This is a genomic window from Paenibacillus tuaregi (assembly GCF_900086655.1).
GTDB classification, from domain to species: Bacteria; Bacillota; Bacilli; order Paenibacillales; family Paenibacillaceae; genus Fontibacillus; species Fontibacillus tuaregi.
In genome coordinates this window covers 5,294,431-5,409,773 of sequence record NZ_LT575476.1, presented here as the reverse complement: position 1 = coordinate 5,409,773, position 115,343 = coordinate 5,294,431, and the positions used below count along the sequence as shown (strand labels likewise).

Here is a 115,343-nt window from a genome sequence, read left to right as displayed (position 1 = left end):
GGTACGGCAAGCTTGGCTAACAACGCAGCGGCTTCTTGGCGAAGCATGGGGCGCATAGGTTCATAGTTTATTGCTCCATTCGCTCCCAACTTTACTTCAGGACCATACAGCTTTGCGGCAGCAACAAATTGTACGGCATCTCGGGCCCAAGCTGAGGGTTGTTTGCCACTTAACTTTGCTTTCTGTGGTTGGTCCGTTCTATACGTCTGCGCAAATCTCCATGCAAATGAAGCAGCTTCCTGTCTCGTTATTGCTCGATTCGGTTCAAAACGTCCGTCCTGTAATCCTGCGACACCTAAATGCTCTACGGCTGTCTGAATTTCCCGTGCAAGCGGATGACGCGCCGAATCGGTGAATCGGACAGGCTGCTTGCTTAATTGAAATCCGCCAATCTGCACCAGCATTTGAATGAACTCCGCGCGGGTTATAGCTTGTTTAGCTCTGAATGTGTTTGGGCCGCCATCGCTTACATTCTGAAGTTTTCTTAACATATAAATAGAGGAGGCATAGGGATTATTCTTAGGTACGTCACGGTATAACTTAGGGTTTGGCAGTTTCTCAGAAAAACTGTCTGGGGCGTTGTAATAGAAGTAGTTGATCTCCCCGTTGCTATCCTCCTTAAAGCCCGCAGTCATGCCTTGCTCGTCTTGAAACAATAAAGCTTCCAGCTGTTTCAGCTTATGAGTGCCCATCTGATCTTTTACTATAATTGTACCGTCCTTACCTGCCGTAATACTCGAGATCGCCATCGGATTCCGCAGGTTTCGGTATGTGCCCTCAAATCGGGTCAACGATTTCTGTGACGGCTTAAGCTTAGCGGTAGCGGCAGAGCGCTGATCGGGATAAAACTGCTGCATGAAGGCGGCGAACAGTTCGATTCTCGGATCGATTGCCTCGCCGTTCACAATAACCATTGCGCCTACTTTGTGCTCGGGCAGCATCCACATCCAGGAATGAGCTCCGGCAAGATCCCCGCCTTTCCCGATGACCACTTCTCCATTGTGAAGGTGCTTAAGGAAGGATTCGAACCCATAGGACATTACAGGCAGCTTCGGATGAATGCCGTGTTGAAAGGACTCCATGTTCTTGGTCGTTTGTTCCTTCAATATTCGCTTGTCCCCGAGCTTGCCCCCATTTAACATCGCAGTTATGTACTTGGCCATATCGCTTCCGGTTGAGAATAATCCTCCGGTTGGGTCAATATAAGGGGTATTATCGTAGAGAGCAATCTCTTTGCCTTCAGGGCCATAGCCTTTGGCGAGATTGGCTTTGACATCGGCACTCATTGCAAAGTCGGAGCTATTCATGCCGAGCGGTTTAAATATATGCTCATTCATGTAGGTTTCAAACGGGAGCTTGGATACATTTTGTACGATATATCCCTGCTGCACGAAGGCTATATTGTCATAACGATAGGCATCTCCAGGTTTGCGGATGACCGTTGGTATGTTTTCTTTTACATAGCGATCAAGAGACATACGGTTTGCTGCTGCGGAACCATCGGTATAGTTATACCCGGTTGTATGGGTCAACAGATGTTTCACCTTAAGCGGGAAGCCCGTTTTATTAGGGATGGTGATGCCTGGCATATATTTGGATATGTCACGTTCCAGATCGATTTTGCCTTGCTCCACGAGCTGCATGACTGCCGTTGCTGTGAACACTTTGGATATTGATGCCATTCTGAATACAGTCTTATCGGGATCAATAGGCTTCTTGGCAGCCACATCGGCATATCCGTATCCTTTGTTGAGCAACACCTTATCATCTTTGACGACAAGAAAGAGTGCGCCTTTGAGCCGCTCCTTGACATCGGGACGCGAGAAATAGGAATCCGCAAACCTCTCTACCGATTCGGTTGTGATTGGAATGGTCTCTCTCGGAACGGTGGCTGTTTTCTGCACCGATGTGCTGTGATCTTGTGCGGCATATACCGGTATGCCGGGGGTCATTGCCGTCAATCCAATGAGGATTGCAGTGGCAAGGACAGCAGGTTTGAACCCTTTGCGAATGATGGTTATCATCTATTTCTCCTCCTCGAAATGTGTAAGTGCTGGCTGCTTTACAGCCCGCTTCCATATTGGGCAATATCAATATATCAAATAGCAAGCCGCGGCAAATCCGTACCTGCCGCATGATATTTGCGTGATCGCGCAAATGTCCATCCCAATTCAAAAAGGGGTCTGATTATACTGATTTTTCTGGAAATGGACGTAACTCTGCCATTCTGGTATTTATAGAATAGGCTCTCGGGGCCTTTGGGCTTCTAAAGCTCCATTCAACCCATTGCGTCGAAGGCCGGCTTTAGAACAGCTGCCGCCCACTGGCGGAAGCTGGTGGGTGTGGCGTTATCCCTAAATTCCATTTCCCCTTGGGGACATCACACCTGCAGACAAGTTTGTTGGCTAAATTAAAAAAACCGAGGTGTAAAATTATGAATGCGTTAGAACATTTACCAGAACCGGAAAGCTTAAAAAGGCTAATGATCGCCCAAGCAGCTCTGAATACAATTCTTTGTGATACGGAGTGGCTTCGTTATCATAGCTTTGTTCAGGAATGGAATGAAGGAGTTTGCATGGCAAAAATACATAATGGGGCGGGGGATCATCTTATCATGTTGTTTTCCGCTAAAGGCTCCATCATGAAGGGGTTCGATCATGAATCTCAATTAAGTCCGCATGCACAAGACGAATATGAAGTATGGCCAGGCATCTATGATGACGTTCCAAGCGAATTATTATCGCTGCTGGAGCATGAAGACATTGAAAAAGAAGATGTGACTTTTTGTATATGGCGTAAAAATAGGGATTCGAGCTGGCATAAGGGTGAGGTTGAAATGCCAGAAGGAGCCGATGATGGGTCTGCCTTTCTGATAGGTGCGATTTACCAGACACCAGAAGAGTTCGTACAATTTGCGAAGGATTACTATGAATTAGCCCTGCCAGTAGAAGTTGTTGAACAAGTTTACGAAGGTGTTCCTATTACTATGGAGATGATTCAAATGCTAAACCCTGACTGTGCTGCAGAGGAAGTTTATCGGGAGTTGGAGTCAATGAAGTTAATTTAACGTTGTGATTAGCCGTTCCGCAGCTTATTGAAATCTGGGCTTCCGAAGCGGTGCAAAAAACACTAGAGCCCGGGCTGCTGGAATAATCTTTATTCGCCCGGTATAGAATGCCCTTGGACACGGCCACAACTAAAACAACAAGCGACTGCTTATACAGCCGCTTGTTTCTTACTATATGGGCCTTCAATTTGGCTGGAGTTTATGAATTGAATTCATTAGTGACGAATGGGTAAAGCATAATAATTAAATGCTTGATCCAATAAGGCACTAGCTTCTTGACGTTTCAAAAGTTCTTTTGAACGGAAGTTTACGGAGCCATCCGATTTAACCTTAGTATCCGGGTCCATGATCCCTTGGGATACAAGCGCTTTGATCGCTTCAACTGCCCAAGCATCCGTTGTGCCACTCAGTTTAACCTTCTTTCTAGGCTCTACCTGTTTCAGGTTCTGGATCATGACCGCCGCCATTTGTCTAGTGATTGGAGAATTAGGATAAAAATTAGGCAGTCCGGCTACCATCTGCTTCTTATCGGATTCAATCCTGTAAGGCTGTTTATCCCACCCATTAGCCCGAAGCAGCGCTTCTAAGAATTCAGCTTGAGTCATCGTTCCTTTTGGATCAAAGATATGGGAAGACTTCCCGCTCATGACTTTCAATGCGTTGAGGTTGTTAATATAGGGTTTGTACTTACTATTCGCAGGAACATCAGAGAATGGTGAATCCACGTTAAGTTTTTCTGCCATTGAAGCTGCCTCTGGTAGAGTCGTAACATACATATATGCAATTTTGCCAGCTGCGTTTTTATTAAACGTCACTTTATTGCCTGATTCATCTTCGAACAATAAAGGGCGGATCATTTTCAGCGTATGCTTGCCTGAAGGTGTCTCCGAAACTAAGTTCCCGTTCGAATAAGAAACCTTATATCTAAAGCTATTCATACGAATGTTTTCATATAATCCGACATACGCTTTAGCTTGCTGTTCGGGGAGTGCTGAATAGGTTGGCTTTGAGACTTCTTTCTTTTTTGGATAATAGTGATTCATAAACGCTTCATACACATCAATGCTAAACCAGGGGTTGTCGTCATTGTTGGTCATATAAAAGGCTACATTTTTCTCAGGCAGAATCACAACCAGGGATGACTGCCCTGTAACATTTCCTCCTTTTATAATCACATGTTGACCATTCATTTTCTCAGGGAAGTAACCTTCGAACCCTATTGTTGTAATAGGAAGCGTTTTATCAGCAAAATACTGGTAGGTGTGCATTTGCTCTATGCTTTTTTGGGATACAATTTCTTTGCCATCATACTTTCCCTTGTTCAGATGCATCAAGAGATACTTTGCCATGTCATCTGCTGTTGAGATCATACCACCTTCAGGCTTTTCTGTAGGCATAGTTCCATCCATAGGGATCTTCTCACCCTTCGGTCCATAGTGAGCAGACATTCTGCCTAGTAGTTCAGGCGTAATCCGCACACTTGTTGAGGTCATGCCTAACGGATTGAAAATGTGTTTCTCCATATATTTCGAATAAGGCATTCCTGAGACGTTCTCTACCGCATACCCCGCTAGCAAAAATCCAAAATTGTCATAAACGTAGGCTTCTCCGGGAGACCTCACCACCGTTGTCATATGTGTTTTGAGAAAATCCTTTATTGGATATTCTTTATTAACATAGTCCGTTGAATAATACGAAGCGATATCGTCATTTTCAAAACCGGTTGAATAGGTAAGCAGATCATACATGGTCAGCTTTTTCCCCGTTTTATTCGGAATCTTTAATCCTCCTAAGTACTTTTGAATATCGCCTCGCAAATCGATTTTCCCCTTATCGACCATCTGCATAGCGGCCAAGGCCGTGAATTGCTTGGTAACAGAGCCGATCTGGAAAACGGTGTCTTTATCAACGGGAATTTTCTTTTCCTTGTCGGCATAACCGTAACCCTTGCTTAGTAACACTTTCCCATTGCCCACGACCGCAAAATTAGAACCGACCGTGTTATGCTTCTTCATCAGGTCCTTAAAAACACTATCAGCAAATGCTTCTAGCTCCTTGGTATCGCGGGGTCCCTCCAAGCTAGCATTTACAGGTGCATTAGTTGTGGATATTGTCGCGGCAGCTGCCTGGCTGCCAGGTGGGATCATTGCGGTCGTTGCCATAGCGGATAATAACAGAACCGCGAGGGTGCGAGTCTTTTTGTTCATACATGGTCTCTCCTCAAAAATGAATTTGCCTATAACAACTGGCTGAACCGAGTATGGCAAAAGGCTCGTCATACCAACAAGTTTCATTTCGTCACATATCGACAAATTTCATTTTGTCACCCAGAATGCCAGGACAATTTAAATGTCATGTGACAATTAGGCACTAGGATTTATGACTATATAAGGATTAAGATTCTCTAAAACGGCCGAATAACATTTCTTTGCCTAGAGCCATTAGAGACGGAGCGTGATCATCATCGCCTTATTACAGAACATCATTATAGAACACGGATACATCTCTATTTTCTGCTTTTTGGCGCTTGGTATTATTGGTTTGCCTGTGCCTGATGAAATCTTAATGACGACGGTCGGTTATTTTTCTTCACTTGGGCTGCTTTATTTCCCGTTATCTCTTTCAGTTAGCGTCTTCGGGGCCATGACTGGAATGCTGTGCAGTTACGCCCTTGGGCGGAAATTCGGCAAGCCGCTGCTGTGGAAGTATGGGAAATGGATCAGGCTCACGACAATAAGATTGGAGAAAACAGAAAGTTGGTTCGAACGTTATGGCCCTTGGGCAATATGTATAGGTTATTATATTCCAGGGTTCCGGCATCTAACTTGTTATCTGGCGGGGATGAGCGCTATGAGCCTCAGGAAATACTTACTCTACTCGGTCTTAGGGGCCTTGTTATGGTGTGCTTTGTTTATATCCATCGGCTATTTCCTTGGAGCATCGGTCAATTTCTCCGACGTGTATACTTCTGTTCTCCGGTTGTTCCACTGATGAGATTGCTCTGAAGAAGGGTTGTGGAACCTGTGATGAGGGGAATGTTCGTCCTGTGCTTAAGAGGGCTACACATTTGTAACTTGCCGTTACAGATAGCGTGGCGAACCGTATCACGAGTAGTAAAGCTGACCCCCGTGCTATAGACGGGGGTTATTTTGCGTAGAGGAGGATTATACAGCTGCACAAACAGTGCTGCTGAGTCGTGACTATCTCCGTTTTTTCCCAACAGCGCCTAGGAAAAGGATAAACTCTTCATCACCATCTAGACCTAATACTTCGTCGATCAGTTTTTGGTCATAAATGCCGATCGCACAAGCTCCTGCATCGATTGATTCGCTCGCCAGATAGAGGTTCTGAGAGACATGTCCAATATCAATCAGGATTTTTTTGTGTGCGGAGATATCATATTTCCATTCAGAACGGTAGGGAATTGTACTCCATGCGAACATGACGGCAGCCTTTTTCGTAAAATTCGGGACAAATGGCTGGTCTAAGGTAATGGCATCGATTTTTTGGTCGATTTCATCCAATTCGGACATAAATAAGAGCTTGTGCTCCACTGGTAAATACCTGTATATTCCTTGGCATATTCCCTCCACCCGCATAATGAAAAGGTAGGTTTCAAAAGTATGGGTTGCGCCACTGCATGGCACAGTTCGAAGGGTAAGCCCGGTCTTCGTTGTACTTGTTATTCCTTGGGTGGCCCATAATAGGTAGGATAACTCCTCCAGACGCAAACTTTCCTCAGAATAAAATCGGGTACTCCTTCTATCCTTGATACAGTCATAGATATTATGTTTCTTTACAACGTCCTCGTTACATTCCGGGAGGTCAATCATGATGGAGGAAGAGGAATAAGGTTTAACCGTCAGTGGTTTGGGCAGGCCCTTGATCTTGTCTGTTTTCACATGCTTAAATTCAAGAAAGTTTGACTTCAAGAAACTTCTTTGCTGTTCATATCGCCCCATGTTAGAACCTCCCAGGATATCTTTACTCTATAAAAAAAGTATACACGTCCAGGTATAAGCGGTTGTGATATGAATCACGTACTCCGGCTTACATTTTTTGCATGTTATAATCCCTTCAAAAGCCCATCTTCTCTTCTGGAGTGAGATGAAGGTTCGAAAGGGGGCCGACAGTAAAATGACTCAAATTCTTATCGCAGACGATGAGGCGCATATTCGCAAGCTCATCACCTTATATTTGCGGAACGAAGGGTTTGACACGGTCGAGGCGGCAAATGGGATCGAGGCGCTCTCCATCATGGAGAATTCGGCCGTTGATACTGTAATTCTTGATATTATGATGCCGCATATGGACGGATGGGAATTGTGCAGGGAGATCCGCCGCCTATATCCGGAAGTTCCGCTGCTTATGGTAACGGCCAAAGGAGAGTCTGGGCAAAAGGTAAAGGGCTTCCAGCTCGGCACGGATGATTACGTGACCAAGCCTTTCGATCCCGTGGAGCTTGTAATGAGAGTAAGGGCGCTGTTAAAGCGTTATCGGATCGCCTCTTCCCAGATCGTTCAATTAGGCGGGATTGTATTGGACCGACGGGCCTTCAAAGTGATTCGTGAAGGCGAGGAGCTTCTATTGCCGTTAAAAGAGTTTGAACTTTTGTTCAGACTGGCCTGTCACCCTGGGCAAATATTGACCAGAGAACAGCTCATTGTGCAAATTTGGGGGAGGGATTACGAAGGCGACGACCGAACCGTCGATGTCCATATTAAGAGAATTAGGGAGCGTTTCGCCGGGGATGCTGAGCATTTCCGTATTGAGACGGTCCGCAGTCTCGGATACCGGCTAGAGGTGAAGAAATGACAAGGTCTTTATACGTCCGCGTTGTGCTAACGTTTTTGGCGGCTATGGGCATAGGCCTGCTTGTCTCCGTTCTGGCTGGGCTCGCCTTATTCGAGGAGAGAATCGACCGGATCGGGCAGAATGACTTGACAGCCGCGGGAGAGGAGATCATTCATGTCTACGAGCAGACGAAGCCGGCAGATTTGGATCGGTTCATGGAAAGCATGGTGAAGCTGACCTCCTATTCCATTCAACTATACTCTGGCTCTGGGGTCATGAAATCCTTCAAGTACGACTCCGGCATGGACGATCTTGCGATTTCGCAGGAATCCATTCGGAAAGTAAGGGAAGGCGGGGTATATCGATCTTCCTCCCAGGATGAGATGACGTTCATCGGGCTGCCGTTCCAGATCGGCGGTGAGCGTCAGGCTTTATTTTTGCTGCCCTCATCCAAAAACGAATCGACCCTAACTCACTTGCTGCTAACCATCCTGTTATTAGTTCTGGTTACGGGAAGCATCTGTATTCTTATAGCTGCAATTTATGTTGTAAGACCGATCAAGACGCTTACGGCCGCGACGAAACGACTTGCGAAGGGCGATTTCGACGTGGAATTGGGAGTGAAGCGCAGGGACGAGCTTGGAAATTTAGCTCGGAGCTTTAACGAAATGGCGCTTGATCTTAAGCAGTTGGAGCAGATGCGCCAGGACTTTGTCTCGAACGTGTCGCACGAAATTCAGTCTCCGTTAACGTCCATATCCGGTTTTGCGAAAGCGCTGAAGGATATGAATGCCATTGCCGAAGACGAGCGCATTCAGTATCTGGATATCATCGTGGCGGAAAGCGGCCGATTATCCAGGCTCAGCGATAATTTACTCAAGCTCGCGTCCCTCGATTCCAATCACCATCCTTTGGAGTACACCACGTTTCATCTTGACGAACAAATCAGGCAGGTTGTCGTGAACTGTGAACCTCTATGGTCAGCGAAAAACCTGGATATTACTCTGGATCTGCCTCAGTCTGCCGTAATAACAGCCGATATGGATCAGCTCAATCAAGTATGGACGAACCTGCTTAGCAACAGCATCAAGTTTACGCCGGAAGGGGGACTCATCCATGTTCAATTAAGGACCCGCAAGGACGGATATGCCGTGACTTTATCCGATTCCGGGATCGGTATTGCACCTGAACAACTGGGCCGTGTTTTTGAGCGTTTTTACAAGACGGACCGGTCCCGGAGCCGCAGCGGCGGCAGCGGTCTTGGACTCGCGATTGTCAAGAAAATTGTCGCTCTTCACCATGGCGATATTAATGTGGAGAGCCAGGTCGGTCAAGGCACGAAAGTCGTTGTTCATCTGCCCGCCAACCCGCCTAACCAAGCGTAAACCGGTTCACGCTCCATTCATATTTCTCTCATACTCTTCTGAGTATGCCGCAGCGGCGGCTGCTAGGAGAACATGAATGGAGGAAACGGAAATGAGTGTTATCGGTACGATCGATTCGGTTAAATGGCTGACGGTTTGGGAGCTCATGATGTGCATCATCAATTTATTCGTATTGACGGTGTACGCGGTGCTTATCAAGAAGTATTACAGGTGGTTTGACTTTTTACCCAGCGTAGGTGTGCTCGCAGCTATTGCAAGTGTCCTGTCCGGGGACATGACCCTTCTGGCTCTCATCATCGAGTTGCTGACTTTGCTTGTATTTCTATGCACAATTAGGAGACTGTTAAAGCCTAAAGTCTGGACGGCTCCGAAAAGGACAGCATTCAGGATCGTTCGGAGCGTAATCTGTATATGCGGAGTTGCTCCCATGGTGTTTGCGTTAGCCAATGCGGGGGTAATGCGGTACAACCCGGTCAGCGATTTTAGCGGCATGAGCTATTCCAAGGCGTTCGTTGCCATGAATGAAAGATTGTCGCGGGAATATCCGTTTGGGGAATGGAAGAGCATCGACTGGAATGAGCGCCAAAGCAGGTACGAGCCTATCTTCAAACAGGCCGAGAACAACAAAGACTACGACTTGTATTATAAAACGTTAAGAGAATACCTGTTTTCGCTGCGGGACGGCCATATCAAAATCGTTAATGATAATGTGTACGATGGAAATAAAGTATTCAAAAAGGAAGTTGGCGGCGGCTTTGGATTAAGCACCGTCCAATTGGATAACGGCAAAGTTCTCGTAAGTCTGGTTTTGGAGAATAGCCCTGCGGCCAAGAGCGGAATGAAGCCTGGTGCGGAAATCGTCACCTGGGATGGGAAAACAGGAAAGGAAGCGTTCGACCAGGCAATTTGGAGCGAGAACGGCATGGCTACGGATGAGGTGAAGAGGCTCAATCAGGGACGATTTATGGTGCGTGCGCCCATCGGCAAGGAGGTACAGATTGAGTTTCGCAATTGGGGAGAGTCTCAGCTGACCCGAACGAAGCTGACGGCTTATGACGATCAATTCGAGACGTTGAAGAAGACGAAAATCAAACTCACCCAAGCTGATCTGGAGGCTTCCCCCATTGAGGGTAATATCCTGGGCAGCGGTTATGGATATGTGAAAATCAAACATTTTCTGCCCAATTCAAACGGCACCTCACCTGAAGAAAGCCTGGCGGACCTATTGAACATGTTCCAGGACAGGCACGTTAAAGGCTTGATCATTGATCTGCGGAACAACCCCGGCGGGGACGATCAGCTTGCCGCCAATCTGGCCGGGTTCTTCGTCAAGGAGACGAAACACTACGAATATGTCAGTTATTACAACAGATATACGGGGAAGTTTGAACTGAACCGGAATGAAGTCATCAAGGTCAAGCCTGCACAGCCTTATTTCGACGGTAAGGTGGCCATCTTGATCAATAGCAGAACCGGAAGCTCGGGGGAAGGAATGCCTCTTGTTCTAAAAGGCATACCCCATGTCAAGATCGTAGGGTTCACCTCAACGGCCGGCTCATTCGGACTCATGAGCAGCCCAATCGAGATCAAAATGCCGGAAGGCTACGCCATCCAGTTTCCAGATGGAAGGTCGCTCAATCAGGACATGAAGGTGCAGGGGGATGCCGACAATACCGGAGCAGGGGGCGTGGTTCCCGATATCAAAATCCCCCTAAATGAAGAGACGTTCAAAGCAAGCGTGATGGAGGGGCAAGACATTGAGCTGGAGTACGCGATCGAAGCGATGGGGAAATAATTAGACGACGTAACATCAGTAGGGCGCAACTTCTGTCAAAATCCCTTACACACAGAGACCAACAGCTATTTCTTATTGTCGAACTCCTCTTTAATCAATCGTTGAAGGAATCGTATAGAAGATTCAGCAGCGTAATCGTGATGGCGAAGCTGTAGAAATCCGATAGGGATGTCGGCTAAATCTACCTTTACGTCAATTCTTCTGACTTCCGGAATTAACGGAGTGGTCTCCAGTACAACGCCGATCGCGGGTGTCTTAATGACGTAATGGGGGATAGCGGAAATCTGGGTTATCATGTTCAGTTGAAGAGGCGATTCTCTATATTGGGATAGAAATTTAGAGAACTCCAAGTGATACAGGCATGTGCTTCCCCCTGTAATGATTGGATAGGTTAGGATGTCCTCGAAGGGGATATGACTCCTTTGGCACAGCGGGTGATTACAATCCGCGACGAGAATCGTATGCTCATGATAAAGAGGCTCGAAGTAAAAGGCAGATGACTCAGGCGGCTCTCCACAGATGGCAAAGTCGAGTTCGTCTCGCAGAAGGGATTGTGTGAGAAAGTCGGTATTTCCCGTTACGATCTGGTATGCCATACGTGGCTTTTGTTGCTGGAATCTGCGTATGGATTCGGAAATCACATTGTCCATTACAGACTCAATCCCGCCGACTCGTATGCTTCCGATTTCGTCGTTCTGCAATGCCTTTGCAAGCTCGGATACATCGTTCCAATGCTGTATTAGCTTGTTCACTTCCGCTGCGAATATCTGCCCGGCTTTAGTTAGCTGTACGTCCCATCCTCTATTGAACAGCTGCACGCCTAATTCCTTCTCCAATCGTTGGATCTGATTTGTTATGGTCGATTGAGCATAATTTAATTTCTCAGCGGCCCGGGAGAAGGTTCCTTCCTGAACAATCATTTGAAAAGCGGTCAGCTCTCTTAAATCCATTTTATCCTCCTTGAATCGAAGAAATCGATTAAGTTCATGATCTTATTCCATTATATAAATGAACGAATGAGAAGTACAATGAAGACATCTAAAGCAAGGAGTGATGCAGGATGCCTTTCATTCGGGTCAGTTATATGGAACAACAGTACAATTCGCTTCAGTTAAAGCAAATCAGTCACATGATCATGGAAGTCTTAATCCAGCATTTCCATGTGCCCGAGGAAGACTTATTTCAAGTGTTCCATGCTCATAAGCGGGATGAGTTTATGTACAGCAGAAATTACCTGAACGTAGAGCGAAGCGACGGATTACTGTTCATTCAAATTACTTGCAAGTCTGGTAGAACAACTGAACAGAAGATAAGCTTCTACGAGACGCTAGCCACAAGGTTATCGACGACCCTCTCCGTCAGAAAAGAAGATGTGTTCGTAGTGCTCCTTGAGAACGAGTTCGAGGATTGGTCGTTCGGGAACGGAGTTGCCCAGATGTTTCAGAGAACAGCAGAGGAGGTATAAACCATGGCGCATCGGAAGATCAAATCCAGCGCAAGGGAATCGTATGGGAATTTCGCTCCAGCATTCGTCAGCTATTCGGAGAATGTGTTATTCGGCGACGTTTGGAGAAGAGAGCAGTTATCATTGCGGGACCGCAGTATGATTACGGTTGCGGCTCTAGTGGCGGGCGGAATGACCGAACAACTCTCATATCATCTGCGCTTGGCAGAAAAGAACGGACTAAGACCAGAGGAAATGGTGGAAGCCATCACTCATCTTGCTTTCTACACAGGATGGCCACGTGCTGCTTCCGCACTCTCGGTTGCCAAAAGCGTCTTGGATCACAACAATAGCTGAACATTATGGGTACAAAATAGATGCTGATCTCAAAGGAAGACAGAAGAAAGGGGCTGGTTGTGCCAGCCCCTCTTTCATTTCCTCCTCTCCAACTCCGCCTTTAATCTTGCATTCTCTTCCATCAGCTTCTGAACGTCCGGAATATCCTTGCCGGAAATCCAGCCATACAAATCGTCTCTTGCTGCATACCCTGGCAATTGATCACGAAGTACCATTTTAATGTGCCGCATATCTTCAACATAATAAATAGGGACTTGCTCCATGACCGCTTGCTTAAACTCTTGAAACTCCTTATAGTACTCAATTGCTGCGAAGTCATAGGGTTTTTGTCTTAATGCTTCATCGGTGACCACAAAAGCAAATCTAGGTTTGCCCGTTTCACCGGCATACTCATATTCCCAATGCGTATAGCTCTTGGATTCATCCTCAGGGAGCGTTAAACCATAGAATCCACCGAGAATCAGGATATATACATCGGACTCGTCAATCCATCTCTTCCTGATTTTCATTGGACTTTCCTTGAAAAATTGCTCGACTCCAGCAGGGATATGACCGGCTTGAAGGATGGCTTCAACAGCGGTATGTCTTTCCTCAATAAGATCATAGTAAGTAGACGATATGTAAATTTGCAGTTTTTTTCTCATAGAATCACCCAAATTTTAGTAATGTTATACATAGAAACTACCACTCTCCCACTTTGCTTGTCAAAATTTACTGGGCTTTTCTTACAATATTCGAAACCTAAACCGTTTATATGAGTACTATCTTCAAGAGGGCCATGCATGACACGTAGTCTTTAAATGGCTTGATAGGATTTAGAAGAAAGGGTGATAGAAATGCCGAGTGATCACCAAGATCGTCCTCCCGTTGGTTCTATTAGAGAAGCGGGTCGTTATGTCATCGACCTGACAGGTCCAGGCAGTCACACGCTGGTAATTCAGCCCGGGGTGGGCAGCCTTTCCATCGGCCCATCGTACTTGGGGAAAAAGGCAGACCTTCACGCCGAGCCCGACATGCGTATAGATTGGAGTGTATTCGATGCCTTTGCCACACCGGCAGGCTCGCCCTGGCCGCGTTTTCTGCATTATACCGGAGGTGACACGGGCTTCTTGGATTGGGCGCAGAAACGTCCCGTTGAAGAGATGACGTGGGCCCCAATCCTGACTGAAGACACGGCAGTGGACGCCAGTCAGTCCCTTTTGCATGGCTTGCATATCGAGTTGGGCCCGTCCGGAGGGCATCTGAACTTGAAGCTTCCGAGGAAGCTTTACCGTTTGGGCGTGTCTGGCAATCTATCATGTCTCTCGGCCACTGGCGAGATGCCAGCTTCTCTGATACTAGCGCCGCGCACCGGCAGACGCAAGGGTGATACCCCTTTCTTGATGCCCGGCCTGGGTGAATTGCAGCAGGTGACAAGCCTGTCGCTGCAGAACGCGCCGCTGGGGCAGCCCATCTCACTAGAGTGTCTAGACCGGTTCCCGAACCTAGACTCACTGAGTTTGTGGGGGAGCTTCTGCGACCTCGACTTGTTGGCCCGGCATACCCGGTTAACGAATCTGGAGCTGCGCTTCATGCCTGATCTGGAGGGCCTTCCGGCCTTGAATGTGTGGCCGCTGCTTGACCATTTTATCGCATACAATGTGGAAGAGGCCACAGGCAAGCGTCTAAGGCAGCAAATGAAAGCACGCGCCAAAACCCGCCCATGGACCGGCCATGCCTCAGTTAGCCAATTGCGTAAGCCTGAGTGGTGGTCCGCCGAGTTCGGGCGCCCCTTCTCGTCCTGGCCTAAACGTCTGGCCAAACTGGCTAACGAGGCTTACAACGTGGCACAGGCAGATTTAGCACAGGCTCGCAGCTTTGCTGATGCCGAGGCGGTTATTACTGCGTTCACCGTGCGCTTCAACACGCTCAAAGGCATCGAAACTAGCGAACGGGAAGACCTTGGGGAAGCCGTTTGGCAGCTCAGCCAGTCTGAGCACCTGATTGGCCAGCCTATAACAGATGAAATGGCTCAACGCTGGTTCGATGCAGCGCGTAATTACTGATACTCAGATTTAACAATTTTCAGCAGGGCTAAAAATTAAGTAATAGGAGTGATATAAGTGATCGTTCTGAAAGGTATAGGGAGATTCAAGGAGCTTCCGGAAATCGCAATGCATATTTACCAAGGTAATATTCCGGCTTTGCATGATGCACTTACAGCAGGCTGGGATATTGAGGAGGGCATCGTACTTAGCAAGCATATCACATTAAGTCCGCTTGATCTGGCGTTTGTATCACAGAGAATGGAGGTGGTAAAGCTGCTGGTAGAGCACGGTGCCAACTTGAATGTCCATCATAATCCGGCCTTTTTGCGAGCTGTCCGCTATGGCAAGGAAGACATGGTCAGGTACATTGCAGCGCAAGGAGCCAAGCTGGACATGCTCAATCAAACGGGGTCAGGTGCATATTTACAAGCCTACTATGGCAACAAAAACAATATCCCGCTTATTCAAGAGCTGGGGTTAGATATCAAGCTGCATGGTGGTGAAGTATTACGTCAAGCCGTATCGGACCATGACCTGAAGACAATCAAGTATTTGCTCGATCAGGGGGTGGACATTAACTATAATCAACCGGACATGGTCTATCCTTATCAAGCGACTCCGTTAACTGTGGCCGCACGTATGGGGAGTCTGACCATGGTCAAGTTTCTGGTTGAACACGGCGCTGACGTTACTTTGGCGGAAAAAGACGGCGATCGGCCGTATACGATTGCGGTCAGCAATAAGAATATAGCCATGGCAGAGTATTTGAAATCGCTGGAGCCGGATGATCTTCACAATGTTGAAAATAAGAAGTATGAGCTGAGCAAGTATAAATTAACCGATGAACTGGTCAGCTTTCTTACAGGCGATGAGCTGCGCCTTGAGCTGGCCCCAAATGAGTATGGAATCGAGCATATCGACTTTTTTACACTGACCGATACGATTGAGATGAAAGTCGGCGGGCTCAAGCTGCTGCGTCTTTCAGCCGATATCGACAATTACTCTGATCTGCAGCTGGTTTGGAATCCAAAGAAAAAAGGCATAATCGGCTGTTATGACGTGGAGCACCAGACCTATGCGGATTTATGCAGCCTTGCGGAGTTCCTTGCGCAGCCTGAAAGGTACCTCATTAATTTTCTTGAGGGAGAGTTGTAGAGTGCCTTCGGACCATCAAACGAAAATTTTAATGGACAGAACAGACAGCATACTTTATTATGCGGCATCTGGCCTGCCGCAAGACCAGGGTGCAGGCTGGATCGGCGGAAATGCACCCGGCTTCTTTGATGATCAAGAGAACCTCATCCACGAAGGCGGCCAAAGATATATTTTTTACTTGAGCCTCGTCCATCCCTTTAAACCGGGGAGCATGATTTCGATCTTCATCCCTGAAGATTATGAGGAGTATTTGGAGAACAACATTTATCCTAATTGCTCGATCAAGGTGATGGAGCATCCTATTTCAACCGAAAGCGTCAAAGATACGTTTACTAACCCAGGCCTTATAAAGCACACCATCTCGGATGGGGAAGTAAGCCATGACGAACCATCGCTGGATCAGCCTTTTCTGATCAAAGTAGGTGGAAGCCCGAGACTTATTCAAAATGAAGACTATTATTTTACGAAGCTGAGGGAAGAGTCATTTTCTTTCTTATTTCAAGTAGATGAAGAGGGTTATCCCGAAACGCTGCTTCAACACGATTATAGTTACCCATTTGGTTTTGGGGCACTATATATTTTCGCCCAAATAGGTACGTCCGAGATACAGCATCCAGTAGCAGGCTTTTGGCAATTCTCTTGATTTAGCGTGGGCCAGCCCTTTCTTTATATATCTTATAGGGGCAATGGCCGGGAGGGCAGCATGCAATTTGAACCAATTTATGATAATGGAGAATTACTTCTACCGAAGATTGAATTAAATATGACCTTGAATGAATCGGTTGGCATTATAACGGACTTGAAGCGAAAGCAGATCTTAATGAATCAATTCGTGAATCATTCCCAATATTATTTATTCCGGGCTGGACAAGCCGAATATATGCATTTAACGGTGGAAGAGCTAATTACTTTTCTAATCAGAGTAACGGAGAGGAGTGACCGTCTTGCACCGTTGATGGATTATTTTTCTTTAAAAGAAGAACGGAAGATAAGGATCAAGAATTTAACCTCATCGAAACGGATGTATGTGACATTGCTGCGTGTCTTTTTTGCGCATCAGCCTACAATCGTGCTGGAGGAACCCTATTTTTACTTGGAAGAGGAGGATCGTCGTCATTTTAAGCGGATTTTGGATGACCTTTCAAAGGAAAAGCAAATTTTAATTTTGACTTCAAATTTAGAAGATGCCCTTATTTCTTGTGATGTGGTTTACCGATTGAACGAAAGCGGATTTCATCCATTGGATATTCGGGACTCCGAAGAGGATAAGCAGGAGGTTCAGGAGCAAGATCAGGCCAATATCACCCTGCAGAAGATTTCTACGAAAAGAAATGGCAAATTGATCTTATTTAATCCGCCTGAAGTCGATTACATAGAAAGTGTAGATGGTTCGATTCTTGTTCACGTAGGTGGAGAAAATTATGATTGTGCTTTGACGCTAACCGAGCTTGAGGCAAGGTTATTAAACTTTGGATTCTTTAGGTGTCATCGCTCCTATATCGTTAATTTGCAAAAAGTAAGAGAGATTATTACATGGACGAAGAATAGCTACAGCTTGCGATTAAATACAGCTAAAGATGCGGTAGTACCGTTATCTCGTTCAAAACTGCATGAATTAAAAGTGCTTCTTAACATTTAAAATGCTTGCATAGCAAACATAACTTCGTAAACATATGACATTTCCGGGGAAATGCCGAACCAATCCAGCAACCAAGAGTACCATTCAGGGGATAATAGCTACATTTCGGCGGCTTTTGATAGCTGGGAGCATACAATCTTTATATGCTTGAGGCATCAACTCTAAGGAAGTGGTGTTTATGGATGTTATTCAAGTAGAACATGTTCGAAAGAGATTCAGAGATAAGGATGCATTAGATGATGTGAGCTTTTCAATTCCGAAAGGTGAAATTTTTGGTTTCTTAGGTCCAAGTGGTTCAGGAAAAACGACACTAATAAAGATTCTAACTGCGCAATTAAGTCCGACAAGTGGGCAGGCAAGTGTATTTAACCAGCCGGCAGAGATGATGCATCAGTCCTCACAGAAGATGCGTTTTGGCATTTTGACGGATAACAGTGGTCTATATGAGAGATTAACGATTGAGGAGAATCTGGAGCTGTATCGTAAGTTATATGATCTTCCTAAATCATCGGTCGATAGGGTGCTGCAGTTTGTTAACTTAAGCGGAGAGCGCAAAAAGAAAGTCAACCTCTTATCCAAAGGGATGCGCCAGCGTGTCCTATTGGCCTGCGCAGTTATCCATGAGCCGGAATTATTGTTCTTAGATGAACCTACTTCGGCTTTAGATCCAGTAAACTCAGCACATATTTATAAAGGCCTACGCTACTTGAATGAGAACGGGACAACGATTTTTTTAACTACGCATAATATGACTGAGGCAGAATTGATGTGTAACCGTGTAGCGATCTTGTATCAAGGACAAGTCCAAACCATTGGCTCACCGAAGGAACTTAAGAAACAGCACCGGGATAACGTAGTTTGCGTGGACTTGATCAATGGGGAAACCTACGAGCTTCCCATCGGTGAGGGAACGGCTGATCAAATAGCGGATTGGATGAAGCAGGGGATCATTGATCGATTAGAAACGAAAGAGCCCAGTCTAGGTGACATCTTTATTAAAATGACAGGAAGTGAGTTACTATGAGTATCTCATTAAAACGTGCCTGGGCAATTTTCGTGAAGGATTATAAAGAGTTTTCACGTAATTATGCGGTCTCCTTTAGTGTGATTGTTCCAATTCTCTTCGCATTTCTTTTTCGAAGTGCAGGCCCGTCTCTGCCTGGAGCTATCGGTTTTCTCCTAAATACTTCGTTTGTGTTACTAACGTGTTTAGTACAAGCCTGCTTGATTGCGGAAGAAAAGGAGCGTAACACTTTACGGTCATTAATGATGACTCCGGCCACGACCATGGATGTTTTAATCGGTAAAAGTACTTTAGTCTTTGTAGTGTCAGCTGCTGCTCTGACCATTGCAATATATATATTGGGTTATAAGCCAACTAGTATGTGGGCGTTTGTGGCAGCAATCATTCTTTCGATTATTCTATATACAGCCGCTGGCACGATATGTGGTTTATTCTCCAAGACGTTGCTTGAAGCCTCATTATCTATCATGCCTGTGGCGCTCGTGTTCACTGGGGCTCCATGGGGAGTGTTATTAGCGGATAATTTTCCGCTCTTTAAAGTGTTGGAGTATGCACCAAGTGTCCAACTTGTACATTTGCTAACTCTACACAATGCAGGCTTTACGACGGGAGATTTATTAAAACCCCTGCTTATTATGTTGGCATGGGCGGCCTTATTAACTATTGCGTCTGTCATGTTGTATCAACGACGGTTAAAGGATGAGTAGGGAATCGAAACCGAGTAACTCTGCAGTCGGCACTTCGGTACGATTGACGAATATAACTTCCATGAGAAGCTAAAAGGCACCGAACCCGGGTGCCTTTTAATTTTGCTCTGTAGATGTTCCATGCCTTGGCGGGCTGTAGGGTGACTATACATACTTGGATATCTAGTTCAAGAATTTCGGAAACAACAGGGGTCGTAGTTAAAAAATCATGAGGAGAAAGCGCATACAATTTTCGCAGAATCTATTGAATTAAGTCGAAGCATGTGCTATTTTGAAGTAAAGTGGTATTAAAAAGTGTATAATTTGATTAATTGTTATAAAATCGTTGGGCTGCCGCACCCAGCATTGTATTATTTAATTAAAATGATACCGCTTACTTTTGGTTTAATACCTTTTTATTTCCTTTTGTTGATAGATTCTTAAAAAGGAGATTAGGTCATATGGCGAGTGAACTTGGGAACGTTGCACAAAGTGTCGAAGAGAAAAGTTCTAGCGGCCTCCAGCGTAAATTAGGTTTAAGTGCTGCCATTGCCATTAGTGTTGGTACTACCATTGGATCAGGCATTTTTTCTTCATTGGGAGAAGTTGCAGCAGCAAGTGGAACAGCTTTATTTGCTGTTCTGGCCTTCTTGATTGGTGGTTTAGTGAATATTCCGGCGAATCTGTGTTATGCGGAATTAGCGACGGCCTATCCGGAGAATGGCGGTTAATATATTTATTTCAGGGAAGCGGGCTCGCGTCCACTGGCCTTTTTATGCGGATGGATTAGTTTCTGGGCTACGGACACACCATCTATTTCCATTATGGCCATTGCAACTACAAGCTATATAGGTTATTTTGTAGGCTTCTCAGGATTAACGATGAAGTTTATTGCGGTTGCACTTATCCTTATCTTTATGTTCGTGCATCTGAGAAGTGTTGAAGGGGGAGGGAAATTCCAGACCTTTATCACAGCATTCAAAATCATCATGTTTGCCATATTAATTGGCGTTGGCTTCTACTATTTCAGCCCTGACTTAATCAGTTCCCCAGTAAAGGCGGGAGCACCGGTTGGCATTATGGCTTTAGTGGCGGGGATTTCAGCAACGACCTGGTCATTTGATGGCATGGCTTCCGTGTGTTATATGACAGGTGAAATTAAGAACCCCAAGAAAACAATGCCTAGAGCGCTGATTATCAGCGGCATTCTAATCACTCTTTTGTACGTCCTATTAAGTGTGGTTATTACAGGCTTATTGCCGATGGATACGTTGGCAACAAGTGGTGCGCCAGTGTCTGAGGCAATGAAGCAATTGCCTGGAATTGGGTCCGCTGCCGGTTCCCTAACCGCTATTATGGCGATTATTGTTATCATTGGCTCTCTGTCCAGCTGTATCATGTTCCAGCCTCGTATGGAATATGCAATGGCTAAAGACGGTTTATTCTTTAAATCCTTTGAAAAAGTCCATCCTAAATGGGGGACTCCCCATGTCTCCATCATCATCCAGTGTGCCTTTGCGATTATTCTCGTATTCGCATCCTCACTCAGCAGCTTACTAGGGTATTTCACCATCGTAGCGTTATTGAAGAACTTCCTTACATTTGGCACAGTGTTTGTGCTTCGCGGGAAGAAATCGGGATACAATCCCATGTGGAGAATGCCGATGGGTTACTTGATGGCGGCAATCGCAATGGTTGTCACGGGAACATTGATTGTCTCCACCTTTTTGTGGGCGCCAATTCCGGGGATCATTTCCGCCATTGTCGCAGTGGCAACAGGTCTTCCAGCATACTTTTATTGGGAAAGAAAAAATAACAAAAAAGAGATCGCTTAGTGTTGATGGCCGATTAATAGACATGGGATTGTTTATCTCATGTCTATTTTTTCGTTATGAAGAAGAGTCTCACTAACAATAAATAAAAGGTGTGATTTTAGATACCAATTATCGCGAAGCGCACCATCAAGCCAATAAAACGTTTACACACTTGATAATTCGTATAAATAATAGGTATTTTTGAAGAATAAAATTGACGGTAAATTAAGCTGGTGCTATAATGCGATTATCAACAAAATAAATTGGTATTAAATAAGTTATATGATATCTAGTTTGTATGAGATTTGATGCGGCACATCTGAATAAATCTCATAGCTAAAGAGAGTAATAACAGTCCTCAGGAAAGGTTGACGATTAGAAATGCTAAAATTTAACGAAGAGAAACAAGTGGAAAGTGTAAACGGAGCCCTTCAATTACGGGGAAGCATTGAGAAGATAGTAGATGAGATTTATGCGGCAGGTTTTGATAATATTTTCTATTTGGGAATTGGAGGAACCTACGCATCAAGCATGCAAGCGGTGACTTACATTACCGGAAAGAGCGCACTGCCAGTATACGTTGAGAATGCAGCGGAATACTTAACTACCGGAAACCGCAAGTTAACGAGTAAATCGGTAGTGATTATATCATCGGTTACCGGAAGTACGGAGGAAATGGTCAGAGCCGTTTCACAGGTGAAAGAAATAGGGGCTCGCATTCTGGGATTCATTGATGTAAAAGATACACCGCTCGCACAAAGCGTCGATTACTTGATTTCATATCCGGCCAACGAACAAATCAAATTTTTTATGGTTGCCGACCGCTTCATGTTTAACAACGGTGATTTCCCGCAGTATGAACAATTCTATAAAGAACTTGATGAACATTTGGCAATAGCGTTAGTCGAAGCGGAAAAGGCGGCTGATTCCTTTGGAATGAAGTTTGCGCAGGATCATAAGGATGATTCCATGCATTATTTCATCGGAGCAGGCAATCAATGGGGAGCGGTTTACTCCTATGCGATGTGTTATTGGGAAGAACAGCACTGGCTTCGTTCGAAGTCGATCCATTCCTCAGAGTTTTTCCACGGAACATTGGAAGTTATTGACCGGGATACAGCAGTCACATTATTTATTGGAGAAGATGAACAGCGTCCGCTATCGGAAAGAGTAGCCGAGTTCTTACCAAGAGTTTGTTCCAGATATACCATTATTGATACCAAGGACTATGAATTAAAAGGAATAAGCCCGGAATTTAGAGGCCGGATCTCTCACTTGGTTCTACGTGCGATCACTTCACGGATTGATGCTTATGTTGAGAAACTCAACTGCCATCCAATGGAAATCAGACGCTATTACCGCCAATTGAAATACTAAGATGCAGAATAAACACACATGAAATCAAAATGACTTCCTGCCAAGCTTTGATTTCATGTGTTCTGTTTTTTAAATCGTATGTAAGCGTTTTATCGGGGAGCTGCGATTAAGGTGGTCGCTGCTGGAACTGGAGAACGAGGAGGTCCAATATGAAATTTGCTGCTATCGGTGACAATTGTATTGATGTGTATGAGCGCCTTAATAAAAAATATCCAACCGGAAACGTAGTGGATACAGGAGTGAATATGCAATTGCTGGGCATCCCGACATCCATTATTTCTACAACCGGAAATGATACAAATGGGGAGTGGATGATTCATACCTTACAAGAGGAAGGAATCGATATTAGTCACTTAAAGGTGGGAGATGGGCCAACAGCTGTGACTTTTATGGATATGGATGGCCTTGACCGTGTACACGGCGACTATGTTGAAGGTGTCCTTGAGACGATGGTTTTCGATGAGGAAGATATCCGGTTTGCGGCTGAACACGATTTAGTCCATACCGCGTTATGGGGGAAGGCCGAGGATACGCTTCCTAAATTGAAGGCCAAGGGGGCAGTCATTAGCTTTGATTATGCCGATCGGTTGGATCATCCCCTTGTCGAGCAGACACTTCCCTATGTAGACTATGGATTTTTCTCTTACAAGAACAAGAGGGATGCTTACATTGAGAATTTCTTGAAGGACAAGACAGACCGAGGCATGAAATTGGCTGTTGCCACCTTCGGGGAACAAGGCAGTCTGGCATTTGATGGCCAAAGTTTTTATGAAGGAACCGTGTATCCTGCGAGAGTCGTCAATACAGTGGGAGCTGGAGACAGTTTTATTGCGGGTTTCTTATTTGCTGTTTTAAAGGGTAAATCCATCCCGGAGGCCTTGGACAAAGGAGCGGAAATTGCCGCAGAAGTGGTGTCCGTTTTTGAGCCTTGGGTGAAGCGGAATTCAATTCATAATGAAATGGGGATTAGATCATGAAGATTGGGTTATTTACTTCAGGTTACCAACGCAATCCGCTCGAACATGCTTTTATAGATGCCAAGAGATTTGGTTACGATTATATTGAATTATGGGGAGGCCGCCCGCATGCATTTGCGCCTGACTTGAAGAATGGCGATATTGAAATGGTAAAGAAACTGATTGATCAATATGAGATTCCGGTCAGGGTCTATACTCCCGAGCATAATGCATATCCTTATAATTTTATGATTGGCACAGAACAAATGAGACAAGACGCTATTGATTATTTGAAGTTATCGATGGAGATGGGCAAGGAAATGGGGGCTGAGTATACGTTGATGTCTCCCGCCCATGCCGGCTATTTAACTTCCGAAGCTGAAATTTGGCAAAGATTGATTCAATCCATGAGGGAATTAACAGATTATGCAGAGAAAATCGATCATAAAATTATTCTCGAGGCCCTCACGCCGATGGAATCCAACGTTTGTACAACGGCTAATGATTTGGCTAGGGTTTTTGGACAAGTAGAGTCCAATCATTTAGTGGGCATGTGTGATATTGTGCCGCCATTCGTCCAGCATGAAAGCATGATGGCTTATTTCGATAAATTGCAGGATAAGATGCAGCACCTTCACATCATTGATAGTGATGGAACGAGTGATACTCATATGATTCCTGGTGAAGGCGTGCTGCCAATGAAGGAATTATTAATGGAGCTCAAAGAGAGAGGCTACGATGGTACAGCAACTATTGAATTAGTAACCGCCTATATCAATGAGCCAAGATTATTTGCCCGCCGGGCCATTAATAATTTAAGATCACTAATGGACTAACTGCATTTAAATAGGAAGAAAGAGTGATTACCATGTTTATCGATATGCACGTTCATCCGGACTTTTATGGTTTGATCAATGGGGATGAGCAGCGATTGGAATTCAGACATAGAGTGCTGAATATTCACAAGAATGGGACCCCGCCATTACAGCATATTTTTAATCAAATGAAGTGTGCCGGCTTGGATAAGCTATGTCTGCTGCCCCAAGACTATACAACTGTGGAAGGGGCGGCAACGGTCACCAACGAGGAGATTAGAGCCATTGTCGACCAGGCTCCAGATCGATTTTTTGGTTTTGCCAGTGTTGACCCGTTCGACCCGAGCGCTGCCGAGAGACTGGAGAAGGCTTTCACCGAGCTGGGACTCCTTGGGCTGAAATTAAACCCAAGCAAGCAGCGATATTATCCTGCTGATCCTAGGCTAAAAGATATTTATGATATTTGTGAGAAGTACGATAAGCCGATTATCTTTCATAGTGGTTTGTCATGGGAACCAGGAACCTTATCGAAATATTCAAGGCCGGTTGAGTTTGAAGAACTGGCTGACAGCAGGCCGAAATTAAGGATTTGTCTCGCGCATTTTGGCTGGCCATGGGTGCAGGAGACAGCTATGTTAATGTTGAAATATCCAAATGTGTATGCAGATACAGCAATTTTATATTTTGATAATGCCAAAGAATTCTATACTCAAGTTTTTACGAAAGATATTCCTTCGACATGGATCGACCGGAGCTTAAGGCATCAAGTCATGTTTGGCAGCGACAATCCGCGTTTTGAGCAAATTAGAATGGCTGAGGCGTTAAATCATTTAGGGTTCCGGGAATCGACCGTGGAATTGATTCGTGGAAAGAATGCCTTGGAATTTCTGGGATGCTCTTTGTGAAAGGAGGAATATGAGCCATGCATGTAGACAGTATCACGATCCTCACAGATAAATACAATCAGTATTTTGTAATCACAGACGAGATTGAGCGGATTGTTGCCGAAAGCGGGATTAAGAGTGGTGTGGTCACAGTCCAAACGAAGCATACGACAACAGGGATTACCGTCAATGAAGCATTAGAATGTCTTGAGAGTGATATAGACGAATTTTTAAAAAGAATGGTTCCGGAAGATCACCCCTATGCCCATGCCCGTATGTTAAAAGACTATGGTTCTACAGCCGGCAATCCAACAGGACATATCAAAGCGTTGCTGACAGGCAATCATTGCCACTTTCCGATTGTGGATGGAAGGATGGTTCGGGGTGGGGCGCAGGAGGTATATTTCTGTGAATTTGATGGCCCGTCGGAGCGAACGATATTGATTTATATACAAGAGGGATAAGGGCCCGGGTAGGATGAACTGTTTTATTCGCCTCCACTCTTTATGATATATTTTAAGTAGTTATGCAGGTCAAAAGTGTGGAGGAACGCACCGGTTATGGACAACAGTTATTTAAAACCACGCGAAGAAGTGGTGGAGAAAATAGAGTATTTTATCGATCAAAATGAATTGCGCCCCAATGATAAGCTTCCATCCGAAAGGCAGCTTTGTGAGGTTCTGGGGACAAGCAGAACGACCTTGCGCAGCGCGATCAAGAGGCTCATTATCGAAGGGGTTCTCTACAGCAAACGCGGGGCCGGGACATTTGTCTCGCCCGGAAAACTAGTGCAGAACCTGCAAAATATACAGTCCTTGTCGAAAAGCGCAATGGAAGCCAATAAAACATTAACAGCAAAAGTGTTATATGCGGACATCATGGAATGTAATAAAGAGTTATCCAAAAGGATGAAGTTAACACTTGGCAGCAAGATTTTCTGTCTACAGCGATTAAGATTAATAGATGGGGTCCCGGTTACGATTGAACTGTCTTATATCGACTATTCATTGTGCAAAGGCATTGAGCAATATGATTTTTCCCAGGACTCCCTTTATAAAGTTTTAGAAGAAGTCTATAACGTGGATATTGACCACGGTACAGAATCACTAAGTGTTACATTTGTGAGTGAGCAGGAAAGTGATCTCCTGGAGGTTGAGAACGGGACCCCTGTTTTCTATGTTACCGGTCATGTATATACTAAAAGCGAAAAGCCGATTGAATATTATAAATCCATCAAAAGAGCAGACCTAATCCGTTTCTCTTCCGTACTTAAACATAAACATTAAGCGGCCAGCAGTAACTGTACCGATTTGTATAAGCAATTAAGGGAAGTATAAGCAATGCAGGGGCGCGTGATCATGAAATTTATTCGAAAGTGAGTGAGAAACGTCTTTGTCTAATATAGATTATCAATCTCCGATGTACTTGCAGCTGAGAGAAATTATCCGAACGAAAATTGAAGACGGTGAATTTCCTCCGGGTACGGCGATCCCCACCGAGCATGAACTGGCGAAAACCTATGGCATTAACCGATTGACCGTTCGAAATGGCATTTCCTCTCTTGTTAATGAAGGCTTGCTGAAAAGAATACAAGGGAAAGGCGTATTTGTCCTAGGAGAGAAAAGAGAGCACGATTTGGAAACCCTGGAAGGTTTCTCGCAAATGGTCAGAAAGAAAAATGCGAATCCTTCCTTCCAAATTCTGACGAAGTCCTTGCGAAATGCAGAACATAAATACAGCAAGATTTTTAACATTCAGCCAGGGGAGCAGATCTTTTACATTAAACGGGTTGACTATATTGATAATGAACCCTACTCGCTGGAGGAAATCTATATACCACACCATGTTGTTCCTCAATTGGGGGATATTGATCTAACCATTTTCTCTGTATATGAGATTTATGATTTTTATAACATTGAGATTTCATATTCGCAGCAGACGCTTGACCTCACTCAATTGGATCAATCAGATGCCCGCTTCTTGGACATTGATTCCTCTGCTCCGTTATTGTTATTTACTAACACTAGCTATAATGAGGCAGACACTGTAATTGAATATTCAAGAAGTTACACACGCCCGGATAAAGCTAATTATAAGGTGCATTTCAAACGATAAAAATGAAGATGGATAGTATGGTAATTTATTTACTGTATTATCCATTTTTGATTTTCCATTAATAAATGTGCATTTTGCACACAACTAGTGGTATACTGATTTATGTGCAATATGCACATAATATGGAATGAAAGAAGGGTGCAATAACAATGAAGGCAGCAATCGTAAAGGAAAAAGGGGCCATACCTGTAATCGGTCATATGGATTTCCCAGTTGCGACAGATGGGCTAGTTGTCATTAATGTTTCGGCGGCAGGCCTAAGCCGGGTCAGCAAGTTCCGTTCCATGGGTATGCACTACTCATCTGAATTCAACTTTCCAATTGTAGCCGGTATGGATGGTGTTGGAACGATGGAAGATGGTTCGCGTGTTTACTTTGCGCTGTCTGCTGCACCTTATGGCAGCTTGGCTGAGCAAACCCTAGTTAACAGAAAGCTGACTGTCCGTTTACCAGATGGCCTTGATGATGTCACTGCTGCCGCTATCGCCAACCCCGGTATGTCCTCATGGGCTGCATTGGTGTACCGGGCTGGCTTTAAATCCGGTCAAACAGTATTGATCAATGGCGCTACGGGTGTATCCGGTAGTTTAGCCGTTCGGATTGCTAAGGGCCTAGGGGCCAAGAAGGTCATTGTAACGGGACGCAATGAATCGAAGCTGCAGGCACTTGAAGCCGATGAAGCCATTGCATTTGATATGACAGCCGACAGCGGACAAAAAAGGTTTGAAGACAACCTATTGCCAGTTATTGCTGAAGGTGTTGATGTGATCTTGGATTACCTCTGGGGCGACAGCGCACTTGCCATCATGTCAGCTCTTGCTAAGACCCATACGAATCGTGTTGCCCGCTTTGTAAGCATTGGAACCTCATCCGGCCAAGAAAATATTCATTTGCCTTCATCTGTATTACGCTCATCCACAATTGAGCTCATAGGCAGCGGGGGAGATAGTGTCTCTAAAGCTGACATGCTAACTGCGGTTAGAGGTGTTTTTGAAATGGCTGCCGAGGGGAAGTTAACCATTAATACAGCTGAGTTTGTTCTTGAAGAGATTGAAGAGGCCTGGAATGCCCCGCTGTCGCCCCGTCCAGTTGTAAAGGTGAAATAAAGAATGATGGAAAATGAGATTTTTAGAGCACTTATTGATATATACTCCCTTATCAACCGGCCAGATCGCGATAAGAAAATGGTTGCACATGCTGGCGTAAATTTGGAGGCTGCAGCTTTTCGCGTCTTCGTTGGCATCGGTCATCTAGGACCGACAAGTGTCGGTGATTTGGCTGACATGATGGGGAAGAACTATTCGAGCGTCAGTCGGCAGATTGATAAGTTAGAGACCGCGGGGTTGGTTCATACTTATCCATCAAGCTCAGACTCCCGCATTCGTGTATCAGAATTGACGAAATACGGGCAGGAAATCAACGCCAAGATTAACCTCACCCGTGAGCGTATTATGCGTGAAGCTATGGCTGATTGGTCTGAGGAGGAACAAAGCGACTTATTGAATCATTTAAGACGATTATTCGAATCTATGAAAAAGTTCGATTAGATTTGTTAGTTGTTTCCTATGTAATTCAGCTCGGTTATTTCAATTGACAGCATTTCCCTCCGTGTGTTAGGGTTGCTTCAAAAAGATCATGTCCAGGCCTTCGGGCGGAATCCGCCTGGGCATGGTCAGAAGCGCCACATGGTGGTCGCTGCCTCGTGCATGCTGCCCGACTGGAAGGCGCGTGGCTCTTTATCTATGGCATAGAGGTGAGAGATATGGGTACGGGCTTGGCCATGTATGACACAAATGAAGTTACCCCGATGGAGGCTTGCATTGCTGGGGAGTCCTTCTTTGAGGCCATCGGTGCAAAGGTTACAGCTGCCTGTTATTATACATACAACAAGGATGAAGACGAACGTTATGTTGATTTGATAGAGACCTCGCTTTCAGAACTCAAGCGTAAAATAATCTCTAAAGAGGTTACGGCGTTTCGATTATATAATGAACAGATTGGCCATTCCCCATGGTTTGCATCCTTTGGGTATATGAACGATGAGTTTGGCAGCTTTCATCATATCGATGCCCAGTGTGCTGTGCCTATGGATGACATATATACAAATTTCATCGGTTTTGTGGAGGATGTATCGAAGAAAATCAGCTGTCCGTATGGAATTGTTTATGCTGCCCCAAAAGTGTCCGATGCCTTTTATTATGCTCAGGGTGAGAATCTGGTCAAATTATTTCCCTACGAGAATCCTAGGATTTTCAAAGAAGAAACTCCTGGGAGATTTAAAGGGAAGGCTCGTTACAGGGGAGACATGCTGAGAATGGTCTATCCCTGCAATTTGATCAACGGGAACCATCTTCATATGAAAATTCAAGGCATGACGCTTGGAGAGTGGATTGTTAAAGAGGGGGGCCGCGGCTCTCTAAGGAAAATCAGCCATGACTTGTGGCTGTGGGAGATTGGAAGGGATGATCTTGAAGGCGTAAGCAGATGGTGCGGAGAAGCCGGAATCCTGCTAGCCTGGAAGCCACCTGTTCCAACAAAGCCACCCAGAATGTTGCCTTAGAGCAACGGTAATTCGCAGCTATATAAAATGAACTTTAGAATTAACCGATCTCAGCGGAGAGGACGTGTGATTCTGAAGAAGCGGAGCGTCCGCCTTTGTCTCCGAAATGCCCCTACTTGGAGATCTAGTTCAAGCATTTCGGAGACAACAGGGGTCGTAAGAACACTCGGCATCGCAGCGCTCCTAAAGGGTAACCTTCATAAGTTCATTTTATATAGTAAAGAGTGAATCCATGCGGCAGCTTCAAATCCAATAGAATAGGATAGGAGAGATGACGGTGCAACTTTCAGATTCCACCCATGCCGAAATTACCGCGCTGTGTAAACAAGGTGATGATTTGGTGAGGGCAGGCGATCTTGACGCGGGCAAGAAGAACTACATCGCGGCCCTCCGATTATTGCCGGCAGATCACCGTGAATGGGAGGCTGCAACGTGGATATATGTGGCGATTGGGGATGTCCATTTTAAAACAAAGAGTTACGATAAGGCATTCAAGTGTTTTTTTAATGCTGTTCAGTGTCCGAAGGGGCTTGGGAATCCCTACATCCATCTTCGGCTAGGGCAAATGTATTATGAACAGGAGAACCTTGAAAAGGCGGCAGATGAGCTGACCCGGGCGTACATGGGTGCCGGGATTGCAATTTTTATGGAAGACGACCCCAAGTATCTTGAGTTTTTGGAGACAAAAATAGAGATTTGAAGCTCCAGAATAAGAAGTCGACTTAGATTAGAGAACGGCCATCCGCAGCTTCTCAATACAAAAAAACAACCATTGCTGACTCTTCGTCGTCGATGGTTGTTTGTGTTAGCGTAGATTCGCTCACTAAAGGATATAGGTCCTACAACATCTACTCTTGTATTTGCAGTACGGTTTTCTGCGGTGACTGTGTAAGAATGAGTACCTGCTTTTACATTTCTATCTTCAGCTTGGAAGGTAATTGTATAATTTTGCTCGGAGCCTTTAGATTCGATCCCTTGCTGGGTGTTGAAAATTTCTGTATTCCCGCGGAAGACTCTAAAGCGGATTTGCCCAATGCCTGTGACTCCTCTGACACCAACGGTTGCCACCAAATCTACCCGGTTCGGTCGAGCATTCGCCGGAATCTGTATCGGGATCGATGCTATGCCAGATTTTTGTTACATCTATCTTTGGATATGCAACTGGAATCAAATATGCCGCATTCGCTGGTGATATGATTTAGTGGAAAGGAGGGAGCACTTCCATGTACGAATGGAACGAAATGGTGCAGCTTATGGTGGATTGGGTGGAAGCTAACATCACGGAGAGCAAGTCTCTATTAACAATGTCGGAGCAGTTAGGGTATTCCCCCTATTATTGTTCCAGGCAGTTCAACCAATTAACTGGAATGACATTACGCGACTATGTCTGGACCCGGAGAATCAGCCGTGCCGCTCTGGAGCTCCGTGACACGGACCAGCGGGTTCTGGATATTGCCGTAAAGTACGGATTTTCATCGCAAGAGGCGTTTACACGAGCATTCAGCAAGGCTTTTCATCTTACTCCTACAGCCTACCGGAAAGAGCCCCGACCTATTAAGCTGGCCATTCGTCAGGAGGTATTCTCGCCTTATCATTATTGGATCAAGGAGCGCGAAAAGATGAGCAATGTACACTTGAAGCCGGTTGAGACCAAGGTCGAGTTCATTCCGGCCCACAAATTCATCGGGATCTGGGACATTTCTGTGCAAAACTATGGGGACTTCTGGAACCATGGCCACAATTGTGATGAAGTTAGTGGTACGTTGGAGAGTATGTCGAACCACGTGCTGCCCGGCCAGCTCGGTCAGACGGCGGGGTGGTTTTATCAGAATGGTCAGAAGGGGTACTTGTATGGAATCCTCGTTCCATCGGAGTACGATGGAACCATTCCAGCGGGAATGGAATGCAGGGATATCCCTGAGTCGGAGTATTTGGTCTTTTTCCATCCGCCATTCGATTATCTGAAGGATAATGGGGCTGTGATGGGCGCCGTGGAAGAAGCTGCAGCGAAATTCGACCCCAAAGAAATGGGGTATGAATGGAATGAGGAGATCGGACAAGATTATCAGAGGCATTTCCCGGAAGGGTATGGTTATGCGGTGTTACGGGCGGTAAAAAAGAAGATTTAGTTGTGAATGAGGTATTTTAGGGACAGGGCCTTCCGAAGGAAGGCCTTTAAACTTGCCTCTGCAGATATTTTGGTGAACCGGAGGACCTTCTGGACCACCCTATAACATAAATCGAATATGCAAGGAATGGCCGTTTCCACAGCCGATCTCCAGCATCTGTTCATACAGTTTGGTTATAGTAGAAATTTCTTTTGCCTTTCCTACCAGCAGCTAATAAGCTGAACCTGTTATGAAATAGCGAAAGGTAGGGGTATGCCATTTGAGAAAAGCCGATTTGATTAAGCTCCTCAATAAAGAGCAGCGGATAGAGGCTGATTATCCGGGAGTACGCAAGGAGTTTGCGGGTCCTATTATCCGATCATTGTCTGTAGATGGCATTGATAATTGTATCATCTATTCCGAGCTAGACGATCGGAACGCGGATGAGGCGATTGAGGATCAGCTTCGCTATTTTGGGCAGCAAGGAATGAAATTCGAGTGGAAAGTTTATGATTTCGATCGTCCGCACGACTTGAAGGAGCGGCTTATCGCCAAAGGCTTTAATCCAGGGGAAGCGGAGGCTCTCTTGATCCTGGAGCTGCAGCCTGACCATGAACTGCTCCAGCTTCCTATTCCGTCGTCGATCCGCCGGGTTACGGACAGTGGTAAGATTGATGGGATTATAGCTCTGGAAGATTCCGTCTGGGAAGAATCCCATCAGGAATTGGGTGAACGGTTAAAAGACGAGCTCTCCTCCACTCCTGAACAGCTTGCAATATTCGTTGCTGAACATGAGGGGCAGACGGTATCGGCGGCTTGGATGTATTTTCATGAGGGAACCTCGTTTTGCAGCTTATGGGGAGGCGCCACTTTAGAACTTTTCCGAGGTCAGGGACACTATAAGGCCCTCCTCGCCGCACGGGCTCAGCATGCTTGGAGTCACGGCTACCGGATGCTTATGGTAGAGGCAAGTCCGATGTCACGTCCGATCTTGGAACAGAAGGGCTTTGTCTTCCTGGGTTATTCTTACCCGTGCATGTCCCCGTGATTATTAAATCACAAATCTTTAATTCAACAATGACTTTTCTCCTGGGAGGTAATATATATGACGGTGATGATCTATGAATATATAGTCAAAACGCAAGACTCGGGGCCATACGGAATAACGAGGGGAAAAGACGGTGCCATGTGGTTTACGGCACAACGGGGCAATCGAATCGGGCGGATAAATGCTGCAGGCGAGATAACTTCTTACTCTCCACCGACAGAGAATGCCGGAGTGATGACGATTATATCGGGTCGGGGCGGCGACTTGTGGTTCACGGAGTATCAGGCCAATAAAATCGGGAGAATGTCGCTGGATGGCTATTTTACAGAATATGAACTTCCTATCTCAAATTCAGCCCCTTTCGGCATAACGGAAGATAAGGAAGGTGCAATTTGGTTTACAGAAATGAATAGCGGCAGAATCGGAAGGTTAACCGTATCTGGGGAGATGACCGAGTTCGAGCTGCCCAGCTCAAATACATTCCCTTCATTCATTGTTCCCGGCTCAGATGGGGCGTTATGGTTTACACAGAATCAGGGGAATTCGATTGGGAGAATCACCCCCGAAGGGGATATAACGGAATTTCCGATTCCAACACAGAATTCCGGCCCTGTAGGTATTACGAGCGGCCCTGACGGGGCATTATGGTTTGTGCAGATTATGGGCAATAAAATCGGAAGAATGACAACTTCAGGCGAAGTAACCGAATTTAGAATACCGACACCGAATGTCAAGCCTCACGCTATCATTTCCGGGGACAATGAGGATCTTTGGTTCACAGAATGGGGTGGCAACAAGATCGGGCGAATTACGGTTCAAGGAATGATTACAGAGTATCCAATCCCCACGGAACACGCAGAGCCTCACGGTATAGCGATTGCTGCAGACGGCGAAATTTGGTTCGCTGAAGAGTGCAACCAAATTGGGCGCCTCATCATCTCTTCATAACACTATGAGCCGATGCTCCAGGCTGCCTCGCTTGCATATTTTTCTGAGTAAAGAGGATTCTAGAAAAGCAGTTCAGCGAAGGCACCCGATTGGGTGTCTTTCTAAGGAGAAGTCCGTCTTTTTACAAACACGAAATATTTATGCCAAAATAAGATAAAAAGGACGGGGTGTGAGCAATCAGTGAAAACAATAGGACTTATAGGCGGAATGAGTTGGGAGTCATCCATGCTCTATTACCAAATCATCAATGAGAGGGTTAAAGAAAGAAGAGGTGGACACCACTCGGCAAAGAGCCTGCTGTATTCCGTAGACTTCCAGGAAATCAAGGATTTCCAGGATCAAGGGGACTGGACAGAGGCGACGAAGGTTATGATTGAATCGGCACAGAAGCTTGAAGCAGGCGGAGCTGATGTCATAGTTATATGTACCAATACGATGCACAAGATGGCCCCGGAAGTGGCGAACTCCGTATCCATTCCTTTACTTCATATTGCAGATGCAACAGCAGCCAAAATTGTTAGCGACCAAATCAAGAAGGTCGCCTTGCTTGGGACTGCTTTTACTATGGAGCAGGAATTCTACAAGGGCAGGCTTAAGAGTCAGTTTGGACTTGAGGTTGTTGTCCCGGATGAAGCCGACCGGGCAGTCATTCACGAAATCATTTATCAGGAGCTTTGTCTTGGCATTGTTGATGAACATTCAAAGAAAAAATATCTGGATATTATTGACCGTCTTATCCAAAAGGGAGCGGAAGCTGTTATTCTCGGATGTACGGAAATCACCATGCTTATCTCACAAGAAGACTGCAGTATCCCGGTTTATGATACAACACGGCTTCACGCTGAGGCAGCGGTTGATTTTGCGTTAGGAGACAAGGCGTAAGAAAGAAAGCTTTCCGTTTATTTTAAAAATGCTCTCGTAATTTTGGTTAGGATTAATTACGGGAGCACTCTAATCCAAGTGTGCTGAGGAAGCCAAGCAGGATAATGAGAGTTCTTATCCTGCTTTTTGCATGGATATGTTATTTAATGTACTAAACTTTCCAAATCCGGCTGCAATTTGGTCCGAAGAGCATACAGCATGATCGCACCAACAAGGAACGCGACAGCATCCGCAATAACGAGTGACCAGACCACCCCGTGAAAGCCGTTCATACGATTGGCAATATAGAGTACAGGAATCAGAGTAATCCCTTGGATAACTGACATAATAAAAGCGGCCGTCCCTTGCGCTGTGGCTTGGAAGATTCCTGTAAACAGCGTGGTCATTCCTGTAATGAACAAGGATAAGAACGTCACATGCAGAATATAGCTGCCCATTTCAATTAATTTCGGGTCATTCGTAAACAAACCAATTAAGTGGTCGGAAATCAGATAGACGATCACGCCGAACAAGACAGCTAGCGCCACAATCACTTTTATCGTAAATCCAATGGTGCTCTTCATGCGTAATTTATTTGCTGTAAAAGAGAAGGCAATGAGCGGCACGACCCCCTCGCATAACCCCATCAGAATAAACTCAGGAAATTGCAATAAACGTGTTGAAATTCCGTAGGCCGCCACGGCCTGATCCCCATAATCAACAAGATAATGGTTAAAGATAAGCGACATTGCACCCAAGAAGATACTCATAATAAAGACGGGGACTCCAATTTTGATTACATTGCCCAGGATGTCCTTGGTAGCCTTGAACCATTTTGCGGAGACCGTTAAGAATTGGCTCTTGTATCCCATATGGAAGGCGTAGAATGCACTCGCAGCCAGGTTTGAAATGACCGTAGCAGAGGCAACGCCGATTACGCCCCAATGGAACACGAAGATGACTATCGCATCGAGAATAATATTCACGACAACACTGAGAATCATGCCGGTCATCGAGGTCATTGCTGCACCCTCCGAGCGTACGATGTTCTCCAGCGTAAAGAATAATACAACGAATGGCGAGCCTATAATCATGACCATGACATAGTCCTTCGTAAATCCGAAGGAGTCAGGCGTTGCTCCCAGTCCATGAACTATAGGATCGATCAACGGGAGGCCGATCGCTATTACGATAAGACCGAGAACTAAGCTGCTGTAAAAGGCGAATGAAGATACGTGCTTGACATCATCATATTTCTTCTCTCCTAACAACCGGGAAATGAAGGTACCGCCGCCGATACCAATCAGGTTGCCCAGCGCCATAATGACCGCGAATAACGGCAGGGTTAGCGCGAGTGCGGTTAACATGGCTGTATTATGGAGGGTGCCTAGGAAATAGGCATTCAGGATGGAATAAATGACACTCATTGACGTGCCTAACATCATAGGTACGGCAAAGTGAGCTACAGCTTTGGCGATGGGTGCTTTCTCAAAGTAATGGAGGTTTTCTGCATCCATAGGGGTCACCACTTTCTGTTTTAATTTCGGCCCGTCTAACGGTGTTAGTTTGAACCTTACAGTGTTAGATGATATCATGGACTTATAAACTTGTAAAGCACAAACTTACACTATTAGATAAAAGGACGGATAATGATGAAAAAACAGCAGCCTCAGATTTCGGAGGATAAGATTCTGGAGGCGTCGTGGGAGCTTCTTGGAGAGGAGGGGATTGAAAAATTCAGCATGAGGCGGCTGGCTGATCGGCTGGGGATTCAGGCTCCCTCTTTGTACTGGTACTTTAAGAGCAAGCAGGACCTCTATCAGCGTCTTGCCAACCACGTATCGAAGATCATCCTGGAGGAGTTCGATTCTGATGGGGACTGGAAGGAGCAGCTGACAGAGCTGGCCATTACGGTGCGAAATGTCCTTCGCCGGTATCCCTGCTCTACGCAGCTTATGATGATGACGCTGCCCCATGAGCCGGATATCATCCGGTTTACCAACCGTATGCTGCTCTGCGTAGAATCAACACCCCTTGACCATGAACAGAAAATGCAAGTAGTTGTCACCCTTGTGAACTATGTTTACTACTTTGTTCTTGACGATTATCAGCATCAGCGCAATGTCTCCGTTATTCTTAAGGAGCAGATCGAGCTTCCGAGTGAGGAGATGGTCCGCCTTCTGGACTCTATGAGCGATGCGGAAGCGGGTTTGTTCCGGAGGATGTTCAAGAGTGGACTGTTTGAGCTGATGGGGACCGACAGAGCGTTTGAGTTCGGCTTGAAGCTGATTCTGTTAGGGACCGAGCAGGTGATCATGGAGCAGGAGAAGGAGTTGTAGAAAATATAAACAAAGTTGCTACGACTTTGGCGATCTGCCGGGAGGGATAAATGGGCAGAACCCGTTGGTCCACGGTATAGCCGAAGCTGCTTAAGAGATGAACGCTTGCTGAGATGGGAACGGGCGATCGTCCTCGGAGTCTTTCGAACAAAAGTCGGACTCTTAAACCGAATAGGGGACCGTCTTTTCGGACGATCCCCTTTAAGTTAGTCGTTGAATTGCATTTTATGATGCAAGCTCCTTCTTTGTCTTCGTGTGACTGGTCAGAATACCGCTGATTATAAAAGATAACAACGAACCGGCAAAACATATAGCCGCAAATATACCTACGGCGGAAAAGCCGTTAAACGTCGCGTAAATCAGGCCCGCGATCCAAGAACCGAGCGTTGTCGCAGTGTACATGATTGAATTGGCCAAGCTGGAGATCGTGCCGCGGATGGTCGGATTTAACGAATTCAGCATTCCTAATATCAGCGGAAATGCGATTCCCATGTTAACGAATATGAAAAAGTAAACACCTTCGAAAGCCGCAACCGATTGCAAGTGAGGCAAAACAATAAAACATGCGATAGAGACAAGAAAGCCCACAACCAGCGTATTGAAACGGTTTAATGTTTTGATCACATAGGCACCGCCGAAGCTCCCGACTATATTCCCCAGACCAAGAAAAAACATCACGTACCCCGCTTGATCAATTGAAAGGTGAAAGCGATCCGTCACCCATTTTCCAATAAAAGAAAAGGCAGCAAAGAATCCGCATTGAAATAAAAAATGAGCGAGGAAAGCCCTTCTCGCCATTCGGCTATTCAATAGTGGGATGTATCTACTAAAAATCGGAGATTTGGTATTTTGGCCTTGATTCGGTTTCATTTCAGGCAAAGCATAGAAGATGAATACCGCTACCAATAATGCACATGCACCGATTGTAAAAAAAGGATAATACCAATGGGTTGAGGCTAGCAGACTACCAAGAGGGATGCCGAACGCTTGGGATGCAGCCAAGCCTGCCATGACGATTCCTGATACTTTAGCGATTTTTGGCGTTGGAAACAGAGCAGGGATTGAGGCCCAGACTTGAGGCGCCGTAAATGCTGCGCTGACTCCGGCTAAAAAACGGAATAAGAACATCGACCAAAAACCTGTGGCAAAGCCGCATAACATGGTTGAAACCGAGAAGCAGACCATGCCGAAAAGCATTACTTTTTTTCGATCCCATCCATCGGAAAGCGGTCCAGCAATCAGTGCAAAAATGGCATAACCTAAAGCATAAGCCCCCACCATCCAACCGGAATATTCGGTCGGGATATGAAACAAGTTCTGAAGAGTGGGGATGAGCGGAGAAATCAAAAACGTATCCGTACCGATAACAAACATGATGAGGAAAAATAAAGCAGTTAATTTGATCATTCTATTTTCAACCCCATTAACACGATAGTGCATGTAATTCACTCCTCAAAATAGTAATAGTATCAGCAACTGTTACTATTTAAAGTAATATGTGCAGTTAAGAAAGTCAAGTCGATTTCGCAACTACTTATTTTCAATTTGATTTGCTTAACGAAAATCAATACACTACAAATAAGCTCTATAAAGAAAGAAGGACCTTGCAAAATGGCAAACCGAAGCCAACAGTTCTCTGTAGCCGTTCATATATTATGCTTTCTTGAATTTAATAAAGAGGGCCGTACTACGTCCGAATTACTTGCTTTGAGTGTGAACGCTAATTCTGCGGTTATTAGAAGAATCATGAGAAAACTTACTAAAGCGGGTCTCATTATCTCTACGCTTGGAGCAAATGCAGCGATAAGCCTTGCCAGAGAGGCAAAGCAAATTACACTACTGGATGTGTATCGTGCTACCGACGAAGATAGTCAGCAAATTTTTATGGTTCATCAAGATACAAACCCGGCTTGTCCGGTAGGAAGTAAAATGCCGTATCTGCTGGATAAGGTACACACTAAAGTCCAAACAACGATGGAGAACGAGTTATCGGGTATTACGATTGATCAGCTGCTTAAGAGTGGAGTAGTAGAATTGCAGGATTATAAGCAATGAATAGTATGGGCTTCGTTTACTTGGTCGGTACGGATCACTTGAAGCTCAAATGAACAATGCTTCGATAAAAATATAAAAAGATCACCCAGCCTTTACTGACTGAAGATGTCAGTAAAGGTTTTTTACAATAGAGGAGATCAAATCAGTCAATTAAACAAGGAGTGTTTGCAAATGAATACAAGGAAAGTGTACCTTTATGTATTTGATACTATGGCAGACTGGGAGACAGGATATTTAACCGCAGAACTCAACTCGGGAAGGTATTTTAGAAAGGGGTTAGCGCCTTTAGAGGTAGTTACCGTAGGTGTTGATAGAAATCCGGTGACTACAATGGGCGGGTTGAAAATACTACCCGGCATTTCTATTGATGAGTGTGTGTTGAGAGGTACTGATGTTCTAATTCTTCCGGGCGGAGAGACCTGGCTGGAAGACATTCACGAGCCTATATTAAATAAAGCCTCCCAAGCTTTAGAAGAAGGCACTGTTGTTGCGGCGATTTGCGGGGCAACCATGGGACTTGCAAAGATGGGTTTACTGGACTTAAGAAGGCATACAAGCAACGATCTGGAATATTTGAAGATGGTGTGCCCTAATTATATTGGAGAAAAGCATTATGAGATGGAGCCTGCGGTAACGGATGGGAATTTAATTACCGCGTCAGGCATAGCTCCGTTGGAATTTGCAATGCATGTATTGAAGGTGCTGGATGTATTTGCACCAGAAACTTTGCAGGCATGGTTCCATCTTTATCAGACTCATGAACCCAAGTACTTCTTCGAGTTAATGAATTCTATCCATAACTGATTACCAGGATGCACCTCAAGAGAGGGGTGCATTTTTTGTTTCCTAAATTACAGCAAGATGTGGAAAGTCGGGTGAAACCGGTTATGTTATTTTATTTACAGAAAAGAAATGATCTAATCCAGAAAAGAAAGGGGCAGACAGAATGATAGGCAATCCGCGATCTTACAAGTCAGAATCGGCAGGGAGCTTTTTGATCGGTGCATAGATATGATAGGTCGAATCCAGATGGTGGACGTCATCAAAAGCTTGTATGAGTTCAATATCAGTTTCTGCCGTTTCCTGTCTGGAGATCTTTAAAAATCGGGCATAGTCGCTTTTCAACACATCACCAATGTCTAGCAGTTCACCATAATAGTTGAACCTGGCACAAAAAGTCTGCGGCACATCAACCGTGAAATAATAAGGTTGATCAATTTCAAGGCTGCTTGGGATTCCGAACAGAACCTTAAACCGGGTTGAACCGGGCTGACAGTTGGAATAAATGACATAACCCGGCCCGCTTATGGTTTCATCAATTTGACTCAACAGCATTTGTGAATGTGCGCGAATCTGCTCTTTGTAATCATCATCGGCAATATTCACCTCAAAGGCGATCCCGCTGATTCGGGTCTCTTTGAATTCAGTCAGGGTGAAATCCGTAACGATATCCCCATTAATATTTTTAATGGGTCTTTTCACTACTCCAGGTATGGGGGTAGGAGAAATAGATGTAATTCCTGTTACTAATGAACTTGGAGCCACGCCGTATTGGCGTTTGAAGGCTCTGGTGAATGAGGCTTGGGTACCGAAGTTGAGCTGATAAGCAATATCGGTTAGGGACCTGTTTTTGTTTTGGATAAAGGTTAAGGATGCATTCAATCTTCTGGAAAGGATGTATTGGTTTAATGAACAGCCCATCATAGCAGAAAACAGCCGGTGAAAATAGTATTTAGACATGTTGAAGGAAGCGGCAACGGATTCTACCGTTAAGGGCTGGTGTAAATGGTCCTCGATATGGATCAAGGCACGTTCGATGATTTGGTTATGGTCCATAATAGCTCCTTGTATCACGTGTTTACAGGTCATTTTGTTCCAAGTATACCATACGTCATCAGCAAAAAACTTATTGTCTTGGGAGGAATAAAAAAATGATGCAAGACCGAAGGAATGCAAGAATACTGGGGATTTTTTATATCCTTGCTGCAGTGACGTCAATTATAGCGGTAGTTTTGTATGGGCCCGTTTTGTCAGAACATTGGCAGGGAGCTGTGGCAAATGGATCGGAAACAAAGGTCTTAATCGGTGTACTAAATGACCTCTTGCTTGTGGTGACGGCTGTTGGTACAGCAGTCATGCTGTTTCCTTACGTAAGGCATTGGAATGAGCACATTGCGTTAGGGTATCTTTGTTTTCGATTTATGGAAGCTGTTTTTATTGCGATTGGGGTCGTAAGTATATTGGGTTTATTACAACTTAGTTCGTATAATGAAACGGCTAACCTAACGGGAAAAACTAATCTTGAGCCTATAGGGCTGTTGCTGCAAACGATTTACCGCTGGACAGCTATGTTGGGGCCAAATTTCATGCTGGGCATAAATACTAGTCTGTATAGTTATTTGCTTTATCGAACAGGCTATGTGCCTAAACCGTTAGCGATATTCGGAATAGCTACAGCTGTTATGGTATTTATAGCTGGATTGCTGCAAATGTTCGGGGTCATCGGAACCTATTCGACGGTAAAAGGATTGATGGCGCTTCCCGTGGGCGTTTATGAGATGAGTCTGGCAGTCTGGTTAATTGCGAAGGGGTTTAATAAGGAGAACCTTGCAAAGTCGAGAGTAAAGACAGCTTCTTAGTATATAGTTCCTCGTCAATCTAGACTTGATTACGGAGGATGGCATCACAAATAAAGGCAATGTAACCAATGGGTTCAACCTCACTGAGAAGGGGGTTGGACCTTTTTTTACATCTTCAAGCCGATCTCACCAGTGCCTTCTACTTCTACATGAGGACGATCAAAAAAAATAATTCTTTACCGATCGTTCTCAATATGTTAGGATGATCTCACAGGAAAAACAAACCTCTTTACCCAATTTAGAATGATCGTTCTCAAAAGAGTGACCAAGGTTTAAAAATGACAATGAATAGGTATAACAGCCGGAGGTGATCAAGATGAAACATAAAGTGAATGCGCTCATTATCGGATTTGGCAAGGCTGGTAAGACGCTGGCTCCCTACCTGGCTAAGCAGGGAATTCGCGTTGCTGTCGTGGAACAATCCGCCGAGATGTATGGAGGCACTTGTATCAATGTAGGCTGCATCCCAACGAAGGCGTTGGCTCATCAATCCCATCTGGTCTCACAGATGAGAATCAGTGATGTTACAGCACTTGGGGAGAGATATGCCCAGGCCATCCGGGACAAGGATGAATTGGTCGCTCTGCTGCGTGCGAAGAACTTCGACCAGGTGAACGATCAACCGGGAGTTACGGTTATTACAGGGAAGGCGTCCTTCCAGTCCGCACATGTGGTAGAGGTGAGCACGCAAGAGGGAAGCGTTCTGGTGGAAGCGGACCGGATCCTTATCAATACGGGCGCCAAGCCGATCATTCCTGCGGTACCAGGCATCCAGAGCAGCAAGGTATATACAAGCGCGGAAATGCTGAACCTTTCCAAGCTCCCTGAGCGGCTGGCTATTATCGGTGGCGGTTATATCGGCCTAGAGTTTGCTTCCATTTATGCTGGTTTTGGTACTGAAGTGACGATTCTGGAACAAGGCGAACGGTTTCTGCCTAGAGACGACCGGGATATTGCCGATGAGGTTCAGAAGGTGCTTGAGCAAAAGGGAATCCAAATCCGGCTCAAGACTCGTGTGGATCAGATTGTTGACAAAGACCAGGATGAGGTCATACTCCACCTATCCTCACCCGACGGAACGGAGGAACTGAAAGCCGATGCGGTACTGGTTGCAACCGGCAGAATGGCCAATACAGATGGCCTGAATCTCGAAGCAGCGGGTATCCGGCTTACGGAGCGTGGATTCATTCAGGTTGATGAAAAGCTGCAGACGAACATCCCCCACATCTGGGCACTTGGCGACGTGAATGGAGGACCGCAGTTTACGTATATCTCTCTTGATGATTTCCGCATCATAAAGGATCAATGGTTCGGAAGTGGGGAGCGGACCACGCTGGACCGCAAGCAGGTTCCTTACTCGGTATTTATCGATCCGCCGTTGTCCCATGTCGGGCTGACAGAGGCTGAGGCTCAGAAACAAGGTTATAACATCAAGGTTGCTAAACTGCCCGTTACGGCTTCAACCCGGGCTCGTCAACTGAAACAGACCGAGGGGCTTGTGAAAGCGGTAGTTGATACAGATACCGGGCAATTGCTAGGCTTCACCATGTTCGGAGTTGAATCCAGTGAAGTGGTGAACATCGTATCCGTGTTCATGAACTCAGGGCAGCCATATACCGCTTTGCGGGATATGATCTTTACCCATCCATCCATGTCGGAGATCCTGAATGATCTATTAGGTCTAATACCGAGCTAACCGCTGGACTTTCAACGCTATTCTTTACCGGTCATTCCCGGAAGTGGTATGATGTCTTGGATACGATAGACTGGAGGGTTGCCTAATGGCTAGAAGCAAAGAATTTGAAGAAAGTGCTGTCTTGGATAAGGCCATGAAGCTCTTCTGGGAGCAAGGCTATGAGAGCACCTCGATGAACGATCTGGTGGAGCATATGGGGATTCACCGCAGAAGCCTTTATGATACGTTTACAGACAAACGGACCTTGTATCTCAAGGCGATGGACCGGTTCGAGGACCGTACGGATGCCAAACTTGCGGCGGGAGTCAAGCAGTCGAAGACGGCTAAGGAAGCCCTGCAGTTCGTTTTCGATTATATGAGCCATGGTGAGGAAGGCGGGCCATCCGGATGCATGTTTGTAAATTCGGCAGTTGAATTGGCATGCCGGGATAAAGACATAGATGCCAGAGCCGTGAATGCCTTCGAGAAGGTAGAGCAGCTGCTGGTGAAGATTGTATCCTGGGGACAGCAAAACGGTGAGTTTAACGAACGATACGAAGCACAGGAGCTGGCCGAGTATCTGCATAATGCCTTAACGGGGCTGAGAGTGATGGCCCGGACGTCGGTGCCGAAGGAAAAGCTTGAGCGGATTTCCGCGCTGACCATGCGAATTTTAGAGAAGTAAAGTAACCAGACAAATTTTTTTGAGTTATTTAGAACGATCGTTCTCATTAATGGAATTTGAAGGAGCCAAAGACATGAAGACACTGATTATTGTTGCTCACCCAGATTTGCAGAGTTCCCGGGTGAACCGGGCGTTGGCTCAAGTCGTGAAAGAGCAGCCGGATACGACGGTGCACGCGCTGTATGAATTTTACGGAGATCGCCCACTGGACGTTCCTCATGAGCAAGCGCTGCTGGATAGCCATGACCGGATTATTTTCCAATATCCGCTTTACTGGTACAGCACGCCTCCGCTCCTTAAGAAATGGTTCGATGAAGTGCTGACCTATGGTTATGCTTTTGGTCCAGGTGGGGAGCATCTGAAGGGCAAGGAGATTGGCATTGCGATCTCAACGGCGGGTACAGCCGCTTCGTATCAGCCCGGGGGATACAATCTGTTCACAGTCCGGGAGATCGCCAAACCGATGGAGGCGCTCGCCAACTACGTAAGTGCGCATTATTTGCCTCCTTTTGCCGTCCATAACGCAAACCAAATCACGGATGAACAGATAACCGAAGCCCGGGCTGCATATGTTCAGCATCTGAGAACTATAAGCCATGTACAGACGGCTGACCTGATCACGATAAATAAATAACAAACCTATACTCTTGAGGAGGAAATGAACATGACAAACAAAAAAGTGGCTTTGGTGACGGGAGCGAACAAAGGAATCGGGTATGAAATTGCCAAACAATTGGGGGAACAGGGCATCACGGTATTGGTTGCGGCACGTACCCAGGCGACAGCTGATGAAGTGGCGTCCGAGCTGCGGGGCAAAGGCCTTGATGCGGTTGGCGTCGAGCTGGAGGTAACGAATTCGAAGCATATCGCTGCATTGACTGGATGGATTGGTGACACCTATGGACGGCTGGATATTCTGGTTAACAATGCAGGAATATGGGCTGAAGCGAGTGGATACGAAGGGGACGCATTCCGGGATACATTTGAGGTCAACACGTTCGCCCCTTACTACATCACGGAAGCGCTGCTGCCTCATCTCTTGAAGAGCGAAGCTGGGCGGATCGTGAATCAGAGCAGTGCCTTGGGATCGATCCAATATATGCTGTCGAATGAGCTGGCACAGCGTATTGCCACCCCTGCGTATTCCGCATCCAAGGCAGCCCTTAATATGCTTACAGCTTATTGGGCACAGCAGACGAAAGGAACGAATCTGAAGGTGAACTCGGTACACCCTGGCCTGGTTAAAACTCAAATGGGCGGAGAAAAGGCCGAGTTGTCACCGGAGGATGGAGCGAAGACGGCAGTCCGTCTGGCTACGCTGCCTGAAGATGGCCCGACGGGCGGCTTCTACTACATGGATAGCCAGCTTCCTTGGTAAAACGGAATCCAAGCAATCACATTACACGAATAATCTATGAAAATTATAATTTCAAGGAGAGATTAACGATGACTCAAGAAAAGATGAAAGCTGTAGGCCTGTTCCAATACCTGCCCATTGAGGACCCCAATAGTCTCATAGATGCGGAAATCGAGAAGCCGGTGCCAACAGGCAGGGATCTGCTGGTTAAAGTGAAGGCTGTCTCGGTCAACCCGGTGGATACCAAAGTGAGAGCCCCTAAAGCCCGTACCGAAAGTGAACTGAAAGTGCTGGGCTGGGACGTAGCTGGGGTAGTGGAGCAGGTTGGACCGGACTCCACACTGTTTCAGCCAGGGGATGAGGTCTTCTATGCTGGCAGCATTGTACGCCAGGGAGGCAACAGCGAATTTCACCTTGTCGATGAGCGTATCGTTGGCATGAAGCCGGCCAGCGTGGATTTTGCTGAGGCGGCGGCGCTGCCCTTGACCGCAATCACGGCATGGGAAGGGCTGTATGATCGGCTTGGCGTATCACCCGACAAGTCTGTGAATAGCGGCAAAACCATTCTAATTATCGGAGCCGCTGGCGGGGTAGGATCGATCGCGGTGCAGCTTGCCCGGCATGCTGGGTTAACGGTAATTGGCACGGCTTCCCGTCCGGATTCTACAGCTTGGGTCAAGGAGCAGGGGGCGGATTACGTGATTAACCATTACGACCCGTTCATGCCGCAGCTCCAGGCGAATGGATTAGGTCAGGTCGATTACATATTATGCCTGAACCATACCGAGCAGCACTGGAAGGGCATGGCTGAGGCCATCGCGCCGCAGGGCAAAATCTGCTCCATTGTAGAGACAAAGGAATCACTGGATTTGACGCTGCTCATGAACAAGAGCGCAACCTTTGTCTGGGAATTCATGTTCACCCGCTCGAGTTATCAGACGGCGGATATGATAGAGCAGCATAACCTGCTGAATGAGATCGCCCGGCTCGTGGATCAAGGGATCATCCGGACGACTGTGGCACAGAAGCTTGCGCCTATTAACGCCGAGAACCTCCGCAAGGCGCATGCTCTTCTGGAGACCGGCCGGACTGTGGGAAAGATCGTGCTTGAACAATTTTGAAAAGGGTGAAGTCCCGTAGGGAGAACCAATTTGAGGTTAGGTATAAGCGTATTACTGGATAGGCAGACCGCATAACAATCAGGAAATAGAAATCGATAGACTTAAAGCGGCTCCGAAGCATGAAAAATGCTCTGGAGCCGTTTTTGCATATGGACTTTGACACTAGTGCAACCCTTTATGATCAAACCAAATCATGGGGCAGGGCATTTCGAAGGCAGTCGGGGAACCGCAAATCGGTGAGAGTCATAGGGTTAGGCTTCAATGATTTCACAGTTATGGTGCCCGAACATTATCCCGGGATCAGAATAAAATAGGAGTCAACATTACCTTACAGGGGGAGTTTCTTTGAGCGATATAGATATTCAAGGTTGTCCTGCTCCTCAGAACATCACTTTGGTTCAGCGCCTGCAGCCCGTTGTAGGCCGGATCGTAACGGTGTTCCAACCCGGCTTTCCGAAGCTAACGAGAACGACGGGGAAGCTCTCCAAAGTGACCTCGACCTCTTTTACAGTAGGATCAACTGTAGTTGATTTTCAAACCTCCTTCTTTATTGTCCTTAATGAGCGTGTTAAAAAGACGCTGCCATTTGATTTGGTGGCCACTGCAGAAGATATAGGTGAGCTTCATGGGAGGCTAATCCGTGTTGGAAGAAATTTTGTCGAGTTTATTAAGATTCCGGGACGGCGGGTTCCTACTCTCTTTCCGTTAAATCTGTTTACTGAAGTTGTGTGCGAAGGCGAAGATGAGGAATAGGAACGGCTAAGGATTGTAGATGAGAGCAGCCCGTTAATCTAAGGGCTATTCTCATGCTATGGGTACAGTGGGCTTTTCGTAATGTAGAGGAAAATGCTGATTTTTCTTCATTCAATAGATGGAGATTTTGACCCGAGACAATATAGCAGGGCGATTCCAGTATATGGTACTATTAATGCAAACAGGTAGGAACTTCATTTGTAAAAGGGGTTTGACATGATAGAGCCAATATTCGGAGATCAAACAGAGTCACAACTAAAGGTACTAAATGAAATCAATACAATTTGCACAACAATTGATTGCAAGTTCTGGTTGCGTGGTGGATGGGCTATCGATTTTTTACTCGGGAAGGTCACCCGTCCACATGACGATATAGACTTGGTAACATGGATACAAAACAGAGAGCAGTTAGAATGCGCTCTTGCCGAAGCTGGTTATGAACAGGTTCCTGTAAAAGAGCAGTTTCGCGGGAGGCAGTCTGATTTTCGTAAGGATGACGTAGACATTACATTTGGCTACATAACCAATGCCAATGATGGAAGCATAATTATGAATGGCTTACCAGAGTGGGTATGGCGAGACGATTCGTTGTTGCCACAAAGCTATATGTTAAACGGTTTATCGGCTCATGTGTTGCATCCGAGACAGCTTTTGGAGGAAAAGGAGGTTTACAAACAAATTGGCAGGCAATCTCGAGCCAAGGACGAAGATAGCAAAAATATATTGCTTCGTATAATAGCAGAGTTCAATTGACCGTTGGGGCAAGATATACAGGATATAGAAAGCCGCTCCATTGTGTGGAGCGGCTTCTTCTTTATTTACTGATATTTTGTAGGCTCATTGTAATCTAGGCCTCCGCTATATAGTTGGTTTTTGGTGGAAACTTTTGGATTGACGGATAACAGGAACGGTAGTAATATTATACCAAAGTATAAACCTTTAAACTTTCATGGATGTTATAGTGTCATGAATAGGAGAAAAATGGCATATACTGTCCAATTTTTAGTCAATTCGTAGATATAATATAACAGGTAAGGTTTTTATTTATCCTAAAAGTTTAAAGGTTTAAACTTTTAGATGATGGAGGCATAGAAATTTAATGAACATTCATGATGTAGCCAAAAAGTCGGGGCTCTCGGTAGTGACCGTATCCAGAGTGCTTAACAATTCACAGTCTGTGCGTGAGTCCAATAGACAGAAAGTGCTTAAAGCGATGGAGGAATTGAATTATCAGCCCAATTCCGCGGCTCGGAGTCTAGTGCGCGGCAAGACGGGAGTCATCGGGATGTCGATTAACAACTTTAACGACTCTTTCTATGACCGCGTGATTCGCGTGGTGAACCGAAAGCTGACGGAGCAAGGTTATTTTTTGGCCTTATCCATCGCTGAGAATGAGGACGAAGGCGATAACTTCCTGTTCCAGAAGGACCGTGTGGACGGGATTATCCTGCTGTCCCCGCTTGAAGAGATGGAAGATGTAGAGGAACTGAAGAGAAAAAACATACCGTTTGTGCTGCTGGATAACCAGTTCCAGCATGAGGATGTTCCCAGTGTCGTGGTTGATAATTATCAGGGTGGCTATGAAGCGACAAAGCACTTGATTGATCTTGGACACACCCAGATTGCCTATATCGGCGGCCCTTCGGTATTCCTCAGTGTTGCGGAGCGCAAGCGGGGCTATGGCCATGCGCTGGAGGAAGCAGGGTTAACGCCTTTCGGCACAGATTCCTGCGGGTTTACGGTAAGCGGCGGCTATGAAGTAGCCAAGAGATGGATTCGGGAAGATAGGCTTCCGACAGCCTTTTTTTGCGGAGATGACTTTATTGCCCTTGGTCTTGTCCAGGCGCTGCGCGAAGAAGGAATTCGGGTACCCCATGATATCTCGGTTGTAGGATTTGATGATCAGCAGTTCGCAGGTGAATTCTACCCGCGGTTGACGACGGTCAGGCAGCCTGAGGCGCAAATGGGCAGCATCGGCGTTGATCTGCTGATGAAATTGATCCATGGGGAGGTGATGCCGCCCGTTGTGACGAAGCTCGCTCCTCAGCTTCTCGTGCGTGAGTCATCAGCTGCTGTAAGATTAACCTGAATATTAGGAGTGAAACGATCTTGAAGTATTACTTGGGAGTGGATGCAGGGGGCAGTAAAACCTATGCCATAATTGCCAATGAACAGGGCCAGGTCATCGGTGCAGGCCGGGGAGGGAACGGAAACCACCAGAAGAATCGTCAGCAGGCGGAGGACAACTTGCGGCTGGCAGTATCGGAAGCGCTTACGGCTTCAGGACTGACCAAGGATCAACTGGAGTACTCCTGGTTTGGCATGGCAGGAGCAGACAGGGAGACCGATTTCCGGATTTTGCGGCCCATCATCAGCCGTCTCGGTCTTCCCCGGACGGAGATTTCCTGTGATACCTGGAATGCGTTGCGTTCAGGTACTGAGGAGAACTATGGAGTCGTGCTGATTTGCGGCTCGGGCGTGAACTGTGCAGGCAAGAATTCGAAGGGAGCTACGTACCAATGCGGGGGGTTCGGCTATCTGTTCGGTGATTTTGGCGGCGGCTATGATTTAAGTGTGGAGGTATTCCGCAGCGTTATCCGGGCGGGTGAGGGGAGAGAGCGCAAGACGGTGCTGACAGAGCGCTTAACTCAACTGCTGGGTTATTCCAACGTTTCAGAGCTGCGGGAGGATTACCTGGATCATTTTAGAGACTTGCCCGCTCATATTGCCGAGCTGTTGTTTCAGGCGGCAGAGGAAGGGGACCAGGTTGCCACCGGATTGCTGATCAAGCAAGGGGATGAGCTGGGATTGGCCGCGGCGGCGACTATACGCCAATTGGCTATGGAAGAGGACTCTTTTGACATAGTACTGGCAGGCAGCCTGTTGACCAAGGGAGACCGCTCAGGTATTATCCGGCACGCCATTGAGCAGAGGGTGAAGCAGTCGGCTCCCAATAGCACCTTAAGGATATTAAGCCGTGAGCCGGTTGTAGGTTCGGTCGTTCTGGCGATGGAACGCAGCGGGATGCATGTTAATCGCGAGATACTTGATCGTCTGTCGTCCCTGGAGAAAGTACCGAATAAAACAAGCTAGTTATCATCCAACCAAAATGAAAAAGGCGAAAGAAGGGTCTGGTTATGAAGGAAACATTAAAGCTAGTCGTCGTCGGAGCCGGGTCATCGTATACACCTGAGCTTATTGAAGGCATCCTTATGCACCACAAAGAGCTTCCCATCGGCGAAGTATGGCTGGTGGATATTGAGGAGGGGAGGGAGAAGCTGCATACGATTGCGGAACTGAGCAGGCGTATGATTGCTAAGTCCGGTTTGCCGATCACCGTTGTGGAAGCGCTTAACCGGAGGGAGGCTATCGCTGGAGCGGACTTTGTCTGCACGCAAATCCGGGTAGGCATGCTGGAAGCGCGGAAATGGGACGAATTGATTCCGCTAAAGTACAATGTGATCGGTCAGGAGACGACAGGCCCCGGAGGTATGATGAAAGGCCTGCGGACCATCCCGGTCATTCTGGATATCTGCAGGGATATCGAGGAGCTTGCGCCAGATGCCTGGCTGCTGAATTTTACGAATCCGGCCGGTATGGTGACTGAGGCTGTTCACAAGTATTCTTCGGTCAAAACCATAGGTCTGTGCAACTCGCCGATCGGTTTTCAAAAGTGGCTTTCCGGGTTCTTCGGGCTTCCTATCGAGAAGATCTACTCGGAGTTTGTTGGCATTAACCATCTACACTGGGTATCTGATGTCGTAATTGACGGAGAGAGCAAGCTGCAGGAGCTTATTGACTACCCTCAGAGCTACAAGGCGGGCAATGTGCCGTTTGATTCCTGGGACCACCGGTTCCTGAATGGATTGAAATCGATCCCCTCCTATTACCTGAGCTATTACTATATGACAGACGCTATGTTGGAGGAACAGAAGGAAGCGGCGACAACGACCGGCTCGCGTGCGGAAGTGGTGAAGCAGGTGGAGGAAGAGCTGTTCAAGCTGTACCGGGACGTGGAGCTGAAGGAGAAACCGAAGCAGCTGGAGCAGCGCGGCGGGGCGTATTACTCGGAGGCAGCGGTACTGCTGATGAGATCCCTTCATAATGATTCCCGCGATATCCAGACACTGAATGTACGCAACAACGGAATTATTGGCTTCCTGCCGGACGATGCTTCCATTGAGGTGAACTGCATAGTGACCAAGCAGGGCCCGCTGCCAATTCCGCTGCGGAAAATTCCAGAGTCCATTAAAGGTCTGCTAGCGGCGGTCAAGGTATACGAGAGCCTGACCATCGAGGCAGCCGTACACGGGGACCGGGACATTGCTCTGCAGGCATTGGTTCATCACCCGCTGGTGCCTTCGGTCACTGTAGCTGAACAGCTGCTGGATGAAATGCTGGAGAAAAACAAACCGTATCTGCCTATGTTTCACTAGAAGGCGTCAGAGGAGGAAACGTGGATGAAGGCGGCCGTCAAACCAAGTGTATGGAAGAAATTTACGAATCAGTTGGATTTACAGTCCATGGTCTGGCCGGGAATTATTTTTGTCGCAATATTCAGTTACATTCCGATGTATGGCGTGGTTATGGCGTTTCAGCAGTACAACATTTTTAAAGGCGTGTTGGGAAGTGCTTGGGTTGGATGGATGAATTTCAAAATGTTCTTTGAGGCGCCTGAGTTCTGGACTGTAATGAGAAATACCCTTGTGATTAGTCTGCTGAAACTGATCATTACCTTTCCTGCCCCGATTCTGCTTGCGCTGATGCTTAATGAAATCGGGAATATGGCCTTTAAACGATTTATCCAGACAGTCAGCTATCTGCCGTATTTCCTGTCCTGGGTCATTGTATCCGGCCTTGTATTCTCACTGCTGTCGGTGGATAACGGAACAGTGAACTACTTGCTGGAGCAGCTGAACCTGACCCATGAGCCGATCAACTTTCTGGCGATACCGGAATACTTCTGGTCGATTCTTGTGAGCGTGAATGTGTGGAAGGAGATCGGGTTTGGCAGCATTGTCTATCTGGCTGCGATCGCGGGCGTTGATCCTTCTATGTATGAGGCCGCTTCTATAGACGGCGCAAGCCGGTTTAAGCAAATTTACACCATTACACTCCCTAGTATTTCCCCTGTAATTATTATCTTTATGATTCTTGCTATCGGCAATCTGCTCAGTGCGGGTTTTGAAGACATTTTGCTGCTGGCAACCAATCCAATTCTGCAGCCTTACTCCGATGTTATCGACACCTATGTGTATCGTGTTGGGATATTGAATGCCAGATTCTCTTATGCGACAGCGGTAGGGCTGTTCAAAGCGGTAATCAGTGTAATTCTGCTGGTGACCGCCAACAAAATCGCCCGCCGGGCTGATGTAAGTCTCTGGTAGACCTACAACTTATAGGAGGGGTGAACAATGAGACTAAGCCTGGGCGATAAAATGATGCAGCGGACGATCTATCTCCTCTTGACACTGATGGCGGTAATCATGCTCTACCCGTTTTGGAACGCGCTTGTTATTTCCTTCAATCAAGGGAGTGATACGGCGCTCGGCGGTGTAACCCTGTGGCCTAGAGTGTACACATTAGAGAACTATTACATTGTGTTTCAGGATCACCGCTTGTTGAACTCTTTCTTGATCACCGTTCTTAGAACTGTGATCGGTACGGTATTATCTGTCTTCTTCACGGCACTGTTAGCCTACGGAATGTCCAAGAAGACATTGCTGTTTCGCAAGCAGTATATGGTGTTCTTCATGATCACGATGTTCTTTAGCGGAGGACTGATTCCCACTTATTTGCTGATCCGCTCGCTGGGTATGCTGGACACCTTCTGGGTTCTGATTATTCCTAGCATTATTAGCGTCTACAACATGATTGTCATCCGCACGTTCTTCTCCGCTCTGCCTGACGGGCTGGAGGAATCGGCCAAGATTGACGGCTGCAGCAACTACGGCATTTTCTTTCGGATCGTCATTCCCGTCTCAGGCCCAGTGCTTGCTACGATTGCTTTATTTACAGCCGTGGGTTACTGGAACGACTGGTTCACGGGAGCGATCTATATTACGAAGGACCACCTGCTTCCGATACAGACGCTGCTGCGGCAAATTATGAACTCCAACATTATGACTGAACTCGGCTCATCGAATGCTATCGCACTGGATCATATGAACCGGAATCGGACGGTTACAACGAAGTCATTGACCATGGCTACGATGATGATCGCTACCATTCCGATTATTCTGACGTACCCTTTCCTGCAAAAGTATTTTGTTAAGGGGGTATTGATCGGTTCATTGAAAGAATAGAGTCACTAGCAATCTCCATATCGTGTAGAAAGAAGGGGAAAGAATGCGTATGCGGTTCAAATGGGTATCGCTTCTGCTGGTCTGCCTGCTGCTTCTAGTCACGGCTTGCAGCGGAGGCGGGAAGCAGGAAGAAGGTCAGGGCAAAGGGAATACCGGGGCAGATGACGGTACTACCTTCAGCTTCTTTGGAAATTACGACTGGCTTACAACAGCGCCGTGGGGGGAGAATGCGGCAACGAAATGGATTCAGGAGAACCGGAAGGTGACCGTGAAACCAGTGCAATCTGGAGGGGCGGCCGCGGAGAAGCTGAATACGATGATCGTCAGCGATGATCTGCCCGATGTGATCTTCACCGACCGGGGATCGACGGTGGAACGGCTGGTGCAGGCAGGGAAACTCGTGGCGCTGGATCAATACTACGAGAAATATCCGAACTTCAAGAAATATGTAAAGGAATCCACCCTGAACCTGCTTCGCTCTGAGGATGGGAAGATCTATCAAATCCCGAATTGGTACACCTCAGGGCAGTTCGGAAATGGGGGTTGGATGGTCAATAAAGAGATTTATAACGCGCTTGGCAGACCGAAGCTGGAAACCTTCGATGATCTGTATCAATATCTGCTCCAGGTGCGGGACAAATACCCGGATGTGGTGCCTCTTGAGGTCGGGGAGAAAGGGGCAGGCCTTGAAATTATGTATGGTGGATTCAAGGAGAATTCCACCAGTAAATTCATTTCGCTCATGGGATATCCCGAAGGAAACAAACTGCTCCCCATCTATGACGATCCCGCTTATAAGGAAATGATGCTGTATATCAATAAGCTGTTCCGTGAACGCCTGATTACCCAGGATGCGCTGCAGCAAGTCCAGGATGCGGTCAAGGAGAAGGTGAACACCGGGCGCGTAGCGGTCATGGTCGAGTCCAACATCACTACGTACGGAGCCGAGGGACACCGGGCACTGACTGCAAGCAAACCGGACAGCGGATATGAGATTATTTGGCCGATCCATAAAGCTGGATTAGACAAGAACAAGGTGTTTGTAAGCGGCTTTGAGACGCTGGGCTGGAATGTCAGTGTCATTACGACGAGTGCCAAGGATCCGGAGGCCATCTTCGCTTATTATGACTGGATCACAGGTCCGGAGGGACAGAAGGTTCTGTTCTTCGGTCCGAAAGGTTTATATTGGGATGAAGAGAATGCCGATGGCGCTCCGATTCCGAATAAGAAATACAAGACGACACCTGCTAATGAGCGTACGGAAACTATGCGGAAATTCGAAGATTTCAACTGGGCGGGAAATACGACCTTTATCGATAAGGCGAAAATGAGTCTCGAGGCCTCGCTTTCCGCGAACCAGAAATCGTGGGAGACGGTGGCACAGTCCACGGTGACCTGGAAAACCGCTCTGGACATTACACAATTTGTGAATACCGACCCGGTTCCCGATACGGAGATCGGCATCATCGCCCAAAATATTCAGAATATTCATACCCTTGCTTTCGCCCAGATGGTGCAAGCGAAGTCGGATGGAGAGGTGCTGTCGGCTCTGGAGACGGCTAAGAAGAACGCCCAAAATGCTGGGCTGGATAAGCTGCTTGAGTTCAAAACCCAAAGATGGCAGGAGAATCTTCGGAAAATTAACGCGGCGAAGTAATTCTTGTTAATAACATAAATTCAACTATTTTATGGAGGCGAGAATATGATATTTGCACGGAAGGCAAGGTCTATTGCAGTGTTAAGCTTGGCGTTGGTTGTCTCTTTATTGGGTTCCTCGTTTCCCGCTATGGCTCAGGAGGGGAGTAATCCCCCTTTTGAAACAGAGGTTATTGTACGAACAGTTAACCAGTTTAAGAACAAGGCGGATGTTCAGAACTTTATTACGCTGTCCAAACGCTACGGCGTTGATGTCATCAGTATGAACGTGAAGCAGGATGAAGATGACGAGGTCCCGTCCGGACGGGTGTTCTATCAGAGCGATATCGCTCCGATTGCACAAGGTTACGAGAATTTCGATGCTCTTCAGGAGGTCATTACAGCAGCCCATGCCGCAGGAATTAAAGTGCATGCCTGGATTCCGCAATTCCATGATCAGGAGGCCTTCCGGAAGCACAAGGAATGGCAGATGCAGGCGCTGGTGGGCGGGGTTCAGACCCCGTTTAAGGGTTCTAACGGCAACGAATACTTCGTCAATCCAATTCATCATGAAGTGCAGCAGTATGAACGCTCCATCATTCAGGAAGTAGTCGAGAATTATGCGGTTGACGGCGTTGTGCTGGACTGGATCCGTTTCGATAATTACAACATGGATGTAAGCGATTATACCGTGGCCAAATATAAGGCGCAATTCGGATACTCACCGCTCAGTATTAATTTCGATGTGGATTCCACTCAGCGGAAGCAGTGGAATGAATGGAGAACAGATCAGATCGGAAAGTATGTAGGCGATATCCGTCAGGATATTTCCCAATCCTCAAACCCGGATGTGCAGCTTGGTGTCTATATTTTGCCGCCGGAATTTACAGAGGTGGGGCAGAATGTGGCCAAATTTAAAAATTCTATCGACTTTGTCGCCCCTATGGCGTACTTTGATGACTGGGAATTCAACAGTGACTGGGTGTACAGCAAGTCCTACGGTATCCTGAAGGATACGAGCGACCGGATCAGTGGCAGTCCAGTGGAAATTGTAGCAACGCTGGATAATGACTGGACTGATGATGAATACCAGGAAATTTACAAGGGAATTCGCGAGAATTATCCTGGCGTGAAACGCTTGTCGTTCTTCTCCTATGGGGCCTGGCCTGAAGCCCAGCTGGCCAAGATCGATGAACGCACAACATGGCCGACACCGGACTGGACACTGCCGGGTGAACATGACTATCCTGCTCAGCTGCCTACAGGCTGGAAGGCAAGAAATATCGGCTCCAAGCCCGGGAATGTTGTATATAATTCCTCCAATAAGCAATTTACCATGAGCAGTACATCCACGGATATTTGGGGAAGAGCGGATCAGCTGAACTTTGTATATCAGCCTGTGAAAGGGGATTCGGAGATCTTGGTTCAGCTGCGTTCAACAGAACGCATGAACGGTTGGGCCAAGGCTGGTCTTATGATCCGGGAGTCGTTGGGGCATGATGCGAAACATGCGGACATGATGATTACCCCTGAGAATGGGGCGGCCTTCCAGTATCGTAAAGAGACCACGGGCAGTACGGTCGACCAGACAGCGGATGCCTCTGCTCCAAGCTGGCTTAAGTTGAGCCGAAAGGGAAATGCCATCACAGGCGCGGTCTCGTCTGACGGGAAGCGCTGGAAGACGGTTGGAACCGTTCAGATCCCTATGAGCCGCCAGGTGTATATCGGCATGGCGCTCAGCAATCCGGGAGATGAAGCGGGGAATAAGGCCGTGTTTGGCAATGTGAAGATCACAAATTAACCTTAATGCGCATGAGGCCAACCCAAATGGATGGCCTCATGTTTGCGTGTGCGGTACCAAATGCGTTTAGATAAGAAAACGATGCTGAACAAAGCGAAAGGGCCGTTCCTCAAAAGAACGGTCCTTAAAGCATGTAGTTACATATGCATTCTTTTTTCAGAGCTAGAATAGTGTTCCAGCTTTCGATATACAAGCGCAAGTATCATTGCTGGAATCGTACATCCAATCATGCCAATAAAGGCGTACCTTGGCTCAATCTCGTATAAATAGCCTCCGAAAATGGTAAACACTGCAGTGCTCCAGCTAAGAGCCAGTGCTGAATAGATGCCTTGGGCTTTCGGTATCTGTGCAGGTGGAATGTTTCTTATTAAGTATTTCATAAAGGCATAATGTCCCATAGCAAATGAGCATGCATGCAGGGTTTGAGCAATACTGAATACAACGACATTAGGAAAGGCAAATACTAATATCCAACGTAAGGAAGAACCTAATGCTGCTATGGTGAGCAAGGTGCCTGTCGAGTACTTACCAAGCTTCCGATCTGCGATGGAGAACAGGATGATTTCTGCCATCACGGCAATGTTAATAATGGCGCCTATTAAATATTGGGGGGCATGGATTTCCTGCAAATAGAGATAACCATAATTGTAATAAGAAGCATGCGCTGCTTGCAGTAAGATTACGATAATCAGTACCAAACCAAAGTGTTTGATACGGAATAATTTTAATATCCCCCCTTGCTGTACCTGATCTACAGGTGGCTTTGCAGCTAGAATATCAGGCGCGCGCATGAAGCCAAGGCATACAAATACCACTATACCAATTAAGAACGCCCATAAAATCACTTGATCTCCAAACATCCCTGTAAAAACAGATAGAACCATGCCTGCCAAGATGAACCCAATCGATCCCCACTGCCGGCTTTTTCCGTAATGTTTTAATTGGTTGCTTTGGACGAGGAGGCCAGCAGCGCTATCCAAGGTAGGCATCAATACCGGGTAGAAGAAGTGAAATACTAATGTAACTACAAGCAAGCTGGTAAAGGAGCTTGACGGAATATAAAACAGAATAGCAATCAGTGTACCGATTCCTGCTCCACTTAATAAAGCTTTGCTGCTAAACTTCCCGGATAGAGAGGGGAAGGCAACTAATGTGGAAAGGCCTCTTGCAACCAGGCCACAGCTCATAATCAGACTGGCCTCAGGAACCGAAATCCCTTTGGTATGAACCATCCATCCCGTCCAATAGGGCAGAAAAATCCCCCATGTGATAAAAAAGCAGAAAAATTGTATACTCATCCAGCGATGTGTGTTCATTTGGCTTCCCTCCATGGTTTGCATGCTATCATGGAGATACGAGTACAAAATATGAGATATCTCAGGTTTTGAGGTGGGAAGATGGAAATCTACAAGGGTGAGAAAAAACGATTGCTGATGGAGAAGAACTCCATTTCACATTTATTTTCTATTCCAGTTGAAGAGTGGGTGGAAGTGCATGAGTATCAACGTGATGAGTGGATTATCCGGGAAGGCACGAGGCCCAATTTTCTGTTCTATGTGATTGAAGGAAAGGCAAAAATTTATGTAACCCATCAAAATGGGAAGGTTTCTTTAATTAATTTTATCAACGCTCATGATTACATCGGGGAGATGGAATTATTAAATGAGGTGTACTATACAAAAGGAATTCAGGCTTTAACCAAGACGCTTTGCTTCGCTCTTCCCACTCATCGCTGCCGGGCACTATTGATGGAGGATACAAAATTCCTGCGTGAACTAACCAAGTTTTTAAGTATAAAAGCGACATTTATGGCTACAAAGTATTCACAGAGCCTTGCTTTTCCGCTTGAAAACCGGCTTGCAGATTTTATTCTGCAAACAACGGATGAAGGGATTTATAAGGAGAAACACGTAACGGTGTGTGATTATTTAGGCGTATCCTACCGTCACTTATTACATGTGCTAACCCAATTTTGTGATAAAGGGTACTTACAGAAGGAGGGAAGGTATTATCAAATTAAACAATACCACTCCTTATATGAACTTGCAGAGGTGTTAGGAGTAAGTCATTAAGGCGAAGTATCCGACACGTGGATACGGTCTTGACAACCCAGGCATTATCCAAGTAATGTGAGAATAAATTAAAGGCCATGTAACCGAAAGGTTCAACCTCGCTGTAGTGGGGTTGGGCCTTTTTTTATTAATCGAATGGAGGAGATCAGGATGGCAAGGAAGGAACAGCTTCTTAGAAGGCTTGATGAAATCGGAGGGTCGCTGGAGCAGAGGGGCGAGGCGCTGCTGCTATTAGGAGTTGGATCGGTTGGGGTAGAAATGGAGCGGATTGATGACTATTCCGATTTAGACTTTTTTGTGATTGTGAAGCCAGGGTATAAACGACGGTATATTGAGCAGCTGGATTGGCTGGAGGAGGTGTGCCCGCTAGCGTATACCTTCCGAAATACGGTGGACGGATACAAGATCTTGTTCGAGGACGGGATATATGGGGAGTTTGCCGTGTTCGAGGAGGAGGAGATGGAAAACATCGCATACTCGGAGGGAAGGATTGTGTGGATAGACCCGAATCTCGCAAGTTCGAAACTTGCGGGGATCGCTAAGGGAGGAAAGCGAACGGAGACGCAGCGGAGGGAGGAGCTGGATTTTTCGTTGAACGAGGCTTTGACCAACTTATATGTAGGACTATGCCGTTATGCCCGGGGAGAGAAGCTCTCCGCGGCCAGGTTCGTCCAGAGTTATGCCGTGGATAACATCTTGTCCGTTCTGCATTTGCTGGAGAAGGAGGAGGCGTACTTCCCGGATGTGTTCGGTGAAGAACGGCGGATGGAAAGAAGATACCCTTCCTTTGCAGCTCGGGTGGGCGATATGATCCTGGGATACGAGCGGACTCCGGAGTCGGCGCTGCATATTCTTCGTTATCTGAAAGAAGCGTATCCCGTTAATACCAGAATGAGCGTGGAAATAAGAAGATTGGCAGACCAGTTAAATCATTCACGCTAGAGGCGGGCTTCTAAAGGGTTCTAGTTGCTTGGCTTGGTGGAGGTTTTTAACGTAAAGCGTCGAATGTATATAGGTGTTTGTTCATTATACAGGGGATTTAGCCTATAAGATGACCGGGGTAGCGCCAAGCTACGCCGGTTATTCCATATCCTGAACTTCTGTGCTTTCTCACTCCATTAAGGCAAAAGGAGCAACCAACTATGGCGAGAATTTTGATTATAGAGGATGAAGAATCTATTAGAGAAGAGCTGGAAATTCTGCTGCGAAATGCGGGATACGATGTGATATGTACCGAAAATTTCTCGACTGTGGAATGGGATGTAAGGAACAACCCTGATTTGATATTGCTTGACATCAACCTTCAGGAATACAATGGATTCTCTATATGCACGGCTATCCGCAAGTCTTCGAAAGTTCCTATTATTTTTATAACGGGGAGAAGCAGTTCAATTGACGAGCTGCAGGCATTTACATCAGGGGGCGATGACTACATAACGAAGCCCTATCACCCTACTGTTCTTTTGGCTAGAATCTCTGCTGTATTGAAACGTACAAAAGGTGAGGATCGAGGCGGGGAGCAGACTCTTGTGCATAAGGGGCTTACGCTGGATCAACGCTCCTACAAGTTGGTGTACCGGGGCAATTCGCAGGAATTGTCCAAAAATGAGTTCAAGCTGCTGCATTACCTGTTCCAGCGGAAGGGCGAGGTCGTTCCAAGACTGGATATTATCGAATATCTGTGGGATAACGATGTGTTCATTGATGACAATACGCTCAGTGTGAATGTGACCAGGATCAGAAGCAAGCTGGAGCAGTTAGGGGTAACGGATTTTATCGGGACCAAAAGAGGGGTGGGTTATATAATATGACCTTGGGTGGATATCTGAAAGATAAAATCATCTTGATTCTCCTAAATGGAATAGGCGTATTACTTCTCTCCCTCTATCTGCTGGCAGTTCGGAACAACAGGACAACGGTGCTGCTCATTGCTATCACATGGTCCCTTGTCTATTTGATATGGGCCACGGTCGATTATTGGAGACGCAAGCTTTATTTTGGAAAGATCGATGCATTAATGAAAGAGCTTGATCAGCCCTATCTTGTTCATGAATGTATAGAAAATTCATGGCGTTTAGAAGACCAGCTTTACCGGGAAATCCTCAGGAAATCCAACAAAGCGGTTGTCGAGAGGATCTATCAGCTGGAACATGAGCAGAAGGAGTACCGTGAATTTATCGAAGGCTGGATTCACGAGGTTAAACTTCCTATCACCCAAATACGTCTGGCCTGTCATAATCAAGAGCATAATTACAGCAGGCGCATAGAGAGATATCTGACCGAACTGGATAACGATGTGGAGCAGGCGTTATTCTATGCCCGGTCCGATGAGGTCTATAAAGATTACATAATAAAAGAAACGAAGTTACAGGAAGTTGTATCCAACGTTCTTAAGAAAAATAAGTATCTAATGATACAGAATCAAATGAGTGTCGAAGTGGAGTGTAAGGATACAACCGTATTCTCTGATAGCAAATGGCTGGAGTTTATTCTTGGACAAATTCTGCTCAATGCCATGAAATATAAGAGGGAAGGCGGCGGAGTGATTTCTATTTGCAGTATCACAATGAACAGCGGAATCAAACTGACGGTGAGGGATGATGGAATTGGGATACCCGAGGGGGAGAAGAACCGTATTTTTGATAAAGGATTCACTGGCTCCAACGGCCGCAGCAGAGGCAAGTCTACGGGGATTGGCCTATATCTTTGCAGGAAGCTTTGCCTTAAGCTAGGGCTTCAAATCAGCGCACAATCCAGATTGGGGGAATTTACAGAAATCACCTTACTCTTTCCCAAGCACTCGTTTCTTTCAAAACTGAAAGATGGATGAAAGATAACTACATACAATATAGGAATGCTAACAACTATATTTGTGTTATCCGTTGCGAAAGGAATGAGACCTATTGAGTGGATTCATAAGAATTTGTGATGTGGAGAAATATTACGGAACCAAAGCTAACATGACTAAGGTGCTGAATCGAGTTAGCTTCGAAATAAATTCCGGTGAATTTATGGGAATCATGGGCCCATCAGGTTCCGGAAAGACAACTCTGCTAAATATGCTGTCTACAATTGACACGGTGACCTCAGGTCATATTTATTTTGAGAATCAGGATATTACCACTTTGAACGAGGAGAAGCTTGCGCTATTTCGTAAGCATAATCTTGGTTTTGTTTTTCAGGACTTTAATCTTCTGGACACCCTGACGATCGAAGAAAACATCATTCTCGCAATGTCCCTGCAAGGTAAAGAGAAAAAGGAGATTAATGCAAGATCCAGGCAAACGATGGACCAGCTGGGTATTTATCCAATCAAAGATAAATTCCCTTACGAAGTGTCAGGAGGGCAGAAACAGCGCTGCGCCTGTGCCAGGGCGCTGGTAAATGAGCCGAAGCTGATTCTGGCCGATGAACCGACAGGTGCGCTTGATTCTAAATCAGCTACGACGCTGTTGGATACATTTACATCGATGAATGAAAATTTGGGTGCAACAATTCTAATGGTTACACATGATGCATTCTCGGCTAGCTATTGCAAGCGTATTTTGTTCCTCAAGGATGGTGAAATATTTCACGAGTTAGTTAGAGGAAACGATACAAGGCGCGTATTTTTAAATAAGATCCTGGATGTTCTTTCCCTCACAGGGGGTGACGTTCCAGATGCTGAGTAGACTCACTCTTCGCAATGTGAAGCGATCTTCGAGAGATTATATCCTATACATCATGACCATGGCGGTGGTGTCTTCACTTATGTTTGCCTTCAATGGCATGATGTTCTCCACAGATATGAAGAATCTCTATCGGGAATTTACCATGTTCATTGCCTTTGTTGCCTTGGCATCATGTTTCATAATATGCATAGTCATTTGGCTCGTTCATTACATGGTTACTTTCATGATGGAGAAACGCAGCAAGGAGTTTGGGACCTATTTGCTATTGGGTATGAAGAAGAAACAAATTGCTTCCAGTTTCCGTAAGGAGAATATGATTCTTGGGTTTATTTCGTTGCTTGCGGGAATAATTCCGGGCATGTTTTTTCAGATTGCGTTTACCAACATCTTTTATTCCATTGTCGATGCAGAGTACTCTATTTCACCTGACTTCAGTCTATGGAATTTGCTGTTGACCTTCGGTTTGTTTCTATTCGCCTATATATTGGCCTTGTTTAGGGTAAAGCGTAAGTTCAAGAAGATGACCATTAACAGCTTGATCTACATGGATAAACAGAACGAGTTCATCAATAACGAGAAAAAAACGTGGAAACGAATATATCTGTTCATCTCTGTAACCTATATTATTATATTTAACGTGGTTGTACTAACCTCCAAATTGAGCAATGGATCGGTGTGGTTTTATATTGCCGGTTTGATTGTGGCCATTTATTTTTTATATATAGGGCTCTCTTCGTTCTTCATCAGCTATATTCAAAAACGGCACAAGGGGATATACAGGGAAGCCAATATTTTTGTTTTTCGGCAGTTGTCTTCAAAAATTAAGACCATGCGCTTCACAATGGGAACCCTGACGATTCTATTTACAACGGCGCTGCTTGCATGGATGGTTGTCATGATGGCCGCGGATTATCAGAATAAAGAATTGGATCGAAGCCTGCCATTTGATGTGCTGGTCTTCAGTGAAGATACAACTTATAACTTTAATCATGAGCTAAGCATCATATCTGAGGGTGCCAAGATAGAAGATCAGCACACTTACCGTATCTATGAGAACGGTACAAATACCATTAATCAGGATCTATATGAACATGTAGATGGGGCATGGCAGGGGGCCAACGGCAGCTCCTATTATGGCTACGACACCTATATTGGCCTAAGTGACTATAATTATATCCGGTCCATGCTTGGCTATAAAACAGTAGAGATTGGCAATAACGGTTACTTGATTCAATGTATAGATAGAGTAAAGCCCTTCTTGGAACGGTTAGCCGCAAGCGGTTATCTAACGGGTAACAACGCTCTGATGTACAGAGGGACGTATACCGACCCCCTTGGTCAAGGTGGAATGAACGGAGCGGATTATCTCATTGTGGTTCCTGATCAATATTTGAAATCCATGCACCCGTATTATTCCTTATTGGCCGTAAGCTTAGAAGGAAAGGCACCCTCTGATTTGAGCGACCGTCTCCGATCCATTCAACCATTTTCTGATGATTTTGAACAACATAACTCGAAGATCCAACATGGATATGGGAGCAGCAAGCTGCTCAGGCATTCCGGAGTCGTCCAGGTTAGGGATACTGACATTGGGGAAGTAAAATTATCCTTAGTAACCATAGCATTTGTTCTGGCTTATATCGGTATTGTGTTTCTTTGTGCTGCGTTAACGATTCTTGCGGTCCAGCAGCTCAGTGACTCCTCTAAATATCGATTCCGTTATGCTATTCTCAAGCAGCTGGGACTGAGCAGGAAAGAAACGGATCGTGTTGTTCTAAAACAGCTGGCTGTATATTATCTATGTCCGTTCGTGATTTCGATTGTCCTCAGTATGTTCATCGGCATGTTCGCCAGCGAACGGTTTGTTTATTACACAGGCATTCAGGCAGGGATTGTCTCATATTATCTTCTGGCAGTACTGGTGTTTGCGGTGATCTATCTTGTTTATTTCATTGTGACTTATGTGGGTTTCTTGAGAAATATATATGGGGTCAAGGGGTCCGCTTGAAATCTGATGGTACTAAGGGTTCTTGGTGAGATAGGAGGGAACCAGATGAGATATAAGATGATTTTCAGCGATATCGACGGTACGTTATTAAATTCAAACCATGAAATAACTCCGGGAACCAAGGAGGCCGTTCAGCTTTTAAAGCAAAAGGGAGTGCCCTTCGTCCTGGTCTCGGCACGGATGCCGGTGGGCATTCTCCCGTTGCTTGAGGAACTGGGCATGAATGAACCCTTAGTTTGTTTTAGCGGGGCGCTTGTGCTTGGCGCTGCTGGGCAGAACGGAAGCCGGGAAGTGCTGCATACTAAAGCAATGGAGCCCCAAGACGTAAAAGGGATTTATGCCTTGATATCCAACAAGTTTTCAGATATTAGCTTTAGTGCTTATAACAAGGACCATTGGTTTGTGCTGTCCCTGGACGATGAATGGGTTATCCAAGAACAAGAGATAACGGGTACTGATGCACAGCCTTTTAATTTCAATCATGACACTCCCCCGTTTATTCATAAGCTTCTCTGTATGGGCCATCCGGAAGCTATAGCTTCTCTTGAAACAGAATTAAAGATCCGGTATCCCGAGATCACCATCTATAAATCCAAGCCTACTTATCTTGAAGTCATGGCTTCCCATGTTCTGAAGTCTTCGGCCATTGACATCTTAACCAGAGCGTATGGCGTTACCAGAGAGGAAATCATCGCTTTTGGCGATAATTACAACGATATCGACATGCTCCAATTTGCGGGACTAGGTGTGGCGATGGGGAATGCACCTGATGAGGTCAAGGCTGCAGCAGATGTAATAACCTCATCCAACGACGAAGATGGATTAAAAGCGGTACTGGAAATGTATTTTATTTAGCGAAACAGCCGGACGTGCAGAGATTCATTTAATCTAACAAAAGGTGATTGTATGAATTGAGAGGAGCAATCTTATGCGATCGATTGAACACGAGTACTAAGTCCTATCTCCTTATGCACGTGGCCCACCGGATTGGATCTGTAAATGAAGTAATATTCAGTTTGCAGATCACATTATTGGAGGGACTTATAGATGAGAAGAGAAGACAAACAATTTGAATATTTGATCGGGCAGGCGAGCCATCCGTTCTCGGGATGGGATTTTTCTTATATTGTGGAAACGGGGCGAATGAATAGCGACTGCTTGGCATGGTCTTACGGAAGTATGGCGATCCAGCTCATGCAGGAAGCCGAGTCCATGCTCGATATGGGAACCGGCGGTGGTGAGCTGTTAGCGAGGTTGCGGCCGTGGCCGAAATCCGTGTGCGCTACTGAGGGCTATCTGCCGAATTTGTCCGTTGCCAGGGAGCGACTGGAGCCGCTGGGTGTGAATGTCCATCCTGTCCAGGATGACGAGCAGCTTCCTTTTGAGACCGGCCAGTTCGATCTGGTGCTGAACAAGCACGAATCATATTCGCCGCGGGAGGTTCGGCGGGTGCTCGCAGGTGGCGGCTACTTCCTTACTCAACAGTCGGGAGGCACGGATTGTCACGAGATCAACGAACGATTCGGCGTACCGTTAAACCGTGAATTTGCGGAGTGGAAGCTCGAAGCTGCCGTGCAGGGAGTGCGGGAGAATCAATTTGAAGTGGTGAAACAGTCTGAGCAGTTTGTTAGTCAACGATTCTATGATGTCGGCGCTTTGGTTTATTATTTAAATGCCATTCCGTGGCAGGTCCCGGAATTCGAAGTCGATAAACACAGAGATGAGCTGTACAGCATACATCAGCTTATTAAGCAGCAGGGTTATTTTGAGGTGACCCAGCACCGGTTCATCTTGCTGGCCAGAGCATTGTCCTAGCGTATGGGCTTAGTCCAGCCTCATTGTTTCAGATACTCCTCCAGAGATCTTTTGCGTGCTGGAAAAACATAAAACTGCAAAAAGGCAATTGACAACGAGGCACAGGTGTTATAGCATGGCTTTAATATCCTAATACGTTGATAAGGAATAGTACGCTTTTCTAAGCGCTCAGAGAGCTGTTGGTTGGTGTGAAACAGCCGCGAGGAGAAACCGAACTCACCTTGGAGTTGCCCGCTGAACCCGAGAAGTAGGCGGAGCCGGAGTCCTGACCGTTATCTTCAGGAGGATATGAGGTTATCCGCAAGCCCGGGAACCCATATCCGTAGAGTGCATGCCTATGGCATGAATTCGGAGTGGTACCGCGTAAGATGTCACAGTCTTTCGTCTCTGTTCATGGAGACGGAAGGCTTTTTTGCGTTAAGCCTGCCTTGTAATGACCAATGTCAAAAATGATGGAAGGATGGATACCTATGAAAAACGTTGAGAAATACGCCAGAGGATACTTTATGCCGCCGGAGGCCAGCTTGAACTGGACCCGCAAGGAATATATCACCGAAGCTCCGACCTGGTGCAGCGTCGACCTGCGTGATGGCAATCAGGCGTTGATCGTTCCGATGAACCTGGAGGAGAAGCTGGAATACTTCAAAATGCTGGTGGAGATCGGGTTCAAGGAGATTGAAGTCGGCTTCCCAGCAGCGTCGGAAACGGAATTCACCTTCCTGCGGACATTGATCGAGCAGAATTTGATCCCGGATGATGTGACGATTCAGGTGCTGACCCAATCGAGGGAGCATATTATCCGCAAAACCTTTGACTCGCTGAAGGGTGCAAAAAAAGCAGTTGTGCACTTGTACAACTCGACTTCTGTAGCCCAGCGGGACCAAGTATTCCGCAAATCGAAAGAGGAGATTATCGACATTGCGGTCAGTGGTGCCAAGCTGCTCAAGGAGTGCGCATCGGACACCGAAGGGAACTTCCAGTTCCAGTACTCGCCGGAGAGCTTTACAGGTACGGAGATTGATTTTGCGCTGGAGATTTGCAACCAGGTGCTCGGCATATGGCAGCCGACGGCGGAGAATCCGGTGATCATCAACCTGCCAGCAACGGTGTCCATGTCGATGCCTCACGTCTATGCCAGCCAGATTGAGTATATGAGTGAACACTTGAATTACCGGGAGCATGTTATTCTATCCCTGCATCCGCATAATGACCGGGGAACGGGTGTAGCGGACGCCGAGCTGGGGATGCTGGCCGGAGCCCAGCGGGTAGAAGGCACCTTGTTCGGAAACGGGGAACGGACGGGGAACGTGGACATTGTGACACTGGCCCTGAACATGTACTCGCATGGGGTAGACCCGAAGCTGAACTTCGAGAACATCCCGGCGATCCTCTCCGTGTATGAACGGCTGACCAAAATGAAAGTGAGCGAAAGACACCCTTATGGTGGCGAGCTTGTATTTACAGCTTTCTCTGGTTCGCACCAGGATGCGATTGCCAAGGGCATGAAGTGGCGCGAGGAGAAGGAGCCGCAGCATTGGTCGGTTCCATATCTGCTGATTGATCCGCTGGATATCGGCAGACAATACGAAGGCGATATTATCCGCATCAACAGCCAGTCAGGCAAGGGTGGAATCGGTTATATCCTGCAGCAAAAGTATGGTCTCGATCTTCCTCAGAAGATGCGTGAGCACTTCGGGTATTGTGTTAAAAACGTATCCGATCACCAGCAGAAAGAGCTGCTTCCGAATGAAATATACGACATTTTCATTAAGGAATATGTAAATATTAATTCGCCTATCGAGTTGGTTAGATACCGGATTAATGACGGAGACAACTTTGAGACGAATGTGGTACTGAAGACGGACGGCGGAGTTCAGGAGATTACAGGCACCGGAGACGGAAGACTGGATTCGGTCAGCAATGCGCTTCAAGCTTATCTCGGACTGCAGTATGGCGATCTGGTCTATACGGAGCACGCTTTGGAGATTGGTTCTAAGTCGCAAGCCGTCTCTTATATCGGAATCACGGCCTCAGACAGCAGTGTATACTGGGGCTGTGGCATTGACGTTGATATCATGACTTCGTCCATAAAAGCTTTGTTCAGTGCGGTGAATCAAATGAGCCGGAACTCGAACAAGAACAATTAATTACACCTACGTTGTAACCTTTCATTCCTCGAAATCGGAGAGGTCATCCCAAAAGGGATGGCCTTTTCTATTTCGTGTTCGGGTTAATCTTCCTCCTCTTGTACCGTCCGATTTTCATTAAGCCGCTCTTTATAAGACTCCCCCCATGCTTTCATGGAGGTTATGACCGGTTTCAAGGTCCTTCCGAAATCAGTAAGGGAGTATTCCACTCTTGGCGGAACCTCTTTAAATACTTCACGATGGATGATGCCATCACGCTCAAGCTCTCTTAATTGCAATGTGAGCATAAACTGCGTAATTCCCGGATTAAGGCGCCGGAATTCATTGAATCTTTTGGTTCCTTCCAAGAGCTGATAGAGAAGGATCCCCTTCCACTTACCCCCAATAACATCCAGCGTTGTTTCGACCGGACATGCTTGCATATCCGGATTTACTCCATATTTGTTTCTTCGGTCGCCCATCAGCTGATCCCCCCAATGGTTTGATTTTTCATACTATACCATAAAAATCTGCGTACTTACTTAAAGTAATTGAATTGATTAAAATGCAACTGTACAACAATACCTGTTTGAGAGGAAGATTACCTATGAATACACACCAAAAGATGAAAGCAGTCGGCGCTTACCGATACCTCCCAATATCCAATCCAGAAAGCCTTATTGATCTTCATCTGGATAAGCCAAACCCTACTGGCCGCGATTTGCTTGTCCGTGTAAAAGCAATCTCTGTCAACCCTGCAGACGTAGGCGTTCGCGAAAAGCATAACTACGAAGCCGAATCACCGAAAATTCTTGGTTGGGATGCCGCTGGAATTGTAGAACAAGTTGGTCCAGACTGCCAATTGTTTAAACCTGGGGACAAGATCTTTTATGCGGGGAGTGTATCTCGGCCAGGCAGTAACAGTGAATTTCACTTGGTTGATGAACGAATTGCAGGAAATATGCCAAGCAGCTTGGATTTCGCTGCCGCCGCCGCATTACCTCTTACCTCGATTACTGCATGGGAGGGCCTATTTGATCGTTTAGGAATTAGCTTACACGCTAATGAAAACAAAAACATACTGATTATCGGTGCAGCTGGAGGAGTAGGATCGATCGCTATTCAACTTGCCAAATTAGCAGGATTGACTGTCATTGGTACGGCTTCTCGTCCAGAGTCCATTCAATGGGTCAAAAGCTTAGGTGCTGATTTTATCATAAATCACAATGAGCCTTTTCAACCCCAGCTCAAAGAGGTTGGTATGGATACTGTAGATTATATCTTTTGCTTGAATGATACAGTTCAACATCTTGAAAATATGGCAGAGGTTATTGTTCCACAAGGGAAAATTTGCTCTATCGTACCTACAAACAAGGAGACCTGGGCGGGGAGCTTGAAAATGGACTTGTTGTTTTCTAAAAGTGTAACGTTTGTTTGGGAGTTCATGTTTACACGGTCCTTGTATCATACCAAAGATATGATCAAACAACACGAATTGCTGAATGAACTGGCAAACCTTATCGATGATGGAAAAATAAAAACTACACTAACTGAACGACTAGAACCCATCAATGCAGCAAACCTGCGTTTGGCGCATGAGAAGTTGGAAACGGGACGGACCATTGGAAAAATTGTTTTAGAAAACTTTTGATACTATGAAGAGCCATCCGGAATGGATGGCCTTTTCTTTGATTAATTTTCTATAATTGAATGTCACATCGATCGAGAATATTCTCTGCTTTTGGAGGGATTTCATATAGACTAGATTATAACGATATCCTAAGGAGTGATAGAAATGGCGCGTGTTTTATTTATTAATGCAGGGTCAGAGGGACATATCAATCCAACGATTGGGGTTGTGCAGGAGCTTGTTGCGCGTGGAGAAGAGGTCGTGTACTTCTGCATCGAAGCTTATCGGGAGAAGATTGAGAAGACAGGGGCTACGGTTCGGACGTTTGACGATCAGAAATTTATCAAGGCCTTTATCTCAGGCGGAAGAACATATTTACTCGAAAGAGTTAACGGTCTTCTCCTCACGGCTGATATCGTCATACCTAGCGTGCTTGAACAGATCAAGGACGAGCATTTTGATTACATCATCCATGACTCCATGTTTGGTTGTGGACGTTTGATTGCGGGGATTCTTAAGCTGCCGGCAGTTAATTCGTGCACTTCTTTTGCCCAGACCCAAGTGTCATTCGAGCAAATTGTGGAGCAGTCTTTTACAGGGGCCCTTTCAGAAGCAGTTGAATCCATACAAGATAAATATCAGAATCTTACCGCTAAGGTGAAGGAGAGTTATGGCATAGAGATTTATTCTCCTTACGAAGTGTTCTGTAATCCAGCACCACTTAACCTCGTATATACAATAAAGGATTTCCAGCCAGACGGAGCAGTCTTCGACCAGAGTTATAAATTCGTAGGTCCGTCTATCTCCTCACGGTTAACTCAAAACAGCTTCGACTTTTCAGCAATCAAGGGGACCAGCCTCATTTACATCTCACTGGGTACGGTTTTTAATCAAGCCGTAGATTTCTATAATCTTTGTTTTGAAGCACTTGGAAACACGGAACATACGGTTGTCATGTCGATTGGGAATCATGTCCAAATTTCAGATTTGGGGGAAGTCCCTAACAACTTTATTGTAAAAAACTACGTTCCGCAAACCCATGTCCTACAGCACGCTAAATTGTTTGTTACCCATGGCGGAATGAACAGTACCCATGAGGGTCTCTACAACGGGGTACCGCTCATTGTCCTTCCGCAGAGCGCGGACCAGCCGATGATTGCCGGGCAAGTGGCTCGCATTGGAGCGGGCCTGACCTTACAAATGCACAGCTTAACTGCAAATGAGCTGCGCGGTGCGGTGGATCATGTGTTAAGCCACTCATCTTTCAAGCAGGCCGCCGCAAAGATGAGGGAATCTCTGCAGCAATCGGGCGGCTATAAGCAGGCTGTTGATGAGATTTTCGCATTCAAAAGCCAATATCATATCTAGTTTCATCATACCCCAACTAACTGAGCTGCCGACTCTTGCCTAAAATCTTCACCATGATTAACAGGCAAGCCAGCAGTGCAAACATAATGCCGCACCAGATGAGCTGATGGGTGCCCAATTGGGAAATAAACCAGCCGCCGATTGAGGTCCCTATCGTAATGCCTACATTGGAAAAGGAGACAAACAGGCTGTTGCCGAATTCAGGGGCTTCTCTCGCTTCAGTCATAAGCAGGGCTTGACTGACAATAAGCCCCCCGGAATGCACAGCCCCCCAAATGAATATGCAGATCACCATCGGCAGGAAATAAGGGCCGAGATAATAAATGCATAAGTAAATGAGCGCATACACCAAAGGAAACAGGAAAATCGTTTTTGTCATGTTCTTGTGCAGAAAGTTCCCGAATAGAAAGTTCCCGGCAATCATGGTGATGCCAAAGGCCATCAGCATCATGCTAATCCATGACCCGTTCATATGGGTGACTTGCCCAAGATACTCGGCAAAATAACTGTATACAGAGAACATAGCCGCAAAGACGATAACAACAGTCACGATGGTTAACCATAATTGAGGCCTGCGTAAGATACCGAGCTGCTTTCCGAAGGACATTTTGTCCTTAACAGGCATGGAAGGCAGCCAGATCAGTATGCCCAAGAAGGCAATCATGCTGACAACAGCACCAAACAGGAAGGCCGCTTCCAGTGAAATTTTCTCGGCGAGGTAAGAAGTTAACGGCACGCCAAAGGCGAATCCGACGGTTATTCCGGCAAACACCTTAGTGACGGCCTTGCTGCTCTTGTCAGGAGGAACAAGGCTGGCTGCGGTCACAAGAGCAATAGAGAAGAAGACAGGATGTACAATAGCTGGGATAACCCGGAAAGCTAGCATGACTTCAAACTTGGTTGTATACGCATAGACTATATTAGAGATAGCAAAAATAAGAACAGCGGCTAATAGAATGACTTTACGATTCATGCCGGAAGCGAGTAAGGTCAGGAACGGGCCTGAAAGGGCAACGATCAGAGCAAATATACTCACAAGATACCCGGCCTGCGAGGGTGAGATATGGAATTTCTGAGTGACTTGAGGAAGAACACCGATGATGCCCATTTCCGTTGTAATAATACCAAATACACCTAAGGCCAGAAAAAGGATAAGTGAAGAGCGAATCTTAGTCACAAAAATAAAATCCTCCATGTATATTCATATATAGAAATCTAGATATGTAGAGCGAAAAAAAACCTCCTTCCCGGTTATAGTTTATTTTGAACATATTCGGAAAACTGCTGAATGGTCTGTTCGTTTCGCCGATAGTACGTCCATTTACCGATTCGCTCAGATTCCAATAAACCAGCTTTTTGCATGGTGGCCAAATAGCTTGAGATAACAGACTGGGCAAGTCCCGCCTTGGCCTGTATATCCCCGACGCATACGCCAATGCGAAAGTTAAGTCCTTGCTGCAAGTAGAGCTTTTCATCAAAAAATTGCTCCGGATTCTTCAGCCACTCCATGATTTGACAACGTATCTCGTTAGACAAAGCTTTATAAATCAGTAAAGGTTCCATACCCACTATTATATCTATTTTTATAGATATGTAAATACGTGTGTGTCTTGGCTTAGCCAGATTATTATCTACGCCATAGACGTATTTACCTGAAGGAGCTACACTAGGGTAAGCAAATAGAAATAGGTATATAGGAGCATGTACAACGTGACCATAACAGATCATATTCCATCTTGGAAAAAACTTAGTCTTTTTGCCGTTACCTGGCCAATCTTCATCGACTCCGTGCTTCGGATGATGCTGGGTACGGTGGACGTATTTATGTTAAGCCGCATATCCGACAAGACGACGGGGGCGGTAGGGCTGGCCAACGAAATTATTTTCTTCTGCATTCTGATGTTCGGATTTGTCGGAATCGGTACCAGCGTTGCGGTGTCCCAGTATATCGGTGCGGGGCGGGAGAAGGAAGCGAGCCGCATTTCGGCGCTGGCTATTACGATTAACCTGATCTTTGGGATAATTGTCAGCATTGTACTCGTCAGCTTTGGAGAGCCTCTTCTCACGCTGATGAACCTAAGTCCTGAACAAATTGGAATCGCAAGTCATTATTTGAAAATCATTGGTGGGTTTATCTGGATCGAGGCGCTATCCTACGCGGTTTCGTCTGTGATCCGGTCAAGTGGGCATACCAAAAGTGTCATGTTTGTGACTCTAGGTGTGAATGTGATCCACATGACAGGGAACTATCTGCTCATCTTCGGGAATCTGGGCTTTCCACAATGGGGCGTTACGGGGGCGGCCATATCAACGGTCGTAAGCCGGTTGCTTGGCATTGTCGTTCTGTTCGTGATCCTGTACCGCCGGATTCCTGCGCCGATTCGCCGTAAGGATTACGTGACCTGGAACGGTTCCTATGTGAAGCAGATTATGAGCGTTGGCCTGCCGGCTGCGGGCGAGCATCTCTCTTGGCAGTCGCAGTACCTCATGATTATGAGCTTTGTTAATATGATTGGCCTCACGGCGTTGAACACCCATGTCTACGTCATGAATGTATCGAACTACTTCATGGCGCTTGCGATGGCGATCGGTGCGGGTACGGAGATCATTGTTGGCCAAATGGTTGGTGCCGGGGAGATGAAGGCGGCATACCAGAGACTGATGAAGAGCGTCAGGATCAGCTTTGTGCTGACGCTGGTCATTGTCGGCACGGCTGCGATATTCCGGCATGAAATGATTGGCATGTTCACGAAGGACCCTGATATTATTGCCGCCGGGGCGGGGATTTTTCTGCTATCTATCGTGCTTGAGCCTGGCCGGACCTTTAACATTGTCATTATCAATTCGCTGCGCGCCGCTGGGGATGCGCGTTTTCCCGTCTTGATGGGTGTGCTCTCGATGTGGGGTGTCTCCGTGCCACTGGCTTATTTCCTGGGCGTTCATTTGGAGATCGGGCTGCTTGGCGTATGGATCGCTTTTGCAGTGGACGAATGGCTGCGCGGGATCATTATGCTGCTTCGCTGGAGAAGCCGGGCCTGGGAGAAGAAGGCGCTTGTAAAACCGGTGTCTACTGTAGAAACCGCCATTGGGGCATAGGGTTAAAGGTTACACTTCGTAAAAGTTGATTTAAAGAGCATCCTTTCCTGTAAATCAGGCAGGGGTGCTCTTTTAATATTTTATCAGGGCCTTGAATTAATCCATCTCGGATGTTATATTGTGCATATACGATATACACAATTATGAGGAGGCCCTTTATGCTGGCACTAGACATTAAGAATTTAAATAAGAGCTACCCTACTTTTCAGTTGAAGGATGTATCGTTTCAATTGGGACAGGGTTATATTATGGGATTTATCGGTGCCAATGGCGCAGGGAAAACAACCACAATCAAGTCGATGCTGAATATGATTCAACCGGATAGTGGTGAGGTGCATATTTTGGGCAGAAACATTGCCGAGCACGAAACCGGATTGAAGCAGGAAATCGGATACGCACTTGGTGGCTTTGATTTCTACAGCCGAAGCAAGATAAAGAAGCTGACCAGTGTGGTTAAGGGGTTCTATACCAACTGGGATGATGAAACCTATTACAGCTATTTGAGAAGATTCAAATTGGATGAGAATAAGAAAATTACGGAGCTGTCAACGGGAATGAAAGTGAAGTATAACCTGGCTCTTGCCTTGTCTCATGGTTCAAAGCTAATTATCCTGGATGAACCGACAAGCGGGCTGGACCCGATTGCAAGGGATGAATTACTGGATATTTTCCAGAACCTTGTAGTCGATGGCGAGATCAGCATCCTGTTCTCTACGCATATTACGTCTGACTTGGAGAAGTGCGCAGACTATATTACCTTTATCGATAACGGACAAATTATCAACAGCTGTGAGAAAGAGGAATTTGTTGAGTCTTACCGGTTACTGAATGGTGCAGAAAGTCAGCTGAATCAGGTCAAGGAACAGTTGATTTCCTACAAAAAGAACTCATTTGGCTTTACAGGGTTGATCCACGCTCAAGACTATGATCCGTCTTCAGATATTAAAGCAGCCACACCGAGCCTTGAGGAAATCATGATTTATTTTGCGAAAAAGGAGAGTATCTAATGCATAATTTAGTGATGAAGGATTTAAAATTAGGGGTAAGTCCTCTGTTTTTTTTCATGCCTCTGCTGGGTGCGTTAATGCTTGTGCCTGGGTGGTTATATTTTATTGTCATTCTGTATTTTTGTTGGATAACCGTACCGAATATGTTTGGAGGCTTCAAAGCGCAGAACGATTTGCTCTTTACGGCCATGATGCCTGTAACCAAAAGGGATATTGTAAAAGCACGGGTGACCGTTGTTGTTATTCTGGAATTATTGCACATGGTGGTTGCCATGATTTTTGGCATGATAAGCCTGCGCTTGTATCCGGGTTTTAAATACATCTTTTTCGCGCCCCATTTGGGCTTCTGGGGACTTTGCTTTGTTATGCTGGGTATCTTTAATCTGATCTTTATACCGATGTATTACAAGACAGCGTATAAATTTGGTGGGGCGATGCTGGCATCTGTTACGGCTGCTATGCTTTTTGCCGGTATTGCGCAGTGGCTGGGAATCCAGAATTCTTACGTATACGACTTGTTTAATGGCGCGGGCGCTGAGAACATGGGACTTCAAGCATCTATCTTGATTGCAGGAATCGTTATATTTACAATATTTACGATGGTTGCTAACCAGATTGCAGTTAAACGATTTCTAAAAGTGGAGATATAATGAACATAGCGATTTCGAGCACATCTGAAAAACCGATCTATCAGCAGCTCTTCGAGCAAATTAGTGCTCAGATTCTGAAAGGTGAGTTGGAAAGCGGTTATTGCCTGCCGCCAATCCGGCAAGCAGCCTTGGAGCTGCGTGTGAGCATCATCACCGTGAAGAAGGCCTGGGAGGAACTCGAACGCAGTGGTTTGATCCATACAATAACGGGTAAAGGGTGTTTTGTAGCCGAATTCTCATCAGAGGAGAAGCTGCGGCTGCGCAACGAAATGATCCTAAAGCAAATGGCTGGCGACACTTCATACTACAAATCGTTTGGGCTTACCTTAGATGAAGTTATTGAGCTGTTAAAAAAGATATATTGAGCCCAGCTGACGGCACAAGTTATCTGGGAACTCAAACAAGTCAGCTAATGGGGGGAGTGCTGTCCCCCATATTTCCAAGCAACAACCGTTTTCGGCCTTTGAGCCGAGGGCGGTTGTTTTTTTATGTATAGGAAGCGCCCAGATTGCTTGGCATATGCGTTATTTAGGAATTTACGTTATTATGGCTTCGTTATGTTATTATGAAAGCTAGCAAATACATAAAAGACCCAAGGGAGAGCATCTATACATGTCCAGTTTGCCAAATTGTCCAAAGTGTAATTCCGTTTATACCTATGAAGATGGAAATCAATTGATCTGCCCCGAATGTGCCCATGAGTGGAGACCGGACTTAGAAGAAGCTGAATATAGGGAGGAGAAACAGATTGTTAAAGATGCAAATGGAAATGCTCTAAACGACGGTGATTCTGTAACCGTGGTAAAAGATCTCAAAGTTAAAGGAAGTTCCTCCGTCTTGAAAATCGGAACAAAAGTAAAAAATATAAGATTGGTTGAGGGAGATCATAACATTGATTGTAAAATTGATGGCTTTGGAGCCATGCAATTGAAATCGGAATATGTTAAGAAGGCATAAAGCTGAGGGCTTGATAAGTCTGAATTAAGGACTTTTCGAGCCTTTTTTTATTTAAGAGTCTGGCGAACGGAATAGCAATGAGCCGGTTCTCCAAACGGCGCACTTCATAAAACATCTGGCTAATTAAAAAATCTACTTGTACCTTACGTAACGTCATCTTTTATACTTATGCTACCGGTAAATAGTTAGCGCTAACGAAGGAGTTCCTTATGAAACAACACTGGAAGGTGGGCGACCTTGCCAAATTGACAGGGCTCACCGTGCGAACTTTGCGATTCTACGATCAGATCGGTCTGTTCTCCCCGTCCGGGCAGACGGAAGGCGGTCACAGGCTGTACAATGAATCCGATTTGTCGCGCCTGCAGCAGATATTATCGTTGAAGGAGCTGGGCTTATCCCTTGATGAGATTAAGTCTGTTCTGAATGGCGACCAGATCAGCCCGCTTGAGATCGTCAACCTGCAGATCGCCCGGATCAAGGAACAAATCCATCAGCAGCAAAAGCTCCTGGAACAACTTCAGTATGTATCCAAGTCGATGCAGGGACAAGATCAACTCACCGCTCAAGACTTCACTGAGCTCCTACAAGCGATGAGGAAGAGTCATGACAAGCTGGTTATTGAGCGCCAGATGAGCTGGGAACGCCATCTGGGCGCGCTGGGAGAATTTCTGATCAAGGCACAGGAAGAGTTGGAATTTAAGGAGGACGAAACGTGACTGAACGATTTGTTAAACACGCCACATTTGTAGTGGAGCGCACCTACGCGGCATCGCTTGCAGCAGTATACCAAGCTTGGGCCGATCCGGCTGCCAAAGCCAAGTGGTTCTCCAAGCCCGATATTCTTGACTTCCGGGTTGGAGGACGTGAATACAGCCGCGGGGGTCCACCTGAGGGACCGGTCTTTACCTTTGACGCTTGCTACCAGGAGATTGTGCCGGAGCAGCGCATCGTCTATAGCTACACCTTGGATTCGGATGAGACGCGAATCTCCGCTTCCCTTACAACCATTGAGCTAATCCCGGTGCAGAGCGGCACGAAGCTGGTTTTCACCGAGCAGGGGGCGTTCTTCGACGGGCACGATACACCGGAAATACGCGAGCATGGCACGAACGAGATGCTTGATGCATTAGGCAAAACACTCTAAGGGGGTATCTTTAAATGGCGGCTATCATAGGTAACAATGAGCTTATCTCTTCGCGCGAGTTCGATTATCCACGTGAGCGGGTCTTTGAAGCCTGGACGGACCCTGACCAGCTGGCTCGTTGGTGGGGGCCGAACGGCTTCAGCAATACATTTCACGAGTTCGACTTGAGGCCGGGCGGCACGTGGCGGCTTACGATGCACGGACCTGATGGGACAGACTATGCGAACCATAATAGGTTTGAGGAGATCGTGCCGCCCGAGCGTATTGTGATCCGGCATTTGCCCGGTCATGAATTTCAGCTGACGGCCATCTTCGAGGAGCTGGACAACGGCCGGACAAGAATGACGTTCCGCCAGCTATTTATGGACGCTGCCGATTTCGAGCAATCGAAGAAGATGTGCGCCGAAGCCAATGAGCAGAACCTTGACCGGCTGAACGCCGTGCTGATGAATGAAGGATAACTCCATAGCACATAAATGAAACGTAGAAACCCGGCACATGTGCCGGGTTTAAATATAAGGCGGGTCACTATTTACAAACCGATGGTCGGTATTTATAATGAAGCTATAGAATTTAATCCAACGAGCGAGGGGTGACGAGGTTGAAACAAGAGGAGCGCAGGCAGCAGACGATTAGACGGCTGATGGATACAACCAAGGAATTAATAAAGGAAATGGGCTGCCATTCTATCCGGATGCAGGACATTGTGGATAGGTCCGGGCTGTCCAAGGGGGCAATTTTTCACTATGTTAAGAGTAAAAATGAGATTTTCGTTTGGGTGCTGCAGGAGCGCCTTGAAGAAACCAACGATAGCTTTATGAATGAGATTGATCAAGGACGCCGGACTTTTGACGCTCCGATGCAGAAGATTAAAGAGAGCATCATGGCTTACGAGAATCCGGATGACGCAACGAATCAAGTTCTGCTGTACCTGCTTGGCAAAGAAGAAGATCCTATGGTTGCGGAAGCACTCAAGCAGTATTATGACCGGTCTGTATATTTATCCAGGATGTGGATTGAATCGGGGCAGAAGCATGGAGTAATCCCTGAAACAGTCCAAGCGGAGAGAACGGCGGATATGTTCACGCTGATGACCCTTGGATTAAGAATCCGCTCAAGCATTCCGCAGGCCCGGGCCATTTTTAAAGCTCAGGATTTATCGGAGTTTATAAGCGGCATTTTAAATCAAGGCAGTGCAGGGAGAGGTGAAGGAATATGAATGTGTGGCTAATCCTGCACCTGATTGGGGTGTTATTGATGGCTGGAAATATCATTACAGCGGCATTCTGGAAGACCCGCGCTGATCTGACGGGGGAACCGCTGGTTATCCACTATGCGGCCAAGAATGTCATGATGGCTGATTATGCTTTTACCATTCCGGGTCTCGTGCTGATCATTGCCTCGGGCAGTGTAATGGCGGGTGAATCAGGTGTCTCTCTCATCGGAATCAACTGGCTTACCGTGTCCTTGATTTTACTCGCGGTGACCGGATTCATCTGGCTGGTCATTCTCATCCCGCTGCAGCGTAAAATGATCCGAATTAGTGCTGATTGTGTAGAGAAGGGCATGATCTCTCCAGTATACCGCCGTGCTTCCCGCAGCTGGGCTATTTACGGCACCGCCGCTACTTTACTGCCCATCGTGATCCTTTATTTGATGGTGATGAAGGGTTTCTAAATGGTGCATGCTCTCTAAAATCAATTCATAACGGAGGAGGTAACAAGACGAATGGAACCGCTAATTGTTCTTATCGGGATTACAGCAGCCCTTCTCATTGCGGGTGCTGCGGGGGTAAAACGTCTGAGGCCTTGGCCTGTGGCGCTTCGGGGCGGTGTAGCTGCCATGTTCATGTTGACGGGCACGGTTCATTTTGTGTGGATGCGCGAAGAGCTCATCAGCATGGTGCCGCCTTACCTGCCCTATCCCGGATTCCTTGTGACGCTTACCGGAGTGCTGGAGCTGGCGGGGGCTTTAGGTGTGCTGTGGCGGCCGACAGTGCCTTGGGCAGCCGGAGGACTATCACTTCTGCTGATCATCATGTTCCCTGCAAATGTTCACTACGCCCTCTCCGGCCTCGCGGTGAAACCAGAAAGTGCTCTATTTCCCCGCACCCTGATGCAGATCGTCTTCTTGTCCGCGAGCCTAGCCATCCTAATCTACTACCTTCGTCATCGGCCTATGCGGCGGAATTCCAATGAGGTAGACACAAATACAGTGCGCCCGTAACCAGGGCTAGCCCAATAATTTTCCCACCAGCCAAGGTTTGATCAAGGGGAGAACTGCTTCGGGCTGCATGGCCTTTGTGTGGTCCATTTCTCCCTTTAGAATTCTAATATCCCAGCCAAAGTGCTCTAATGCTTCCTTGTGCTTGTTCAATAACCCTGCGATGTCTACGGTGACATTCCCGAAGTTCTCTCCATACATAATTGTATCCTTCTCCCCAGCGAACGCAAGCTTAGGGAAGACCAGCTTGTCCTGGACGAGGGTGTCATCGAAGTCCATTAAGCTCTGATACAAGGTCAGGAACTGCTTGGTCTGATTGGGGTCCATTTGTACCTGCACGTTATACCAATCCACTTCTTCGGGATTAATACAAGCTTCTTCTGACTGGGACCCATTATAGATCTGATTTAATGCTTGCTCATGAGATTTGGTGGTTACGGTCAACATTTCCTGATACGGTCCACGGTAGGGAGGGAATCCTCCCATAATTAGACTGTCCAGCCGGTCCGTGCGGATAGCGAGCTGCAGGCCTGCTAGCGCCAACCAGGAGTAGCCATAATAGCTGAATGTATTAACGTTCATCGCATCTGCGATGTATAAGAAATCCGACGCAACGTTCTCGGCGGTAAGCTGATCCGGCTTAGGGTGTTCGAACAGATAGCCCTCATAATCAAAAAACAAAACCTGAAATGTATCGGATAGGCCTTCGACAAAGTGTTTTCCCAGCTCAGGATCTACCCCCCACAATTTCAAATTCTCCGCTTTTTGGCCGAAAACAGACTTTTTGACTATGGGCAGCATGATGACCCTGTCACCAGGAACTCCGGTTAAGCCAACTTCCAGCTTGGACCCGTCGTTCAAGATTACATTCTTCGTCACAGTCACTATTTTCACTATTTATCACTCCCAGATCGTTATATTTCAAGCGTACAACATTCATGCAATATTCCGGTTTTTCGCAGGGGGAGTATCAGTGATACTATAGATTTGAGGTTTCTATATTAACGCAGCACTTTAAGGTTTCACTTTAATCATGGGATGTGGGAAAATTGCCAGATACATACACACCTGCGCAAATTGCCAGCGGGCTGAACGTAAGCACTACCACGTTAAGACGATATGAAGATCAGGGATTGCTTCCTGATGTGTCGAGATCGGAAGGAAATCATAGATTGTATACGCGGGTTCACCTTCAGGCTTTTATCACCATTCGGTCGTTATTAATGGGATTCGAGATACCTGTGGTTTATGAGGTCATGAGGCGAATCAAGGAGGCGGACGTTTCCGGGGCACTCTGGCTCGTAAACCACCAGCTGTATCTGATCCAGGAAGAGAAAGAGCGGGTTGAGGAAATATTGAGCATGGTCAGAAATGCCGATTTCGTCCAATACCGCAATATAAAATTATCAAATTCGATGACGATCGGGAGGGTCGCTGAAATTGCTGGAGTGAACACATCTGCCATTCGGCATTGGGAGAAGGAGGGGCTCATTACCTCGGAAAGGGACAAACAAAACGGATACAGGTCGTTCACGGTAACCGAGCTGCGGAAGATTCTAGTGATTAGCAGTCTGCGAAAATCAATTTATTACATTGAAAATTTGAAAGACCTTCTGCACGACTTGGAAACCCAGTCTTTTTCGAAAATAGACCAGTCCTTTCAGTATGCCATCCAGAGACTAAACGGTAGATTAGAAGCACAATTCAAGGGCATCGCGGAGCTGATGAAATATATTGAATTGCATCGAGAGGCGCATGTAGGCTGAAACGACCTTCGTATATAGCAGGTATCTATATACGCTTGTAACAAAATGTATATTTATTGTATAGATGAAGTTGTTAGACTGATAGGATCAGTGCTGGAGGTTGTACTCATGCGCCGTGTGATTTAATAGTGGAGGTCGAAAGCTCAATTATGAACATGCAACCAGTAACGGACGAATTGGTCGTCAAAGCGATGGAGCGGAATCTGGCAATGATCCGTTTTGGCATTGACCGGAAGGTAGCCTATGTTAACGAGGTATTTGCCCGGACGATGGGATATTCCCCAGAGGATTTACTGAACATGAATCATCGGGATTTATGTTTTGATTCCTTTGTCAGCTCACCTGAGTATGAGCAGTTCTGGGAAGCCCTGTTGTCGGGACACAGCTTTCAGGATAAGGTTGAACGGAGAAATTCCCGTGGTGGGCGGGTGTGGCTTGAAGCCACTTACATGCCGGTATATGATGAGCAGGAATCCGAGGTTATCGGAGTTTCCAAAATTGCGGTTGATATTACCGGACGACATTTCAGTCTGACTGAAGTGGTAAAAGAACTGGAGACAACTTCCCGGTCCTTAACCCAGCGGGCAGAGCTGGGAATTACCCGCAGTCAGGAACTGCTGACAAATGTGGACCGGATTGGGGAGATTTCAGCAAACAATACACGGACTCTTAAGGAACTGCAGGCGCAGACCAAGTCGATTCAGGGAATTGTACAGACCATCCGCGATATTGCATCCCAGACCCAACTGCTCGCCTTGAATGCTGCCATTGAGGCAGCCCATGCGGGTCCGCATGGCGAAGGGTTTAACATAGTAGCTGCTGAGGTGCGCAAGCTGTCTAATGAAGTATCGGAATCAATCGGCAAAGTTCAGGGGACTATTAGCGGCATTACGAAGGAAATATCCGAGATTTCAGACGGTATTGTCCGTATTCAGGATTCCATCATGGAAGGCCAGCAGCAAATTCGTATAACTATGGAAGACTTCAGCAGCATCGGTCAATTTGCTCAGAAGCTGGATGATCAGGCACAAACCGTTACTGAAACGATTTAATTTTGCGCCCCGGATTAGGGGCTTTTTTTAGCTTCAAAGCCACCCTGGAGGTGGCCTTAAATTTGCTGTTTTGAACTGTATGATAGGAGGTCGGGGGAGTGGTTCTAGATTACAAATAGATCCTCTGAGCCTCCTCGTCGAAGAATTCAATGATATCTGGATACCCGGTAATATCGATATGGTTCTGTCTCAGGATCTTCTGAATGAAGATGGTATCCGCAAAAATTTTATTGAGGATGATTCTGCACCGGGATGGGGTGCTTTTGAAGTAATCAACCAAATCGTGAATCTCATCAAACTTAAAATAAAGAATATAGGTAACATAATTCTGCAGCAGGGTACTAAAGATGTGATCACGGTAAGGGTTAGAGTGAGGACTAGCGAGGAACTCTCCCATGATGCCGAATAACGCGGTTTTCTTCTCCGAATACATTTGGATCAAATCATCGGCGTTATTAATCAGCCGCAGCATATCTTCTAGACCTTCTTCTGGAGGCATTACCAGTCTTACTGACTTGCCTTCGATTGTCCTTAACAGTTCCATCGTGAGATTTCTGCAGTTCTGTATCTCATGTGGGGCTATACATAATTCACTTCTATATTTGTCATGATTCTGGCTGTAGTAATTGTGAAATGTAGTAAAGTAATGTTCGATATTTATGCCGGTTTTGGTATGAACCAATTCCTGTCCGCGAAATGAAAAAGAGTAGAGGGTCTCTTCATTAACCGGGTGGGCGTACAGATAGAAAAAGAAGAAAAAGTCTCTGAGCTGATGTTTCTGTTCCTTGCCCAGTCTGGTGGTGTCCGTCAATTGGGCTAACTGAAAGAAACAATAATGTTTCATAAAGTCATTCATGGCATTGTACGCATTGATCTTAACAACCGATGTTGTCGAGTTAATGGTAAATAACAGATAATATAATATCAGCTCATCGTATACATCCAGATGTTCAAAAACCTCCGACAGCACTGGCTTCCAGTCCGGATTTGGAGTGTAATTGGGATCCCTCGGCTGCAATTCATCTGCCCACTCTACGAACCATTCATTTTCATGCCCCGCCAACAATAACTCTGCACCGCCTTCCTCTAGAGGGGCGTATTCGAAGCTGTCCGTTTGAATGGATGGCAGTCCTCTGTTGAATTTTTGATTCAGATATTCATTAAAAAGGAATTGAAAGTTCATCGGTTATACCCTCTCGGATCGTTTATAATTCAAATCGGCTGACGCCCTGCTGGAAGAACTCTAATTTTCATCTAAAAGTCTTCGACATAAGGTGAAGCATTCCTTCTAGTTCATGGGTTCGGAATGCCCCACTGATATCTAGTTCAAGCATTTCGGAGACAACAGCGGTCGTAAGAACACTCGGCATCGCAGCGTTCGAATAGGGCAACTTTATATCCAAATGGCTTAACTGAATCGCCAAGAGAGATTACCTTTGAATAAAGACCACTTCAATTGGAAAGGAGTGGGTCATTTGTTTCTGTTCTGTGGTCGCAAGCGGGATCGAATGAAAGCCTTGTACTGGGAAGGCGATGGATTCGTCCTGTTGTACAAGCGACTGGAATCCGGTCAATACCAGTGGCCCATGGATGCGGAGGCTGTACGCTCGATCACGCCACAGGAGTTTCGGTGGTTGCTGGAGGAACGGTCCATTCATCAGCCGAAGGTAGTCAAAAAGCTGGCTTCACTCCTTCCATATAGGTCAAAACAGAGCCGAAAACGCTTGTAAAATCGGGGTTTGTACACAATTCTATGGTAAAATGACAGGCATAGAAGACAGTGAGGGAACGGTATCTCATGAGCCCCTTGGGACAGCTACAAAAGATAGAGCATCGCATCGGCGACCTGGAAAAAGAGAACAAACGGCTACAGGAGAGCGTACAATTTCTAACGCAGAAGCTGTACGGTAAAAGCTCCGAGAAAACAGCTTCCCTCCCAGTAGGTGTGGAGCAACTCGGGAACTGTGTGATCTCGAACAATCCAGCTGAGAACAGCATTCGTCCCTGTTTAGTTACCAGCGATTGCATTTCGTCAACAGCCGGAACTACTCGATGCGTACCTTCCATGGAATCTGACAGTTCAACAACATTGTACATAAGGCAGAGCCTATGGAGCTTCATGAACCATGGGCTTTTCTGTTTCAATACAACTTCTTGTTTGACGTTGACTATTGTTCAATCAACTCACGGGAAAAATTAAAAGGATACTAAGACCTAGTAAGGAGTTAGCAGATGACAAATCATATTTATTCCAGAGTTGTAATCAAAGGGACAGTTGGACAGCTGAAGGATATTATTAGAAGGACGACTGTCGCAGATAGTGAAAAGGATTCGATAGATTTTAACCTTCTATTCCCTATGCCAGAAGCGCTTAATAACACCGTTTCCCCTGTAAGCATTGTAACTGAAGAAGAGTACGCACAAGCTCGAAATAAGCAGGCTGAACTTTTAGCAAACAATGCGCGTGCGGTAACAACAGGGTTACCGCTAACTAGAGAAATGTATGATTCCTTAGTCCAAAAATATGGGTGTGCTGATTGGTACACATGGGCTAATAAAAATTGGGGTACAAAATGGGGGACTTATGATGTCGAACTCGAGCAGGCAGAGAGCATTCAATATAAACTAGATAATGACCCTGAGGATCAAATGATGGAGATATCATTTAGCTTTAAGACAGCTTGGTCACCTGCTAACGGCTTATGGATGAATATTTCAGGTCAATACCCTGAATGCGGCTTTGAGGTAACCTTCTGTGAAGAGTTATGGAGTTTCTGCGGTAGAACTTCATATGTAAATGGAGAAGTCACTGAACATAGTGAAGTAGACTGTGGTTCTCCAAAAGGTCTCCAAATAGCATCTGAAGTAGGGTACGAAATAGAGCAAGACGACGAATAATTGGACCGCTGGAACAATTCTGAGAGGGGCCGAAATACTGTGAACTCTGCTGTAATGCCGATCGCAAAAATCATGTATGTATCGCTGGTAACTACGGCAGTGGAAAGAGTATTCTTCGAAATACAGTAATGTAACTGGGGAAATTATTCTCGAAGTTGAAAATCATGAAGGTACATTTCTAATTGAGGAGGCTCCTGATTGGATCGAGAGTATCTTTGAGATTCCTGGCAAATAAGGGTTATTTTACGCTTGCAATAGTCGTAATACTTCCACCCTGTTCGCACGGCTAGAGGTATGTGATGATGGACACATCAGAAGTTCAAGTCACCCGACTTCGAACGTTCTAACCAACCTTCAGGCTACTCGCGGTCCTTCCTTCTATTTCAATTGGGTAATTAGGGCCGCAGCTTTCCTGAAGGATGTCTATAAGAGAGGAGGCATCCAGGCTATAATATTCCTTCCTTCTACACTCACTTCCAATGAAATTAGGGATATTGCTTTCCTGGAGTCTTTTATGATAATCAATACCATCTATTTGCGAAGAGCGAACAAAATTATTGTGAACCGGGAACAAGGTACAGAACGAATTCCGAAGACACATTTGGCTGCGGCCTTGAAGAATATCGAACACCTGGGATATACGTTCTCCATGCCATTGCTAAGCGCTGTCCGAACCTTGCCCAGGGAGCAGTTCGAAGCGTTGTATCATCAGCTGGTTGCCGATCTTAAGGTGCTTGTAGGCGCCCATGTGGAATACAGACCGATGTATCAGGACTTCCCGCTGCAGGTGATGCAGGAAGATGATGCGGAGCTGTATCTGAACGCAATTTATCACTATCTTACCCTGGAGCTGCCGGAGTCGAAGACGGCGGACAGACCTCCGCTGCTGGACACGGTAAGCCTTAAGGTGATCGATCTTGGAAGCAAAGCGGAGTTCCATACGATGATCCGCCAGCTCATTGAGGCCAAGGGTTCCATTTCCGAGACAGACAAACAAGATATCGATACTGCCATTGAGCTTGCGGATTTAGAAGAACTGGATGAGATTCTCCCTTCCGAAATTCCGTTCAAGGAGAATGTGGGATTCGTTGCAGGTTCCCTGTTAAAGCATGATAAGGCAAATGTGAAGCTGATCGGCCGGTACATCAAGACGGCAACCGATGTTCTCCGGCTGGCTGTAGCTTGGTCGCACGGCGATGTGAGCCTTGCCGAGGCCACACGTTTCCGCAAGTTCAAACGTTCCGAGAGACGGCTGCTGCTTGGATTACTGGAGCAGTGCGGACAGATTACGGAGGATATGCTCCGCTATAAAGAGCGCTGGATTCGCCTAGGTGAAATCCTGCATCCTTCGGAATACAGGCACCGGTATATGCGGGCTGAGGAAGCTTTTGATATTTTACGGAACAACAAGCCCTTTACAACGTTTAACGGGAGCGTTGAGCTGGCTTTTCAGTATCATAATGTCTGGGGTCTGATGGATTTATTGATGCAGCGCCCAGGTGAATTCGCAAGAAGATTGGATCATTTGCTGCGGGTTGCCGAAGACCCCGAGTATGTGGTGCTGGCTTTTGGTGAAGTCGCAGATCAAGTCTCCACACCTGTCCTATTGCAGGTGAAGAACCATTTTGCCCGTCGTAATGAGCCTCAGGAGCTTAGAGTCTTTTTCCCAAAAGGGAATGTGGCCAAGGCGTTTGCGATCCCAAATACGCTTCCGGCGATCAGCCAGGCGGCGTGCCAGGACATCATAGAACTATGCAAAAAGACGCTTATACACCGGTTCTCCGCATTGCCCCCGCTCGGGAAGACCTATATTGACGGACGCTTGAAGTCCTACCATGTCCCGTTCTCTCAAAGATCGGCCAGCAAAGCTTTGCATACCATTGTCCGGGGAAGCCGCGTGCCTATGATGGAGGGGGACACTCTCCGTTTCTTCAGCTGGTGGAAAGAGGGGACGGTGGACGGTAAGCCGACGGGCCGCGTGGACATTGACCTGTCAGCTGTTATGTATGATCGCAACTGGCAGTATGTGGAGCATATTTCTTATACCAATCTGCGCTCTTCCAAGTACCGGGCTGTGCACAGCGGAGATATTGTGTCAGCGCCTCAGGGGGCGTGCGAATTCATTGACCTGCACATTCCTTCCATCGTTGATTATGGCGGACGTTATATTGTGGCAACCCTTCACTCGTTCACAACTCAGCCTTATTGCGATTTGCCGGAGTGCTTTGTGGGCTGGATGATGCGGAAGAAACCGGCTTCGGGGGAAATCTTCGAGCCTAGGACGGTTGCCAATAAAATCGATGTCACTGCCGATACGCAGATCGCCATCCCTGTGATCCTGGATCTCGTAGAGCGCACCGTGATATGGACGGACCTATCCCTGACAAGACAGCCTCACTACTACAACAATGTGGAGGGGAACCAGAAAGGAATGGTCCTGATGGGCAAAGCGATGACAGCTCTTCGGAAGCCGGACCTGTACGATCTATTCATGCTCCATGCGCAGGCAAGAGGAGAGTTGGTAGATGCCAGGGACCAGGCAGGATCGGTATTCTCGGTGGATAAAGGGGTTACTCCATTTGATATCGAGTTAATTATGAGTGAATATCTTGTATAAGTGCTAGAAAAGTGGCCAGTCGCCGGAGCAATTCCGGAGGACTGGCTTTTTAACTTTATATATTGCTTTTGATAGTAATGTTATGTTATTATCAATTCATAAATAAGAAAAGACTGGAAGTTTCGGCAGTCTACAAGCTGGTGAAAGCTGAGGGGATGCAGGATGAAGAAATTTATGGGCAGATGGAATGCATTCGAATTAGCATGGCTGCTTTTATTTACCCTGGTCGCAGTTGGGTTCACGATAGCCTCCAAGGATTCTTTATTCGGGTTTACCGTCTTTATTACAGGGGTGCTGTGCGTGGTGCTTGCGGCTAAGGGCAGCCTGATGAGTTATGTATTCGGCATGTACAATACCGTAGGTTACGCTTATTTGGCTTATACGAATGGCTTGTTTGGAGAGGTCATGCTGAACGTATTTTTCTTCGTACCTATGAACGTCATCGGCTTCTATATGTGGAAAAATAACCGGCAGGGCGGCAAGCTGTCCATGCGGCAGATGAAGCTTAAGGGGCTGCTGCTGGTCACGGGCGTCTGTGTGTTAAGCAGCCTGCTGCTTGGGCTGGGGCTCTCATTCATTCGCGGACAGAACTCGCCCTATATCGATGCCATTACAACAGTGCTGTCGATTGTGGCCACCTTTCTGATGGTCAGAAGATTCAAGGAACAATGGCTGGTCTATATTGTGCTCAATATGTTCACGGTAGTGCTTTGGGTAATTCGGATGCTGGAGGGCAGTGCAGACGGCCTGCTGATGATTGTGATGTGGAGCGCTTATTTGATCAACGCCGGTTATGGCTACTACAATTGGAATAAAGGAGCTAAAGGGGTGGCGGTATGAAGACACTCGGACTCACTCTGGGGAAGTTCGCCCCGCTGCATAAAGGCCACCAGTTCATGATTGAGACGGCGCTGAAGGAGGTCGATGAGCTGATTGTGGTGATCTACGAGACAAATGTCACTACGATTCCGCTTCATATCCGGGCGGGCTGGATTCGCAAGCTCTATCCGGCAGTCCGGGTGATTGAGGCCTGGGATGGGCCGGATGGCTACTCTAATGACCGGGAGCATGAGATCCGGGAGGAGCAGTATATCCTCGGATTGCTAAAGGGTGAACAGGTGACCCACTTCTACTCCAGCGAGTTCTACGGCGAGCATATGAGCATTGCTCTGGGTGCGGTGGACCGGCGGGTCGATGAAGCCCGTGAACGGGTTCCGATCTCGGCGACGATGGTGCGGTCCGAACCTTATAAACACCGGGAATTCGTGAGCGATATCGTGTACCGCGATTTAATCACCAAGGTGGTGTTTGTGGGAGCGATGTCAACGGGCAAATCTACGATCACCGAAGCGTTGGCGCAGCGGTATGGGACTACATTTGCCAGCGAGTATGGGCGCGATTATTGGACCGAGCACCAGGTGGACCGCAGAATCAGCTTCGAGGCGTTCGATGAGATTGCAGCCGGGCATCTGGAGCGGGAGGAGAAGGCCCTGCTGGAAGCGAACCGTTACCTGTTCGTGGATACGAATGCGATTACCACGTACATGTTCGCCATGGATTATCATGGGCGGGCGCCGGAACGGTTAACGCGGATCGCGCTGGAGAACGCCCAGCGGTATGATTTGTTCTTCCTTTGCGACGATGATATTCCTTACGATGATACGTGGGACCGCAGCGGGGATCAGAAGCGGCATATATTTCACAAGCAGATTATTGCGGATTTGAAGCAGCGGCGGATTCCGTTTATTACGCTGCGGGGCAGCCTTGAGGAACGGATGTGCAAGGTAGACGAAGTCTTGGCGGAGTTCCGGCCTTACGATAATTATTTTGGCGGGCTGATCTGAGTAATTAAGATAAATAACCAAGGGGGTAAAGCTGGTGGACATAGTTGATCGCGATGGGCTTACAGAACGGGAGTTTTTGGAGCGATACCAGGTTGGGGATTACGAGCGGCCGTCGGTGGCAGCGGACATGGTGATTTTTACCGTAACCGATACGGAAGAAGATAACTATCGCAAGCTTCCGGACAAGGAGCTGCGCATTCTTCTCATTCGCCGGGGAGGGCACCCATTTCTGGGTAAATGGGCGCTGCCGGGAGGCTTCGTCCGGCCGGATGAGACGACAGAGCAGGCCGCGGCAAGGGAACTGCGCGAGGAGACCGGCGTGCATGATGTTTATTTGGAGCAGCTGTATACGTTCAGCGATATTGGGCGTGACCCCCGCACCTGGGTGATGAGCTGCAGCTACATGGCGCTTATCAACAGCGACCAATTGAAGCTGAAGGCGGGAGACGATGCGGCTGAGGCCGCCTGGTTTAAAGTGACCTACCGGCTGCTTAGGGAGCGGAAGGACATGACCGGGGACGGGCACGTCAAGACCTGGGAGTATGAACTCAAGCTAAGTGCTGGAGAAGATGAGCTCATGGCGGTCGTGGAGCGAAAGGTGACGGTGAAGCGATCTTCAACGGAAACAGCTTATGCCATCGTGACCAATGAGGGGCTTGCTTTTGACCATGCCAAAATCATCGCTTACGCTATCGAACGTCTGCGTGGAAAGGTGAATTATACAGACCTCGCACTGCACCTGATGCCGGAGCTGTTCACCTTGACGGAGCTGCAGATGGTGTATGAGGTGATCCTGGATAAAGAGCTGCTGAAGGCTGCATTCCGCCGCAAGGTGACGGATTTGGTGGCCGAAACAGACCATTACACAGAGAATGCGGGGCACCGGCCATCCCGCTTGTATCGAAGAAATTGGGAGGAGACCTGATGATCTACAATATTGAGGAGTTAAGAAGGGCTTATAATGCGGGCGAAAAGTTCAAGTACGTGTTCTTCTGGGGGCATACTCCGCCAAAGGACGGAGGCGTAGACAAGAGCTGCTTCAGTCAGTGGTGGATGAGTCCGTTTGAGGTTGACGGCACGCTGTACTCCTGTGCCGAGCAGTTCATGATGGCGGAGAAAGCCCGGCTGTTCGGGGATGAGGAGATGCTGGAAGCGATTCTGAAGGCCAAACATCCCAAAGAGATGAAGGCTTATGGACGTGCGGTCCGGAATTTTGACAAGAATATTTGGGATAAAGAATGCTACGGTATTGTCCTCAGAGGCAGTCTGGCCAAGTTTTCGCAGAATGAGGAGCTTGGGCGCTACCTAAGGTCCACAAAGAACCGCATTCTGGTTGAAGCCAGCCCACGGGATCGGATTTGGGGAATTGGGATGGGCCAGTCCAATCCGGACGCGGAGAATCCCGTGAAGTGGCGGGGGAGAAATTTGCTGGGCTTCGCGCTGAGCGAGGCCCGGGATGAGTTGATGAGGAAAGAAGGGATTGGAAATGAAGCGTAAAGGAATTGCCCAGGACACTCTGCGAATCCAGCAGATGGGTTTCTATGAATATGAGGGGCGACGAGTTGAATTCGCCGCGGCGCAGAAGCATTCGGAGGAGAACAGCGAGCTGATCACTCCTGAACAGGGAGCGGAGCTTGTACGGAGCAGCGCTGAGCTGCCCCGGCTGCCGCAGACGGCCAGTTATTCCGTCGCCAATGAGGCAACGGTGAAGGCGGTCTTGGACTTTGCGGCGGCAGGCAAGCCGCACGTTGGCGTGCTGAACTTCGCCAGTGCGAAGAACCCCGGCGGCGGGTTCCTGAACGGAGCCATGGCTCAGGAGGAGAGTATTGCCGCTTCCAGCGGGCTGTATGCAACCCAGCTGTGTAATGAGGGCTATTATAAAGCCAACCGGGCCTGCAAATCAATGATGTACACCGATCATGCCATCTATTCGCCGGACGTGGTATTTTTCCGTAATCCGCGGTTTGACCTTATTGAGCGGCCCGTGACTGCCTCGGTCCTGACCCTGCCGGCTGTGAACTATGGGCAGGTTCTACTCAAAGGCGAGGACCCACAAGAGGCGGAACGCGTGATGAAGGACCGGATGCGACTCGCGTTGGCGATATTCGCGCATAAGGGCGACAAGAGTCTCATCCTGGGGGCTTACGGCTGCGGTGTATTCCGCAACGATCCGGTCAAGGTCGCCGGGTGGTGGCGCGAGCTGCTTGAGGACGAAGACTTTGGGCTGCTGTTCTCCGAAATCCGTTTCGCGGTATTGGATAATTCCAGGGATGGTAAGACCATTCAGGCGTTTGAGAGGGCGTTTAATGACTGAGCAGCATATTGGCAAAGGTCCAGGCAGATATTGTGTATAGAGAAAGAGAAATCGCGATGATTTCTCTTTTTTTTTTCATACCGGGTAATTTATATAAAATGAACTTTAGAATATACCGATCTCAGCTTCGATCCCGAGTGAGTCTGAAGAAGCGGAGCGTCCGCCTTTGTCTCCGAAATGCCCCTACTTGGATATTTAGTTCAAGCATTTTGGAGACAACAGCGGCCTTAAAGAACACTCGGCATCGCAGTACCCGAGAAGTGTAACTTTCATAAGTTCATTTTATATGTCTTGCTTCAGGTTATTCATTCGCCATGCAGTATGATATGATAGCTTATATTCAAATCTTCAAATATTAGGGGAGAATACAATGATTCAGGAAGTCCTACAATTCAAATCTGAATTTTTCAAGGCCTTAGCACACCCATTAAGGATTCGAATACTTGAGATATTGTCGGAAAGCGATAAGACCGTGAATGAGATACAGGCCATTCTGGGCAGTGAAGGTTCAGCGGTGTCGCAGCAGTTGGCCGTTCTCAGGAATAAGAACGTTGTTGTAGGGACCAAGTACGGAACATCGGTCATTTATTCATTAAGGGACCCCTTAATTAAGGACTTGTTAAAAGTAGCAAAGCAGATTTTTGATAATCATCTTATTGATACTATCACCTTGTTGGAGAACATTAAAAATGAATAACAAACCAGCTGTAATAAAGGGCTAATGGAGAGGTAATCGCCATGAAGCCCTTTTTTTCTTAAACTCTGGGCGTTTATTAGGTAAAAGTGAAATTGACACCGTATTACTTTGGATATATGATTCTACATATATTCAAATAATCAAATATTTATAAAGCGGTGAAGAAGAGCATGAGATTTAGCGGGAGATATGAAGGATATAATGTAAAATCGTTGCAGAAGGACCTGATCTCGGGTTTGATTGTGGGAATTGTCGCCATTCCATTAGGAATGGCGTTTGCCATTGCATCCGGAGTCAAGCCGGAGTATGGCTTATTCACGGTAATCATTGCGGGTATATTAATTTCCCTGTTTGGCGGTTCCAAATTCCAAATTGGCGGACCAACCGGTGCGTTTATTCCGATTTTGTTCGGGATAGTAATGCAGTACGGTTATGATAACCTGCTTATTGCAGGATTCATGGCAGGAGTACTTATTTTCTTTATGGGCGTCTTTAAGCTTGGCGGAGTCATTAAATTTATTCCACGACCTGTTACCATTGGGTTCACAACCGGTATTGCGGTTACGATCTTCGCAGGGCAAATCGGGAATTTTCTTGGATTAACCGGCTTAAGCAAGCACGAGTCCTTTCTGGCTAATATGAAAGAGCTTGGTGCTCATTTATATAGAACGAATATGTACAGTGTGTTAACCGCAGCCATCTGTTTAACAGCCCTTCTACTTACACCGAGACTGCTTCCTAAGGTGCCTGGTTCACTTATGGGTTTACTTCTCTCCACCGTGGTGGCTTCCGTGTTCTTTCCCGGTCAGGTGGCAACTATCGGCTCTACTTATGGAGCTATTCCGAGGAGCCTGCCCAGTATCCATTTTCCTGCAATTACCCTTGAGAATATTCAGCATTTAATCAAACCTGCTTTTGTTATTGCCATGTTAGGTGGGATTGAATCCTTGCTGTCGGCTGTAGTCGCAGATGGAATGTCTGGAACGCGGCATAACAGCAACCGGGAGCTTATCGGTCAAGGGATAGCCAATATGATTACCCCGCTGTTTGGGGGAATTCCAGCCACAGGGGCTATTGCCAGAACCGCCACCAATATTAAGAGCGGTGCGGTATCACCCTTTTCCGGGGTAATCCACGGTATTGTGGTGTTAATGGTTTTGTTCCTCTTTGCTCCACATGCCTCCCGCATCCCGCTTGCCAGTATGGCGCCTATCTTGATGATGGTAGCCTGGAATATGAGCGAACGCAAAGAGTTTGCCCATGTGCTAAGAACCAAGAGTGCTGAGTCAGCCGTACTGGTCATCACCTTTGTTCTTACCGTCTTTACAGATTTAACTACGGCGGTTGAAGTTGGGTTGATCTTATCCGGGGTCATCTTCGTGAAGCATATGAGCGAGCTTCTGACCACGGCCAAGGTTCTGCCCGATCCGAATAGCAGGAACGAAGAAGTGGCTGCCCATATGGTTCAGGAGCAGCATAATTGCCCTCAGATCAGTATATACACGGTTGAGGGGGCGTTGTTCTTCGGGGTGGCCAATATGTTTGAGAAGAGCATTATGGACGAGATTCATTACAAGCCTAAAGTGCTGATCCTGAAAATGAACAATGTGCCCTATATGGACACTACGGGTGAATCCAATTTGGCAAGCCTGGCGAAGCACTTTAAGAAGCACGGTGGCACCGTGTTCATCTCCGAAATCCAGAATCAGCCGCGTCTGGTGCTAAGTAAGACAGGACTGGACGAATTCATCGGGCAGGAGCACTTTTTTGACAAAACAGGTGAGGCAATCAGCGCTGCCCTTACAAAAATTAACTACGGTCAATGCAGGGGGTGCAGGCATTTTGCATTCCATGAATGCCAGCAGCTTGCCTATTCAGAGCCTAAGGAAAAGACCAGATTAAATGGCTGAGCCCAGTTGAACAAATAGACCACTCCGGGGTTGGAGTGGTCTTCTCCTATTTTTGGCAGTATTATATTTACTATATAAGATGAACTTTAGAGCTTACCGATCACAGCTTCGATCCCGAGTGATTCTGAAGAAGCGGAGCGTCCGCCTTTGTCTCCGAAATGCCCCTACTTTGATATCTAATTCAAAGATTTCGGAGACAACAGCGGTCGTAAGAACACTCGGCATCGCAGCGCCCCAAAAGGGTAACCTTCATAAGCTCATTTTATATAGAATAGTAAGGCCATCCTTAATCAAAGTGGTGATTATATTGAAACCTACATATCAGGAAATCGATGATGTACTGGAGAAGATGCAAGTAGCTTTGGAAATAGCAAGGGAGCAGGAGCCCGACTTCTACGCCAAGTATCCTATGGAGCTGCGAACTGAAGCTGAAGCTGAGGATATACGTGTGGCCACCCGCGAGTGGAACCTGCCGGAGGAATATTTGTACTTCTTGAAGCACTACGTCCCGACATCGGTATCCTGGAGCACGGACGAATATATCAACCTGGACATTTACGGCGCCAAGGATTTGATCGGGGGACAGTCGGGCTACAATTATAATCATGTTAGGGATGAACCTATCACAGATTGGCCGAAGGATTATCTCGTTATCGCCTCGGATGAAGGCGATCCGTATTGTATCGATCTATCCCGGGGGGATACAGTTATTTATACGGCGGAGCATGGAGCGGGGACTTGGGATTTCTCCGTTGCTTATGATAATCTCACCGAGTTTCTTCATAGTGTCCTGCGGCCTCGTAGCCTCGAGGACGAGGAGTGGGAAATGGACGAAGATGAGCAGTACAATTATTATAAAGTGTTAATCACGGGTCCAGGCACTGACAAGATCAAGACCCTGGTGTTCATCAAAAAAGTATTTTCCTGCGATTATGCTCAGGCCAAGGCTCATTTGGAGACAGTGCCTCTGCTCGTGTATAAGGGTATTGACCGGGGGGCTGCTGACATCGAAGCCCAGCTTAAAGGCATCGGCGCAGATTATGAATCCCGCCAAATTAGTTGGGATGAGTTTATACGGGGATAGACAGAACCAGAAACTAGATACTTATCTGCAAAAAACAGCGGTTAACCAAAATAGCTCCAAAGCCGGAGTGGAAGGGTCTACCGCTGGAAACGGACAAGATATCGGACTTATTAAAATTACTGAAACTGGTCGACAAATTAGTAATTGGAGTAATTAAATCATCAACTAACCGGCTATAACTAATTTAGGAGGTTTGGATGAAAAAAAACTACTTCCTTATATTTATACTGTTATTCTTTTTAATTTCTGGATGTTCCAACAGCATTTCAGACGAAGAGAGGGATGATAATATAAATACTACTTTTTCTGGTGTTGTTGTAAAAAAAGAAGTTGGTAGAGTGCTAGTCACGAATTATATTGGTAATTCTGAAAATAAAAGTGAAGCTATATGGGTTAAAACAACTACTGAATTAGAAATTGGGGATACAATATCGGTAAAATTTGACGGTGGGATAGAAACTTCAAATCCAGCCCAAGGAAAAGCAAAGAAAATTGATGTTATACATGATAAGGAACAAAATGAAAGATTCAAGAAAGAAGCGATAGTAAAAGCGATAAATGAATCCAAATATATGGATGTACCAGTAATCAAAACCGTAGAATACAACAAAAAAGATAATCAGTGGGTTATTAAACTATTTGACAACAAAAATGGCTCCGAAGAAAAGGAAATCAATATTGAATTAAAGAATCAATGATTTTAAGGGATTTAAATAGAATAAGTTGCCTGCTCCGCGCTTTATCCATATACGCCTGAAGCTAGTGGACTGAGAGTTTAATAGAAAACATAGCTAAGCCAGACCCACAAAAAGAAGACATTCGTACCGCATTTCGAGACAAATGTCTTCTTTTCTTTTATCTAAGTGGCTTTTAAGTTTAGTGTAGATGCTTATGTTTATTATAGAACCTCCACTGACTCCTGAATTTGTCTAGAAACCCCCGATGTTTCCTGTCCTGGTCTACCAGCCGCAAATATCTCATAAGCAGGCGGTACCTTTGTTCATCATCGTGGCTAAGCTTATGCATTTCGTTAAGAATATCGTCGGTCCGCAAGTCTTTCCACCTCCTTGAAGCCTTTTTATTCTAAACTACAAAACTCGACAAAATCTGAAAAAGCGGGCAAGCATAGAAGAAACGCCCTCGTTCATACGAAGGGCGCTTCTTCAAGTATTAAATCTCTAGATATTCGGCTTAATGAACCTCCATCTCTCTATTCTCCCAGAGACACCGACTTCGGATACTTCACTTCCGGGTAGTCCTGATTCGGGCCCGCTAGCAGCGTGCTCTTCATTCCGCGCAAATGCTGATTGAAGAATTCAAGTACATAGTGGTTTACGAGCTCCGCTCCCCTGACACCGTTAATGCTTCCCGTCATGCCGATTTTACTGATAATCGGCGAGTACAGCTGAAGATCGGTGAAGTTGTAATGTCCCGTTCCCTCGACATAAACGACTTTGCCGCCACCCTGCTGGGTTGCGCGGTCGATCAGCTTCAATTCCAGCTCCCGGTTCTTCAGGACCGTATCGAACTGCTGACGTGTAAATTTGAGCGCCTTCAGCTCCTCTTCTGTAATCGGAACCTTACGGAATTTCGCTTGCTCCGCGTTCACTTTAGCAAAATCCCCCGATTCCATGAACATAAACGGCTTTTTCATGTCGTCCCGGCCTTTTGTCTCGAATATCGTGCCATCCATATTGATGCCCGCTTTGATGCGCGGGTTCGAATATACGGCTTCGAATGCGGTCGCTCCGCCGAAGGAATGACCCATCATGCCAATGTTGTTTATATCCAGCTTCCCTTTGAATTTGCTGGCGATGGCGCCCGTATTGAGCTTCTCTAATTGGTCCACGATGAATGAGATGTCCTTATTCCACACCTGCAGGATGGTGTGGCTGTCCTCATAGAATCTCTCTTGAGACTGATTGGTCAGAAAGCCGGTTACCCGACTGTCCGGGAAGGCGGTCGCAACCGTGCTGTAAGTATGGTCTACAGCGAATACAATATAGCCATGGCTGGCCAGGTTCTCGGCCTGGGACGTATGCAGAATCCTGCCGACCCCCATGCCATGTGACAGCAGCACTACCGGGTACGGCGTGTTCGCAGGCCGTACTTCCGCACCCGTGTAAGCATTGGCCTTGAAGTATTTCCAGTAGTCAAAAGCAGCTGCGGGAAGCTTCATATAGCCGGAATAACCCTGCGTATAGGCCTGGAACACCTTCGGATCCTCGGGGAACACCGGGCGCGGCCCCGACCCACCGGATTCTGCAGCAGGGTACCATACTTGGACCATAAGCTCCCGCTTGTCCCCCTTCTGCTTAGTGAAGATCTCTTCCCGGCTGTTGTCGACGAAGTGAAGAGTTTCCGTTCCCACCTTGAACTCACCGGTTGGCTTTGGCAGCTGGAAGACCGGCAGCAGCAGCGACAAGGCAACCGAGCCGCCGAGCAGCAATACGAATAGGGATGATACAGTGTAGCGAACCGTCTTGCCAGCCTTCCTTCGCTTGAATAAGGCGGCGATCACAAGCACAACGGCAACGGCATAAGCCGGAATCATCTGCCACCGGTAACCCTCAAACAACAGCTGAGAGGCCAACAATGCACCGCAGGTGATACCGGTTATTATCCCGGCCATCCGGTTCGCTTCCTTGCGAAGCAGCAGCACGATCATTACTGCGGCGCAGGCTGTAACTAATAACATTTCAAATACTCGCATTCGTCACGCTCCCTTTACTCTCTGAATGTTACTTATCGTAACAATCCTGGGTTAAAATGAAGGAGGGATCTTGATTAAAATTGGTTTAATATGGGTGGGGGGGTTCACATGCAGATTAGGAAATTCCAGGACTACGATATTGATCAAATTGTTACTCTATTCTATGAGACGGTACATACGGTGAATAAGAAAGATTACTCCCAGGAGCAGCTTGATGCTTGGGCTTCCAAGGCAGAGGAACCGCAGCGGCGGGAGAGCTGGCGGAAGTCCTTGGGCAGCCATATTTCTTATGTGGCTGAGCGGGACGGGCGAATCGTGGGATTCACGGACATGACCACGGAGGGTTACCTCGACCGGCTGTTCGTACATAAAGACTACCAAGGGCAAGGCATTGCCGCGGCTCTGGTGGATACACTGGAGAGCGAGGCCGTGACATTGGGGCTAGCCGAAGTTGAGACAGAGGCAAGCGTTACTGCAAAGCCTTTTTTCGAAGCAAAAGGATACAAAGTGATGCAGCCCCAGATCGTGGAACGTAAGGGGATTTCTTTGAAGAATTACCGGATGAAGAAGCTTCTGAACACGCCCGACTAGAGAGAGGGGTACGGAAATCCGATAGAGGCTGGCCGCGCGTACGGATGTATTTGGGTTTGAATTCCAAAATCAGGTGTGTTACCATGGTGTTAATTTTAAGACAGGAGCTGAAGAGCATGTAATTATTCTTGCGAATCCCAATAAAACAGTCATAGCGGTGTTATCGCCCATGTTTTATTTGTGATGCAAGAAGATTACTCTCTCTAAGGCTCTGTCAATATATCCTTATCTAACCCTGTAGGGGTTGGATTTGCTGTATTTATTTTGAGCTGCGGGAAGGTAACTTCTTGCGGCTTTTATTTTTTATGTACAGGAGGATATAGACCATGGCCTTGATTCAAGTAAGCAACCTGACATTTGCCTATGAGGGCAGTTACGATAATATTTTTGAGGATGTCAGCTTTCAACTTGATACCGATTGGAAGCTGGGTTTCACCGGGAGGAACGGCAGAGGGAAGACCACCTTTATGAATCTGCTGCTGGGTAAGTATGATTACAGCGGACATATCTCATCGAGTGTCAGCTTTGAGTATTTTCCATTCCATGTTGAGAATAAGGAAGAGCATACACTGGATGTAATTAGCGGTATTATTCCAGACTTTGCGCACTGGGAGCTTCTGCGCGAGCTGAGCTGGCTGAAAGTATCCGAGGATGTGCTGTACCGTCCATTTCTGACCTTGTCGAATGGTGAACAGACCAAGGTGCTGCTGGCTGCCCTGTTTATGAAAGAGAACAGCTTCCTGCTTATTGACGAGCCCACCAACCATCTGGATATGCATTCCCGTAAGCTGGTCAGCGACTATCTGAATACGAAGAACGGCTTTATTCTGGTATCCCATGACCGGGCGTTTCTGGACAATTGTGTAGACCACATTCTGTCGATTAACAAGACCCATATCGATATCCAGAAAGGCAATTTCACCGACTGGTGGGAGAACAAGATGAGGCAGGATCAGTATGAGCTTGCCGAGAATGAGAAGCTGAAGAAGGATATCCACCGTCTGTCGGAAGCAGCGAAAAGAACGGGCGGCTGGTCTCACGAGGTGGAGAAAACCAAGAATGGAACCAGAAATTCCGGTTCCAAGGTAGACAAGGGATATGTTGGACATAAGGCTGCGAAGATGATGAAGCGCTCCAAGTCTATGGAGAACAGGCAGCAGTCGGCTATAGAGGAGAAGTCCAAGCTGCTGAAAAATATCGAAAGCTCCGAGAGCTTGAAGATCTCCCAGCTGGTTTACCCGAAGAAGCAGCTCGCTGAGCTTAAGCAGGTTGCCGTTTATTATGGGGATCGGCAGGCGAGCCCGGAGATCAGCTTTGCGATTGAGCAGGGGGACCGGATTGCCCTGTCAGGCCGGAACGGCACCGGGAAGTCCAGCATTCTGAAGTTGATCTGCGGCGAGCCTATTAGCTATACCGGGCAGCTCAGCGTTGGGAGCCAGCTCAAGATTTCCTATGTGTCTCAGGATACCTCGCATTTGCAGGGCAATCTGACCGATTATGCGAGAGAGCACGGAATTGAGGAGAGCCTGTTTAAGGCAATTCTTAGGAAGCTCGATTTCTCAAGATTGCAATTTGAGAAGGACATGTCGTCCTTCAGCGGCGGGCAGAAGAAGAAGGTGCTGATCGCCAAGAGCCTGTGCGAGCAGGCCCATCTGCACATCTGGGATGAGCCGCTGAATTTCATTGATGTCATCTCCCGGATGCAGATTGAGGAGCTGCTGCTGGAGCACGCGCCAACCCTGCTCTTTGTGGAGCATGACCGAGAGTTCTGCACGAATATCGCCACCAAGGTGATTGAACTCTAGCTTGATCTAAACTAAATAGTGAACTAAGGGGGGCTTGAGATTCAGGAGAAGCCCCTTTAGTTTTTTCCCGGTTCAAAGAGAAACAGGAACAGCGGTATAAAGAATCGCCGAATCGCGCGGTTTACAGCAAGGACCTGAGCTCACGTTGATATTTGCTAAATTGCGCTGAGGTGACGATAAGCGGCTTGGCAGAACGAATTCCACCGATTCGGATATTTCGGACCACATGATAAGGAGCACATAAAAGCGCATACAAGAGGCGGGTATCTGAAGCGTTTAATTGGCGGTATCTCTGATAATAGTCAATCGAGCGAAGCATCCTGACCCCGTTCCAGCCGCAATTTCGGTGAAGCAGATGGGACAAGTCTTTCATTCTTGTATGAAGGGAAGTATTATCGAAGTCTATTAAATGCAGCTTCCCCCTAGGGCTTTTAATTAGATTAGGATAATTGTAATCACCATGGATAAAGGCGGAGGTTTCTTGTTCCGTCCGGATGGCTTCCAGAGACTGAGGCTGCTGTAAGAAATTTGCCACTTCCTCACAACGGCTTGCTAAATGCCGGGTCTCTTTGTACTGGCTGAGCAGTTGCTGATAATCCGAAATTTCGCTGCCCAGTCCCCAGTACCGGATTCTTGACTCGGGAGCTTCCGTAATGGGAAACCCGTTAGCCATGGAATGGAATTTGGCCAGGGTTCGAAGCCCGTTCCTGAAGTCCCCTCTTTTTGTGAAAATCGGCCTTTGTCCAACAACCCAATTCGTTAAGGTGTACAGGTTTCCCTCATAAGTCATGTAGAGGGACTGTTCTACCGTAGGGTATACTTTTTGCCCGCGTGTAAACCCCTTCTCTGCCATGAAAGTGAAGATCCGGGTAATGAATCGGACTTCTTCCTCGGGGAAGACGTATCCTTTTAAACAATAGGTCATATCCGAAGTTCGAAGCTTATACACGTCTTTGACTTGCTGGATATCCTTAATTTTTAGTCCATATTGTTGTTCTACCCGTAACTTGAGGGACATCCTTTAGTTCACTTCCCTTTATTGATTTGACCAATCTGCAAGCAGCTTCATGGCATCCAACCGGAGAGGCCAAGTTTGCTCCAGGATGCGCAGCATTTCCTGGCTTCGCTTGCCTTTGGGGGATCGGATAGCCTGCCAAGCCTCCCGGGGCAATCCATATAAGCAATAAATCAATTTGCGCTGAGCCCGCTCTAAGGGGTTAACCTCTTCATACCCTTTCAACAGCGCCAGAATGAAATCGGGATTGAACTGGGTAGTGTTCATAAGAGCTTTGGCGATATCCACATAAGCTGAACCCACTTTGATATGGTCCCAATCGATGATAAAAAGCTGATTTTCCCCCGAAATAATGACGTTAGGGGAGGTAATATCGTTGTGGATCAGTGCCGGACGGCTCCACTCTCTTTTCAGAAGACCAACAAGCTCTGGACTTTTTAAAATAGCCCATGCCCGATCCGAGAGACGGGTACAGGTCTTTCCGTATTTCTTGAGCCATCGGCGGTTCCGGCCACCCGGCTGTAATGCTTGGGCCATTCGTTTTCGGAAGAGTTGGTCCTTCACCTGCCATAACCGAATCTGCTCAAGTGTGGGAGAACCTTTCGTGCGGAGGCCAAGGCCGGGAGTCAGATGGAGCGTCGCAAGGGCCCGGCCTAATTGCTCGAAATCCTCAGGTTTCTCCATACCTCTGCCCGAAATCCATGTGGTCATATAGAAGGGTCTGCCATGGCTTAAAGTCCACAGCTTCCCGGAACGGGTGGTGAGCCATTTAGGCATGTGGCTGAAGCCGCTGTCTGCCAGAAGCTTTACATATTTGGCGGTTGTTCCTATTTGGTGAACCGCACTTGAGCCGAGGGACGGCTGGCGGAGAAAGGGTTTAACCGCATAGGTTCCACTTTGCGTGTGTACCTTGAACACTGCGTTCCTTCGGTATAAGGAAGAGACCGGCTCCGAGCGGACTGGGATCAGGCCGTAGCGGCCGGTAATTTCGCGGATTTGGCGTTTAGTGTAGGAATCGTTCATAGGCAACCTCGATTCATTGAAGAAGTTTAAGGATGAACAATCACGAGAGTGGGGGCTTTTGGTTAGGTTATTCACTTAGGGCCATACATGTATGGTCTAACGTCATAAGAGGGATTTATTTTAACAGTTCGTGAACGCAAAAAGGCTTTGCAGAGGGATTCCATCTGCAAAGCCTTTTTTCTGGAAGTGGAGGCTCTATGTCACTTGCTCGGTCGGTTAATAGGCCTTAGGAGGATTGAAGCTGCCTATTCCTTTTAATTTATAGTCAAAAAACTTCAAGATCAGCTCATTCTCCGTTTCAATGCAGAAATACTTATCGATCTCTGCGCTTCCACGTTGAAGTTGATTGGCAAGGAATGGTGAGAACAAAGGCAAGTCCGTAAGACTTAAATGCTTGGCCCCTTGAAAATGAACGGTATACATCTCTGCGGTGTTCTGATCCGCGGCTTGGTTGGCCGCATAGATGGTGTTTCTGCCCAGCTGCTTCCACACATCATCGGAATAGATATTGAGAAGTGGTGTGGTGTAACGTCTGCCGCTTGCCGCGAAGTCATCCGCTGCTTTATTGTAGACAAGCTCACTGAACATCGGCGCATCAATATTGACCACTGCGCTGATATCTGAACGCTCTCTTCCAAGCCACATACTCGCCGTGCCGCCCATGGAGTGGCCAAACACCCCAATTTTACTTGTATTGATCAGCTTATAGAGGCTGTCCGTGTCACTGCTGGTTTTTTCAAGTATAGTATCGATTACAAAATTCATATCATCCGCGCGCAGCTTCATCCATTTTTGGAATAATCCATAAACCTCTTTATTTGTATAAACTCCATCGGTGTTGGCATTTTGGAATTCCTGCAAGAATCCCTTATCCGCAAGCGTCACTTTCCCATCGTCGGACACGGTATAGAAGGAATGAGAAGGATGGTCGATAGAGACTACAACATAACCGTGGCTGGCCAGCTCGGTATATGTTGAGCTGTTGCTGGACTTTATCCCGAACGCTCCGTGTGAGAATACTAGAAGTGGATAGGTTCCGTTAGCGTTCTTAGCGTTCTTAGGGTACCAGAACTCCACGTTGACGAACCGGTTCCCCGCGTGGGTGAAGGGGTCCACCCGCTTTTTGTCCGTATAAGTGTAGGATGCGGTTGCAACTTCGTACGGCCCCGTGACTCTAGGTGATTTATATTGTGGGAAGATAAGTACGGGTGCAAAAGCGAGTGTCAGCACCAAAGTCATCAAGACGGTTTTTACCACAGTCCGGGAGGCTTGGTATCTCCGTTCAAGAGCCGATTTGCGAAGGAGTGAGACTGCAGCGGATATCGCAAGTATTAGCAGCAGAATCGCGGGCAGAACCCAGCTGAAGCTCCAAACAATGATCGTAGATAGGATAAGCAGACCAAAGATTAAAAATTCGGAGACTCTGAGCCAGCTTTTAAATCTTTTATGATTTTGTTTTGTAATGATGCACCATGCGGCAAGAGCAATCTCAATGATTAGCGCAGCAAAAAATAATAACGTTCCCATGATGGCGACTCCCTTTCTTCTCATATTGTTCTTAGTGATGAAGTCATCATATAAAACATGGAGAAAGGAAGTATATAGAATAACGATAAGCTGTAGCTACAGGCCAGTAAGTTGCAAAAATCGGACTATTCGGAGAGATTTTTCTTAAAGCTTTCCAGCTTCTCGTTGATCGATTTGGCGGTTTGTTTGTCATTTTCCCAGGAGAGGATATGGACCACGACATAAATAAAAGCAATCTCCAGCGCAAGAATGACCAAGCTTTGTAGACTATCTACAATACCCATGATACTTGCAAGGGTAATTAATATCGTCTCCAGCGCGCAGAAATGAACGGCTATTCTAATCCGCATGCTCCTCTCGCTGATACCCTGCGGAGTATACATAATAAGTCCGATTAAAGCGCCAGCGAGCGCGAATGCCATAATGATATAAATGGACTTCAAATCAAAGCCTATACCGGGGGCATACATTTGCCGCAGCACCGTGATCGTGATGATAATTGCCCCGAAGATCACCAGGAAATCGCGAACCAGTTTTTTGATGAAATTAGATAATGCCACCTTTGCTTCCCCCTCTTACAGTCCAAGTTTATTCTTAAGATTAGGGACATACTGTCTGGATATGACCACTCGTTCCCCATTATCGAGCACCGCCTCGAACCGGCCGCTTAGGGAAGGATGAACATATGAAATTTTAGCGATGTTCAGAATCGTGGATTTGGATGCCCGGAAAAAGTTCATCCGGTTGGACAGTTCCTCCAGCTCGTAAAGCCGCTGTTTGACCTCAAAGACCCTGTCCTTGCAGTAAATAAATACCTTTCCATCTACCGCTTCAAAGTAATAGATCTCGCTAAGCTTAATCCGGTGGACATGTTCTCCAAGGTACCCGAGCATAACCGGATTGTCCATCTTCAGCTTATTCACGATTTCTTGCACTTCCTCATTTACCTCATAGCACCTGATAAGGATTTCTTCATCCTCGTCCCGGCTTATCTCTACGATGGAAACTTTCATAGCCTTACCTGCCTTATCAAGTGATTGATACTTACGCTGCAAACATCATTTCTCTATACCAAATGAACTTATGAAGGTTCGCTGAGATCGGTTAATTCTAAAGTTCATTTTATATAGTCTATTATGCTAGAGACCCTGGATGGAGAAAAGGTGCAAAATCAAAGAAGGAGAACAGTGAACTCTGTTCTCCTTCTTTGTCATGGCGCGGAGTTTATCTCCGGCTCGAAGATGATCCATGTTTATCTTTTTGGCCTGACTGGTTATCATTGTCGCCCATGCCTTCACCAGCTTTGTTGCCAAGTGCAGCTCCGGCAACTCCACCCACTATTGTACCTACTGGGCCTAGAATTGAACCTACGGCAGCGCCTGCTGCGGCACCGCCCACGGTTCCTACAGCTTCACTGGTATCGAAATCATTTTTGCCACCACGATCACGTTGCTGTTTGTTGTTATTCTCGGACATGTTGTTTCCCTCCTTGTACGTGGTATGGAATCGCAGCTGTTTGGATCAGCGCTGGTCCCGAACCTAGTTTGCCCCCCCTTGGGAAAACCCATCCATGGATCTCGGGAGCAAGCTCAGAACAAATATCAGGTATTTTTAACCATTTAAAAAAAGGGATTGATATTTTTGTAAGGTGTAGTTATAATACAAAACATAACAAATAAAAAAACGCTTTCATCAAGAGGAGGTGAAGCATTAAACCTGGCTGGAATGAGCAATACGTGAAGCCAGAGGATACTTTACGAAACTGTCTGAGCTGTGTCATTTCCATTTGATTGATGGAGACGGCTCATCTGATGCGTATCTTGCTTTAGATGACGGGGGACTGAATTGGAGAGAATATAACGACCCTTCAAAGCCACGGTTATAACGGAGCTTGCACCTTAGAGATTATGGGATCTGGTTAATGCCAGAGTCTGCATGAAGCACTTAAGAGATCAATCAGGAAAATATGGGATTTGAAAGTCTTATCATCTTGATTTGGAGGAACTCGCTATGAGTAATGGGACACTTACACGAAAACTGGGTTTCTGGTCAGCCCTGGCTATCGCTGTTGGAACTACGATAGGCTCCGGAATATTTGTCTCATCTGGGGATGTGGCAAAAGCGGCGGGTCTTCCCTCGATTTCCATACTGGCTTGGATTATTGGTGGGATCATCGCAATTCCGCAGGTTATGGTGCTGGCCGAATTGTCAACGGCTTACCCGCAAAATGGAAGCGGTTACGTATACTTGAATAAAGCGGGCTGGAGGCCCTTGGCCTTCCTGTACGGGTGGGCGACATTCTGGGCGCTCGATCCACCGTCCATCTCAATTATGGCCTTGGCCATCGTAGCCTACTTGGCCAGCTTCTTCCCGTTCTTCGCCGGGTTCGCCGGCAAGCTGCTCGGGGTGGCAATCATTCTGATCATTACGTCCATCCATTACCGGAGCGTTAAGGGTGGCGGAAGCTTTCAGGTCATTATTACCGCTATCAAAATCATTCCTTTCCTGATTGTTATTGTGCTCGGACTGATGTACATGAATTTTGACAACTTTGCTTACACCCCGGCGCCTGGAGCCGGAAGCTCAAGTCTGATCGGAGGCGTATCCGCTACGACCTGGGCGTACACAGGAATGGCAGCCATTTGTTTTATGGCTGGAGAATTCAAAAATCCAGGGAAAGTTCTCCCTAAGGCATTAATTAGCTCGGTAATGATTGTACTGGGTCTGTATACCCTGCTTGCGGTATGTGTCACCGGCTTGATGCCGTTCGACAAACTGATGGGTTCCAGTGCTGCTGTATCCGATGCCGTGAAGTACATTCCGGGATTATCCGGAATCGCCTCATCCTTTGTGGCCGTTACGGCAATCATTGTTATTCTGGGTTCCTTAAGCTCGTGTATTATGTTTCAGCCGCGCCTGGAGTATGCCATGGCGAAGGACGGACTGTTCTTCCAGCGCTTTGGGAAAGTCCATCCGAAATTCGAAACACCCAGCTTCTCGATTCTCGCTCAGGTTACATTTGCCTGTATTCTTGTGTTCTTCAGCAATCTAACCGAATTGCTGGGTTACTTCACACTCATTCAGCTGGTTATTAACATCCTGGACTTTGCCGCTGTCTACAAATGCCGGAAGAGAGAAGATTACAACCCGATTTACCGGATGCCAATGTGGAGAGTGACCACGATTCTGGCGATCGCCGGGGCGGCGTGGCTGGCTTGGGGAACCTTTACTTGGGCTCCGATTCAAGGTATGATTGCCGCCGCAATTGTTATCGCCACAGGCCTGCCCGTGTACTACTATTGGGAGAAGAAATATGGGTCCAAAAGGTCCGGGGACAGCCAAATCGTTGCCTAGTCAAAAGCATTGTTTAAATTGTAATGTTAAATTATAATACAAAACATAATAAATAAAACTGGATCATATTGGAATTTGGCTCCAATATGGGGAGGGAACGAACATGTTGAACTTTGATGAACAGTTATTCCTTAAGCTAGTGGAACAAGAGGGCCTTGCTTTTAGAGGACAGATTGAAGAGATTGTGGACGGGATTTGCAAGAAAGGGTACAGCAACATCTTTATGATTGGTGCAGGCGGCACAATCGCGATGATGTATCCTTATGAATATATTTTGAAGTCGAATTCAACCATTGACGTTCATGCGGAGATCGCCGCTGAGTTCATGGTGATGAACAACCGCCATTTCAGCAAAGATTCCGTATGTATCTTCACTTCGGTATCCGGAACCACTCAAGAGACTGTAGCTGCAGCTGAGTTCTGTAAGGAACGCGGCGCAACTACAATTGCTCTCGTAGCTGAACCGGACACACCGCTAACGAAGATTGTGGATCATTGCATCACCACTGGATCGGAGAAGCATTCTTTTGATACATTCTTCATGCTGCTGCACATGGTCGTATTCCGCTTTATGTATAACAACAACGAGTTCCCTGAGTATGATCAGTTCGTTAAGGAAGTAGCCCTGCTGCCGCGTGCGATTCTGGATGCGGTTAAGACCTTCGATCCGAAAGCGGAAGCCTTCGCGAAGGAGCATAAGGATACGGATTACCACATGATGGTGGGTTCCGGGAACTTGTGGGGGAATACTTATTCCTACGCGATGTGTATTCTGGAAGAGATGCAGTGGATTCACGCCAAATCGATCCATGCAGCAGAATTCTTCCACGGCACACTTGAGCTTGTGGTTGAAGATACCAGCGTAATTCTGCTGAAAGGTGAAGACGAAACCCGTCCACTCATGGACCGTGTAGAGCGTTTTGCCGAGAAAATCACGAAGAAGCTGACCATTATTGATACCAAAGAATTCAAAATGGAAGGCATCAGCGAAGAGTTCAGAAAGCATTTCTCTGTAAATATCAACTGGTCCGTGCTCAGCCGCATCAGCGCCTACCTGGAGCGTGAGAGAAACCATCCGTTAACGCTTAGAAGATATTATCGTCAAATGGAATATTAAGATGTCGTGAGCACTACTTCGTAGTGCTCCTCTTTTAACCGCAAGGAAGGTGGGAGCAAGATGAGAATTGTTACAGTCGGAGATAATTGTATGGATGTCTACCAGGCCAGCGGCAAGGCTTATCCGGGAGGCAATCCGGTGAATGTGGCCGTTTATTTGACCGAACTAGGTGCAGAGGCCGCTTATATAGGTTGGGTAGGTACTGACATATATGGGGATATCATGATCCAGGCAATCCAGGATAAAGGCGTGGATACTTCCCGAGTATCCAAAAAAACAGGAAAAACAGCGGTCACCCAAGTCGAGATGGTGGATAATGACCGCAAGTTTGGCGATTATGATGAAGGGGTTATGGCGCACTTCTCCCTTACCCCTGAGGAAATCAACTTTGCGGGAAACTATCAGCTTGTACATTCGGGCATATGGGGGCATGCTGATAAATATTTTCCTGAGTTTAAGCAAAAGGGTCTCATCACCTCCTTTGATTTCTCGGACCAGTTAAATGATGATTTGGTGCAGACCTTACCGCCTCATGTGGATTATCCATTCTTCTCGTATACCCAGGACGATGACTATATCCGGGGACTTCTGACCGAGGTGAAGCAGAGAGGAGCTCAAATTGCTGTTGCCACCTTAGGTGAGAACGGTTCACTTGCCTATGACGGGGAGCGGTTCTATACGTACGGCGTGGGTGAGGTTGATGTTGTGGATACGATGGGCGCTGGGGATTCATTTATTGCTGGATTCATCTATGGCAGATTGAAAGGGCTTTCCATTGAGGCGTGCCTGGAGCTTGGTGCGGCCACAGCTGCCAAGACCATTGGATATTTCGGGGCATGGTGACTGATGTAAGCCATCAATGTATAATACGTAGTATATAATCATTGATGGATAAGGATGAATTAACGATGAATTTAAATCCTTCAACCCCCCAGCCGCTGTATATGCAGATCCGGCAAATGTTGAAGAATGATATCCAGCACGGAAGATATAAACCCGATGAACAGATCCCAACCGAGGCGGAGCTCTGTGATACTTATAATGTAAGTCGAATTACGATCAGGAAGGCGATTGAGGAATTGGTGCGGGACGGCACGCTGACACGGATTCCCCGCAGAGGCACCTTTGTGGCCTCGAACAAATTCCACAATGAGCTGTTATCTGTAAGCGGATTCTCGGAGTTCAGCCATCAGCTCGGCATGATCCCGAACTCCAGGATTCTCCGAAGTGAGGTTATCCAGGCCTCGGAGGAGGTGGCTGGACATCTTCAGATTGAAGAAGGCAGCCCTGTGCTTGAGTTAGAGCGGCTGATGTATGTGGATGACCGCCCTCTTTTCTACGATATTGCCCATTATTCGCTCACCCGGTTCCCTGATCTGGAGAAGAAGATTGCGATGAACGAATCGACTTACAAGATCCTATCGGAGGAATATCATACGGAGATTGTAAGCAACGACAAGATCATCGACGTCATTGGGGCGACCAAGGATTATGCCAAGCTGCTCGAATGTGATATCGGGGCGAATTTGTTCCGGATTTTAAAAATTGCCTTTGACGCGAACGACGAGCCGGTTCATCTCTCCACCTTTATGTGTGAGACCAACCGGGTTAACTTGACGGTCCACCGGGCCAAATAAGGTCATGCCTAGCCGCATGGCCTTTTTTTGTGGTTCCAGGAATGGCCTGGATTCATGAGCCCCGACTTTGTCAAAACTCAGCTATTCTAACTGTCGGCAATCAAACGGCAGGCTATATTTACTCAACTGAAAAACACTACTGACACAAGGTTGTCAGTAGTGTTTTGTTATATTCAGAGTATGTTGGCAAGCTGTGTGGGGCTTTAACTAAATGAGCGGCCCCATTCTATAAGAAAGAAGGCTATTTATATGATAAAAGAAACAAATGAACAAACCCGTTACTGGATTGGAGTTGTATCAGCCAGCCATGTGGAGCGGGGGGTACAAGGTGGATTCGCCCAGCTCTGCCATGGCAAGCAGGGACCTCTGCGCCGGATGCGTCCCGGTGATTGGTTGATCTACTACTCCCCACGGACCGATATGGCGAAAGGCGAGGCACTCCAAGCGTTCACCGCAATTGGTCAGGTTGTGGATGACAGAGTTTATGAATATCAAATGTCGGAGACCTTTATTCCTTTCCGCCGGGATATCAACTATGTCCCATGCAGCCCGGTTAAGATTTCCAGTCTGTTGCATGAATTAAGCTTTACACGCGGGAACCGCAATTGGGGTTATAAGTTCCGTTTCGGACATTTCGAGATCGGGCGGGAAGATTTCTTAACGATAACAGCCGCTATGACAGGGGATGCTATTATAGTGAAATTTTGAGGAATATAACTCCGGGATAGAACCAAGAAGAATAGAGGGCTTTTCACGTAGGATGGAGAAGTTACTTGAAAGGGACTGCAATCGTTTCTGGTCACTGTGAGGTTAGCTTGGACCGACTAGCTGTCATTTGTGTTTGACATCTACATGGTTATAGAGGCAGAGCCCAATATGTTTACCCGATGGAGATGAATGCAATGTATGTTCCTATCCAGTTTATTGATTCCCGGTTGCTCCATCCCCAGCTCTCCTATAGAGAGATCACTCCTTCTGTCCCGCTGCAGGTTTTTGTGGCATGTTATTGGTTCTTGGATTCGGTCTCTCCCTTACAGGAGATAGTTCCTCACAGGGTTCTGCCAGATGGATGCGTGGATATTCTGCTTGACTTATCAGCAGGAGAAACTCACTTTGTTGGTGTGATGAGTGAAGCGGATATGGTGCCGATGATCGGCGAGGTTCACCTCATGGGAATCCGGTTTCTACCCCATAGTCTTCCTGTTCTGTTGAAAGGGGATGCAGGATTTGTGGCTAACGGTATGGTGCAGCTAGGAGAAATATGGGGCCAGAGAGCTGCATTTCTGGAGGAGGTATCTATCCCGGGATTGTCTGCCGAACAAAAGGTTAAAGCCACAGAGAGAGCATTGCTCACCTGGTTCATACAGGACGCGGCTGATTCGAGGTGGAGCGCCCTGCTGAACTTGATCACGGAGAAAAAGGGCATCGTGTCGATTGCTGAGCTTGCGGATTACTACACCGTATCCGAGAGGCATATCTCCAGGACGTTTAAGTCTCTAATGGGGATTACGGCCAAGGAGTATACGAACATTATCCGGTTTCAAAGTGTGCTTCATTATCTGAAGATGAGCCGAGGCCATATCAATTGGTCTGATTTATCGGTGGATACCGGATATTATGATCAGTCGCATCTCATTAATGAATTCAAGAAGCGTTACGGGATAACCCCGGGCCGATTGATTGCAGGGGAATGTCCTCTTTTTCCAATACAATCGCCCCCGGCTCCTTTATGATAAGTACAATTATGAAGGAGGTAGGTCCATGCAAAGTATAACTGCAAATTTAAAAGTAAATAATGTCAAAGAGACGTTAGCATTTTACAGGGACGTGCTTGGGTTTGAAGTGGTTGTAACCGTGCCTGATTATGACCAGCCCGTACTGAATTGGGGTATGGTGAAGAACGGCGGAGCAGAGCTAATGTTCCAGGAGAAAACCAATCTTGAAGAGGAATATCCTGTACTACGGGATCAAGGCGGTACGGGCGGCTTGTCCCTGTTCATCAAAGTGGATGACGTGGAACGTATCTTTGAGAATATTCAGGACCAAGTCCAAGTGATCACACCGATACATAAAACGTTCTATGACACGAAGGAATTTGCCATCTTGGACAACAACGGGTTTGTGCTGACGATAGCGGAGTAGATTAGTTTAAGGGTACAATAAAAATTAAAGAGGTTGTCCCAAAATCGAAATGACCGGGGACAGCCTCTTTTATCATTTATTCTGTAGCCTCGCCAAAGTATTTTAATTCGGCTTCTCTAACCTTGTCTACAGTAAGCTCATTGATTTTGCTGTCTGTAAGATTGAATTCCTTCTTTAAATTTTCGAGAGTACGGTCTTCTACTTTGGTGGCATTGAACCACTTGTAGAACTTGTCCTTGCCGATGGCATGGATGACATTATTATCGAAGAAGTCGCCTAAGTTATCATGAGAATGAGCCTCTTGCTTTTGTGCAGACTCATTCGACTTAGCTGTGAAGTGGGGTACTGTAGGGTAGAACGGCATAGGATCGATCGTTTGGTTGTCCGCAGGATAAGTAAGATCTAGATTATTCACATCAAAATGCAGATGGTATCCCACATTTCCGGTGTTGCCCGAAGTGGCAATTTGAACATACTGGCCAATGTGGGTACCGGTAGCGTAAACCTGGCTGCTTGCCTTCAGGTGAAGGTATCGGGTAACGAGCTTCTTATTTGTTGCGGGGTCAGTGGTGTTATGACGAATGGTTACCGCCTGGGTTCCATCAGAGTAGGCACCTGATTGAATAATGACACCGGCAGCGGCAGAACGAACAGGGACCAGCTTCACCCCGATGTCCACACCTTTATGGAAGCGTGAGCCTGTGTATCCGAATCCATCGGTAATTGTTGTGCTGTCCGTCGGCCAAGACCAGTTCAAGCCGGCATAGAAGCTATTTGGGGAGACTGCCTGGGCAGTCACAGACGCTGCGGTTAATTTCCCAGCCTGACCGGAGTTATCGACCGCCAGTGCGGTACCGCTTCCAACAATACAAAGACTAAGGGATAGCGAAGCTAGCAGCATTTTACCTTTTGAGAGTTTCATAATCTATCAACCTCCTTATTTGGAATATCCATAGATTACCATGCAACCAACTAATAATACAATATATGTAAGACATACTTAATAATTGTAATATTTTGCTAATATTTGGGGTGGGATTTTAACTCCACTGCGTTCAGCGTTCAGGCGGTTTGGTTGCCTAGCCCTACGAGAGAATGGCAGCATTCAAATAGAGTCTACTATTAGCGGCAGAGGGGACATTGAGAGAAAAGAGTGCTCGGCTACCGCAGTGGACCCCATGTGGATCGCCTGAAGAAGGCTCTTTACATGGAAATATCTACAGATCAGCCTCCCCCCCCCCCCCCC

The 115,343-nt window shown here is 46.6% G+C and carries 113 protein-coding genes, 2 pseudogenes and 1 other annotated feature (1 of these 116 running past the window's edge); of the genes and pseudogenes, 92 read left to right on the top strand and 23 right to left on the bottom strand.

All coding sequences use genetic code 11. The features are described from left to right. Positions 1-2,024: the 5' portion of a serine hydrolase domain-containing protein gene (locus BN6628_RS24350; RefSeq protein WP_068621422.1), read on the bottom strand. The gene continues 13 nt to the left of window position 1, outside the view; only the first 2,024 of its 2,037 coding nucleotides appear in the window; its start codon is at positions 2,022-2,024; its stop codon lies off the left edge, out of view. Between the two features lie 410 nt (positions 2,025-2,434). Here BN6628_RS24350 and BN6628_RS24345 point away from each other — a divergent pair, with 410 nt between their 5' ends. Beyond that, a complete protein-coding gene (locus BN6628_RS24345) occupies positions 2,435-3,067 on the top strand; it encodes a hypothetical protein (protein ID WP_068621420.1) in 633 nt (210 codons plus the stop codon). A gap of 215 nt (positions 3,068-3,282) precedes the next feature. On the opposite strand, the gene BN6628_RS24340 is transcribed toward BN6628_RS24345, so the two are convergent. Then, complete coding sequence (locus BN6628_RS24340; protein WP_068621418.1) at positions 3,283-5,274, bottom strand: serine hydrolase domain-containing protein; 1,992 nt, start codon at positions 5,272-5,274, stop codon at positions 3,283-3,285. A gap of 256 nt (positions 5,275-5,530) precedes the next feature. Here BN6628_RS24340 and BN6628_RS24335 point away from each other — a divergent pair, with 256 nt between their 5' ends. Then, the gene (locus BN6628_RS24335) at positions 5,531-6,058 is read left to right on the top strand and encodes a DedA family protein (RefSeq protein WP_068622627.1); all 528 of its coding nucleotides are present in this window, start codon (positions 5,531-5,533) and stop codon (positions 6,056-6,058) included. 209 nt (positions 6,059-6,267) lie between these two features. Here the strand turns inward: BN6628_RS24335 and BN6628_RS24330 are convergent, their stop codons facing one another. After that, complete coding sequence (locus BN6628_RS24330) at positions 6,268-7,029, bottom strand: SagB/ThcOx family dehydrogenase (protein ID WP_068621416.1); 762 nt, start codon at positions 7,027-7,029, stop codon at positions 6,268-6,270. A gap of 175 nt (positions 7,030-7,204) precedes the next feature. On the opposite strand from BN6628_RS24330, the gene BN6628_RS24325 reads away from it, so the two are divergent. From BN6628_RS24325 to BN6628_RS24315, 3 genes are all read left to right on the top strand, one after another. Next, positions 7,205-7,882 (top strand): response regulator transcription factor, encoded by a 678-nt coding sequence (locus tag BN6628_RS24325; protein WP_068621414.1) that lies wholly within the window; start codon positions 7,205-7,207, stop codon positions 7,880-7,882. Continuing rightward, a complete protein-coding gene (locus tag BN6628_RS24320; RefSeq protein WP_068621411.1) occupies positions 7,879-9,246 on the top strand; it encodes a HAMP domain-containing sensor histidine kinase in 1,368 nt (455 codons plus the stop codon). The genes BN6628_RS24325 and BN6628_RS24320 overlap by 4 nt, the downstream gene beginning before the upstream one ends. A gap of 76 nt (positions 9,247-9,322) precedes the next feature. Continuing rightward, a complete protein-coding gene (locus BN6628_RS24315) occupies positions 9,323-11,041 on the top strand; it encodes a S41 family peptidase (protein ID WP_068621409.1) in 1,719 nt (572 codons plus the stop codon). Positions 11,042-11,106: 65 nt separating this feature from the next. On the opposite strand, the gene BN6628_RS24310 is transcribed toward BN6628_RS24315, so the two are convergent. Then, complete coding sequence (locus tag BN6628_RS24310; RefSeq protein WP_068621407.1) at positions 11,107-11,991, bottom strand: LysR family transcriptional regulator; 885 nt, start codon at positions 11,989-11,991, stop codon at positions 11,107-11,109. Positions 11,992-12,101: 110 nt separating this feature from the next. On the opposite strand from BN6628_RS24310, the gene BN6628_RS24305 reads away from it, so the two are divergent. Continuing rightward, positions 12,102-12,506, top strand: coding sequence for a tautomerase family protein (locus BN6628_RS24305; protein WP_068621404.1), 405 nt, complete (start codon positions 12,102-12,104; stop codon positions 12,504-12,506). A gap of 3 nt (positions 12,507-12,509) precedes the next feature. Beyond that, a complete protein-coding gene (locus tag BN6628_RS24300; protein WP_068621402.1) occupies positions 12,510-12,842 on the top strand; it encodes a carboxymuconolactone decarboxylase family protein in 333 nt (110 codons plus the stop codon). A 74-nt stretch (positions 12,843-12,916) separates the two neighbouring features. Here BN6628_RS24300 and BN6628_RS24295 read toward each other — a convergent pair whose 3' ends face one another. After that, entirely contained in the window at positions 12,917-13,486 is a 570-nt protein-coding gene (locus BN6628_RS24295) for a DUF4062 domain-containing protein (RefSeq protein ID WP_068621401.1), read from the bottom strand. Between the two features lie 192 nt (positions 13,487-13,678). Between BN6628_RS24295 and BN6628_RS24290 the strand changes: the two genes are divergently transcribed. The 18 genes and pseudogenes from BN6628_RS24290 to BN6628_RS24205 all read left to right on the top strand — a co-directional run bounded on the left by BN6628_RS24290 (position 13,679) and on the right by BN6628_RS24205 (position 30,594). Then, positions 13,679-14,887 carry a hypothetical protein gene (locus BN6628_RS24290; protein ID WP_068621399.1) on the top strand — a complete coding sequence of 403 codons (1,209 nt, stop codon included), beginning with the start codon at positions 13,679-13,681 and terminating at the stop codon, positions 14,885-14,887. A 57-nt stretch (positions 14,888-14,944) separates the two neighbouring features. Further along, on the top strand, positions 14,945-16,024 hold the full coding sequence (locus tag BN6628_RS24285) for an ankyrin repeat domain-containing protein (protein ID WP_068621397.1): 1,080 nt from the start codon (positions 14,945-14,947) through the stop codon (positions 16,022-16,024). A 31-nt stretch (positions 16,025-16,055) separates the two neighbouring features. Further along, a complete protein-coding gene (locus BN6628_RS24280) occupies positions 16,056-16,667 on the top strand; it encodes a hypothetical protein (protein ID WP_392397671.1) in 612 nt (203 codons plus the stop codon). 60 nt (positions 16,668-16,727) lie between these two features. Continuing rightward, positions 16,728-17,663 carry a LytTR family transcriptional regulator DNA-binding domain-containing protein gene (locus BN6628_RS24275; RefSeq protein WP_068621393.1) on the top strand — a complete coding sequence of 312 codons (936 nt, stop codon included), beginning with the start codon at positions 16,728-16,730 and terminating at the stop codon, positions 17,661-17,663. A gap of 178 nt (positions 17,664-17,841) precedes the next feature. Continuing rightward, a complete protein-coding gene (locus BN6628_RS24270) occupies positions 17,842-18,687 on the top strand; it encodes an ABC transporter ATP-binding protein (RefSeq protein WP_068621391.1) in 846 nt (281 codons plus the stop codon). Then, positions 18,684-19,394: an ABC transporter permease gene (locus BN6628_RS24265; RefSeq protein ID WP_068621389.1), complete on the top strand. Its 711-nt coding sequence runs from the start codon at positions 18,684-18,686 to the stop codon at positions 19,392-19,394. Before BN6628_RS24270 ends, BN6628_RS24265 begins: the two co-directional genes overlap by 4 nt. Positions 19,395-19,834: 440 nt before the next feature. After that, positions 19,835-21,208: pseudogene (locus BN6628_RS24260) on the top strand (amino acid permease). 360 nt (positions 21,209-21,568) lie between these two features. Next, on the top strand, positions 21,569-22,564 hold the full coding sequence (locus BN6628_RS24255) for an SIS domain-containing protein (RefSeq protein ID WP_068621387.1): 996 nt from the start codon (positions 21,569-21,571) through the stop codon (positions 22,562-22,564). Positions 22,565-22,713: 149 nt separating this feature from the next. Then, on the top strand, positions 22,714-23,541 hold the full coding sequence (frlD, locus tag BN6628_RS24250) for a fructoselysine 6-kinase (RefSeq protein WP_068621384.1): 828 nt from the start codon (positions 22,714-22,716) through the stop codon (positions 23,539-23,541). Continuing rightward, entirely contained in the window at positions 23,538-24,356 is an 819-nt protein-coding gene (frlC, locus tag BN6628_RS24245; RefSeq protein ID WP_068621382.1) for a fructoselysine 3-epimerase, read from the top strand. Before frlD (BN6628_RS24250) ends, frlC begins: the two co-directional genes overlap by 4 nt. A gap of 32 nt (positions 24,357-24,388) precedes the next feature. Further along, entirely contained in the window at positions 24,389-25,240 is an 852-nt protein-coding gene (locus tag BN6628_RS24240; protein ID WP_068621380.1) for an amidohydrolase family protein, read from the top strand. A 17-nt stretch (positions 25,241-25,257) separates the two neighbouring features. Beyond that, positions 25,258-25,683 carry a secondary thiamine-phosphate synthase enzyme YjbQ gene (locus BN6628_RS24235; RefSeq protein WP_068621378.1) on the top strand — a complete coding sequence of 142 codons (426 nt, stop codon included), beginning with the start codon at positions 25,258-25,260 and terminating at the stop codon, positions 25,681-25,683. A gap of 96 nt (positions 25,684-25,779) precedes the next feature. Beyond that, the gene (locus BN6628_RS24230; protein ID WP_068621376.1) at positions 25,780-26,505 is read left to right on the top strand and encodes a GntR family transcriptional regulator; all 726 of its coding nucleotides are present in this window, start codon (positions 25,780-25,782) and stop codon (positions 26,503-26,505) included. 106 nt (positions 26,506-26,611) lie between these two features. Continuing rightward, complete coding sequence (locus BN6628_RS24225; RefSeq protein WP_235847697.1) at positions 26,612-27,334, top strand: GntR family transcriptional regulator; 723 nt, start codon at positions 26,612-26,614, stop codon at positions 27,332-27,334. Between the two features lie 149 nt (positions 27,335-27,483). Further along, positions 27,484-28,440, top strand: coding sequence for a quinone oxidoreductase family protein (locus BN6628_RS24220; protein WP_068621374.1), 957 nt, complete (start codon positions 27,484-27,486; stop codon positions 28,438-28,440). A 3-nt stretch (positions 28,441-28,443) separates the two neighbouring features. Beyond that, on the top strand, positions 28,444-28,881 hold the full coding sequence (locus tag BN6628_RS24215; protein ID WP_068621372.1) for a MarR family winged helix-turn-helix transcriptional regulator: 438 nt from the start codon (positions 28,444-28,446) through the stop codon (positions 28,879-28,881). Positions 28,882-29,096: 215 nt separating this feature from the next. Further along, a complete protein-coding gene (locus BN6628_RS24210; RefSeq protein WP_068621370.1) occupies positions 29,097-29,894 on the top strand; it encodes a hypothetical protein in 798 nt (265 codons plus the stop codon). 277 nt (positions 29,895-30,171) lie between these two features. Continuing rightward, positions 30,172-30,594 carry a tetratricopeptide repeat protein gene (locus tag BN6628_RS24205; RefSeq protein WP_068621368.1) on the top strand — a complete coding sequence of 141 codons (423 nt, stop codon included), beginning with the start codon at positions 30,172-30,174 and terminating at the stop codon, positions 30,592-30,594. A 122-nt stretch (positions 30,595-30,716) separates the two neighbouring features. Here the strand turns inward: BN6628_RS24205 and BN6628_RS26745 are convergent. Next, positions 30,717-31,019: pseudogene (locus BN6628_RS26745) on the bottom strand (exosporium protein C); the annotation flags it as partial. A gap of 98 nt (positions 31,020-31,117) precedes the next feature. On the opposite strand from BN6628_RS26745, the gene BN6628_RS24200 reads away from it, so the two are divergent. The 4 genes from BN6628_RS24200 (at position 31,118) to BN6628_RS24185 (ending at position 34,880) form a co-directional block, all read left to right on the top strand. Continuing rightward, a complete protein-coding gene (locus BN6628_RS24200; RefSeq protein ID WP_068621366.1) occupies positions 31,118-32,023 on the top strand; it encodes a helix-turn-helix domain-containing protein in 906 nt (301 codons plus the stop codon). Between the two features lie 259 nt (positions 32,024-32,282). After that, positions 32,283-33,050: a GNAT family N-acetyltransferase gene (locus tag BN6628_RS24195; protein WP_068621364.1), complete on the top strand. Its 768-nt coding sequence runs from the start codon at positions 32,283-32,285 to the stop codon at positions 33,048-33,050. A 57-nt stretch (positions 33,051-33,107) separates the two neighbouring features. Next, positions 33,108-33,998, top strand: coding sequence for a Vgb family protein (locus BN6628_RS24190; RefSeq protein ID WP_068621361.1), 891 nt, complete (start codon positions 33,108-33,110; stop codon positions 33,996-33,998). 180 nt (positions 33,999-34,178) lie between these two features. After that, positions 34,179-34,880, top strand: coding sequence for an aspartate/glutamate racemase family protein (locus tag BN6628_RS24185; RefSeq protein WP_068621360.1), 702 nt, complete (start codon positions 34,179-34,181; stop codon positions 34,878-34,880). Between the two features lie 143 nt (positions 34,881-35,023). Here BN6628_RS24185 and BN6628_RS24180 read toward each other — a convergent pair whose 3' ends face one another. Next, positions 35,024-36,376 carry an MATE family efflux transporter gene (locus BN6628_RS24180; RefSeq protein ID WP_068621358.1) on the bottom strand — a complete coding sequence of 451 codons (1,353 nt, stop codon included), beginning with the start codon at positions 36,374-36,376 and terminating at the stop codon, positions 35,024-35,026. Between the two features lie 135 nt (positions 36,377-36,511). Between BN6628_RS24180 and BN6628_RS24175 the strand changes: the two genes are divergently transcribed. After that, positions 36,512-37,198, top strand: coding sequence for a TetR/AcrR family transcriptional regulator (locus BN6628_RS24175; protein WP_068622624.1), 687 nt, complete (start codon positions 36,512-36,514; stop codon positions 37,196-37,198). Positions 37,199-37,423: 225 nt separating this feature from the next. Here BN6628_RS24175 and BN6628_RS24170 read toward each other — a convergent pair whose 3' ends face one another. After that, positions 37,424-38,605: an MFS transporter gene (locus tag BN6628_RS24170; RefSeq protein WP_068622622.1), complete on the bottom strand. Its 1,182-nt coding sequence runs from the start codon at positions 38,603-38,605 to the stop codon at positions 37,424-37,426. Positions 38,606-38,809: 204 nt separating this feature from the next. On the opposite strand from BN6628_RS24170, the gene BN6628_RS24165 reads away from it, so the two are divergent. Continuing rightward, on the top strand, positions 38,810-39,253 hold the full coding sequence (locus tag BN6628_RS24165) for an Rrf2 family transcriptional regulator (protein ID WP_068621355.1): 444 nt from the start codon (positions 38,810-38,812) through the stop codon (positions 39,251-39,253). 171 nt (positions 39,254-39,424) lie between these two features. Then, the gene (locus BN6628_RS24160) at positions 39,425-40,057 is read left to right on the top strand and encodes a type 1 glutamine amidotransferase family protein (protein WP_068621353.1); all 633 of its coding nucleotides are present in this window, start codon (positions 39,425-39,427) and stop codon (positions 40,055-40,057) included. Between the two features lie 162 nt (positions 40,058-40,219). Here the strand turns inward: BN6628_RS24160 and BN6628_RS24155 are convergent, their stop codons facing one another. Continuing rightward, on the bottom strand, positions 40,220-41,089 hold the full coding sequence (locus tag BN6628_RS24155; protein WP_068621351.1) for a helix-turn-helix transcriptional regulator: 870 nt from the start codon (positions 41,087-41,089) through the stop codon (positions 40,220-40,222). A gap of 95 nt (positions 41,090-41,184) precedes the next feature. Between BN6628_RS24155 and BN6628_RS24150 the strand changes: the two genes are divergently transcribed. From BN6628_RS24150 to BN6628_RS24080, 15 genes are all read left to right on the top strand, one after another. Next, positions 41,185-41,892, top strand: a complete 708-nt coding sequence (locus tag BN6628_RS24150; RefSeq protein ID WP_068621349.1) for a DUF4386 domain-containing protein — start codon at positions 41,185-41,187, stop codon at positions 41,890-41,892. Positions 41,893-42,208: 316 nt separating this feature from the next. After that, positions 42,209-43,588 carry an FAD-dependent oxidoreductase gene (locus tag BN6628_RS24145; RefSeq protein ID WP_068621347.1) on the top strand — a complete coding sequence of 460 codons (1,380 nt, stop codon included), beginning with the start codon at positions 42,209-42,211 and terminating at the stop codon, positions 43,586-43,588. Positions 43,589-43,673: 85 nt separating this feature from the next. Beyond that, a complete protein-coding gene (locus BN6628_RS24140) occupies positions 43,674-44,252 on the top strand; it encodes a TetR/AcrR family transcriptional regulator (protein WP_068621345.1) in 579 nt (192 codons plus the stop codon). Positions 44,253-44,325: 73 nt separating this feature from the next. Then, positions 44,326-44,886, top strand: a complete 561-nt coding sequence (locus BN6628_RS24135; protein WP_068621343.1) for an NAD(P)H-dependent oxidoreductase — start codon at positions 44,326-44,328, stop codon at positions 44,884-44,886. 30 nt (positions 44,887-44,916) lie between these two features. After that, positions 44,917-45,630 carry an SDR family oxidoreductase gene (locus tag BN6628_RS24130; protein WP_068621341.1) on the top strand — a complete coding sequence of 238 codons (714 nt, stop codon included), beginning with the start codon at positions 44,917-44,919 and terminating at the stop codon, positions 45,628-45,630. Between the two features lie 68 nt (positions 45,631-45,698). Continuing rightward, positions 45,699-46,730 carry a zinc-binding alcohol dehydrogenase family protein gene (locus BN6628_RS24125; protein WP_068621339.1) on the top strand — a complete coding sequence of 344 codons (1,032 nt, stop codon included), beginning with the start codon at positions 45,699-45,701 and terminating at the stop codon, positions 46,728-46,730. A gap of 345 nt (positions 46,731-47,075) precedes the next feature. Continuing rightward, positions 47,076-47,483, top strand: coding sequence for a hypothetical protein (locus BN6628_RS24120; RefSeq protein ID WP_068621337.1), 408 nt, complete (start codon positions 47,076-47,078; stop codon positions 47,481-47,483). 216 nt (positions 47,484-47,699) lie between these two features. Continuing rightward, the gene (locus tag BN6628_RS24115) at positions 47,700-48,236 is read left to right on the top strand and encodes a nucleotidyltransferase domain-containing protein (RefSeq protein WP_068621335.1); all 537 of its coding nucleotides are present in this window, start codon (positions 47,700-47,702) and stop codon (positions 48,234-48,236) included. 346 nt (positions 48,237-48,582) lie between these two features. Beyond that, the gene (locus tag BN6628_RS24110; protein WP_068621333.1) at positions 48,583-49,572 is read left to right on the top strand and encodes a LacI family DNA-binding transcriptional regulator; all 990 of its coding nucleotides are present in this window, start codon (positions 48,583-48,585) and stop codon (positions 49,570-49,572) included. Positions 49,573-49,592: 20 nt separating this feature from the next. Then, positions 49,593-50,576: an N-acetylglucosamine kinase gene (locus tag BN6628_RS24105; RefSeq protein WP_068621331.1), complete on the top strand. Its 984-nt coding sequence runs from the start codon at positions 49,593-49,595 to the stop codon at positions 50,574-50,576. Positions 50,577-50,620: 44 nt separating this feature from the next. Then, complete coding sequence (locus BN6628_RS24100; RefSeq protein ID WP_068621329.1) at positions 50,621-51,919, top strand: 6-phospho-beta-glucosidase; 1,299 nt, start codon at positions 50,621-50,623, stop codon at positions 51,917-51,919. 24 nt (positions 51,920-51,943) lie between these two features. Then, the gene (locus BN6628_RS24095; protein ID WP_068621327.1) at positions 51,944-52,870 is read left to right on the top strand and encodes an ABC transporter permease; all 927 of its coding nucleotides are present in this window, start codon (positions 51,944-51,946) and stop codon (positions 52,868-52,870) included. A gap of 27 nt (positions 52,871-52,897) precedes the next feature. Continuing rightward, on the top strand, positions 52,898-53,788 hold the full coding sequence (locus BN6628_RS24090) for a carbohydrate ABC transporter permease (RefSeq protein ID WP_068621325.1): 891 nt from the start codon (positions 52,898-52,900) through the stop codon (positions 53,786-53,788). Positions 53,789-53,837: 49 nt separating this feature from the next. Next, the gene (locus BN6628_RS24085; RefSeq protein WP_235847695.1) at positions 53,838-55,445 is read left to right on the top strand and encodes an extracellular solute-binding protein; all 1,608 of its coding nucleotides are present in this window, start codon (positions 53,838-53,840) and stop codon (positions 55,443-55,445) included. Between the two features lie 45 nt (positions 55,446-55,490). Next, positions 55,491-57,224: a family 10 glycosylhydrolase gene (locus BN6628_RS24080; protein ID WP_068621321.1), complete on the top strand. Its 1,734-nt coding sequence runs from the start codon at positions 55,491-55,493 to the stop codon at positions 57,222-57,224. 137 nt (positions 57,225-57,361) lie between these two features. On the opposite strand, the gene BN6628_RS24075 is transcribed toward BN6628_RS24080, so the two are convergent. After that, complete coding sequence (locus BN6628_RS24075; protein ID WP_068621318.1) at positions 57,362-58,540, bottom strand: MFS transporter; 1,179 nt, start codon at positions 58,538-58,540, stop codon at positions 57,362-57,364. A gap of 81 nt (positions 58,541-58,621) precedes the next feature. Between BN6628_RS24075 and yeiL the strand changes: the two genes are divergently transcribed. The 9 genes from yeiL to leuA all read left to right on the top strand — a co-directional run bounded on the left by yeiL (position 58,622) and on the right by leuA (position 68,937). Then, positions 58,622-59,296, top strand: coding sequence for a transcriptional regulator YeiL (gene yeiL / locus BN6628_RS24070; protein WP_068621316.1), 675 nt, complete (start codon positions 58,622-58,624; stop codon positions 59,294-59,296). A 150-nt stretch (positions 59,297-59,446) separates the two neighbouring features. Further along, positions 59,447-60,238 (top strand): hypothetical protein, encoded by a 792-nt coding sequence (locus tag BN6628_RS24065; RefSeq protein ID WP_068621314.1) that lies wholly within the window; start codon positions 59,447-59,449, stop codon positions 60,236-60,238. Positions 60,239-60,438: 200 nt separating this feature from the next. Further along, positions 60,439-61,107 carry a response regulator transcription factor gene (locus BN6628_RS24060; RefSeq protein WP_068621311.1) on the top strand — a complete coding sequence of 223 codons (669 nt, stop codon included), beginning with the start codon at positions 60,439-60,441 and terminating at the stop codon, positions 61,105-61,107. Beyond that, the gene (locus BN6628_RS24055; RefSeq protein ID WP_068621309.1) at positions 61,104-62,126 is read left to right on the top strand and encodes a sensor histidine kinase; all 1,023 of its coding nucleotides are present in this window, start codon (positions 61,104-61,106) and stop codon (positions 62,124-62,126) included. The genes BN6628_RS24060 and BN6628_RS24055 overlap by 4 nt, the downstream gene beginning before the upstream one ends. Before the next feature lie 73 nt (positions 62,127-62,199). Further along, entirely contained in the window at positions 62,200-62,967 is a 768-nt protein-coding gene (locus BN6628_RS24050) for an ABC transporter ATP-binding protein (protein ID WP_068621307.1), read from the top strand. Further along, complete coding sequence (locus tag BN6628_RS24045; protein ID WP_068621306.1) at positions 62,957-64,975, top strand: ABC transporter permease; 2,019 nt, start codon at positions 62,957-62,959, stop codon at positions 64,973-64,975. The genes BN6628_RS24050 and BN6628_RS24045 overlap by 11 nt, the downstream gene beginning before the upstream one ends. A gap of 45 nt (positions 64,976-65,020) precedes the next feature. Next, complete coding sequence (locus BN6628_RS24040) at positions 65,021-65,830, top strand: Cof-type HAD-IIB family hydrolase (protein ID WP_068621305.1); 810 nt, start codon at positions 65,021-65,023, stop codon at positions 65,828-65,830. Between the two features lie 192 nt (positions 65,831-66,022). Further along, complete coding sequence (locus BN6628_RS24035) at positions 66,023-66,790, top strand: class I SAM-dependent methyltransferase (RefSeq protein WP_068621304.1); 768 nt, start codon at positions 66,023-66,025, stop codon at positions 66,788-66,790. Positions 66,791-66,918: 128 nt separating this feature from the next. Next, positions 66,919-67,182, top strand: a binding site (T-box leader). A gap of 78 nt (positions 67,183-67,260) precedes the next feature. Beyond that, entirely contained in the window at positions 67,261-68,937 is a 1,677-nt protein-coding gene (leuA, locus tag BN6628_RS24030) for a 2-isopropylmalate synthase (RefSeq protein WP_068621303.1), read from the top strand. An 83-nt stretch (positions 68,938-69,020) separates the two neighbouring features. On the opposite strand, the gene BN6628_RS24025 is transcribed toward leuA, so the two are convergent. After that, positions 69,021-69,398, bottom strand: a complete 378-nt coding sequence (locus BN6628_RS24025; RefSeq protein WP_068621302.1) for a winged helix-turn-helix transcriptional regulator — start codon at positions 69,396-69,398, stop codon at positions 69,021-69,023. A gap of 125 nt (positions 69,399-69,523) precedes the next feature. Here BN6628_RS24025 and BN6628_RS24020 point away from each other — a divergent pair, with 125 nt between their 5' ends. Both BN6628_RS24020 and BN6628_RS24015 read left to right on the top strand, forming a co-directional pair. Beyond that, the gene (locus BN6628_RS24020; protein WP_068621301.1) at positions 69,524-70,567 is read left to right on the top strand and encodes a zinc-binding alcohol dehydrogenase family protein; all 1,044 of its coding nucleotides are present in this window, start codon (positions 69,524-69,526) and stop codon (positions 70,565-70,567) included. Between the two features lie 144 nt (positions 70,568-70,711). Further along, the gene (locus BN6628_RS24015; RefSeq protein WP_068621299.1) at positions 70,712-71,914 is read left to right on the top strand and encodes a macrolide family glycosyltransferase; all 1,203 of its coding nucleotides are present in this window, start codon (positions 70,712-70,714) and stop codon (positions 71,912-71,914) included. Between the two features lie 16 nt (positions 71,915-71,930). Here the strand turns inward: BN6628_RS24015 and BN6628_RS24010 are convergent, their stop codons facing one another. Then, positions 71,931-73,091 (bottom strand): MFS transporter, encoded by a 1,161-nt coding sequence (locus BN6628_RS24010; RefSeq protein WP_068621297.1) that lies wholly within the window; start codon positions 73,089-73,091, stop codon positions 71,931-71,933. Positions 73,092-73,165: 74 nt separating this feature from the next. Further along, positions 73,166-73,477: an ArsR/SmtB family transcription factor gene (locus BN6628_RS24005; RefSeq protein WP_068622620.1), complete on the bottom strand. Its 312-nt coding sequence runs from the start codon at positions 73,475-73,477 to the stop codon at positions 73,166-73,168. 147 nt (positions 73,478-73,624) lie between these two features. Between BN6628_RS24005 and BN6628_RS24000 the strand changes: the two genes are divergently transcribed. The 11 genes from BN6628_RS24000 (at position 73,625) to BN6628_RS23950 (ending at position 80,994) form a co-directional block, all read left to right on the top strand. Beyond that, entirely contained in the window at positions 73,625-75,010 is a 1,386-nt protein-coding gene (locus BN6628_RS24000; RefSeq protein ID WP_082927046.1) for an MATE family efflux transporter, read from the top strand. A gap of 158 nt (positions 75,011-75,168) precedes the next feature. Then, positions 75,169-76,017 (top strand): ABC transporter ATP-binding protein, encoded by an 849-nt coding sequence (locus tag BN6628_RS23995; protein ID WP_068621293.1) that lies wholly within the window; start codon positions 75,169-75,171, stop codon positions 76,015-76,017. After that, on the top strand, positions 76,017-76,667 hold the full coding sequence (locus tag BN6628_RS23990; protein ID WP_068621291.1) for an ABC-2 transporter permease: 651 nt from the start codon (positions 76,017-76,019) through the stop codon (positions 76,665-76,667). Before BN6628_RS23995 ends, BN6628_RS23990 begins: the two co-directional genes overlap by 1 nt. After that, entirely contained in the window at positions 76,667-77,032 is a 366-nt protein-coding gene (locus BN6628_RS23985; RefSeq protein ID WP_068621289.1) for a GntR family transcriptional regulator, read from the top strand. Before BN6628_RS23990 ends, BN6628_RS23985 begins: the two co-directional genes overlap by 1 nt. A 247-nt stretch (positions 77,033-77,279) precedes the next feature. After that, on the top strand, positions 77,280-77,624 hold the full coding sequence (locus BN6628_RS23980) for a zinc ribbon domain-containing protein YjdM (protein WP_068621287.1): 345 nt from the start codon (positions 77,280-77,282) through the stop codon (positions 77,622-77,624). A 209-nt stretch (positions 77,625-77,833) separates the two neighbouring features. Continuing rightward, on the top strand, positions 77,834-78,340 hold the full coding sequence (locus BN6628_RS23975; RefSeq protein WP_068621285.1) for a MerR family transcriptional regulator: 507 nt from the start codon (positions 77,834-77,836) through the stop codon (positions 78,338-78,340). Then, a complete protein-coding gene (locus BN6628_RS23970; protein ID WP_068621283.1) occupies positions 78,337-78,768 on the top strand; it encodes an SRPBCC family protein in 432 nt (143 codons plus the stop codon). Before BN6628_RS23975 ends, BN6628_RS23970 begins: the two co-directional genes overlap by 4 nt. 14 nt (positions 78,769-78,782) lie before the next feature. Then, entirely contained in the window at positions 78,783-79,229 is a 447-nt protein-coding gene (locus BN6628_RS23965) for an SRPBCC family protein (protein ID WP_068621281.1), read from the top strand. Positions 79,230-79,369: 140 nt separating this feature from the next. Beyond that, positions 79,370-79,987 carry a TetR/AcrR family transcriptional regulator gene (locus tag BN6628_RS23960; protein WP_068621278.1) on the top strand — a complete coding sequence of 206 codons (618 nt, stop codon included), beginning with the start codon at positions 79,370-79,372 and terminating at the stop codon, positions 79,985-79,987. Further along, a complete protein-coding gene (locus BN6628_RS23955) occupies positions 79,984-80,445 on the top strand; it encodes a DUF2269 family protein (RefSeq protein ID WP_068621276.1) in 462 nt (153 codons plus the stop codon). The genes BN6628_RS23960 and BN6628_RS23955 overlap by 4 nt, the downstream gene beginning before the upstream one ends. A gap of 51 nt (positions 80,446-80,496) precedes the next feature. Beyond that, positions 80,497-80,994, top strand: a complete 498-nt coding sequence (locus BN6628_RS23950; protein ID WP_068621274.1) for a DoxX family protein — start codon at positions 80,497-80,499, stop codon at positions 80,992-80,994. A 6-nt stretch (positions 80,995-81,000) separates the two neighbouring features. On the opposite strand, the gene BN6628_RS23945 is transcribed toward BN6628_RS23950, so the two are convergent. Beyond that, entirely contained in the window at positions 81,001-81,870 is an 870-nt protein-coding gene (locus BN6628_RS23945) for an alpha/beta fold hydrolase (RefSeq protein WP_068622618.1), read from the bottom strand. 170 nt (positions 81,871-82,040) lie between these two features. Between BN6628_RS23945 and BN6628_RS23940 the strand changes: the two genes are divergently transcribed. Beyond that, entirely contained in the window at positions 82,041-82,757 is a 717-nt protein-coding gene (locus BN6628_RS23940; protein ID WP_068621272.1) for a MerR family DNA-binding transcriptional regulator, read from the top strand. Positions 82,758-82,906: 149 nt separating this feature from the next. Continuing rightward, positions 82,907-83,809: a methyl-accepting chemotaxis protein gene (locus BN6628_RS23935; RefSeq protein WP_089153576.1), complete on the top strand. Its 903-nt coding sequence runs from the start codon at positions 82,907-82,909 to the stop codon at positions 83,807-83,809. A 109-nt stretch (positions 83,810-83,918) separates the two neighbouring features. On the opposite strand, the gene BN6628_RS23930 is transcribed toward BN6628_RS23935, so the two are convergent. After that, a complete protein-coding gene (locus BN6628_RS23930; RefSeq protein ID WP_068621270.1) occupies positions 83,919-84,992 on the bottom strand; it encodes a hypothetical protein in 1,074 nt (357 codons plus the stop codon). Between the two features lie 253 nt (positions 84,993-85,245). Between BN6628_RS23930 and tnpB the strand changes: the two genes are divergently transcribed. The 12 genes from tnpB (at position 85,246) to BN6628_RS23870 (ending at position 97,871) form a co-directional block, all read left to right on the top strand. Continuing rightward, entirely contained in the window at positions 85,246-85,539 is a 294-nt protein-coding gene (gene tnpB / locus BN6628_RS23925) for an IS66 family insertion sequence element accessory protein TnpB (RefSeq protein WP_082927045.1), read from the top strand. 502 nt (positions 85,540-86,041) lie between these two features. Continuing rightward, positions 86,042-86,707 (top strand): DUF1281 family ferredoxin-like fold protein, encoded by a 666-nt coding sequence (locus BN6628_RS23920; RefSeq protein ID WP_068621268.1) that lies wholly within the window; start codon positions 86,042-86,044, stop codon positions 86,705-86,707. A gap of 514 nt (positions 86,708-87,221) precedes the next feature. Further along, complete coding sequence (locus BN6628_RS23915; RefSeq protein WP_068621266.1) at positions 87,222-89,324, top strand: TerD family protein; 2,103 nt, start codon at positions 87,222-87,224, stop codon at positions 89,322-89,324. Between the two features lie 162 nt (positions 89,325-89,486). Then, positions 89,487-90,164, top strand: coding sequence for a nicotinamide riboside transporter PnuC (gene pnuC, locus BN6628_RS23910; RefSeq protein ID WP_068621264.1), 678 nt, complete (start codon positions 89,487-89,489; stop codon positions 90,162-90,164). Beyond that, positions 90,161-91,168, top strand: coding sequence for an AAA family ATPase (locus BN6628_RS23905; RefSeq protein WP_068621262.1), 1,008 nt, complete (start codon positions 90,161-90,163; stop codon positions 91,166-91,168). The genes pnuC and BN6628_RS23905 overlap by 4 nt, the downstream gene beginning before the upstream one ends. Positions 91,169-91,202: 34 nt before the next feature. Next, the gene (locus BN6628_RS23900) at positions 91,203-92,093 is read left to right on the top strand and encodes an NUDIX hydrolase (protein ID WP_068621260.1); all 891 of its coding nucleotides are present in this window, start codon (positions 91,203-91,205) and stop codon (positions 92,091-92,093) included. Beyond that, a complete protein-coding gene (locus BN6628_RS23895) occupies positions 92,093-92,665 on the top strand; it encodes an NADAR family protein (protein ID WP_068621258.1) in 573 nt (190 codons plus the stop codon). Before BN6628_RS23900 ends, BN6628_RS23895 begins: the two co-directional genes overlap by 1 nt. Then, positions 92,655-93,482 carry a TIGR02452 family protein gene (locus BN6628_RS23890; protein ID WP_068621256.1) on the top strand — a complete coding sequence of 276 codons (828 nt, stop codon included), beginning with the start codon at positions 92,655-92,657 and terminating at the stop codon, positions 93,480-93,482. Before BN6628_RS23895 ends, BN6628_RS23890 begins: the two co-directional genes overlap by 11 nt. Positions 93,483-93,852: 370 nt before the next feature. Continuing rightward, positions 93,853-94,179 (top strand): ArsR/SmtB family transcription factor, encoded by a 327-nt coding sequence (locus BN6628_RS23885; RefSeq protein WP_068621254.1) that lies wholly within the window; start codon positions 93,853-93,855, stop codon positions 94,177-94,179. Positions 94,180-94,349: 170 nt separating this feature from the next. Then, on the top strand, positions 94,350-96,089 hold the full coding sequence (locus BN6628_RS23880) for a SulP family inorganic anion transporter (RefSeq protein ID WP_068621252.1): 1,740 nt from the start codon (positions 94,350-94,352) through the stop codon (positions 96,087-96,089). A 298-nt stretch (positions 96,090-96,387) separates the two neighbouring features. Continuing rightward, positions 96,388-97,173: an SMI1/KNR4 family protein gene (locus BN6628_RS23875; protein ID WP_235847750.1), complete on the top strand. Its 786-nt coding sequence runs from the start codon at positions 96,388-96,390 to the stop codon at positions 97,171-97,173. Between the two features lie 197 nt (positions 97,174-97,370). Continuing rightward, positions 97,371-97,871 carry a DUF3221 domain-containing protein gene (locus BN6628_RS23870; protein WP_068621250.1) on the top strand — a complete coding sequence of 167 codons (501 nt, stop codon included), beginning with the start codon at positions 97,371-97,373 and terminating at the stop codon, positions 97,869-97,871. 512 nt (positions 97,872-98,383) lie between these two features. Here BN6628_RS23870 and BN6628_RS23865 read toward each other — a convergent pair. After that, positions 98,384-99,886 carry an alpha/beta hydrolase family protein gene (locus BN6628_RS23865; protein ID WP_068621249.1) on the bottom strand — a complete coding sequence of 501 codons (1,503 nt, stop codon included), beginning with the start codon at positions 99,884-99,886 and terminating at the stop codon, positions 98,384-98,386. A gap of 108 nt (positions 99,887-99,994) precedes the next feature. On the opposite strand from BN6628_RS23865, the gene BN6628_RS23860 reads away from it, so the two are divergent. Both BN6628_RS23860 and BN6628_RS23855 read left to right on the top strand, forming a co-directional pair. Then, the gene (locus BN6628_RS23860) at positions 99,995-100,477 is read left to right on the top strand and encodes a GNAT family N-acetyltransferase (protein WP_068621247.1); all 483 of its coding nucleotides are present in this window, start codon (positions 99,995-99,997) and stop codon (positions 100,475-100,477) included. 326 nt (positions 100,478-100,803) lie between these two features. Continuing rightward, positions 100,804-102,282 (top strand): Lsa family ABC-F type ribosomal protection protein, encoded by a 1,479-nt coding sequence (locus tag BN6628_RS23855; RefSeq protein ID WP_068621246.1) that lies wholly within the window; start codon positions 100,804-100,806, stop codon positions 102,280-102,282. 121 nt (positions 102,283-102,403) lie between these two features. Here BN6628_RS23855 and BN6628_RS23850 read toward each other — a convergent pair whose 3' ends face one another. The 6 genes from BN6628_RS23850 to BN6628_RS23825 form a co-directional block, all read right to left on the bottom strand. Further along, a complete protein-coding gene (locus BN6628_RS23850) occupies positions 102,404-103,300 on the bottom strand; it encodes a phosphotransferase (protein WP_068621244.1) in 897 nt (298 codons plus the stop codon). An 18-nt stretch (positions 103,301-103,318) separates the two neighbouring features. Then, positions 103,319-104,320, bottom strand: a complete 1,002-nt coding sequence (locus BN6628_RS23845; protein ID WP_068621242.1) for a phosphotransferase — start codon at positions 104,318-104,320, stop codon at positions 103,319-103,321. 216 nt (positions 104,321-104,536) lie between these two features. Then, positions 104,537-105,847: an alpha/beta hydrolase family protein gene (locus tag BN6628_RS23840; RefSeq protein ID WP_068621240.1), complete on the bottom strand. Its 1,311-nt coding sequence runs from the start codon at positions 105,845-105,847 to the stop codon at positions 104,537-104,539. 125 nt (positions 105,848-105,972) lie between these two features. Then, complete coding sequence (locus BN6628_RS23835) at positions 105,973-106,407, bottom strand: DUF3021 family protein (protein WP_068621238.1); 435 nt, start codon at positions 106,405-106,407, stop codon at positions 105,973-105,975. Positions 106,408-106,422: 15 nt separating this feature from the next. Beyond that, entirely contained in the window at positions 106,423-106,860 is a 438-nt protein-coding gene (locus tag BN6628_RS23830) for a LytTR family DNA-binding domain-containing protein (protein WP_068622612.1), read from the bottom strand. A 211-nt stretch (positions 106,861-107,071) separates the two neighbouring features. Next, on the bottom strand, positions 107,072-107,323 hold the full coding sequence (locus BN6628_RS23825; RefSeq protein ID WP_068621236.1) for a glycine zipper domain-containing protein: 252 nt from the start codon (positions 107,321-107,323) through the stop codon (positions 107,072-107,074). Between the two features lie 534 nt (positions 107,324-107,857). Here BN6628_RS23825 and BN6628_RS23820 point away from each other — a divergent pair. The 7 genes from BN6628_RS23820 to BN6628_RS23790 all read left to right on the top strand — a co-directional run bounded on the left by BN6628_RS23820 (position 107,858) and on the right by BN6628_RS23790 (position 114,097). Beyond that, entirely contained in the window at positions 107,858-109,201 is a 1,344-nt protein-coding gene (locus BN6628_RS23820; protein WP_068621234.1) for an amino acid permease, read from the top strand. A gap of 103 nt (positions 109,202-109,304) precedes the next feature. After that, positions 109,305-110,318 carry an SIS domain-containing protein gene (locus BN6628_RS23815; protein WP_068621232.1) on the top strand — a complete coding sequence of 338 codons (1,014 nt, stop codon included), beginning with the start codon at positions 109,305-109,307 and terminating at the stop codon, positions 110,316-110,318. Between the two features lie 60 nt (positions 110,319-110,378). Then, entirely contained in the window at positions 110,379-111,161 is a 783-nt protein-coding gene (frlD, locus tag BN6628_RS23810; RefSeq protein WP_068621230.1) for a fructoselysine 6-kinase, read from the top strand. Between the two features lie 65 nt (positions 111,162-111,226). Continuing rightward, positions 111,227-111,955, top strand: coding sequence for a GntR family transcriptional regulator (locus BN6628_RS23805; protein WP_068621228.1), 729 nt, complete (start codon positions 111,227-111,229; stop codon positions 111,953-111,955). Between the two features lie 249 nt (positions 111,956-112,204). Further along, positions 112,205-112,663, top strand: a complete 459-nt coding sequence (locus BN6628_RS23800) for an EVE domain-containing protein (RefSeq protein ID WP_068621225.1) — start codon at positions 112,205-112,207, stop codon at positions 112,661-112,663. A 194-nt stretch (positions 112,664-112,857) separates the two neighbouring features. Continuing rightward, a complete protein-coding gene (locus BN6628_RS23795; RefSeq protein WP_068621223.1) occupies positions 112,858-113,688 on the top strand; it encodes a helix-turn-helix domain-containing protein in 831 nt (276 codons plus the stop codon). Positions 113,689-113,716: 28 nt separating this feature from the next. Further along, positions 113,717-114,097 (top strand): VOC family protein, encoded by a 381-nt coding sequence (locus tag BN6628_RS23790; RefSeq protein ID WP_068621221.1) that lies wholly within the window; start codon positions 113,717-113,719, stop codon positions 114,095-114,097. A gap of 76 nt (positions 114,098-114,173) precedes the next feature. Here BN6628_RS23790 and BN6628_RS23785 read toward each other — a convergent pair whose 3' ends face one another. Next, the gene (locus BN6628_RS23785) at positions 114,174-115,019 is read right to left on the bottom strand and encodes a M23 family metallopeptidase (protein WP_068621219.1); all 846 of its coding nucleotides are present in this window, start codon (positions 115,017-115,019) and stop codon (positions 114,174-114,176) included. Positions 115,020-115,343: the final 324 nt, after the last annotated feature.

Bases quoted from the DNA above. Each gene is read 5' to 3' on its own strand.
- BN6628_RS24095 (WP_068621327.1), top strand. From the start codon at position 51,944: ATGAAGGCGGCCGTCAAACCAAGTGTATGGAAGAAATTTACGAATCAG.
- BN6628_RS23915 (WP_068621266.1), top strand. From the start codon at position 87,222: ATGATAATCAATACCATCTATTTGCGAAGAGCGAACAAAATTATTGTG.
- BN6628_RS24135 (WP_068621343.1), top strand. From the start codon at position 44,326: ATGAAGACACTGATTATTGTTGCTCACCCAGATTTGCAGAGTTCCCGG.
- pnuC (WP_068621264.1), top strand. From the start codon at position 89,487: ATGAAGAAATTTATGGGCAGATGGAATGCATTCGAATTAGCATGGCTG.
- leuA (WP_068621303.1), top strand. From the start codon at position 67,261: ATGAAAAACGTTGAGAAATACGCCAGAGGATACTTTATGCCGCCGGAG.
- BN6628_RS23885 (WP_068621254.1), top strand. From the start codon at position 93,853: ATGATTCAGGAAGTCCTACAATTCAAATCTGAATTTTTCAAGGCCTTA.
- BN6628_RS24140 (WP_068621345.1), top strand. From the start codon at position 43,674: ATGGCTAGAAGCAAAGAATTTGAAGAAAGTGCTGTCTTGGATAAGGCC.
- frlD (WP_068621384.1), top strand. From the start codon at position 22,714: ATGAAATTTGCTGCTATCGGTGACAATTGTATTGATGTGTATGAGCGC.
- BN6628_RS24075 (WP_068621318.1), bottom strand. From the start codon at position 58,540: ATGAACACACATCGCTGGATGAGTATACAATTTTTCTGCTTTTTTATC.
- BN6628_RS24235 (WP_068621378.1), top strand. From the start codon at position 25,258: ATGCATGTAGACAGTATCACGATCCTCACAGATAAATACAATCAGTAT.
- BN6628_RS24220 (WP_068621374.1), top strand. From the start codon at position 27,484: ATGAAGGCAGCAATCGTAAAGGAAAAAGGGGCCATACCTGTAATCGGT.
- BN6628_RS24180 (WP_068621358.1), bottom strand. From the start codon at position 36,376: ATGGATGCAGAAAACCTCCATTACTTTGAGAAAGCACCCATCGCCAAA.
- BN6628_RS24330 (WP_068621416.1), bottom strand. From the start codon at position 7,029: ATGGGGCGATATGAACAGCAAAGAAGTTTCTTGAAGTCAAACTTTCTT.
- BN6628_RS24055 (WP_068621309.1), top strand. From the start codon at position 61,104: ATGACCTTGGGTGGATATCTGAAAGATAAAATCATCTTGATTCTCCTA.
- BN6628_RS24125 (WP_068621339.1), top strand. From the start codon at position 45,699: ATGACTCAAGAAAAGATGAAAGCTGTAGGCCTGTTCCAATACCTGCCC.
- BN6628_RS23840 (WP_068621240.1), bottom strand. From the start codon at position 105,847: ATGGGAACGTTATTATTTTTTGCTGCGCTAATCATTGAGATTGCTCTT.
- BN6628_RS24170 (WP_068622622.1), bottom strand. From the start codon at position 38,605: ATGATCAAATTAACTGCTTTATTTTTCCTCATCATGTTTGTTATCGGT.
- BN6628_RS23990 (WP_068621291.1), top strand. From the start codon at position 76,017: ATGCATAATTTAGTGATGAAGGATTTAAAATTAGGGGTAAGTCCTCTG.
- BN6628_RS23795 (WP_068621223.1), top strand. From the start codon at position 112,858: ATGTATGTTCCTATCCAGTTTATTGATTCCCGGTTGCTCCATCCCCAG.
- BN6628_RS24100 (WP_068621329.1), top strand. From the start codon at position 50,621: ATGAAGGAAACATTAAAGCTAGTCGTCGTCGGAGCCGGGTCATCGTAT.
- BN6628_RS24210 (WP_068621370.1), top strand. From the start codon at position 29,097: ATGGGTACGGGCTTGGCCATGTATGACACAAATGAAGTTACCCCGATG.
- BN6628_RS24060 (WP_068621311.1), top strand. From the start codon at position 60,439: ATGGCGAGAATTTTGATTATAGAGGATGAAGAATCTATTAGAGAAGAG.
- BN6628_RS24015 (WP_068621299.1), top strand. From the start codon at position 70,712: ATGGCGCGTGTTTTATTTATTAATGCAGGGTCAGAGGGACATATCAAT.
- BN6628_RS24265 (WP_068621389.1), top strand. From the start codon at position 18,684: ATGAGTATCTCATTAAAACGTGCCTGGGCAATTTTCGTGAAGGATTAT.
- BN6628_RS23860 (WP_068621247.1), top strand. From the start codon at position 99,995: ATGCAGATTAGGAAATTCCAGGACTACGATATTGATCAAATTGTTACT.
- BN6628_RS23895 (WP_068621258.1), top strand. From the start codon at position 92,093: ATGATCTACAATATTGAGGAGTTAAGAAGGGCTTATAATGCGGGCGAA.
- BN6628_RS24255 (WP_068621387.1), top strand. From the start codon at position 21,569: ATGCTAAAATTTAACGAAGAGAAACAAGTGGAAAGTGTAAACGGAGCC.
- BN6628_RS24215 (WP_068621372.1), top strand. From the start codon at position 28,444: ATGATGGAAAATGAGATTTTTAGAGCACTTATTGATATATACTCCCTT.
- BN6628_RS23870 (WP_068621250.1), top strand. From the start codon at position 97,371: ATGAAAAAAAACTACTTCCTTATATTTATACTGTTATTCTTTTTAATT.
- BN6628_RS24150 (WP_068621349.1), top strand. From the start codon at position 41,185: ATGATGCAAGACCGAAGGAATGCAAGAATACTGGGGATTTTTTATATC.
- BN6628_RS24300 (WP_068621402.1), top strand. From the start codon at position 12,510: ATGGCGCATCGGAAGATCAAATCCAGCGCAAGGGAATCGTATGGGAAT.
- BN6628_RS24315 (WP_068621409.1), top strand. From the start codon at position 9,323: ATGGAGGAAACGGAAATGAGTGTTATCGGTACGATCGATTCGGTTAAA.
- BN6628_RS23825 (WP_068621236.1), bottom strand. From the start codon at position 107,323: ATGTCCGAGAATAACAACAAACAGCAACGTGATCGTGGTGGCAAAAAT.
- BN6628_RS23975 (WP_068621285.1), top strand. From the start codon at position 77,834: ATGAAACAACACTGGAAGGTGGGCGACCTTGCCAAATTGACAGGGCTC.
- BN6628_RS23845 (WP_068621242.1), bottom strand. From the start codon at position 104,320: ATGAACGATTCCTACACTAAACGCCAAATCCGCGAAATTACCGGCCGC.
- BN6628_RS24190 (WP_068621361.1), top strand. From the start codon at position 33,108: ATGACGGTGATGATCTATGAATATATAGTCAAAACGCAAGACTCGGGG.
- BN6628_RS23985 (WP_068621289.1), top strand. From the start codon at position 76,667: ATGAACATAGCGATTTCGAGCACATCTGAAAAACCGATCTATCAGCAG.
- BN6628_RS24310 (WP_068621407.1), bottom strand. From the start codon at position 11,991: ATGGATTTAAGAGAGCTGACCGCTTTTCAAATGATTGTTCAGGAAGGA.
- BN6628_RS24020 (WP_068621301.1), top strand. From the start codon at position 69,524: ATGAATACACACCAAAAGATGAAAGCAGTCGGCGCTTACCGATACCTC.
- BN6628_RS23865 (WP_068621249.1), bottom strand. From the start codon at position 99,886: ATGCGAGTATTTGAAATGTTATTAGTTACAGCCTGCGCCGCAGTAATG.
- BN6628_RS23855 (WP_068621246.1), top strand. From the start codon at position 100,804: ATGGCCTTGATTCAAGTAAGCAACCTGACATTTGCCTATGAGGGCAGT.
- BN6628_RS24080 (WP_068621321.1), top strand. From the start codon at position 55,491: ATGATATTTGCACGGAAGGCAAGGTCTATTGCAGTGTTAAGCTTGGCG.
- BN6628_RS24090 (WP_068621325.1), top strand. From the start codon at position 52,898: ATGAGACTAAGCCTGGGCGATAAAATGATGCAGCGGACGATCTATCTC.
- frlC (WP_068621382.1), top strand. From the start codon at position 23,538: ATGAAGATTGGGTTATTTACTTCAGGTTACCAACGCAATCCGCTCGAA.
- BN6628_RS24115 (WP_068621335.1), top strand. From the start codon at position 47,700: ATGATAGAGCCAATATTCGGAGATCAAACAGAGTCACAACTAAAGGTA.
- BN6628_RS24240 (WP_068621380.1), top strand. From the start codon at position 24,389: ATGTTTATCGATATGCACGTTCATCCGGACTTTTATGGTTTGATCAAT.
- BN6628_RS24275 (WP_068621393.1), top strand. From the start codon at position 16,728: ATGCAATTTGAACCAATTTATGATAATGGAGAATTACTTCTACCGAAG.
- BN6628_RS24340 (WP_068621418.1), bottom strand. From the start codon at position 5,274: ATGAACAAAAAGACTCGCACCCTCGCGGTTCTGTTATTATCCGCTATG.
- BN6628_RS24270 (WP_068621391.1), top strand. From the start codon at position 17,842: ATGGATGTTATTCAAGTAGAACATGTTCGAAAGAGATTCAGAGATAAG.
- BN6628_RS23965 (WP_068621281.1), top strand. From the start codon at position 78,783: ATGGCGGCTATCATAGGTAACAATGAGCTTATCTCTTCGCGCGAGTTC.
- BN6628_RS24065 (WP_068621314.1), top strand. From the start codon at position 59,447: ATGGCAAGGAAGGAACAGCTTCTTAGAAGGCTTGATGAAATCGGAGGG.
- BN6628_RS23980 (WP_068621287.1), top strand. From the start codon at position 77,280: ATGTCCAGTTTGCCAAATTGTCCAAAGTGTAATTCCGTTTATACCTAT.
- BN6628_RS24230 (WP_068621376.1), top strand. From the start codon at position 25,780: ATGGACAACAGTTATTTAAAACCACGCGAAGAAGTGGTGGAGAAAATA.
- BN6628_RS24110 (WP_068621333.1), top strand. From the start codon at position 48,583: ATGAACATTCATGATGTAGCCAAAAAGTCGGGGCTCTCGGTAGTGACC.
- BN6628_RS23830 (WP_068622612.1), bottom strand. From the start codon at position 106,860: ATGAAAGTTTCCATCGTAGAGATAAGCCGGGACGAGGATGAAGAAATC.
- BN6628_RS23880 (WP_068621252.1), top strand. From the start codon at position 94,350: ATGAGATTTAGCGGGAGATATGAAGGATATAATGTAAAATCGTTGCAG.
- BN6628_RS24045 (WP_068621306.1), top strand. From the start codon at position 62,957: ATGCTGAGTAGACTCACTCTTCGCAATGTGAAGCGATCTTCGAGAGAT.
- BN6628_RS23800 (WP_068621225.1), top strand. From the start codon at position 112,205: ATGATAAAAGAAACAAATGAACAAACCCGTTACTGGATTGGAGTTGTA.
- BN6628_RS24290 (WP_068621399.1), top strand. From the start codon at position 13,679: ATGCCGAGTGATCACCAAGATCGTCCTCCCGTTGGTTCTATTAGAGAA.
- BN6628_RS24160 (WP_068621353.1), top strand. From the start codon at position 39,425: ATGAATACAAGGAAAGTGTACCTTTATGTATTTGATACTATGGCAGAC.
- BN6628_RS23905 (WP_068621262.1), top strand. From the start codon at position 90,161: ATGAAGACACTCGGACTCACTCTGGGGAAGTTCGCCCCGCTGCATAAA.
- BN6628_RS24345 (WP_068621420.1), top strand. From the start codon at position 2,435: ATGAATGCGTTAGAACATTTACCAGAACCGGAAAGCTTAAAAAGGCTA.
- BN6628_RS24085 (WP_235847695.1), top strand. From the start codon at position 53,838: ATGCGGTTCAAATGGGTATCGCTTCTGCTGGTCTGCCTGCTGCTTCTA.
- yeiL (WP_068621316.1), top strand. From the start codon at position 58,622: ATGGAAATCTACAAGGGTGAGAAAAAACGATTGCTGATGGAGAAGAAC.
- BN6628_RS24325 (WP_068621414.1), top strand. From the start codon at position 7,205: ATGACTCAAATTCTTATCGCAGACGATGAGGCGCATATTCGCAAGCTC.
- BN6628_RS23995 (WP_068621293.1), top strand. From the start codon at position 75,169: ATGCTGGCACTAGACATTAAGAATTTAAATAAGAGCTACCCTACTTTT.
- BN6628_RS24320 (WP_068621411.1), top strand. From the start codon at position 7,879: ATGACAAGGTCTTTATACGTCCGCGTTGTGCTAACGTTTTTGGCGGCT.
- BN6628_RS23950 (WP_068621274.1), top strand. From the start codon at position 80,497: ATGGAACCGCTAATTGTTCTTATCGGGATTACAGCAGCCCTTCTCATT.
- BN6628_RS24025 (WP_068621302.1), bottom strand. From the start codon at position 69,398: ATGGGCGACCGAAGAAACAAATATGGAGTAAATCCGGATATGCAAGCA.
- BN6628_RS23790 (WP_068621221.1), top strand. From the start codon at position 113,717: ATGCAAAGTATAACTGCAAATTTAAAAGTAAATAATGTCAAAGAGACG.
- BN6628_RS24280 (WP_392397671.1), top strand. From the start codon at position 16,056: ATGGACAGAACAGACAGCATACTTTATTATGCGGCATCTGGCCTGCCG.
- BN6628_RS23850 (WP_068621244.1), bottom strand. From the start codon at position 103,300: ATGTCCCTCAAGTTACGGGTAGAACAACAATATGGACTAAAAATTAAG.
- BN6628_RS23890 (WP_068621256.1), top strand. From the start codon at position 92,655: ATGAAGCGTAAAGGAATTGCCCAGGACACTCTGCGAATCCAGCAGATG.
- BN6628_RS24200 (WP_068621366.1), top strand. From the start codon at position 31,118: ATGTACGAATGGAACGAAATGGTGCAGCTTATGGTGGATTGGGTGGAA.
- BN6628_RS23785 (WP_068621219.1), bottom strand. From the start codon at position 115,019: ATGAAACTCTCAAAAGGTAAAATGCTGCTAGCTTCGCTATCCCTTAGT.
- BN6628_RS23930 (WP_068621270.1), bottom strand. From the start codon at position 84,992: ATGAACTTTCAATTCCTTTTTAATGAATATCTGAATCAAAAATTCAAC.
- BN6628_RS24295 (WP_068621401.1), bottom strand. From the start codon at position 13,486: ATGAGAAAAAAACTGCAAATTTACATATCGTCTACTTACTATGATCTT.
- BN6628_RS23920 (WP_068621268.1), top strand. From the start codon at position 86,042: ATGACAAATCATATTTATTCCAGAGTTGTAATCAAAGGGACAGTTGGA.
- BN6628_RS23805 (WP_068621228.1), top strand. From the start codon at position 111,227: ATGAATTTAAATCCTTCAACCCCCCAGCCGCTGTATATGCAGATCCGG.
- BN6628_RS24305 (WP_068621404.1), top strand. From the start codon at position 12,102: ATGCCTTTCATTCGGGTCAGTTATATGGAACAACAGTACAATTCGCTT.
- BN6628_RS24165 (WP_068621355.1), top strand. From the start codon at position 38,810: ATGGCAAACCGAAGCCAACAGTTCTCTGTAGCCGTTCATATATTATGC.
- BN6628_RS24155 (WP_068621351.1), bottom strand. From the start codon at position 41,089: ATGGACCATAACCAAATCATCGAACGTGCCTTGATCCATATCGAGGAC.
- BN6628_RS24035 (WP_068621304.1), top strand. From the start codon at position 66,023: ATGAGAAGAGAAGACAAACAATTTGAATATTTGATCGGGCAGGCGAGC.
- BN6628_RS24040 (WP_068621305.1), top strand. From the start codon at position 65,021: ATGAGATATAAGATGATTTTCAGCGATATCGACGGTACGTTATTAAAT.
- BN6628_RS23815 (WP_068621232.1), top strand. From the start codon at position 109,305: ATGTTGAACTTTGATGAACAGTTATTCCTTAAGCTAGTGGAACAAGAG.
- BN6628_RS24005 (WP_068622620.1), bottom strand. From the start codon at position 73,477: ATGGAACCTTTACTGATTTATAAAGCTTTGTCTAACGAGATACGTTGT.
- BN6628_RS23935 (WP_089153576.1), top strand. From the start codon at position 82,907: ATGAACATGCAACCAGTAACGGACGAATTGGTCGTCAAAGCGATGGAG.
- BN6628_RS24175 (WP_068622624.1), top strand. From the start codon at position 36,512: ATGAAAAAACAGCAGCCTCAGATTTCGGAGGATAAGATTCTGGAGGCG.
- frlD (WP_068621230.1), top strand. From the start codon at position 110,379: ATGAGAATTGTTACAGTCGGAGATAATTGTATGGATGTCTACCAGGCC.
- BN6628_RS23955 (WP_068621276.1), top strand. From the start codon at position 79,984: ATGAATGTGTGGCTAATCCTGCACCTGATTGGGGTGTTATTGATGGCT.
- BN6628_RS24145 (WP_068621347.1), top strand. From the start codon at position 42,209: ATGAAACATAAAGTGAATGCGCTCATTATCGGATTTGGCAAGGCTGGT.
- BN6628_RS24130 (WP_068621341.1), top strand. From the start codon at position 44,917: ATGACAAACAAAAAAGTGGCTTTGGTGACGGGAGCGAACAAAGGAATC.
- BN6628_RS23820 (WP_068621234.1), top strand. From the start codon at position 107,858: ATGAGTAATGGGACACTTACACGAAAACTGGGTTTCTGGTCAGCCCTG.